The 115343-nt window shown below is 71.3% G+C and carries 104 protein-coding genes, 1 tRNA gene, 1 pseudogene and 1 riboswitch (2 of these 107 cut by a window edge); of the genes and pseudogenes, 84 read left to right on the plus strand and 22 right to left on the minus strand.

The genetic code is table 11. The features are described from left to right. Positions 1-2062, minus strand: the 5' portion of a protein-coding gene (locus ACIQU3_RS08600; RefSeq protein ID WP_403924045.1) for an SCO7613 C-terminal domain-containing membrane protein. It extends 323 nt beyond the left edge of the window; the window shows 2062 of its 2385 coding nt (coding positions 1-2062); the start codon lies at positions 2060-2062; its stop codon lies off the left edge, out of view. A gap of 97 nt (positions 2063-2159) precedes the next feature. Here ACIQU3_RS08600 and ACIQU3_RS08605 point away from each other — a divergent pair, with 97 nt between their 5' ends. Both ACIQU3_RS08605 and ACIQU3_RS08610 read left to right on the plus strand, forming a co-directional pair. After that, the gene (locus tag ACIQU3_RS08605; RefSeq protein WP_403728557.1) at positions 2160-2606 is read left to right on the plus strand and encodes an SRPBCC family protein; all 447 of its coding nucleotides are present in this window, start codon (positions 2160-2162) and stop codon (positions 2604-2606) included. 39 nt (positions 2607-2645) lie between these two features. Next, positions 2646-2717, plus strand: a tRNA-Val gene (locus ACIQU3_RS08610). 83 nt (positions 2718-2800) lie between these two features. On the opposite strand, the gene ACIQU3_RS08615 is transcribed toward ACIQU3_RS08610, so the two are convergent. Beyond that, on the minus strand, positions 2801-3529 hold the full coding sequence (locus tag ACIQU3_RS08615; protein ID WP_403729208.1) for a 3'-5' exonuclease: 729 nt from the start codon (positions 3527-3529) through the stop codon (positions 2801-2803). A 169-nt stretch (positions 3530-3698) separates the two neighbouring features. Between ACIQU3_RS08615 and ACIQU3_RS08620 the strand changes: the two genes are divergently transcribed. The 4 genes from ACIQU3_RS08620 (at position 3699) to ACIQU3_RS08635 (ending at position 8270) form a co-directional block, all read left to right on the plus strand. After that, the gene (locus tag ACIQU3_RS08620; RefSeq protein WP_366713490.1) at positions 3699-4265 is read left to right on the plus strand and encodes a DUF4365 domain-containing protein; all 567 of its coding nucleotides are present in this window, start codon (positions 3699-3701) and stop codon (positions 4263-4265) included. Continuing rightward, positions 4262-5479 carry a hypothetical protein gene (locus ACIQU3_RS08625; RefSeq protein ID WP_403924048.1) on the plus strand — a complete coding sequence of 406 codons (1218 nt, stop codon included), beginning with the start codon at positions 4262-4264 and terminating at the stop codon, positions 5477-5479. The genes ACIQU3_RS08620 and ACIQU3_RS08625 overlap by 4 nt, the downstream gene beginning before the upstream one ends. A 187-nt stretch (positions 5480-5666) precedes the next feature. Next, on the plus strand, positions 5667-7643 hold the full coding sequence (gene thrS, locus ACIQU3_RS08630; protein ID WP_403728552.1) for a threonine--tRNA ligase: 1977 nt from the start codon (positions 5667-5669) through the stop codon (positions 7641-7643). A 66-nt stretch (positions 7644-7709) separates the two neighbouring features. Beyond that, complete coding sequence (locus tag ACIQU3_RS08635; protein WP_403728550.1) at positions 7710-8270, plus strand: HIT family protein; 561 nt, start codon at positions 7710-7712, stop codon at positions 8268-8270. A gap of 140 nt (positions 8271-8410) precedes the next feature. Here the strand turns inward: ACIQU3_RS08635 and ACIQU3_RS08640 are convergent, their stop codons facing one another. Further along, positions 8411-10078, minus strand: a complete 1668-nt coding sequence (locus ACIQU3_RS08640; RefSeq protein WP_403728548.1) for a hypothetical protein — start codon at positions 10076-10078, stop codon at positions 8411-8413. A 171-nt stretch (positions 10079-10249) separates the two neighbouring features. Further along, positions 10250-12448 (minus strand): elongation factor G-like protein EF-G2, encoded by a 2199-nt coding sequence (locus ACIQU3_RS08645; protein WP_403728545.1) that lies wholly within the window; start codon positions 12446-12448, stop codon positions 10250-10252. 219 nt (positions 12449-12667) lie between these two features. On the opposite strand from ACIQU3_RS08645, the gene pgsA reads away from it, so the two are divergent. The 15 genes from pgsA (at position 12668) to relA (ending at position 28045) form a co-directional block, all read left to right on the plus strand. Continuing rightward, a complete protein-coding gene (gene pgsA, locus ACIQU3_RS08650; protein ID WP_403924051.1) occupies positions 12668-13435 on the plus strand; it encodes a phosphatidylinositol phosphate synthase in 768 nt (255 codons plus the stop codon). Continuing rightward, a complete protein-coding gene (locus tag ACIQU3_RS08655; RefSeq protein WP_403924054.1) occupies positions 13432-14340 on the plus strand; it encodes a phosphatidylinositol mannoside acyltransferase in 909 nt (302 codons plus the stop codon). The genes pgsA and ACIQU3_RS08655 overlap by 4 nt, the downstream gene beginning before the upstream one ends. Then, complete coding sequence (locus ACIQU3_RS08660; RefSeq protein ID WP_403728537.1) at positions 14337-15500, plus strand: glycosyltransferase family 4 protein; 1164 nt, start codon at positions 14337-14339, stop codon at positions 15498-15500. Before ACIQU3_RS08655 ends, ACIQU3_RS08660 begins: the two co-directional genes overlap by 4 nt. Before the next feature lie 243 nt (positions 15501-15743). Next, on the plus strand, positions 15744-16286 hold the full coding sequence (locus tag ACIQU3_RS08665; protein WP_403728535.1) for a hypothetical protein: 543 nt from the start codon (positions 15744-15746) through the stop codon (positions 16284-16286). A gap of 136 nt (positions 16287-16422) precedes the next feature. Then, positions 16423-17328, plus strand: coding sequence for a pyridoxal 5'-phosphate synthase lyase subunit PdxS (pdxS, locus tag ACIQU3_RS08670; protein WP_361119336.1), 906 nt, complete (start codon positions 16423-16425; stop codon positions 17326-17328). A 13-nt stretch (positions 17329-17341) separates the two neighbouring features. Further along, a complete protein-coding gene (gene pdxT / locus ACIQU3_RS08675) occupies positions 17342-17950 on the plus strand; it encodes a pyridoxal 5'-phosphate synthase glutaminase subunit PdxT (RefSeq protein WP_403728532.1) in 609 nt (202 codons plus the stop codon). A gap of 48 nt (positions 17951-17998) precedes the next feature. Beyond that, entirely contained in the window at positions 17999-18751 is a 753-nt protein-coding gene (locus tag ACIQU3_RS08680; protein ID WP_033309637.1) for a YebC/PmpR family DNA-binding transcriptional regulator, read from the plus strand. A 109-nt stretch (positions 18752-18860) separates the two neighbouring features. Further along, positions 18861-19400 carry a crossover junction endodeoxyribonuclease RuvC gene (gene ruvC, locus ACIQU3_RS08685; protein WP_403728530.1) on the plus strand — a complete coding sequence of 180 codons (540 nt, stop codon included), beginning with the start codon at positions 18861-18863 and terminating at the stop codon, positions 19398-19400. After that, a complete protein-coding gene (ruvA, locus tag ACIQU3_RS08690; protein WP_403728528.1) occupies positions 19397-20002 on the plus strand; it encodes a Holliday junction branch migration protein RuvA in 606 nt (201 codons plus the stop codon). Before ruvC ends, ruvA begins: the two co-directional genes overlap by 4 nt. Before the next feature lie 37 nt (positions 20003-20039). Next, entirely contained in the window at positions 20040-21110 is a 1071-nt protein-coding gene (gene ruvB, locus ACIQU3_RS08695) for a Holliday junction branch migration DNA helicase RuvB (protein WP_403728526.1), read from the plus strand. Positions 21111-21295: 185 nt separating this feature from the next. Continuing rightward, complete coding sequence (gene yajC / locus ACIQU3_RS08700) at positions 21296-21787, plus strand: preprotein translocase subunit YajC (RefSeq protein ID WP_403924057.1); 492 nt, start codon at positions 21296-21298, stop codon at positions 21785-21787. A 132-nt stretch (positions 21788-21919) separates the two neighbouring features. After that, positions 21920-23686 carry a protein translocase subunit SecD gene (gene secD / locus ACIQU3_RS08705; RefSeq protein WP_403924059.1) on the plus strand — a complete coding sequence of 589 codons (1767 nt, stop codon included), beginning with the start codon at positions 21920-21922 and terminating at the stop codon, positions 23684-23686. Position 23687: 1 nt separating this feature from the next. Beyond that, positions 23688-24791: a protein translocase subunit SecF gene (secF, locus tag ACIQU3_RS08710; protein WP_403728520.1), complete on the plus strand. Its 1104-nt coding sequence runs from the start codon at positions 23688-23690 to the stop codon at positions 24789-24791. After that, positions 24788-25327, plus strand: coding sequence for an adenine phosphoribosyltransferase (locus ACIQU3_RS08715; protein ID WP_403728517.1), 540 nt, complete (start codon positions 24788-24790; stop codon positions 25325-25327). The genes secF and ACIQU3_RS08715 overlap by 4 nt, the downstream gene beginning before the upstream one ends. A 198-nt stretch (positions 25328-25525) precedes the next feature. Beyond that, a complete protein-coding gene (relA, locus tag ACIQU3_RS08720; RefSeq protein WP_403728515.1) occupies positions 25526-28045 on the plus strand; it encodes a GTP pyrophosphokinase in 2520 nt (839 codons plus the stop codon). 72 nt (positions 28046-28117) lie between these two features. Here relA and ACIQU3_RS08725 read toward each other — a convergent pair whose 3' ends face one another. Next, complete coding sequence (locus tag ACIQU3_RS08725; protein ID WP_403728513.1) at positions 28118-29347, minus strand: DUF349 domain-containing protein; 1230 nt, start codon at positions 29345-29347, stop codon at positions 28118-28120. A gap of 135 nt (positions 29348-29482) precedes the next feature. After that, the gene (locus ACIQU3_RS08730) at positions 29483-30328 is read right to left on the minus strand and encodes a peptidylprolyl isomerase (RefSeq protein ID WP_403728511.1); all 846 of its coding nucleotides are present in this window, start codon (positions 30326-30328) and stop codon (positions 29483-29485) included. A 167-nt stretch (positions 30329-30495) separates the two neighbouring features. On the opposite strand from ACIQU3_RS08730, the gene ACIQU3_RS08735 reads away from it, so the two are divergent. Then, entirely contained in the window at positions 30496-31203 is a 708-nt protein-coding gene (locus ACIQU3_RS08735) for an MBL fold metallo-hydrolase (protein ID WP_403728509.1), read from the plus strand. 11 nt (positions 31204-31214) lie between these two features. Continuing rightward, positions 31215-32477 (plus strand): histidine--tRNA ligase, encoded by a 1263-nt coding sequence (gene hisS / locus ACIQU3_RS08740; protein WP_403728507.1) that lies wholly within the window; start codon positions 31215-31217, stop codon positions 32475-32477. A gap of 320 nt (positions 32478-32797) precedes the next feature. On the opposite strand, the pseudogene ACIQU3_RS08745 reads toward hisS, so the two are convergent. Next, positions 32798-32994 (minus strand): annotated as a pseudogene (locus ACIQU3_RS08745) (ABC transporter ATP-binding protein); the annotation flags it as partial. A 175-nt stretch (positions 32995-33169) separates the two neighbouring features. Here ACIQU3_RS08745 and ACIQU3_RS08750 point away from each other — a divergent pair. The 17 genes from ACIQU3_RS08750 to nusB all read left to right on the plus strand — a co-directional run bounded on the left by ACIQU3_RS08750 (position 33170) and on the right by nusB (position 49827). Beyond that, positions 33170-33826, plus strand: a complete 657-nt coding sequence (locus ACIQU3_RS08750) for a vitamin K epoxide reductase family protein (protein WP_403728505.1) — start codon at positions 33170-33172, stop codon at positions 33824-33826. Positions 33827-33882: 56 nt separating this feature from the next. Then, positions 33883-35235, plus strand: a complete 1353-nt coding sequence (locus ACIQU3_RS08755) for a replication-associated recombination protein A (protein ID WP_403728502.1) — start codon at positions 33883-33885, stop codon at positions 35233-35235. Between the two features lie 305 nt (positions 35236-35540). Next, positions 35541-36155: a 30S ribosomal protein S4 gene (gene rpsD / locus ACIQU3_RS08760; protein ID WP_010046470.1), complete on the plus strand. Its 615-nt coding sequence runs from the start codon at positions 35541-35543 to the stop codon at positions 36153-36155. A gap of 259 nt (positions 36156-36414) precedes the next feature. After that, positions 36415-36855, plus strand: coding sequence for a DUF948 domain-containing protein (locus tag ACIQU3_RS08765; protein WP_104778781.1), 441 nt, complete (start codon positions 36415-36417; stop codon positions 36853-36855). Between the two features lie 9 nt (positions 36856-36864). Further along, the gene (locus ACIQU3_RS08770) at positions 36865-37227 is read left to right on the plus strand and encodes a hypothetical protein (RefSeq protein WP_403728499.1); all 363 of its coding nucleotides are present in this window, start codon (positions 36865-36867) and stop codon (positions 37225-37227) included. Then, the gene (gene alaS, locus ACIQU3_RS08775) at positions 37227-39899 is read left to right on the plus strand and encodes an alanine--tRNA ligase (RefSeq protein ID WP_403728497.1); all 2673 of its coding nucleotides are present in this window, start codon (positions 37227-37229) and stop codon (positions 39897-39899) included. Before ACIQU3_RS08770 ends, alaS begins: the two co-directional genes overlap by 1 nt. Before the next feature lie 17 nt (positions 39900-39916). Next, positions 39917-40381 (plus strand): Holliday junction resolvase RuvX, encoded by a 465-nt coding sequence (gene ruvX / locus ACIQU3_RS08780; protein ID WP_403728495.1) that lies wholly within the window; start codon positions 39917-39919, stop codon positions 40379-40381. A gap of 123 nt (positions 40382-40504) precedes the next feature. Further along, the gene (gene mltG / locus ACIQU3_RS08785; protein WP_403728493.1) at positions 40505-42226 is read left to right on the plus strand and encodes an endolytic transglycosylase MltG; all 1722 of its coding nucleotides are present in this window, start codon (positions 40505-40507) and stop codon (positions 42224-42226) included. Between the two features lie 11 nt (positions 42227-42237). Further along, on the plus strand, positions 42238-43065 hold the full coding sequence (locus ACIQU3_RS08790; protein WP_403728491.1) for a shikimate dehydrogenase: 828 nt from the start codon (positions 42238-42240) through the stop codon (positions 43063-43065). A 51-nt stretch (positions 43066-43116) separates the two neighbouring features. Further along, on the plus strand, positions 43117-43530 hold the full coding sequence (locus tag ACIQU3_RS08795; protein WP_403728488.1) for a hypothetical protein: 414 nt from the start codon (positions 43117-43119) through the stop codon (positions 43528-43530). 141 nt (positions 43531-43671) lie between these two features. Further along, positions 43672-44856, plus strand: a complete 1185-nt coding sequence (aroC, locus tag ACIQU3_RS08800; protein ID WP_403728486.1) for a chorismate synthase — start codon at positions 43672-43674, stop codon at positions 44854-44856. Next, positions 44853-45368, plus strand: coding sequence for a shikimate kinase (locus ACIQU3_RS08805; protein WP_403924062.1), 516 nt, complete (start codon positions 44853-44855; stop codon positions 45366-45368). Before aroC ends, ACIQU3_RS08805 begins: the two co-directional genes overlap by 4 nt. Further along, entirely contained in the window at positions 45365-46456 is a 1092-nt protein-coding gene (gene aroB, locus ACIQU3_RS08810) for a 3-dehydroquinate synthase (protein WP_403924064.1), read from the plus strand. Before ACIQU3_RS08805 ends, aroB begins: the two co-directional genes overlap by 4 nt. A gap of 165 nt (positions 46457-46621) precedes the next feature. Continuing rightward, complete coding sequence (locus ACIQU3_RS08815) at positions 46622-47479, plus strand: Pro-rich N-terminal domain-containing protein (RefSeq protein ID WP_403924067.1); 858 nt, start codon at positions 46622-46624, stop codon at positions 47477-47479. 175 nt (positions 47480-47654) lie between these two features. Continuing rightward, positions 47655-48770 (plus strand): aminopeptidase P family protein, encoded by a 1116-nt coding sequence (locus ACIQU3_RS08820; RefSeq protein WP_403728475.1) that lies wholly within the window; start codon positions 47655-47657, stop codon positions 48768-48770. Positions 48771-48823: 53 nt separating this feature from the next. Continuing rightward, on the plus strand, positions 48824-49390 hold the full coding sequence (gene efp, locus ACIQU3_RS08825; protein ID WP_030843148.1) for an elongation factor P: 567 nt from the start codon (positions 48824-48826) through the stop codon (positions 49388-49390). 2 nt (positions 49391-49392) lie between these two features. Beyond that, the gene (nusB, locus tag ACIQU3_RS08830; RefSeq protein WP_403728473.1) at positions 49393-49827 is read left to right on the plus strand and encodes a transcription antitermination factor NusB; all 435 of its coding nucleotides are present in this window, start codon (positions 49393-49395) and stop codon (positions 49825-49827) included. A gap of 175 nt (positions 49828-50002) precedes the next feature. Here the strand turns inward: nusB and bldD are convergent, their stop codons facing one another. After that, a complete protein-coding gene (gene bldD, locus ACIQU3_RS08835) occupies positions 50003-50506 on the minus strand; it encodes a transcriptional regulator BldD (RefSeq protein ID WP_020938842.1) in 504 nt (167 codons plus the stop codon). Between the two features lie 266 nt (positions 50507-50772). On the opposite strand from bldD, the gene pyrR reads away from it, so the two are divergent. The 14 genes from pyrR to ACIQU3_RS08905 all read left to right on the plus strand — a co-directional run bounded on the left by pyrR (position 50773) and on the right by ACIQU3_RS08905 (position 67361). After that, the gene (gene pyrR, locus ACIQU3_RS08840; protein ID WP_366717130.1) at positions 50773-51339 is read left to right on the plus strand and encodes a bifunctional pyr operon transcriptional regulator/uracil phosphoribosyltransferase PyrR; all 567 of its coding nucleotides are present in this window, start codon (positions 50773-50775) and stop codon (positions 51337-51339) included. A 100-nt stretch (positions 51340-51439) separates the two neighbouring features. After that, on the plus strand, positions 51440-52417 hold the full coding sequence (locus tag ACIQU3_RS08845) for an aspartate carbamoyltransferase catalytic subunit (RefSeq protein ID WP_358958224.1): 978 nt from the start codon (positions 51440-51442) through the stop codon (positions 52415-52417). A 5-nt stretch (positions 52418-52422) separates the two neighbouring features. After that, a complete protein-coding gene (locus ACIQU3_RS08850) occupies positions 52423-53709 on the plus strand; it encodes a dihydroorotase (protein ID WP_403728470.1) in 1287 nt (428 codons plus the stop codon). Further along, positions 53706-54275: a hypothetical protein gene (locus tag ACIQU3_RS08855; protein WP_403728468.1), complete on the plus strand. Its 570-nt coding sequence runs from the start codon at positions 53706-53708 to the stop codon at positions 54273-54275. The genes ACIQU3_RS08850 and ACIQU3_RS08855 overlap by 4 nt, the downstream gene beginning before the upstream one ends. Beyond that, a complete protein-coding gene (gene carA / locus ACIQU3_RS08860; RefSeq protein WP_403924070.1) occupies positions 54272-55414 on the plus strand; it encodes a glutamine-hydrolyzing carbamoyl-phosphate synthase small subunit in 1143 nt (380 codons plus the stop codon). The genes ACIQU3_RS08855 and carA overlap by 4 nt, the downstream gene beginning before the upstream one ends. Beyond that, entirely contained in the window at positions 55407-58715 is a 3309-nt protein-coding gene (carB, locus tag ACIQU3_RS08865; RefSeq protein WP_403728462.1) for a carbamoyl-phosphate synthase large subunit, read from the plus strand. Before carA ends, carB begins: the two co-directional genes overlap by 8 nt. Positions 58716-58785: 70 nt before the next feature. After that, positions 58786-59892: a quinone-dependent dihydroorotate dehydrogenase gene (locus ACIQU3_RS08870; RefSeq protein ID WP_403728460.1), complete on the plus strand. Its 1107-nt coding sequence runs from the start codon at positions 58786-58788 to the stop codon at positions 59890-59892. Next, the gene (gene pyrF / locus ACIQU3_RS08875; protein WP_403924073.1) at positions 59889-60734 is read left to right on the plus strand and encodes an orotidine-5'-phosphate decarboxylase; all 846 of its coding nucleotides are present in this window, start codon (positions 59889-59891) and stop codon (positions 60732-60734) included. The genes ACIQU3_RS08870 and pyrF overlap by 4 nt, the downstream gene beginning before the upstream one ends. 277 nt (positions 60735-61011) lie before the next feature. Next, a complete protein-coding gene (locus ACIQU3_RS08880; RefSeq protein ID WP_003977346.1) occupies positions 61012-61335 on the plus strand; it encodes an integration host factor in 324 nt (107 codons plus the stop codon). Between the two features lie 58 nt (positions 61336-61393). Then, positions 61394-61987 (plus strand): guanylate kinase, encoded by a 594-nt coding sequence (gene gmk / locus ACIQU3_RS08885; RefSeq protein WP_051814725.1) that lies wholly within the window; start codon positions 61394-61396, stop codon positions 61985-61987. 68 nt (positions 61988-62055) lie between these two features. After that, entirely contained in the window at positions 62056-62328 is a 273-nt protein-coding gene (gene rpoZ / locus ACIQU3_RS08890; protein WP_003988945.1) for a DNA-directed RNA polymerase subunit omega, read from the plus strand. 114 nt (positions 62329-62442) lie between these two features. Beyond that, the gene (coaBC, locus tag ACIQU3_RS08895; protein ID WP_403924076.1) at positions 62443-63645 is read left to right on the plus strand and encodes a bifunctional phosphopantothenoylcysteine decarboxylase/phosphopantothenate--cysteine ligase CoaBC; all 1203 of its coding nucleotides are present in this window, start codon (positions 62443-62445) and stop codon (positions 63643-63645) included. A gap of 236 nt (positions 63646-63881) precedes the next feature. After that, the gene (gene metK, locus ACIQU3_RS08900) at positions 63882-65090 is read left to right on the plus strand and encodes a methionine adenosyltransferase (protein ID WP_403728453.1); all 1209 of its coding nucleotides are present in this window, start codon (positions 63882-63884) and stop codon (positions 65088-65090) included. A gap of 105 nt (positions 65091-65195) precedes the next feature. After that, positions 65196-67361: a primosomal protein N' gene (locus tag ACIQU3_RS08905; protein ID WP_403924079.1), complete on the plus strand. Its 2166-nt coding sequence runs from the start codon at positions 65196-65198 to the stop codon at positions 67359-67361. A 248-nt stretch (positions 67362-67609) separates the two neighbouring features. Here the strand turns inward: ACIQU3_RS08905 and ACIQU3_RS08910 are convergent, their stop codons facing one another. Next, positions 67610-68155: a hypothetical protein gene (locus tag ACIQU3_RS08910; protein ID WP_403728449.1), complete on the minus strand. Its 546-nt coding sequence runs from the start codon at positions 68153-68155 to the stop codon at positions 67610-67612. Between the two features lie 348 nt (positions 68156-68503). Here ACIQU3_RS08910 and fmt point away from each other — a divergent pair, with 348 nt between their 5' ends. Continuing rightward, a complete protein-coding gene (fmt, locus tag ACIQU3_RS08915) occupies positions 68504-69436 on the plus strand; it encodes a methionyl-tRNA formyltransferase (RefSeq protein ID WP_403728447.1) in 933 nt (310 codons plus the stop codon). 108 nt (positions 69437-69544) lie between these two features. Continuing rightward, positions 69545-70972 carry an RsmB/NOP family class I SAM-dependent RNA methyltransferase gene (locus ACIQU3_RS08920; protein ID WP_403924081.1) on the plus strand — a complete coding sequence of 476 codons (1428 nt, stop codon included), beginning with the start codon at positions 69545-69547 and terminating at the stop codon, positions 70970-70972. Here the strand turns inward: ACIQU3_RS08920 and ACIQU3_RS08925 are convergent. Continuing rightward, a complete protein-coding gene (locus ACIQU3_RS08925; protein ID WP_403728443.1) occupies positions 70953-73094 on the minus strand; it encodes an MMPL family transporter in 2142 nt (713 codons plus the stop codon). The two genes, ACIQU3_RS08920 and ACIQU3_RS08925, sit on opposite strands and share 20 nt — an antisense overlap. Before the next feature lie 131 nt (positions 73095-73225). On the opposite strand from ACIQU3_RS08925, the gene rpe reads away from it, so the two are divergent. The 7 genes from rpe to ACIQU3_RS08960 all read left to right on the plus strand — a co-directional run bounded on the left by rpe (position 73226) and on the right by ACIQU3_RS08960 (position 80672). Then, positions 73226-73912 carry a ribulose-phosphate 3-epimerase gene (rpe, locus tag ACIQU3_RS08930; RefSeq protein ID WP_403728441.1) on the plus strand — a complete coding sequence of 229 codons (687 nt, stop codon included), beginning with the start codon at positions 73226-73228 and terminating at the stop codon, positions 73910-73912. Between the two features lie 78 nt (positions 73913-73990). Then, positions 73991-75034 carry a sugar-binding domain-containing protein gene (locus ACIQU3_RS08935; protein ID WP_366717099.1) on the plus strand — a complete coding sequence of 348 codons (1044 nt, stop codon included), beginning with the start codon at positions 73991-73993 and terminating at the stop codon, positions 75032-75034. Between the two features lie 24 nt (positions 75035-75058). Further along, complete coding sequence (locus ACIQU3_RS08940; RefSeq protein ID WP_403729205.1) at positions 75059-75412, plus strand: barstar family protein; 354 nt, start codon at positions 75059-75061, stop codon at positions 75410-75412. Between the two features lie 108 nt (positions 75413-75520). Next, entirely contained in the window at positions 75521-76963 is a 1443-nt protein-coding gene (locus tag ACIQU3_RS08945; RefSeq protein ID WP_403924084.1) for a GuaB1 family IMP dehydrogenase-related protein, read from the plus strand. Between the two features lie 443 nt (positions 76964-77406). Next, the gene (locus ACIQU3_RS08950) at positions 77407-78876 is read left to right on the plus strand and encodes an amino acid permease (protein ID WP_403728436.1); all 1470 of its coding nucleotides are present in this window, start codon (positions 77407-77409) and stop codon (positions 78874-78876) included. Positions 78877-78886: 10 nt separating this feature from the next. Further along, positions 78887-79339 (plus strand): Lrp/AsnC family transcriptional regulator, encoded by a 453-nt coding sequence (locus ACIQU3_RS08955; protein ID WP_104778814.1) that lies wholly within the window; start codon positions 78887-78889, stop codon positions 79337-79339. Between the two features lie 136 nt (positions 79340-79475). After that, positions 79476-80672: an MFS transporter gene (locus ACIQU3_RS08960; protein ID WP_403924087.1), complete on the plus strand. Its 1197-nt coding sequence runs from the start codon at positions 79476-79478 to the stop codon at positions 80670-80672. On the opposite strand, the gene ACIQU3_RS08965 is transcribed toward ACIQU3_RS08960, so the two are convergent. After that, positions 80641-81225, minus strand: a complete 585-nt coding sequence (locus ACIQU3_RS08965; protein WP_403728429.1) for a Repetin — start codon at positions 81223-81225, stop codon at positions 80641-80643. The genes ACIQU3_RS08960 and ACIQU3_RS08965 overlap by 32 nt on opposite strands. 317 nt (positions 81226-81542) lie before the next feature. Between ACIQU3_RS08965 and ACIQU3_RS08970 the strand changes: the two genes are divergently transcribed. Continuing rightward, on the plus strand, positions 81543-82331 hold the full coding sequence (locus tag ACIQU3_RS08970; RefSeq protein WP_403728427.1) for a carbon-nitrogen hydrolase family protein: 789 nt from the start codon (positions 81543-81545) through the stop codon (positions 82329-82331). Positions 82332-82378: 47 nt separating this feature from the next. Further along, positions 82379-84076, plus strand: coding sequence for a flavin monoamine oxidase family protein (locus ACIQU3_RS08975; RefSeq protein ID WP_403728425.1), 1698 nt, complete (start codon positions 82379-82381; stop codon positions 84074-84076). Here the strand turns inward: ACIQU3_RS08975 and ACIQU3_RS08980 are convergent. Continuing rightward, a complete protein-coding gene (locus tag ACIQU3_RS08980) occupies positions 84073-84786 on the minus strand; it encodes a DUF5995 family protein (RefSeq protein ID WP_403728423.1) in 714 nt (237 codons plus the stop codon). The two genes, ACIQU3_RS08975 and ACIQU3_RS08980, sit on opposite strands and share 4 nt — an antisense overlap. A gap of 176 nt (positions 84787-84962) precedes the next feature. Here ACIQU3_RS08980 and ACIQU3_RS08985 point away from each other — a divergent pair, with 176 nt between their 5' ends. Continuing rightward, positions 84963-86111 (plus strand): glycoside hydrolase family 6 protein, encoded by a 1149-nt coding sequence (locus ACIQU3_RS08985; protein ID WP_403924178.1) that lies wholly within the window; start codon positions 84963-84965, stop codon positions 86109-86111. On the opposite strand, the gene ACIQU3_RS08990 is transcribed toward ACIQU3_RS08985, so the two are convergent. Both ACIQU3_RS08990 and ACIQU3_RS08995 read right to left on the minus strand, forming a co-directional pair. Next, complete coding sequence (locus ACIQU3_RS08990) at positions 86072-87469, minus strand: uracil-xanthine permease family protein (protein WP_403924090.1); 1398 nt, start codon at positions 87467-87469, stop codon at positions 86072-86074. The two genes, ACIQU3_RS08985 and ACIQU3_RS08990, sit on opposite strands and share 40 nt — an antisense overlap. A gap of 88 nt (positions 87470-87557) precedes the next feature. Then, positions 87558-88763, minus strand: a complete 1206-nt coding sequence (locus ACIQU3_RS08995; protein WP_403924093.1) for an MFS transporter — start codon at positions 88761-88763, stop codon at positions 87558-87560. 135 nt (positions 88764-88898) lie between these two features. On the opposite strand from ACIQU3_RS08995, the gene ACIQU3_RS09000 reads away from it, so the two are divergent. From ACIQU3_RS09000 to ACIQU3_RS09045, 10 genes are all read left to right on the plus strand, one after another. Continuing rightward, complete coding sequence (locus tag ACIQU3_RS09000; protein ID WP_403924095.1) at positions 88899-90128, plus strand: ROK family transcriptional regulator; 1230 nt, start codon at positions 88899-88901, stop codon at positions 90126-90128. Between the two features lie 265 nt (positions 90129-90393). Then, positions 90394-90524: riboswitch (FMN riboswitch) on the plus strand. A gap of 144 nt (positions 90525-90668) precedes the next feature. Further along, positions 90669-91277 (plus strand): riboflavin synthase, encoded by a 609-nt coding sequence (locus ACIQU3_RS09005; RefSeq protein ID WP_403728415.1) that lies wholly within the window; start codon positions 90669-90671, stop codon positions 91275-91277. Next, the gene (locus tag ACIQU3_RS09010) at positions 91274-91915 is read left to right on the plus strand and encodes a nicotinamide riboside transporter PnuC (RefSeq protein ID WP_403924098.1); all 642 of its coding nucleotides are present in this window, start codon (positions 91274-91276) and stop codon (positions 91913-91915) included. The genes ACIQU3_RS09005 and ACIQU3_RS09010 overlap by 4 nt, the downstream gene beginning before the upstream one ends. Next, the gene (locus ACIQU3_RS09015; RefSeq protein WP_403924101.1) at positions 91912-93201 is read left to right on the plus strand and encodes a bifunctional 3,4-dihydroxy-2-butanone-4-phosphate synthase/GTP cyclohydrolase II; all 1290 of its coding nucleotides are present in this window, start codon (positions 91912-91914) and stop codon (positions 93199-93201) included. The genes ACIQU3_RS09010 and ACIQU3_RS09015 overlap by 4 nt, the downstream gene beginning before the upstream one ends. Positions 93202-93221: 20 nt before the next feature. Further along, positions 93222-93707 (plus strand): 6,7-dimethyl-8-ribityllumazine synthase, encoded by a 486-nt coding sequence (gene ribH, locus ACIQU3_RS09020; protein ID WP_185009030.1) that lies wholly within the window; start codon positions 93222-93224, stop codon positions 93705-93707. Positions 93708-93741: 34 nt separating this feature from the next. Then, positions 93742-94014 carry a phosphoribosyl-ATP diphosphatase gene (locus tag ACIQU3_RS09025; RefSeq protein ID WP_019983911.1) on the plus strand — a complete coding sequence of 91 codons (273 nt, stop codon included), beginning with the start codon at positions 93742-93744 and terminating at the stop codon, positions 94012-94014. Between the two features lie 45 nt (positions 94015-94059). Next, complete coding sequence (gene hisG, locus ACIQU3_RS09030) at positions 94060-94908, plus strand: ATP phosphoribosyltransferase (RefSeq protein WP_403728405.1); 849 nt, start codon at positions 94060-94062, stop codon at positions 94906-94908. Between the two features lie 14 nt (positions 94909-94922). Next, positions 94923-95378, plus strand: coding sequence for a PH domain-containing protein (locus ACIQU3_RS09035; RefSeq protein ID WP_403728403.1), 456 nt, complete (start codon positions 94923-94925; stop codon positions 95376-95378). Positions 95379-95625: 247 nt separating this feature from the next. Further along, positions 95626-96960, plus strand: coding sequence for a hemolysin family protein (locus ACIQU3_RS09040; RefSeq protein WP_403728401.1), 1335 nt, complete (start codon positions 95626-95628; stop codon positions 96958-96960). Further along, the gene (locus ACIQU3_RS09045; protein WP_403728399.1) at positions 96957-98033 is read left to right on the plus strand and encodes a hemolysin family protein; all 1077 of its coding nucleotides are present in this window, start codon (positions 96957-96959) and stop codon (positions 98031-98033) included. The genes ACIQU3_RS09040 and ACIQU3_RS09045 overlap by 4 nt, the downstream gene beginning before the upstream one ends. Positions 98034-98151: 118 nt before the next feature. Here ACIQU3_RS09045 and ACIQU3_RS09050 read toward each other — a convergent pair whose 3' ends face one another. Then, positions 98152-100011 carry an AAA family ATPase gene (locus tag ACIQU3_RS09050; RefSeq protein ID WP_403924104.1) on the minus strand — a complete coding sequence of 620 codons (1860 nt, stop codon included), beginning with the start codon at positions 100009-100011 and terminating at the stop codon, positions 98152-98154. 429 nt (positions 100012-100440) lie between these two features. Beyond that, the gene (locus ACIQU3_RS09055) at positions 100441-101097 is read right to left on the minus strand and encodes a uridine kinase (protein ID WP_403924107.1); all 657 of its coding nucleotides are present in this window, start codon (positions 101095-101097) and stop codon (positions 100441-100443) included. A gap of 221 nt (positions 101098-101318) precedes the next feature. On the opposite strand from ACIQU3_RS09055, the gene ACIQU3_RS09060 reads away from it, so the two are divergent. The 3 genes from ACIQU3_RS09060 to ACIQU3_RS09070 all read left to right on the plus strand — a co-directional run bounded on the left by ACIQU3_RS09060 (position 101319) and on the right by ACIQU3_RS09070 (position 103660). Beyond that, positions 101319-102698 (plus strand): peptidase C39 family protein, encoded by a 1380-nt coding sequence (locus tag ACIQU3_RS09060; protein WP_403924110.1) that lies wholly within the window; start codon positions 101319-101321, stop codon positions 102696-102698. A gap of 89 nt (positions 102699-102787) precedes the next feature. Next, positions 102788-102928 (plus strand): SCO1431 family membrane protein, encoded by a 141-nt coding sequence (locus tag ACIQU3_RS09065; RefSeq protein WP_403728390.1) that lies wholly within the window; start codon positions 102788-102790, stop codon positions 102926-102928. Between the two features lie 75 nt (positions 102929-103003). Continuing rightward, positions 103004-103660, plus strand: a complete 657-nt coding sequence (locus ACIQU3_RS09070) for a TetR/AcrR family transcriptional regulator (RefSeq protein ID WP_403728388.1) — start codon at positions 103004-103006, stop codon at positions 103658-103660. 48 nt (positions 103661-103708) lie between these two features. Here ACIQU3_RS09070 and ACIQU3_RS09075 read toward each other — a convergent pair whose 3' ends face one another. Next, the gene (locus ACIQU3_RS09075) at positions 103709-104974 is read right to left on the minus strand and encodes a glycoside hydrolase family 18 protein (RefSeq protein WP_403728386.1); all 1266 of its coding nucleotides are present in this window, start codon (positions 104972-104974) and stop codon (positions 103709-103711) included. A gap of 332 nt (positions 104975-105306) precedes the next feature. On the opposite strand from ACIQU3_RS09075, the gene ACIQU3_RS09080 reads away from it, so the two are divergent. Next, the gene (locus ACIQU3_RS09080) at positions 105307-106479 is read left to right on the plus strand and encodes an acyl-CoA dehydrogenase family protein (protein WP_403728383.1); all 1173 of its coding nucleotides are present in this window, start codon (positions 105307-105309) and stop codon (positions 106477-106479) included. A gap of 382 nt (positions 106480-106861) precedes the next feature. On the opposite strand, the gene ACIQU3_RS09085 is transcribed toward ACIQU3_RS09080, so the two are convergent. After that, on the minus strand, positions 106862-107296 hold the full coding sequence (locus ACIQU3_RS09085) for a hypothetical protein (protein WP_403924113.1): 435 nt from the start codon (positions 107294-107296) through the stop codon (positions 106862-106864). A 203-nt stretch (positions 107297-107499) separates the two neighbouring features. Between ACIQU3_RS09085 and ACIQU3_RS09090 the strand changes: the two genes are divergently transcribed. The 4 genes from ACIQU3_RS09090 to fxsA all read left to right on the plus strand — a co-directional run bounded on the left by ACIQU3_RS09090 (position 107500) and on the right by fxsA (position 111869). Continuing rightward, the gene (locus tag ACIQU3_RS09090; RefSeq protein WP_403728378.1) at positions 107500-107940 is read left to right on the plus strand and encodes an Lrp/AsnC family transcriptional regulator; all 441 of its coding nucleotides are present in this window, start codon (positions 107500-107502) and stop codon (positions 107938-107940) included. 325 nt (positions 107941-108265) lie between these two features. Next, positions 108266-109867, plus strand: coding sequence for an amidohydrolase (locus ACIQU3_RS09095; protein WP_403728376.1), 1602 nt, complete (start codon positions 108266-108268; stop codon positions 109865-109867). A 535-nt stretch (positions 109868-110402) separates the two neighbouring features. Continuing rightward, a complete protein-coding gene (locus ACIQU3_RS09100) occupies positions 110403-111206 on the plus strand; it encodes a polyprenol monophosphomannose synthase (protein ID WP_403728374.1) in 804 nt (267 codons plus the stop codon). An 87-nt stretch (positions 111207-111293) separates the two neighbouring features. Continuing rightward, entirely contained in the window at positions 111294-111869 is a 576-nt protein-coding gene (gene fxsA / locus ACIQU3_RS09105; protein ID WP_403924116.1) for an FxsA family membrane protein, read from the plus strand. 116 nt (positions 111870-111985) lie between these two features. Here fxsA and ACIQU3_RS09110 read toward each other — a convergent pair whose 3' ends face one another. The 4 genes from ACIQU3_RS09110 to ACIQU3_RS09125 all read right to left on the minus strand — a co-directional run. After that, positions 111986-112360 carry an RNA polymerase-binding protein RbpA gene (locus tag ACIQU3_RS09110; RefSeq protein ID WP_030247095.1) on the minus strand — a complete coding sequence of 125 codons (375 nt, stop codon included), beginning with the start codon at positions 112358-112360 and terminating at the stop codon, positions 111986-111988. 266 nt (positions 112361-112626) lie between these two features. After that, positions 112627-113973, minus strand: a complete 1347-nt coding sequence (locus ACIQU3_RS09115) for an MFS transporter (protein ID WP_403728369.1) — start codon at positions 113971-113973, stop codon at positions 112627-112629. 58 nt (positions 113974-114031) lie between these two features. Continuing rightward, a complete protein-coding gene (locus ACIQU3_RS09120; RefSeq protein ID WP_403728367.1) occupies positions 114032-114799 on the minus strand; it encodes a glycerophosphodiester phosphodiesterase in 768 nt (255 codons plus the stop codon). Next, on the minus strand, positions 114796-115343 hold the 3' portion of the coding sequence (locus tag ACIQU3_RS09125; RefSeq protein ID WP_403924119.1) for a YitT family protein. It continues 142 nt past the right edge of the window; only the last 548 of its 690 coding nucleotides appear in the window; its start codon lies beyond the right edge, outside the window; its stop codon occupies positions 114796-114798. The genes ACIQU3_RS09120 and ACIQU3_RS09125 overlap by 4 nt, the downstream gene beginning before the upstream one ends.

Consider the following 115343-nt stretch of genomic DNA (forward strand, 5'->3'; position numbering starts at 1 on the left):
CGAGCCCGGGGCCGTACGCCGTCCAGGAGGAGGCCCGCGGGTCGCGGCGCCGCCGCAACGCTCCGACGAGCAGCGCCGGCACGGTCACGGGAAGGGTGTAGGCCTCGGGCGTGCCGATGTCCCAGGCGGCCAGGCGCACCCAGGCGGCCAGCACGAACAGGGCCGTGGCCGCGTAGCCGACGGGACGACGCCCGGCGCGCAGGGCCGTGCCCGCCGCGATCACCCCGCACAGGGCCAGCACCAGCGCGAGCATCGGCGGGTCGGTGACGGCCAGAGTCAAGGCGAACAGCCCGAGGGCGGCTCCCACGGACTCGACCGGCACCGTCGCCCGGGACGCACCGAGACGCGGCGCCAGCAGGGCGGCGGCAGCGGCGGCCGGCAGGACCAGCAGGGCGGTCCGGGCCGACGGCCAGTCCGCGGCGGCACCCGACGCCGAGGCCAGCGCGCCGGCGTACAGCAGAGCGGCCTGGGCCGTGAACGGGGCGACGCCCGCCCGCCACGAGGCCGCGGCGAACAGCGTCGTCAGCGCGGACAGCACGGCGAGGGTCGCGGACTGGGACGCGAGGGAGACCAGGGTGAGAGCGGCCGCCGTGACCAGGGCGAGGACGAGCGCGGTGACCTGCGCGGCGGACGCCGTGACCCGGCACATGTACAGGGCCGCCGCCGTCAGCACGCCCAGGACCGGCAGACCGGCGGCGTACGGGATCTCCAGGATCGCCGGGAGGACCAGCGCCGTGGCCCAGAGCAGGCCGGCCGCACCGAGCCGGGCCCGCGCACGCCACACGTCCGTACGGACCGCCAGGGAGAGCACCGCCGCCACGGCCATCAGCACCGCCGGAGCCACCGTCGCGTGCGGCGGCCAGGGCACGTCGACGGCCACCGCCGCACGGGCGTCCGACGGCGCACCGCTCCACACCCGGCCCAGCCGGCCGGCCGGGCCGAGCAGCACCACCACGACCACGGGCAGCGTCGTCAGCACGGCCAGCGCCTGCACGGCACCGGACGCCCACGCGAACCCCCGCCGCAGCGCGTCGGGCAGCCGTTCGGCGCCCACCGCCGCCAGCAGGGCGATGCCGACGGCGAGATGAGCCGGGACCACCCACTCCGACGGCACCACGGAACGCACCACTCCGCCGAGCGCGCCCACGACCAGCAGCCCGGCCGCGACCGCGAGGCCGAGGGCGTGCCCGACGCCCGGACCTCGCCGTGCCGAACCCACGGCGATCACCGCCGCGAGCAGCAGCAGCGCCCCGGCGCGGGAGGCGTCACCCGGACCGCCGGCCGTAAGGGACAGCCAGCCGGCCCCCAGCACGCCCCAGCAGCCCATGCCGTAGGCGCCGACGACGGCGGTGATCCGCACCGTCCCGGCCGTCAACCGCGCCACCGTCACCGCGTCGAGCGCGGCCGTCACCAGCAGCGCGGTCGTGATCACATGCGGACCCGCGTCGGCGGCCACGGCCCACAGCAGCAGCGGGGCCTGGGCCGCCGCCAGGGCGCAGGGCAGCGGCAGACGCAGCGCGGACGCGGCAGGCAGCAGGCCGTACGCCGTCCAGGCCGCCGCGAGCACCGCCGTCGCGGCGGCCGCGTAACCGGTCCCGTCCGTTCCGGCGAGGGCCGCCGCGTGGAGCGCGTAGGCGTCGAGGACGGTCAGGGCGAGCCCGAGGCCGGCCACGGACTCGGCCGTCGACCGCAGCCCCCGCCTCAGCAGGGCCACGGGCGCCGCGAGCGCGGCCAGCGTGACCGCGCCGAGCACCAGGGCCCGCCCGGCGATTCCCATGTGCCCCCAGCTGACCAGGGTGAACACCGCCGCCGCGAGCGTGAGCAGGACACCGCCGAGGATCAGCAGCACGTTCTGCACGCTGGGCGCGGCGGTCTCCGGCCGGGCCGGTGCGGCGTGCGGCGGCCGCGGCGAAGCCTGGGCGTACGGCCGCTGCCCCGTCTGGTGCAGGGCCGCGACCAGCCAGGCGCGGCGGGTCAGCAACTGGGCGCGTCGGGCGTCCAGTTGTCGGAGCTCGGTATCGAGGAGCCGCAACTCCTCGGCCGGGGGCGGAAGGTGGGTCATGGACCGCAGTGTGGTCCGGGTCACCCCGCACGGCATGAGTGCCGGTACTCAGGCGCGTACTCAGACAGCCCACGTCACGAGTGGGCAGACTGCCGGAATGGACTGGAACCATTACCGCTTCCGCAGTCTGTGGACCCTGCCGGCACCCCCCGCCACCGTGTACGGCGTGCTGGAACGCCCCGAGGACTATCCGCACTGGTGGCGCCAGGTACGGGAGGTGACCCGGCTCGACGACACCACCGGCGTGGTCCGCGTCCGCTCCGTCCTGCCGTACGACCTGACCTTCACGGCGCGCGAGGTGCGGCACGATCCCGCGGCCGGTGTGCTGGAGACGTCCCTGTCCGGGGACCTCGAAGGCTGGGCGCGCTGGACCGTGACACCGCGCGGGCCGGGCAGCCTCGCGCGGTACGACCAGGTCGTCCGTGTGCACAAGCCGCTGCTGCGGCGGCTCGCAGTGCCGGGACGTCCCGTCTTCCGCGCCAACCACGCGCTGATGATGCGGTCCGGCCGGCGAGGGCTCCGCAGGCACCTCCGCGCGGTTTGAAGGAAACGTGCCCGGGCCTGTATGGTTCAGTGCGTTCCCGGGCGATTAGCTCAGTGGGAGAGCGCTTCGTTCACACCGAAGAGGTCACTGGTTCGAACCCAGTATCGCCCACCGGAAACAGCCGGTCCGTCGCAGACGGACCGGTTTTTTCATGCCCGCGCCCCTGTGGGCCCCGTGTCCGGCGCGCCGGACGCTCAGGCCGCCGCCGGCAGATCCGGACGCAGTGGCCACGCCGGGTCGACCGCCTCGTCCACACCGCTGCGCGCGAACCACGCCTGCAGGCCCCGCGCCTGCGCCGCGTGCCACACCGCCTGCAGCGTGTGCAGCTCACCCGGGGCGAGGCGCTCCAGCCGGGACGCGAACCTGCGGCCCACCGCCCGGGTGACCTCCAGCGCCGCCACCGCGTCGGCCGCCGCGTCGTGCGCGCCCTCCAGGACGACGCCGTAGTGCGCACACAGGTCGGTCAGGGTGCGGCGGCCCTTGCGGTAGCGGTCCAGGTGCTTGTCCAGGACCCGCGGGTCCAGCACGGTCAGCGGCGCCGACTCGAACCAGCGGCCGAGCGCCGAAGCGCGGTGGCGGCGCAACTCCCGGTCGAGCAGGGTCAGATCGAACGGCGCGTTCATCACCACCACCGGCCGCCCCGCGTGCGCCTGCTCGGCCAGCGCCTGCGCTATCTCGTACATCACCGGCGCCGGCCACCGGCCGTTGCGCTGCAGGTGCTCCTCCGTCAGCCCGTGCACCGCCGTCGCCTCCGCGGGCACCGGCACCCCCGGGTTCACCAGCCAGCGGCTCACCCGCGGCCGGATGCCCGGGGCATCCTGCACCACGAGGGCGGCCGACACGATCCGGTCGGTCTCGACGTCCACACCCGTGGTCTCCGTGTCGAAGGCGGCCAGCGGCCCTTCGTACCAGCACGTCGTCATCGCCACACAACCCCTCGTTCACCTTCGGCAGTTGACGCACCGTCCGCTGCCCGATCCGGTGATACCCGGGCTGTTTGCGCCGTACGCCGGAAGGAGACAACAGGAGTACGGGTCGCCGCAGTTCAGCGGCCCGCAACGGGGAATCACTTGTTCTGGAAGGCTGTCGGCCATGGCCATTGCGCAGCCCGAACGGGGCGGGCTGCTGCCCGAGCGCACGGCTCCCTCTCGCGGCACTCTCGCCACCACCGCCTGCATGGAGACACTGCAGGTCGGCTATCTGCACGCGGTCGCGGCCGCCGCGGGCTGCTCGCTGTCCCAGCCCTTCCCCGACAACGGCATCGACTGGCACGTCAGCCACAGCGCCCCCGGGCACACGGTCGACGACGAGGTCACCATCAAGGTGCAGCTCAAGGCCACCTACCAGGTGCCGCCCAACCCCCCGGGCCGCACCTTCTCCTTCACGCTCGACAACGACCACCTGGCGAAGCTGGCCCGCACCCCCGTGTCGGTGCACAAGATCCTCGTGGTGATGCTGGTGCCGCGCTCCCGCGACGACTGGCTGCGCGCCGGCCACGACCGGCTCGACCTCAGGCACTGCTGCTACTGGACCAACCTCGCCGGACAGCCGATCACCGGCCGTCGCCGCACCACCGTGCGCATACCGACCTCACGCATCTTCGACGACCGGGCCCTCTGCGAGATCATGACGCGGGTCGGGACGGGAGGGAAACCGTGACGCACCGCCCGACCGGGGAGCCACTGAGGCAGGTCCGCCCGCACCCCGTCGACACCACCTGGAGCGGCGCCCCGCCCGAGCCCGCCGACATCGACCCGGCCGTGCTGGGAACCCTGCTGCGCCGGCACGGCTGGCAGCGGCGCGGCGGCGCTCCGGGACGCTACGGCCGCTGGACCCCGCCCGGCCCCGGCACCGGCGGCATCAGCCTCCTGGTGCCGGAGAGCCGAGCCTTCCCCGACAGCGACGAACTGCTCGGCGAGGCCCTGCTCGCCCTGTCCCGCAGCGGCTCGCCGTCCGCCCGCGAGGTGCTCGTCTCCCTCGCCGTGCCCAGCGACGAGATCCGCTGGTGGCACGACGTCCCCGCCGGCCCCGCCGGCGCGGCGACCTGGACCGCCGAGGACCGGCTGCGCGGCGCCGCGCGACGGATGCTGCTCGCCGCGGCCCTCGCCACCCGCGCCCGGGCCGGCTACCACGGCGCCCGTCACCGCCGCGCCGCCGCCGCGGCCCTGGAGAACGTCCTGGTCGGCTCCGCCGCCGAGGGCCGCCTCACCGCGTTCGTGCCGGTGACCGGGGGCCGCCCCCTCGCCGTACGCCTCCACCAGGCCCTGTTCGCCGCCCGGGAGGCCATCGACTACCAGCGGGCCACCGGCGGCATGGACGGCTTCTCCACCGCGGTGGAGGCAGGGGTGAGCCACGAGCTCACCGAGGCCCTGGTGGCGCTCGTGCGGGGCACGGAGGGCGCCCGGATCGCCGTCGATTGGGCCCCGGCGGCCGGTGTGCCCGAGGGGTGCGCCCCCTCCGCCGAGCCCGTCGAGTTCTCACCCGGCGACCTGCCGGTGCTGCGCGAGGCGGGAGCCCGCTATCTCCGCGAGGAACCCGCCGTGCCGGTGCGGATCACGGGAGCGGTGGTACGGCTGCGCCGGACCGGGCCGCGCGGCGAGGGCACGGTACGGCTGCGCGTGCTGGCCGGTGCCGACGTGCCGAACGTGAGGATCACCCTCGACGAGGAGGCGTACCGGATCGCCGGGCACGCCCACCTCGTCGGACTCCCGGTCCGGGTGCAGGGGCGGCTGGAGAGCCGGGGCGGGTTCCGCCGCCTCACCGGTGCCCACGGCGTCGTGCCCGTGCAGGTCGACGACGCCGAGCGGGACCGCATGATGAAGGAGCTCCACGAGAACCTCGACTTCTTCGAGGGCGCCTGCGGAGGGGACTGAGCAAGCCCGGGGGAGGGGACTGAGCAAGCCCGGGGAGGGGACGCGCGGTCGGTGAAGGGGACCGGCGAAGCCCCGGCAGGGGGCCGCGGAGATCGATTTCGCGTCGGGCGGCCCCGGGTCGGTACGATCCTTACTCGTGCGCGCGCTCGGGTATGGCGCCGCAGCCCCCTTCAGTCAGGAGAGACCGGTGTCAGACGTCCGTGTGATCATCCAGCGCGATTCCGAGCGGGAAGAACGCGTGGTGACGACGGGCACTACGGCCGCCGAGCTCTTCGCCGGCGAGCGTTCGATCATCGCCGCGCGCGTGGCCGGCGAGCTCAAGGACCTGTCGTACGCCCTGTCCGACGGCGACGCGGTCGAGGGCGTCGAGATCTCCTCCGAGGACGGCCTCGACATCCTGCGCCACTCCACCGCGCACGTCATGGCGCAGGCCGTGCAGGAGCTCTTCCCCGAGGCCAAGCTCGGCATCGGCCCGCCCGTCAAGGACGGCTTCTACTACGACTTCGACGTCGAGAAGCCCTTCCACCCCGATGACCTCAAGGCCATCGAGAAGAAGATGCAGGAGATCCAGAAGCGCGGCCAGCGCTTCTCCCGCCGCGTCGTCACCGACGACGAGGCCCGCGAGGAGCTGGCCGGCGAGCCGTACAAGCTGGAGCTGATCGGCCTCAAGGGCTCCGCCTCGCACGACGACGGCGCGGACGTCGAGGTCGGCGCCGGCGAGCTGACGATCTACGACAACCTGGACGCCAAGACCGGTGACCTGTGCTGGAAGGACCTCTGCCGCGGTCCCCACCTGCCCACCACCCGCAACATCCCGGCGTTCAAGCTGATGCGCAACGCCGCCGCCTACTGGCGCGGCAGCGAGAAGAACCCCATGCTCCAGCGCATCTACGGCACCGCCTGGCCCACCAAGGACGAGCTGAAGGCGCATCTGGAGTTCCTCGCCGAGGCCGAGAAGCGCGACCACCGCAAGCTGGGCAACGAGCTCGACCTGTTCTCCATCCCCGAGCAGATCGGCTCCGGCCTCGCCGTCTTCCACCCCAAGGGCGGCATCATCCGCCGGGTCATGGAGGACTACTCGCGCCGCCGCCACGAGGAAGAGGGCTACGAGTTCGTCTACACCCCGCACGCCACCAAGGGGAAGCTCTTCGAGACCTCGGGCCACCTGGACTGGTACGCCGACGGCATGTACCCGCCCATGCAGCTCGACGAGGGCGTGGACTACTACCTCAAGCCCATGAACTGCCCGATGCACAACCTGATCTTCGACGCGCGCGGGCGTTCCTACCGGGAACTGCCGCTGCGCCTGTTCGAGTTCGGGACGGTGTACCGGTACGAGAAGTCGGGCGTCGTGCACGGCCTGACCCGGGCCCGCGGCTTCACCCAGGACGACGCGCACATCTACTGCACCCGTGAGCAGATGTCCGACGAGCTGGACTCCACGCTCACCTTCGTGCTGAACCTGCTGCGTGACTACGGCCTGACCGACTTCTACCTGGAGCTGTCCACCAAGGACCCGGAGAAGTTCGTCGGCTCGGAGGAGGCCTGGGAGGAGGCCACCGAGACGCTGCGCCAGGTCGCCGAGAAGCAGGGCCTGCCCCTGGTGCCGGACCCGGGCGGCGCCGCCTTCTACGGCCCGAAGATCTCCGTTCAGGCCAAGGACGCCATCGGCCGCACCTGGCAGATGTCGACCATCCAGCTCGACTTCAACCTGCCCGAGCGCTTCGACCTGGAGTACACCGCCGCGGACGGCACCAAGACCCGCCCGGTCATGATCCACCGTGCGCTCTTCGGCTCCATCGAGCGCTTCTTCGCGGTGCTCCTGGAGCACTACGCGGGCGCCTTCCCGGCGTGGCTCGCCCCCGTCCAGGCGGTCGGCATCCCGATCGGCGACGCGCACGTGGAGTACCTGGAGAAGTTCGCCGCCGCGGCCAGGAAGAAGGGCCTGCGCGTCGAGGTCGACTCCTCGTCCGACCGCATGCAGAAGAAGATCCGCAACGCCCAGAAGCAGAAGGTGCCCTTCATGGTCATCGCGGGCGACGAGGACATGTCCCACGAGTCCGTGTCCTTCCGCTACCGCGACGGATCGCAGGAGAACGGCATCCCCTTCGACGAGGCCATCGCGAAGATCCTGAAGGTCGTCGAGGAACGCGCTCAGGTCTGACCGGATCGTGCACGGGCCCCCAGGGAGATCCCGGGGGCCTTTGCCGTCCCCCCAGCTCGACGCCATATGCTGCACAGCATGACGAGTGAGCCGGAGCAGCAGCTGGGAGTGGGGACGCAGGACGCGTTCCAGCGTCTGTGGACGCCCCACCGGATGGCCTACATCCAGGGCGAGAACAAGCCCACCGGCCCTGGCGCCGGCGACGGCTGCCCCTTCTGCTCGATCCCGGCCAAGTCCGACGAGGACGGGCTCGTCGTCCGGCGCGGCGAGCAGGTCTACGCGGTGCTCAACCTCTACCCGTACAACGGCGGTCACCTGATGACCGTGCCCTACCGGCACGTCGCCGACTACACCGACCTCACGGCGGGGGAGACCGCCGAGCTCGGCGAACTCACCAAGCAGGCGATGACGGCCCTGCGCACGGCCTCCGGCGCGCACGGCTTCAACATCGGTATGAACCAGGGCACGGTCGCCGGTGCGGGCATCGCCGCACACCTCCACCAGCACATCGTCCCCCGCTGGGGCGGGGACACGAACTTCATGCCGGTGGTGGGACATACACGAGTGCTGCCACAGCTCCTGGCCGACACGAGGAAGATGCTGGCGGACGCCTGGCCGACCGTCTGATCACGGCAGGGGGTGGCCTTTCCCAGCCCGTCCGGCGCTTGACGACGAGGCCGTTCCGGCCGACGGGGGTCCGGGGGGGCGCAGCTCCTGGAACGCCCGCCCCCACCGGCCCGCGGCTGAGCGGCTCGACCGCCGGAGGCCTACGCGTCGTAGACGTCCGCCTTCCTCGGTGCAGCCTCCTGTACCGCCCCGCTGAGCGCCGCCGACCTGGACCCGAACTTCTCCACGTCCACCCCGTTCTCCCGCAGTACCTTCAGCGCCGCCGCATGCACCACCCGCAGCACGGGCGTCGCGGCCCGCAACGCGTCGTCGGCCATGAACCGGTGCCGCCACGGCTGGTCGGCCCACGCGTGCCGCAGACCGAACGGCTCCGGCAGCGTCAGACTGCCGCCGAGCCAGTTCAGCAGCGGCGGGTACCAGGTCAGCGGGGCGCGCGCGGCCAGCCGCACCACCTCGTCGGCGTCGATCAGCGGCAGCTTCACGGTGCGGGTCTCCCAGAACCGGAATGCCTTCTGCACCGCCTTCTCCTTGGCCGCCGGCTTCTCGTTGAACAGGGAGTTGACCGGCCCCAGGGCGTGCCCGGTGACCTCGATGCGGAGCGTGTCGTGCAGCACGGTCACCGTGATCAGCATCGTGATCACCAGATGACCGTCCCACAGGGTCCACTGCACGCCCAGGTAGTGCCGGTCGCCGCTGCCGAACTGCTGCTTGTTGCAGATGTCCTGCACGGCGTGCGTCCGCACCGTGTACGCGTCGACGTCCGTACCGCTCGGCCGGGACACCTCCGTCGCCTTCTCGCCGATCGGCGTGACGACCCAGTGCGTGATGGACGGCTTGGGGAAGCCGCCGGTGTTGATGGACGTACGCTCCAGCATGCCGAGTCCGCCCTGGATCGCCACGATGACGTCCCAGCTGCGGAAGGGGTGGAACTCCTTGCCCGGCTCGGCGGAGACCAGCTCCTCGGCCAGCTGCCAGCTGCCCCACCGCGTGCCCATGCCGAGTATGCCCTTGGGGCCCGCGTAGAAGACCGAGTTGGACCGCTGCTCGGCGGCGAGACGGGCCAGCTCCTTGCGGACCTGCTCGGCCGCGTCCCCCGGGTTGCCGGGAACCGCCTCGGGGATCTTGGCGCCGACACCGCCGCCCGACAGCAGACTCGACCAGCGCTCCCGCAGGTCCCGGGCGGTCCGCTCACAGATCTGCTTGGCCCAGAACCAGCCGACGACCGGCATGATCACCGCGGCGCGGCCGTACAGGGCCCAGAAGCCGGAGAACGGCATGCGGATCACGAACAGCACGGCGAGCGCGCCGACGGCGACCAGCAGGGTGGTGGCGAGGGCGCCCGTGCGCTTGTCCTCCCGCTTGGCCATGGTGGTGCGCAGGGTGAAGACCAGCAGCCACACGAGGAAGCCGGGCAGGAACAGCAGCCCGCAGATCACCGTGATCGCCGAGAGCCAGTTGTCGCGGTCGCGGCGGATGCGGTGGGCCGCCAGGCAGTGTTCCACGACGACCTGGGGCTCGATGCCGAACGACTGGATGACCGGCTTGCGTCCGGCACCCAGCATCCGGTCGATCACCGCCCGGGAGAAGGCCTCGCCGAACCTGGGACGGAAGATCTTCGCCCAGGAGCGCGGGGGAGTCACCTTCGACTGGTGCCACTCGTTGTCGGCGGCCAGGATCTTGGTGACCTCGTCGTCGCGGTACGCCGCGGCGGCCAGCGCATAGGTCGCCGCCGTCTGGCCGCTCGCACCCGCGAGAGGCACCTGGGCCCCCGGGCTGAAGTCGAATCCGTCCGTCACTGCCGCCCCCATCGCTGCCGCATCCGCATCTGCGGCCTTCCCGACTTCCGCGCTCCGCACACCTGTTGATCAGGTCATCAGCGTATCCGTCCGCACCGGCGAGCGGGGGCGGGCGGCCCGTCAAGCCGTCCACCCCCGCGGAGGGGAGCCCCCAGAAGGGGACTTGGTGGCGCCCGGCGCCAACTACGAGGCCACGCGCTCCTCTTCGCGCACCCGGTCCGCGACCTGCTGCGGCATCGGTTCGTGCCGCGCGTAGCGCCGGCTGAACCCCGCCGTGCCGTGCGCCATCGACCGCAGGTCGATCGCGTACCGGCCGATCTCGATCTCGGGCACCTCGGCCTTGATCAGCGTGCGCCCGCCGGGAGTCTGCTCGGTGCCGAGCACCCGCCCGCGCCGCCCCGAAAGGTCGCTCATCACGGCGCCCACGAACTCGTCGCCGACCAGCACCGACACCTCGGCCACCGGCTCCAGCAGATGGATCCTGGCGTCGGCCGCGGCCTCCCGCAGCGCGAGCGCGCCCGCCGTCTGGAAGGCGGCGTCGGAGGAGTCGACCGAGTGCGCCTTGCCGTCCAGCAGGGTCACCCGTACGTCGATGAGCGGATACCCGGCCGCGACCCCCTTCGCCGCCTGCGCCCGTACGCCCTTCTCCACCGAAGGGATGAACTGCCGGGGCACCGCGCCACCCACGACCTTGTCGACGAACTCGATGCCGGACCCGCCGGGCAGCGGCTCGACCTCGATCTCGCAGATCGCGAACTGCCCGTGCCCGCCGGACTGCTTGACGTGCCTGCCGCGCCCCGCCGACCTGGTCGCGAACGTCTCGCGCAGGGACACCCGGTGGGGCACTACGTCGACCTGGACGCCGTACCGGCTGCGCAGCCGCTCCAGGGCGACGTCGGCGTGCGCCTCGCCCAGGCACCACAGGACCACCTGGTGGGTGTCCTGATTCTGCTCCAGCCGCATCGTCGGATCCTCCGCCACCAGGCGGGCCAGGCCCTGGGACAGCTTGTCCTCGTCCGGTTTGCTGTGCGCCTGGATGGCCAGCGGCAGCAGCGGGTCGGGCATCTGCCACGGCTCCATGAGCAGCGGGTCGTCCTTGGCGGACAGGGTGTCGCCGGTCTCTGCGCGGCCCAGCTTCGCCACGCACGCCAGATCGCCCGCGATGACGTGCGACACGGGCCGCTGCTGCTTGCCGAACGGCGTGGACAGGGCGCCGATCCGTTCGTCGACGTCGTGGTCCTCGTGTCCGCGGTCGGCCAGCCCGTGCCCGGACACGTGGACCGTCTGGTCGGCGCGCAGGGTGCCGGAGAACAGCCGGATCAGCGACAGCCGGCCCACGTACGGGTCCGAGGAGGTCTTCACGACCTCCGCGACCAGCGGAGCGTCCGGATCACACGGCTTGAGCTCGCGCGGCTTGCCGTCGATGGTCGTGACCCGCACCGTCTCGTGCTCCAGCGGGGTCGGGAAGCCCCGCGTGATCAGCTCCAGCAGCTCCAGGGTGCCGAGCCCCTGCCGGGCACCCTCAGCCGCGGGCGCGGCGGCCAGGACGGGGAAGAACACGCCCCGCGCGACGGCCCGCTCCAGGTCCTGGACGAGCGTTCCGACGTCGACCGGCTCCCCGCCGAGATAGCGGTCCATGAGGGTCTCGTCCTCGCTCTCGGCGATGATCCCCTCGATGAGCCGGTTGCGGGCCTCCTCGATCAGCGGCAGCTGGTCCTCGACCGGCTCGGACTCCTTGCGCTCGCCGGTCGAGTAGTCGAACAGCTTCTGCGACAGCAGCCCGATCAGCCCGGTCACGGGCGCGTGCCCGTCCGGCGCCGGGGGGCCGTGCAGCGGCAGGTAGAGCGGCAGGACCGCGTCGGGGTCGTCCCCGCCGAAGACCTCCGCGCAGGTGCGCGTCATCCCCTCGAAGTCGGAACGCGCCGACTCCAGGTGCGTGACGACGATGGCCCGGGGCATCCCCACGGCCGCGCACTCCTCCCACACCATGCGGGTCGAGCCGTCCACGCCGTCCGAGGCCGAGACGACGAAGAGGGCCGCGTCCGCCGCGCGCAGACCGGCCCTGAGCTCACCGACGAAGTCGGCGTATCCGGGGGTGTCGAGGAGATTGACCTTGATGCCGTCCCACTCGACGGGCACCAGGGAGAGCTGTACCGAGCGCTGCTGCCGGTGCTCGATGTCGTCGTAGTCGGAGACGGTGCCGCCGTCCTCCACGCGGCCCGCCCGGTTCACCGCCCCCGCCGTGAGCGCGAGGGCCTCCACCAACGTGGTCTTGCCCGATCCGGAGTGGCCGACCAGCACCACATTCCGTACGGACTGAGGGTGGTCGGCCGCTTGTGCCCTGCCGGCGGCCCCAGGGTGTGTCTGTACCTTGTCGCCCATGATCCTGCCTCCCGTGCACGGTGAGGTCACTGTGGGCGCGGACTCGCGGGAGCCGCGTGCGGTGGCGGCTCCGGCGACGCCCGCGGTCATTCGACCTTCCCACTCCCGTCTCGGTGCGTCCATACGAACGACGTGATCCCGCCGCCCACCAGCGGCTCGCGGGTTCCCCCGAAAGGGGTCCGGGTGCCCGCACCTCGCCCGCGCGCGTGCGTGACTACGATGGGCCAGCCGGTGGCCAGCAGGGGCCAGACGGCGACACCGACCCTCGGGAAGGCCATGCTGAACAAGTACGCGCGTGCATTCTTCACGCGTGTCCTCACACCGTTCGCCGCGTTTCTGATCCGGCGGGGCGTCAGCCCCGACACCGTCACACTCATCGGCACCGCCGGTGTGGTCGCGGGCGCGCTGGTCTTCTACCCCATGGGCGAGTTCTTCTGGGGCACGGTCGTGATCACGCTGTTCGTGTTCTCCGACCTCGTCGACGGCAACATGGCCCGTCAGCTCGGCCGCTCCAGCCGCTGGGGCGCCTTCCTGGACTCCACGCTCGACCGGGTCGCCGACGGGGCGATCTTCGGCGGCTTCATCCTCTGGTACGCCGGCGGCGGCGACGACCTCGTGCTGTGCGCCGTCTCGATCTTCTGCCTGGCCAGCGGGCAGGTGGTGTCGTACACCAAGGCCCGGGGCGAGTCCATCGGCCTGCCGGTCGCGGTCAACGGCCTGGTCGAGCGGGCCGAGCGGCTGGTGATCTCCCTGATCGCGGCCGGATTCGCGGGCCTGCACAAGTTCGGTGTGCCCGGCATCCAGTACCTGCTGCCCGTCGCCCTGTGGATCGTCGCCGTGGGCAGCCTCGTCACGCTGATCCAGCGGGTCGTCACGGTCCGCCGCGAGTCCGCCGAGGCCGAGGCCGCGGCAGCCGCGCAGGGGGACGAGCAGGGCGGCGAGGACGAGCAGCAGAACGCCTCCCACGGGAGCGAGGCGGCCACGTGAGCGCTCAGGACCGGCTGACGGACGCGCTGTACGGCCTCGGCTGGGGCACGGTCAAGAAGCTCCCCGAGCCGGCCGCCGCACGCCTCGGCCGGACCATCGCCGACCTGGCCTGGAAACAGCGCGGCAAGGGCGTCCAGCGCCTGGAGAGCAACTACGCGCGCGTGGTGAAGGACGCGAGCCCCGAGCGCCTCGCCGAGCTGTCCCGCGCGGGCATGCGCTCCTACCTGCGCTACTGGATGGAGTCCTTCCGCCTCCCCGCCTGGAGCGAGGAACGGATCAGGGGCGGCTTCGACCCCAAGGACCTGCACCACCTCACCGAGGGCATGGCCGCCGGCAAGGGCGTCATACTCGCCCTGCCGCACCTCGCCAACTGGGACCTCGCCGGCGCCTGGGTCACCACGAAGCTCGGCATCCCCTTCACCACCGTCGCCGAACGCCTGAAGCCCGAGACGCTCTACGACCGGTTCGTCGCCTACCGCGAGGGCCTCGGCATGGAGGTCCTGCCGCACAGCGGCGGCACCGCCTTCGGCACCCTGGCCCGGCGGCTGCGCGACGGCGGCCTGGTCTGCCTGGTCGCCGACCGTGACCTGTCCGCCTCGGGCGTCGAGGTGGACTTCTTCGGCGACACGGCCCGGATGCCGGCCGGACCCGCCCTGCTCGCCCAGCAGACCGGCGCCCTCCTGCTGCCCGTCACCCTCTGGTACGACGACTCACCCGTGATGCGCGGCTGCGTCCACCCGCCGGTCGAGGTGCCCGAGTCGGGTACGCGCGCCGAGAAGACGTCCGTCATGACACAGACGCTGGCCGACGCCTTCGCCACCGGGATCGCCGACCATCCGGAGGACTGGCACATGCTGCAGCGCCTGTGGCTCGCCGACCTCGACCCCACGAAGGGGCGCCCGTGAGAATCGGCATCGTCTGCCCGTACTCCTGGGACGTACCGGGCGGCGTCCAGTTCCACATCCGTGACCTCGCCGAGTACTTCATCCGCCTCGGTCACGAGGTGTCCGTGCTGGCCCCGGCCGACGACGACACCCCGCTGCCGCCCTACGTGGTCTCCGCCGGGCGGGCGGTGCCGGTGCCGTACAACGGGTCCGTGGCCCGGCTGAACTTCGGATTCCTGAGTGCCGCACGGGTGCGCCGATGGCTGCACGACGGCGCGTTCGACGTGATCCACATCCACGAGCCGACCTCCCCGTCGCTGGGTCTGCTGACGTGCTGGGCCGCCCAGGGGCCGATCGTCGCCACGTTCCACACGTCGAACCCGCGCTCGCGCGCCATGATCGCCGCGTACTCGATCCTCCAGGCCGCACTGGAGAAGATCAGCGCCCGGATCGCGGTGAGCGAGTACGCCCGCCGCACGCTGGTGGAGCACCTCGGCGGCGACGCGGTCGTCATCCCCAACGGCGTCGACGTCGACTTCTTCGCCGAGGCCGAGCCCAAGGCCGAGTGGCAGGGCGACACCATCGGCTTCGTCGGGCGCATCGACGAGCCCCGCAAGGGACTCCCGGTGCTGATGAAGGCGCTGCCAAAGATCCTCGCCGCGCGCCCGCAGACCCGGCTGCTGGTCGCCGGGCGCGGTGACGAGGAGGAGGCCGTGGCGTCCCTGCCGGTCGGCCTGCGCTCCCGTGTCGAGTTCCTCGGCATGGTCAGCGACGAGGACAAGGCCCGTTTCCTGCGCAGCGTCGACCTGTACGTCGCGCCCAACACCGGCGGCGAGAGCTTCGGCATCATCCTCGTCGAGGCCATGTCCGCCGGCGCCCCCGTCCTCGCCTCCGACCTGGACGCCTTCGCCCAGGTCCTGGACCGGGGAGCGGCCGGCGAACTGTTCCCCAACGAGGACGCGGACGCCCTGGCCGACGCCGCGGTACGGCTCCTGGCTGACCCGGAGCGGCGGGCGGAACTGCGCGCACGGGGGAGCGCCCACGTCCGGCGCTTCGACTGGTCCACGGTCGGCGCGGACATCCTGTCCGTCTACGAGACGGTGACGGCCGGAGCGGCGGCGGTCGCCGAGGACGAGCGCACGACCGGACTGTGGGGCCGGCTGGGGTTCGCACGGGACTGACACCCGGGGTCGGCTCGGGTTCGCGCTGGACTGACCCTGGGGCCGGCTGGGGTTCGCCCGGAACCGGCACCCGGGCCCGCCGGGGTTGTACGGGGCAGGCACCCGGGGCCGGCTGGGGTTCGCCCTGGACTGACACCCGGAGTCGGTCGGGGTTCGCCCGAGGCGTGACTGCCGGCCCCGCGGTCGGCCACGAGCAGGGCGGGGTGAACGCCGAGTGCGCTCGTGCCGCTAGCCTTGCCGCCCGTGACCACCACTCTCATCTGGATCGCCGTCGCCCTGGTCGCGATCGGGCTCTACCTGAGCTGGACCGCCGGCCGGCTCGACCGTCTCCACGCCCGGATCGACGCCGCCCGGGCCGCCCTTGACGCCCAGCTGCTGCGCCGGGCCTCGGTGGCGCAGGAGCTGGCGACCTCGGGGGTCCTGGACCCGGCCGCCTCGATCGTGCTGTACGAGGCCGCGCACGCCGCCCGGCAGGCCGAGGAGGAGCAGCGGGAGGTCGCCGAGAGCGAACTGAGCCAGGCGCTGCGGGCGGTCTTCGGGGAGACCCCGCAGGTGGAAGCCGTGCGGGAGGCGCCCGGGGGAGAGGAGGCGGCCCGGGAACTCACCGAGGCGGTCCGCCGGGTACCGATGGCCCGGCGCTTCCACAACGACGCCGTACGGGCGGCCAGGGCCCTGCGCCGGCACCGCAAGGTCCGCTGGTTCCGGCTGGCCGGTCACGCGCCGTTCCCGATGGCCTTCGAAATGGACGACGAGCCCCCCTCGGCCCTGGTGGAACGGGCCGCCTGAGCCCCGTTCACCTGGCATTCTCCGGCCGTCCGCCCGAAAAGGATCCACGACGTTCCCATTGGCCCTTGCTGTGGCCTGGTTCTCTCACGTTTCCTCAGTGCTGCAGAAATCCTCTTTCCCACCAGCGAGGTCACCCGTGTCCATCTCCGAAAACCAGGCTCCCGAGACCGGAACCGCCCGTGTGAAGCGCGGCATGGCCGAGCAGCTCAAGGGCGGCGTCATCATGGACGTCGTCACGCCGGAGCAGGCGAAGATCGCAGAGGACGCGGGCGCCGTCGCGGTCATGGCCCTGGAGCGGGTCCCGGCCGACATCCGCAAGGACGGCGGCGTGGCCCGGATGTCGGACCCGGACATGATCGAGGGCATCATCGACGCCGTCTCGATCCCGGTCATGGCCAAGTCCCGCATCGGTCACTTCGTCGAGGCCCAGGTCCTGCAGTCCCTCGGGGTCGACTACATCGACGAGTCCGAGGTCCTCACCCCGGCCGACGAGGTCAACCACTCCGACAAGTGGGCCTTCACCACGCCGTTCGTCTGCGGCGCCACCAACCTGGGCGAGGCCCTGCGCCGCATCGCCGAGGGCGCCGCGATGATCCGCTCCAAGGGCGAGGCCGGCACCGGCAACGTCGTCGAGGCCGTCCGCCACCTGCGCCAGATCAAGAACGAGATCGCCCGCCTGCGCGGCTACGACAACAACGAGCTGTACGCCGCGGCCAAGGAGCTGCGCGCCCCGTACGAGCTGGTCAAGGAAGTCTCCGAGCTCGGCAAGCTCCCCGTCGTGCTGTTCTCAGCCGGCGGCGTCGCCACCCCCGCCGACGCGGCCCTGATGCGTCAGCTCGGCGCCGAGGGCGTCTTCGTCGGCTCCGGCATCTTCAAGTCCGGCGACCCGGCCAAGCGCGCCGCCGCCATCGTGAAGGCCACCACCTTCTACGACGACCCGAAGATCGTCGCCGACGCGTCCCGCAACCTCGGCGAGGCCATGGTCGGCATCAACTGCGACACCCTCCCCGAGACCGAGCGCTACGCCAACCGCGGCTGGTAAGGCACAGGAATCCATGAGTGACACCCCCGTCATAGGCGTCCTGGCCCTCCAGGGCGACGTACGGGAGCACCTCGTCGCCCTGGCCGCGGCCGACGCCGTGGCCAGGCCGGTGCGGCGCCCCGACGAACTCGCCGAAGTGGACGGTCTCGTCCTGCCCGGCGGCGAGTCCACCACCATCTCCAAGCTGGCCGTCCTGTTCGGCCTGATGGAGCCCCTCCGCGCGCGTGTGCGGGACGGCATGCCCGTCTACGGCACCTGCGCCGGCATGATCATGCTCGCCGACAAGATCCTCGACCCGCGCTCGGGCCAGGAGACCATCGGCGGGATCGACATGATCGTGCGCCGCAACGCCTTCGGGCGGCAGAACGAGTCCTTCGAGGCTGCCGTCGCCGTCCAGGGCATCGAGGGCGACCCGGTGGAGGGCGTCTTCATCCGTGCCCCCTGGGTGGAGTCCGTCGGCGCCCGGGCCGAGGTGCTCGCCGAGCACGACGGCCACATCGTCGCGGTGCGCCAGGGCACCGCACTGGCCACGTCGTTCCACCCCGAACTGACCGGCGACCACCGCGTCCACGCCCTGTTCGTCGACATGGTGCGGGCGAACCGGACAGCGGACTCCTTGTAGGATTCCTGCGTTCGTTGCTGAGATGGGTTACGCGAAGGAGACAGGCAGATGTCCGGCCACTCTAAATGGGCTACGACGAAGCACAAGAAGGCCGTGATCGACGCCAAGCGCGGCAAGCTCTTCGCGAAGCTGATCAAGAACATCGAGGTGGCTGCCCGGATGGGCGGCGTCGACATCGAGGGCAACCCCACCCTCTACGACGCCATCCAGAAGGCGAAGAAGCAGTCGGTCCCGAACAAGAACATCGACTCCGCGGTCAAGCGCGGCGGCGGCCTCGAGGCCGGCGGCGCCGACTACGAGACGATCATGTACGAGGGCTACGGCCCGAACGGCGTGGCCGTGCTCATCGAGTGCCTCACCGACAACCGCAACCGCGCGGCCTCCGAGGTCCGTGTCGCCATGACCCGCAACGGTGGCTCCATGGCCGACCCGGGCTCGGTGTCCTACCTGTTCAACCGCAAGGGCGTCGTGATCGTCCCCAAGGGCGAGCTGACCGAGGACGACGTGCTCGCCGCCGTGCTCGACGCGGGTGCCGAGGAGGTCAACGACCTCGGCGAGTCCTTCGAGGTCCTCAGCGAGGCGACCGACCTGGTCGCGGTCCGCACCGCCCTCCAGGACGCGGGCATCGACTACGACTCCGCCGACGCCAACTTCGTCCCGACCATGCAGGTCGAGCTGGACGAGGAGGGTGCCAAGAAGATCTTCAAGCTGATCGACGCGCTCGAGGACAGCGACGACGTGCAGAACGTCTTCGCCAACTTCGACGTCAGCGACGAGGTCATGGAGAAGGTCGACGCGTAACCGCGCACTTCACCGAGCCGACGGGCCGACGGGACACACCCCGTCGGCCCGTCGCGCTGTCGGTGGTAGCCGATAGCCTGCACAAACAGGTGAGCGACAGGGAGGGCGCGTGCGCGTACTGGGGGTGGACCCGGGACTGACCCGGTGTGGTGTCGGCGTGGTGGAGGGCGTCGCCGGACGGCCGCTCACGATGATCGGCGTGGGCGTCGTCCGCACACCCTCCGACGCCGACCTCGGCCACCGCCTCGTCGCCGTCGAGCAGGGCATCGAACAGTGGCTGGACGAACACCGGCCGGAGTTCGTCGCCGTCGAGCGCGTCTTCAGCCAGCACAACGTCCGTACGGTGATGGGCACCGCCCAGGCCAGTGCCGTCGCCATGCTCTGCGCCGCCCGCCGCGGGATCCCCGTGGCGCTGCACACCCCCAGCGAGGTCAAGGCGGCCGTCACCGGGAGCGGCCGGGCCGACAAGGCACAGGTGGGCGCCATGGTGACCCGGCTGCTCCGGCTCAGCGCACCGCCCAGACCCGCCGACGCGGCCGACGCCCTCGCCCTCGCCATCTGCCACATCTGGCGCGCTCCCGCGCAGAACCGACTCCAGCAGGCCGTGGCCCTGCACACCGCCAAAGCACCGAAAGGCCGAACGGCATGATCGCCTTCGTCAGCGGCACAGTGGCCGCACTCGCCCCGGACGCCGCGGTCGTCGAGGTCGGCGGCGTCGGCATGGCCGTCCAGTGCACGCCGAACACGCTGTCCACCCTCCGCATGGGCCGGCCGGCCAAGCTGCACACCTCCCTGGTCGTCCGTGAGGACTCCCTCACCCTGTACGGCTTCGCGGACGACGACGAGCGGCAGGTCTTCGAGCTGCTCCAGACGGCCAGTGGTGTCGGCCCCCGGCTCGCCCAGGCCATGCTCGCGGTGCACAGCCCCGACGCGCTGCGCCGGGCCGTCTCCACCGGCGACGAGAAGGCCCTCACCGCCGTCCCCGGCATCGGCAAGAAGGGCGCGCAGAAGCTCCTGCTGGAACTGAAGGACCGGCTCGGTGCGCCCGTCGGCGCCCCCGCGGTCGGCGCACCGGTCAGCTCGGGCTGGCGGGACCAGCTGCACGCCGCCCTGATCGGCCTCGGCTACGCCACGCGCGAGGCCGACGAAGCCGTGACCGCCGTGGCCCCGCAGGCCGAGGCCGCCGGGGGCACGCCCCAGGTGGGGCAGCTGCTGAAAGCGGCCCTGCAGACGCTGAACCGCGCCCGCTGACCGCGCCCGCCGACCCACGACCCCCTGAGGCACATTCATGAACTGGGACGACACGACCGACACCACCGCCGGCGAGCGGCTGGTGGACTCCGTCGCCGACCGTGACGACCAGGCCGTCGAGGCCGCCCTGCGCCCCAAGGACCTGGACGAGTTCATCGGCCAGGAGAAGGTCCGCGAACAACTCGACCTCGTCCTGCGCGCCGCACGCGCGCGCGGCGCCACGGCCGACCACGTGCTGCTCTCCGGCTCCCCCGGCCTCGGCAAGACCACCCTGTCGATGATCATCGCGGCCGAGATGGGCGCCCCCATCCGCATCACCTCGGGCCCCGCCATCCAGCACGCCGGCGACCTCGCCGCGATCCTCTCCTCCCTCCAGGAGGGCGAGGTCCTCTTCCTCGACGAGATCCACCGCATGTCCCGGCCCGCCGAGGAGATGCTGTACATGGCGATGGAGGACTTCCGCGTCGACGTCATCGTCGGCAAGGGCCCCGGCGCCACGGCCATCCCCCTGGAGCTCCCGCCCTTCACCCTGGTCGGCGCCACCACCCGGGCCGGTCTGCTGCCGCCCCCGCTGCGCGACCGCTTCGGCTTCACCGCCCATATGGAGTTCTACGAACCGGCCGAACTGGAGCGGGTCATCCAGCGCTCGGCCGGCCTCCTGGAGGTGGAGGTCGAGCCGGAGGGCGCCGCCGAGATCGCCGGACGCTCCCGCGGCACACCCCGTATCGCCAACCGCCTGCTGCGCCGCGTCCGCGACTACGCGCAGGTCAAGGCGGACGGGCTGATCACCCGGGACATCGCCGAGGCCGCCCTCGCGGTGTACGAGGTGGACGCGCGCGGCCTCGACCGCCTCGACCGGGGTGTGCTGGAGGCCCTCCTCAAACTGTTCGGAGGCGGCCCGGTCGGTCTCTCCACGCTCGCTGTCGCGGTGGGGGAGGAACGTGAGACGGTGGAGGAGGTCGCCGAACCCTTCCTCGTACGGGAGGGCCTGCTGGCCCGGACCCCCCGCGGCCGGGTGGCCACACCCGCCGCATGGGCGCACCTCGGCCTGACCCCGCCACGCTCCCAGAGCGCCGGAAACGGACAAGGGGACCTGTTCGGGGCGTGACGACGCCGTCACGCCTCCGGGGCGGCGAGGTCAGTGGCCGGAGGGGGAACCCCGGTGCCATGCTGAGCGTTGTTCCATGCGCGCGGACTCGCTTAGACTCCGCCGATGCCGCCTTTGACGGCGGCGTACACACCCCCAACCATCTGGCCGCTCACAGCGCGGTCGTGTGAAGGAAGTACCGACCCGTGAGTCTCCTGACCCTCCTCCCGTTCATCGTGCTCATCGGGGCCATGTTCCTGATGACCCGATCGGCCAAGAAGAAGCAGCAGCAGGCCGTGGAGATGCGGAACCAAATGCAGCCCGGCAGCGGCATCCGCACCATCGGGGGCATGTACGCCACGGTCAAAGAGGTGAACGAGGACACCGTCCTCGTCGACGCCGGCCCCGGCGTCGAGCTCCTCTTCGCCAAGAACGCCATCGGCGCCGTCCTCACGGACGACGAGTACAACCGCATCGTCCACGGCATCGAGCACGACCTGAAGTCCGACGCCGACATCGTCCCGGACGACGCCTCCTCCCTCACCGGGTCCGACGACTCCGCCGCCGACGCCCCCGCTGACGACAAGGCCGTCGACCTCGGCAAGAAGGACGTGGCCGACGAGCCCGCCGACGAGGCGACCGAGGCGAAGACGGACGCAGAGCCGAAGAAGACCGACGGCGACTCCGAGGCGAAGTAGTCGTGTCCCGGGGTGCGCGGGCCCGGCCCGCGCACCCCGGGACACGCCCAGCTCGCACGGAATCCCGACACCATGTCATGGCCGCCCGTCCGCCGATCCGGAGCGAGGTGGCCCGAGAGGGAGTACGAGAAGGTGGCCACACCTAAAAAGGGCAGGAACGCGAGCGCCCAGAGCAAGCCGGGGCGCTCGCTGGCCCTGATCCTGATCGCCATCGCGGCGCTCACCGGTGGAATGTTCGCCTCGGGACACACCAAGCCACGCCTGGGCATCGACCTGGCCGGTGGCACGAGCATCACGCTCCGCGCGGTCCCCGAGGCCGGCAACGAGTCGGCGATCAACAAGACCAACATGGACACGGCCGTCTCCATCATGGAGCGCCGCGTCAACGGTCTGGGCGTCTCCGAGTCCGAGGTCCAGACGCAGGGCCGGGAAAACATCATCGTCAACATTCCCAAGGGCACCAACTCGGAGCAGGCCCGCAAGCAGGTCGGCACCACCGCCAAGCTCTACTTCCGCCCGGTCATCGCCACCGAGGTCTCCGGCGGCAAGGGCACGGCCAGCCCCGCCCCGAGCCCCACCGGCAGCCCCTCGGACAAGCCGTCCGGCAAGGCGTCCGACAAGCCCGAGGCCACCGGCAAGAACTCCGCCTCCCCGTCCGCCACGCCCACCACCCAGGGCCGTGCGGTCACCGACGGGCTGAAGGCCGACGCCACGCCGTCCGCGAGCGCGTCGGACAAGCCCGGGACCAGCCCCTCCCCGTCGGCGAGCGGTGGCAGCGCCGAGGCCGACGCGAACGCGCTGCAGGCGAAGTACGCCAAGCTCGACTGCACGGACGCCAAGACCCGCTCCGGCGTGGGCGACGGCGTCAAGGCCTCCCAGCCCACCCTGGCCTGCGGCAAGAACTCGCAGGGCCAGTGGCAGAAGTACATCCTCGGCCCCGCCGAGGTCGACGGCACGGACGTCGACAAGGCCCAGGCCGTGCTGAACACGCAGACCGGTGCCGGCTGGACGGTCACGATGGACTTCACGGACGCCGGCGCCAAGAAGTTCGCGGACATCACCGGCAAGCTGGCGCAGAACCAGTCCCCGCAGAACCAGTTCGCGATCGTGCTCGACGGCGACGTCGTCTCCGACCCGTTCGTCCGGCAGGCCCTGACCGGCGGCAACGCCGAGATCTCCGGCAACTTCAACCAGCAGTCCGCCCAGGACCTGTCCAACATGCTGAGCTACGGCGCGCTGCCGCTGACCTTCAAGGTCGACAGCATGACGACCGTGACCGCCGCGCTCGGCGGTGACCAGTTGCAGGCCGGCCTGATCGCCGGCGCGATCGGTCTGGCGCTCGTGGTCATCTATCTGCTGGCGTACTACCGAGGCCTGGCGTTCATCGCGATCCTCTCGCTGCTGGTCTCCGCCGCCCTCACCTACACGCTCATGGCCCTGCTCGGCCCGGCGATCGGGTTCGCGCTGAACCTGCCGGCGGTGTGCGGTGCCATCGTCGCGATCGGCATCACGGCGGACTCGTTCATCGTGTACTTCGAACGCGTCCGCGACGAGATCCGGGAAGGCCGCACCCTGCGCCCCGCCGTCGAGCGGGCCTGGCCGCGCGCCCGGCGCACCATCCTGGTCTCCGACTTCGTGTCGTTCCTCGCCGCCGCGGTGCTGTTCATCGTCACCGTCGGCAAGGTCCAGGGCTTCGCGTTCACGCTCGGCCTGACCACCCTGCTCGACGTGGTCGTCGTGTTCCTCTTCACCAAGCCGCTGCTGACGCTGATGGCCCGCCGCCCGTTCTTCGCGAACGGCCACAAGTGGTCCGGCCTCGACCCGAAGAGCCTGGGTGCCCAGCCGCCGCTGCGCCGCACCCGCCGTCCCTCCGCCCCCGTCGAGACGAAGGAGGCGTGAGATGTCGAAGCTCGGCACCCTCGGCGCCCGGTTGCACCGCGGCGAAATCGGCTACGACTTCATCAAGAACCGCAAGATCTGGTACGGCCTGTCGATCCTGATCACCATCACGGCCATCGTCGGCCTGGCGGTGCGAGGCCTGAACATGGGCATCGAGTTCCAGGGCGGCGCCGTCTTCAACACCCCGAAGAACACCACCGCCTCGGTGTCCCAGGCGGAGGAGTACGCGGAGACGGCCTCCGGCCACGACGCGATCGTCCAGAAGCTCGGCGACGGCAGCCTGCGCATCCAGGTCGCGGGCATCGACACCGACGCCGCGAACAAGATCAAGAACACCCTCGCCGACGACCTCAAGATCGACTCGGAGCAGATCAACGCGGAGCTGGTCGGCCCCAGCTGGGGTGACCAGATCGCCGACAAGGCCTGGCAGGGCCTCGGCATCTTCCTGTTCCTCGTGGTGATCTACCTGGCGATCGCGTTCGAGTGGCGCATGGCGCTCGCCGCGTTCGTGGCGCTCATCCACGACATCACCATCACCGTCGGCATCTACGCCCTGGTCGGCTTCGAGGTCACACCGGGCACGGTGATCGGTCTGCTGACCATCCTCGGCTACTCGCTCTACGACACGGTCGTGGTCTTCGACAGCCTCAAGGAGCAGACGAAGGACCTCACCAAGCAGACCCGCTGGACCTACAGCGACGTCGCCAACCGCTCGATCAACAGCACCCTGGTCCGCTCCATCAACACCACGGTGGTCGCGCTGCTGCCGGTCGCGGGCCTGCTCTTCATCGGTGGCGGTGTCCTCGGCGCCGGCATGCTGAACGACATCTCGCTGTCGCTGTTCGTCGGCCTCGCCGCCGGTGCCTACTCCTCGATCTTCATCGCCACGCCGCTCGTCGCCGACCTCAAGGAGCGCGAGCCGCAGATGAAGGCCCTGAAGAAGCGTGTCCTGGCCAAGCGTGCCAAGGGCGAGACCGAGGTCCAGGGCGACGGCGAGGTGTACACGGACGAGCCCGAGGACGCCGCACCCGCGGTGGTCGGGCCGCGTCACCAGCCCGCCTCCCGCAGCCGCGGCCGCGGCCGCCCCTCGGGGAAGCGCCGATGACCGGGATCAGCGACCTCCTCCTCAGCCGCATCAGGGACGTCGCGGACTACCCGGAGCCGGGCGTGATGTTCAAGGACATCACCCCGCTCCTGGCGGACCCGGCGGCGTTCACCGCCCTGACCGACGCACTCGCCGAGATCGCCGAGCGCACCGGCGCCACCAAGGTCGTCGGTCTGGAGGCCCGCGGCTTCATCCTCGGCTCCCCGGTCGCCGTCCGCGCCGGCCTCGGCTTCATCCCCGTACGCAAGGCGGGCAAGCTTCCCGGAGCCACCCTCGCCCAGGCCTACGACCTGGAGTACGGCTCGGCCGAGATCGAGGTGCACGCCGAGGACCTCGCCGGCGGGGACCGGGTGCTGATCGTCGACGACGTCCTCGCCACCGGTGGCACCGCCGAAGCCTCGGTCCAGCTCATCCGCCGGGCCGGCGCCGAGGTCGCCGGTCTCGCCGTCCTGATGGAGCTCGGCTTCCTCGGCGGCCGCGCCCGCCTGGAACCGGCGCTCGCCGGCGCCCCGCTGGAGGCGCTGCTCACGGTCTGACAGCCGCACGGCTGTCAGGCACCGGTACGACACCGCACAGGCGGGCCCGGAGGAATCCGGCGCCCGCCTCGTGCGTTACAGACGTTTCCCGGGTAGACGGTCCTCACATTGGCCTGAAGGCGATCCCGGAGCCCGGGATCGCTACCATGGGGGTCCGGAGCCTGACCGGGGGACCCGGATCGCGCACGAGGAGTCCTCTTGCCAGACGAGGCCCAGCACCTGACCGCCGCCAAGCCCGAGTCCGCCTCGGCAGCCGCGGCCAAGCCCGCGCCGAACGCGCCCCACGCGAAGAACGACACCCGCGGGCCGGTCGAGCACGCCCAGGCGGCGCCGGTCGACAAGCCCGCCGAGCAGTCGCGGCCCAAGCCCACCCCGCCCGCGGTCCGTCAGACGGCCGGCCAGCAGGCCCGCTCCGGCTCCTCCAACCGCGTCCGCGCCCGTCTGGCCCGGCTCGGTGTGCAGCGCGCGAACCCGTACAACCCGGTGCTCGAACCGCTGCTGCGCATAGTGCGCGGCAACGACCCGAAGATCGAGACGGCCACGCTCCGCCAGATCGAGCGCGCCTACCAGGTCGCCGAGCGCTGGCACCGCGGCCAGAAGCGCAAGAGCGGCGACCCGTACATCACGCACCCGCTCGCCGTCACCACCATCCTCGCCGAGCTGGGTATGGATCCGGCCACGCTCATGGCGGGCCTGCTGCACGACACGGTCGAGGACACCGAGTACGGCCTCGACGACCTGCGCCGTGACTTCGGCGACGTCGTCACCCTGCTCGTCGACGGCGTCACCAAGCTGGACAAGGTCAAGTTCGGTGAGGCCGCGCAGGCCGAGACCGTGCGCAAGATGGTCGTCGCCATGGCCAAGGACCCGCGCGTCCTGGTCATCAAGCTCGCCGACCGCCTGCACAACATGCGCACCATGCGCTACCTCAAGCGCGAGAAGCAGGAGAAGAAGGCGCGCGAGACCCTCGAGATCTACGCGCCGCTCGCCCACCGCCTGGGCATGAACACCATCAAGTGGGAGCTGGAGGACCTCGCCTTCGCGATCCTCTACCCCAAGATGTACGACGAGATCGTCCGGCTGGTGGCCGAGCGGGCACCGAAGCGGGACGAGTACCTGGCCATCGTCACCGACGAGGTCCAGCAGGACCTGCGAGCGGCCCGCATCAAGGCGACCGTCACCGGCCGCCCGAAGCACTACTACAGCGTCTACCAGAAGATGATCGTCCGCGGCCGGGACTTCGCGGAGATCTACGACCTGGTGGGCATCCGCGTCCTCGTGGAGACCGTCCGCGACTGCTACGCGGCCCTCGGCACGGTGCACGCGCGATGGAACCCGGTCCCCGGCCGGTTCAAGGACTACATCGCGATGCCCAAGTTCAACATGTACCAGTCGCTGCACACGACGGTCATCGGCCCCGGCGGCAAACCGGTCGAACTCCAGATCCGCACGTTCGACATGCACCGCCGCGCCGAGTACGGCATCGCCGCGCACTGGAAGTACAAGCAGGAGGCCGTCGCCGGCGCGTCCAAGGTGCGCTCCGACGCCCCCAAGTCGTCCGGCAAGGGCAAGGACGACCACCTCAACGACATGGCCTGGCTGCGGCAGTTGCTCGACTGGCAGAAGGAGACCGAGGACCCGGGCGAGTTCCTGGAGTCCCTGCGCTTCGACCTGTCCCGCAACGAGGTCTTCGTCTTCACCCCCAAGGGCGACGTCATAGCGCTCCCCGCCGGGGCCACCCCCGTGGACTTCGCCTACGCGGTGCACACCGAGGTCGGGCACCGCACCATAGGCGCCCGTGTCAACGGCCGGCTGGTGCCGCTGGAGTCCACCCTCGACAACGGCGACCTGGTGGAGGTCTTCACCTCCAAGGCGGCCGGCGCCGGTCCCTCCCGGGACTGGCTCGGCTTCGTCAAGTCACCGCGCGCCCGCAACAAGATCCGGGCCTGGTTCTCCAAGGAGCGCCGCGACGAGGCGATCGAGCAGGGCAAGGACGCCATCGTCCGCGCGATGCGCAAGCAGAACCTGCCGATCCAGCGCATCCTGACCGGCGACTCCCTGGTGACCCTCGCGCACGAGATGCGCTACGCCGACATCTCCGCGCTGTACGCGGCGATCGGCGAGGGCCATGTCTCCGCGCAGAACATCGTGCAGAAGCTGGTCCAGGCCCTCGGCGGGGAGGAGGCCGCCACCGAGGAGATCGACGAGTCGGTCCCGCCGGCCCACGGCCGCAGCCGCAAGCGCCGCTCCAGCGCCGACCCGGGCGTCGTGGTCAAGGGCGTCGAGGACGTGTGGGTGAAACTGGCCCGCTGCTGCACGCCCGTCCCGGGCGACCCCATCATCGGCTTCGTCACCCGCGGCAGCGGGGTGTCGGTCCACCGCAGCGACTGTGTGAACGTCGACTCGCTCTCCCGCGAGCCCGAGCGCATCCTCGAGGTCGAGTGGGCGCCCACGCAGTCCTCGGTCTTCCTGGTCGCCATCCAGGTCGAGGCCCTGGACCGCTCCCGGCTGCTGTCGGACGTCACGCGCGTGCTGTCCGACCAGCACGTCAACATCCTCTCCGCGGCCGTCCAGACCTCCCGCGACCGCGTCGCCACCTCCCGCTTCACCTTCGAGATGGGAGACCCCAAGCACCTCGGTCACGTCCTCAAGGCGGTCCGTGGCGTGGAGGGCGTCTACGACGTGTACCGGGTGACGTCGGCGCGCAGCCGGTCGTAGCGGCCCGCAGCGGCCACACGAAAGGGGGGCTCCCGTACGAGATGTACGGGAGCCCCCCTTCGCGTCGGCTGATCAGCCTCCGAACTCCTGCAGGCCCTTCAGCGCCTGGTCCAGCAGCGCCTGCCGGCCGTCGAGCTCACGCTGGAGCTTGTCGGCCTTGGCGTTGTTGCCCTGCGCGCGGGCCTGCTCGATCTGGCCCCGGAGCTTGTCCACGGCGGCCTGCAGCTGGCCGGTCAGACCCTCGGCACGCGCGCGTGCCTCCGGGTTCGTCCGGCGCCACTCGGCCTCCTCGGCCTCCTGGATGGCCCGCTCGACGGCATGCATCCGGCCCTCGACCTTGGGCCGGGCGTCGCGCGGCACGTGGCCGATGGCCTCCCAGCGCTCGTTCACGTTCCGGAAGGCGGCGCGGGCCGCCTTGAGGTCCGTGACCGGCAGGAGCTTCTCGGCCTCCTCGGCCAGCTCCTCCTTCAGCTTCAGGTTCTCCGCCTGCTCGGCGTCCCGCTCCGCGAAGACCGAACTGCGGGCCGCGAAGAACACGTCCTGGGCACCCCGGAAGCGGTTCCACAGGTCGTCCTCGTGTTCGCGCTGAGCGCGGCCCGCGGCCTTCCACTCGGACATCAGCTCGCGGTAACGCGCCGCCGTCGCGCCCCAGTCCGTCGAGTTCGACAGCGCCTCGGCCTCGGAGACCAGCCGCTCCTTGGTGCGGCGGGCCTCCTCGCGCTGCGCGTCCAGCTGCGCGAAGTGCTGCTTGCGCCGCTTGGAGAACGCCGACCGCGCGTGCGAGAACCGGTGCCACAGTTCGTCGTCGGACTTGCGGTCCAGACGCGGCAGCCCCTTCCAGGTGTCCACCAGGGCCCGCAGCCGCTCACCTGCCGCCCGCCACTGGTCGGACTGCGACAGCTGCTCCGCCTCGGCGACCAGCGCCTCCTTGGACTTGCGCGCCTCGTCGGACTGCTTCGCCCGCTGCGCCTTGCGCTCCTCGCGGCGCGCCTCCACCAGCTCCACGAGCTTGTCCAGCCGGACCCGCAGGGCGTCCAGGTCGCCCACCACGTGGTGCGCGTCGACCTGCTCCCGGATGTGGTCGATGGCGGCCTGGGCGTCCTTGGCCGACAGGTCGGTGGTCTTCACTCGCTTCTCGAGGAGGCCGATCTCGACAACCAGGCCCTCGTACTTGCGCTCGAAATAGGCCAGCGCCTCCTCGGGGGAGCCTGCCTGCCAGGAACCGACGACCTGCTCGCCGTCGGCCGTACGCACGTACACGGTCCCCGTCTCGTCGACGCGGCCCCACGGGTCGCTGCTCACAGCGCCTCCTCCACATGATGCCTGCGGGGGGCCTCAGCTCCCCCGGGCATCGTCCACAGTTTCGTCACGGCCAACATAGGCGACCGGCGGGGGGCCTGTCCGCATCCCGCGCGACCGAAATTTCGCAGTTGGGGGTCAGGATTTCGTGATCGTGGCCTTGTTGATCACGACCGTCGCGTTGGGCGCCGTATTGCCCGTCTGGGGGTCGGGGGCCTGCGCTCCGGCGTCCGCGATCTTCTTCAGGACCTTCATGCCCGCCTCGGACACCGTACCGAACGGTGTGTAGTCGGCCGGCAGCTGACTGTCCTGGTAGACGAGGAAGAACTGGCTGCCACCGCTGTTGCGGCCCTGCTTCGTCTGCGCGTTGTACTGGTTCGCCATCGCGACGGTGCCCGCCGGGTAGACACCGCCCTTGAGGCTCTTGTCCTTGAGGTTCTCGTCGGGGATGGTGTAGCCCGGTCCGCCCATGCCGGTGCCCTGCGGGTCGCCGCACTGCAGGACGTAGATGTTCTGGGCGGTGAGCCGGTGGCACTTGCTGTGGTCCAGGTAGCCCTTGCCGAGCAGGAAGTTGAACGAGTTGACGGTGTGCGGTGCCGCCGACGCCTTCAGCGCGACGTCTATCCCACCGCAGGTGGTGTCCAGCTTCATCGTGTACTTCGCGGACTTGTCGATGGTCATCGCCGGTTCCTTCTTCCAGGTCTCCGACTTGACCTTGCCCGGCGCCGGCTTCTCGCAGGGGTCCGGCGCCTTGCTGGGCGTGGCGCTCGGGCTGACCTCGGCGTTCGCGTTCTCCTTCTTGCCGTCGTCCTCGAACGGCTTGGTCAGGAAGACCGTCACCGAGAGCACCACGACCACGCCGAGAACCGAGGCGATCACGGAGTTGCGGATACGGGCCTTGCGTCGCGCGTCCGTGCGTCGCTGCTGCTGCCGCAAGAACTTCTCCCGGGCGAGCTGACGCCGCCGCTGTTCCTGGCTGACCACCGGGTTCTCTCCTCATGGGTCTGATACGTCGACCGGTACGCCTGCGTCCTGAGTGCCGAGCGCCTGCGTGTGCCCCGTACCGTATATGGGTTCGCTGAGGAATCGGCAGCGCCGGTAGGCTCTGTGAGCAGCCGTAGCCGCCCCTATCGACACAACGAAGGACGATCGTGCTCATTGCCGGGTTCCCCGCCGGGGCCTGGGGGACGAACTGCTACCTCGTCGCCCCCGCCGCCGGTGAGGAGTGCGTGATCATCGACCCCGGCCATCAGGCCGCCGACGGCGTCGAGGAAGCGATCAGGAAGCATCGCCTCAAGCCCGTGGCCGTCGTCCTCACCCACGGCCACATCGACCACGTCGCCTCGGTCGTCCCGGTGTGCGGCGCGCACGACGTGCCGGCCTGGATCCACCCCGACGACCGGTACATGCTGAACGACCCCGAGAAGGGGATCGGCCGTTCCATCGGCATGCCGCTCATGGGCGAGCTGACCGTGGGGGAGCCGGATGACGTCAAGGAGCTGGCCGACGGGGCGAAGCTGGAGCTTGCGGGCCTGGAGCTGTCCGTCGCGCACGCGCCCGGCCATACCAAGGGGTCGGTGACCTTCGGCATGCCCGAGGCGGCGGACATCCCGCCGATCCTGTTCTCGGGCGACCTGCTGTTCGCCGGCTCCATCGGACGCACCGACCTGCCCGGCGGTGACATGGCCGAGATGCTCGACTCGCTGGCCCGCGTGTGCCTGCCGCTCGACGACTCGACCGTGGTGCTGTCCGGCCACGGCCCCCAGACGACCATCGGCCAGGAGCGCGCCACCAATCCGTATCTGCGGCAGGTGGCCGCCGGCCAGGGACCCGCTCAGGCTCCCCGACGAGGAATGTGACGAGACCTTCCGTGAGCACCTTCAAGGCCCCCAAGGGCACGTACGACCTCATCCCGCCGGACAGCGCCAAGTACCTCGCCGTCCGTGAGGCGATCGCCGCACCGCTGCGCAACTCCGGCTACGGCTACATCGAGACGCCCGGCTTCGAGAACGTCGAGCTCTTCGCGCGCGGCGTCGGCGAGTCCACCGACATCGTCACCAAGGAGATGTACGCCTTCGAGACCAAGGGCGGCGACAAGCTCGCCCTGCGTCCCGAGGGCACGGCCTCGGTCCTGCGCGCAGCGCTGGAGGCCAACCTGCACAAGGCGGGCAACCTCCCGGTCAAGCTCTGGTACTCCGGCTCGTACTACCGCTACGAGCGTCCCCAGAAGGGCCGTTACCGCCACTTCTCCCAGGTCGGTGCCGAGGCGATCGGCGCGGAGGACCCGGCGCTCGACGCCGAGCTGATCATCCTGGCCGACCAGGCGTACCGCTCGCTGGGCCTGAGCGATTTCCGGATCCTGCTCAACAGCCTCGGCGACCAGGAGTGCCGTCCGGTGTACCGGTCGGCGCTGCAGGAGTTCCTGCGCGGACTGGACCTGGACGAGGACACCCTGCGCCGCGCGGAGATCAACCCGCTGCGCGTCCTGGACGACAAGCGCGAGGCGGTGCAGAAGCAGCTGGGGGACGCGCCGTTGCTGCGTGACTACCTGTGCGACGCGTGCAAGGCGTACCACGAGGAGGTCCGCGAGCTGATCACGGCGGCGGGCGTCTCCTTCGAGGACGACCCGAAGCTGGTCCGCGGGCTGGACTACTACACCCGCACCACCTTCGAGTTCGTCCACGACGGTCTCGGCTCGCAGTCCGCGGTGGGCGGCGGCGGCCGCTACGACGGCCTGTCCGAGATGATCGGCGGACCCGCGCTGCCGTCCGTGGGCTGGGCGCTCGGCGTCGACCGCACGGTCCTCGCACTGGAGGCGGAGGGCGTCGAGCTCGAACTGCCCGCCACCACCAGCGTGTTCGCCGTCCCGCTCGGCGAGGAGGCCCGCCGCGTCCTGTTCGCCAAGGTCACCGAGCTGCGCAAGAACGGCATCGCGGCCGACTTCTCCTACGGCGGCAAGGGCCTCAAGGGCGCCATGAAGAACGCCAACCGCAGCGGCGCCCGCTACACGGTCGTCGCCGGTGAACGCGACCTCGCCGAGGGCGTCGTCCAGCTCAAGGACATGGAGTCGGGCGAGCAGACGGCGGTGGGCGTCAACGAGATCGTGGCCGAGCTGGAGGCCCGGCTCGGCTGAGTGCCGCGAAAGGGCGCCGGGATCTCCCGGCGCCCTTCTCCCTGCTCCAGAAGCCCGTGCCGCCCCGCACGCGTGAGGCCGTCGTCCGGTGCGGAGAACCAGCCAGATCTTGCCCAGGAAGCAAGCCGTCGGCGGCATCGGCGTGCCCCGCAGCCGGCGCAGCACTGCGCCCCGCCGCAGCCCGGGCCCCACGCGCCGGGCAGCCGCTCCGTTCCGGCCTGCCCGCGGTCCCGTACGTCGGTCGTGGCCGTGCCGCGGTCGCCTGTCCGGTCAGCCGGAGGTACACGTCCGCCGGCGGGGGCGTCACACCGTCAGCCCCGGATGACCTCGCCCGGGTCCCGCGGCCGGGGTTTGGAGCGGCCACGTGCCGTACGGTCTCCCGGACCGTCAACTCGGCGGGTGCCGATTCGCCCTGCCGGACGATCCCGACATGTGAGCGCCACGCGCGCGTGCCGGTCGCCGGGTCCGACCCCGGCACGGACACCTCTCCCGCGTCCCGGCCCCGGTGCCCCCGCAGGTCGACGGCCGGTTCGTACCCCTGTGCCGTCATGCAACGACAGTCGGCCGGAACGCAACCCTCAGGGACGATCGGGCGGACATCCTTATGTCCACTGAACGGTGGACAGAGGCACCGGTGCGGCACAATGGCCCTGCCCGAAGATGTTCAGGTCTCAAATGACGGAATCGGCGTGATGAGCAAGACGACAGTCAAGGACGTCTCCATGGAGCCCGAGCAGCAGCGCGCCGAGATCGCGCCCCGCGCGGAGGGCGGCAGCCGGGCCCTCGCCCTGCTGCTGGTGATCACCGGCGCGGCCGGACTGCTCGCCGCATGGGTCATCACGATCGACAAGTTCAAGATCCTCGAGGCCAAGGTCGAGGGCAAGACGTTCACGCCCGGCTGCAGCCTCAACCCCGTGGTCTCCTGCGGCAGCGTCATGGAGAGCAAGCAGGCCGCCGTCTTCGGCTTCCCGAACCCGATGCTCGGCCTCGTCTGCTACGGCATCGTCATCGGCGTCGGCATGGCCCTGCTCGCCCGCGCCCGCTTCCCGCGCTGGTACTGGCTCACCTTCAACGCCGGCCTCCTCTTCGGCGTGGTCTTCTGCGCCTGGCTGATGTTCCAGTCCCTGTACCGGATCAACGCGCTCTGCCTGTGGTGCAGCCTGGCCTGGGTCGCCACGATCCTGATGTTCTGGTACGTCACGTCGTTCAACATCCGCAAGGGCTTCCTGCCCGCCCCGAAGTGGCTCAAGAGCTTCTTCGGCGAGTTCACCTGGGTCATGCCCGTGCTGCACATCGGCATCATCGGCATGCTGATCCTGACCCGCTGGTGGGACTTCTGGCTCAGCTGACCAGGGCCGCCCCGGCCCCGGGCGCACTGTCAGTGCGGTGATTTAGGGTTTTCGACGTGGAGCCCGACCTGTTCACCGCCGCAGCCGAAGAACGCCAGGAGAAGGAGCCGTCCAGCAGCCCCCTGGCCGTCCGGATGCGCCCGCGCACCCTCGACGAGGTCGTGGGCCAGCAGCATCTGCTGAAGCCGGGATCCCCCCTGCGCAGACTGGTGGGGGAGGCATCCGGCCCGGCCGGACCCTCCTCGGTGCTCCTGTGGGGCCCGCCCGGCACCGGAAAGACCACCCTGGCCTACGTCGTCTCCAAGGCGACCGACGCCCGCTTCGTGGAGCTCTCGGCGATCACCGCCGGGGTCAAGGAGGTCCGCGCGGTCATCGACGGCGCCCGCCGCGCCTCGGGTGGGTACGGCAAGGAGACCGTCCTCTTCCTCGACGAGATCCACCGCTTCAGCAAGGCCCAGCAGGACTCCCTCCTCCCGGCCGTCGAGAACCGCTGGGTGACGCTCATCGCCGCGACGACGGAGAACCCGTACTTCTCGGTGATCTCGCCCCTGCTGTCCCGCTCGCTGCTGCTCACCCTCGAACCGCTCACGGACGACGACATCAGGAGCCTCATCCGCCGCGCCCTCACCGACGAGCGTGGCCTCAACGAGGCCGTCACCCTCCCCGAGGAGACCGAGAACCACCTCCTGCGCATCGCCGGCGGTGACGCCCGCCGTGCCCTGACCGCCCTGGAGGCGGCCGCCGGAGCCGCCCTGGACAAGGGCGAGGCGGAGATCGGTCTGACCACCCTGGAGGAGACGGTCGACCGGGCCGCCGTGAAGTACGACCGCGACGGCGACCAGCACTACGACGTGGCCAGCGCCCTGATCAAGTCCATCCGCGGCTCCGACGTCGACGCGGCCCTGCACTACCTGGCCCGGATGATCGAGGCCGGCGAGGATCCCCGCTTCATCGCCCGGCGTCTGATGATCTCCGCCAGCGAGGACATCGGCCTGGCCGACCCGACCGCTCTGCAGACGGCGGTCGCCGCCGCCCAGGCCGTCGCCATGATCGGTTTCCCCGAGGCCGCCCTCACCCTCAGCCACGCCACCATCGCCCTGGCCCTGGCGCCCAAGTCCAACGCCGCCACCACCGCGATCGGCGCCGCCCTGGAGGACGTCCGCAAGGGCCTCGCCGGACCCGTGCCCGCCCACCTGCGCGACAGCCACTACAAGGGCGCGACCAAACTCGGCCACGGCCAGGGCTACGTCTACCCGCACGACCTGCCCGAGGGCATCGCCGCCCAGCAGTACGCCCCGGACGAGCTCAAGAACCGCGAGTACTACGAGCCGACCCGGCACGGCGCGGAGGCCCGCTACGCGGACGCCGTGGAGTGGACCCGGAAGAACCTCGGTCGAAAGCGGTCCTGAGCACCCTGTAAACTCGTGCGGAGTGCTGCGTCCCGTGCAGTCAGAACGGGACAGTCGGCCGGAGTCCCGATCCTCCGGGATCGGCTCCAGGAGCGTCGCGCACCGTCGAACGGTGTCGCGGGCAGCCCACCACCACCCGTCCTGTGACGGGAGCGGCCGGTGGGCCACTCGCGTGCTGCACGTATGTGCCCAGACCAGGGGAGCGGCTGCCCACCCGGGCCCGGCAGGGTCCCAGGCGGGTTTCCCCGGCTGCGGATGCGACCTCCCACAACCCTGACAAGCCGATACAACGAAAGCGAAAAACAGTGGCGAACCAGTCCCGCCCCAAGGTCAAGAAGTCGCGTGCCCTCGGCATCGCGCTGACCCCGAAGGCCGTCAAGTACTTCGAGGCCCGTCCCTACCCGCCGGGTGAGCACGGCCGCGGCCGCAAGCAGAACTCGGACTACAAGGTCCGTCTGCTCGAGAAGCAGCGTCTGCGCGCGCAGTACGACGTGTCCGAGCGCCAGCTCGTCCGCGCCTACGAGCGTGCCTCCAAGGTCCAGGGCAAGACCGGTGAGGCCCTGATCATCGAGCTCGAGCGTCGTCTCGACGCCCTGGTTCTGCGTTCGGGCATCGCCCGCACCATCTACCAGGCCCGTCAGATGGTCGTCCACGGTCACATCGCCGTCAACGGCAAGAAGGTCGACAAGCCCTCCTTCCGTGTCCGTCCGGACGACGTCGTGCAGGTCCGTGAGCGCTCCAAGGAGAAGACCCTCTTCACGATCGCTCGTGAGGGTGGCTTCGCCCCCGACGGTGAGACCCCGCGCTACCTCCAGGTGAACCTCAAGGCCCTGGCGTTCCGCCTGGACCGCGAGCCGAACCGCAAGGAGATCCCGGTGATCTGCGACGAGCAGCTCGTCGTCGAGTACTACGCCCGCTGATCCACGGCAGGCACGCGGTACCCCAGCCCGCCGTCTCCCCGCCCCTCCGGGCGGGCGAGGCGGCGGGCTTTCGCGATCGACCCGGCGTCGGAGGCCGATCCGGCCCGGGCTTTCGCGATGGACCCGGTCGGAGACCGATCCGGTCCGGGCTTTCGCGATGGACCCGGCGCCCGGGGGTAATCCGGTACGGAGCGCCACCCCCGGCGCGATAGGCTCGTCGCACGACTTTTTCGATGTTCAGGCACGTTTCAGGGAGCGGGTGCACACAGTGTCCGGTGGAGAGGTTGCCGGAATCCTGGTGGCCGTCTTCTGGGCGATCCTGGTCTCCTTCCTCGCCGTCGCGTTGGCGAGGGTGGCCCAGACGCTCAAGGCGACCACCAAGCTCGTGGCGGACGTGACCGACCAGGCCGTCCCGCTGCTGGCCGACGCCTCCGCGGCGGTGCGCTCCGCGCAGACCCAGATCGACCGGGTCGACTCCATCGCCTCCGACGTCCAGGAGGTCACGTCGAACGCCTCCGCGCTGTCGACCACCGTCGCCTCCACCTTCGGCGGCCCCCTGGTCAAGGTCGCGGCCTTCGGCTACGGCGTGCGCCGGGCCCTCGGCGGAGGCAAGGAGGACGTGCCCGCCAAGGCGTCCAGGCGTACCGTGATCGTGGGCCGCACGGTCACCCGGCGCAGCGCCCGAGGGAAGAGGGACTGAGAGCCAGCGATGTTCCGCCGTACCTTCTGGTTCACCACGGGTGTCGCCGCCGGTGTGTGGGCCACCACCAAGGTCAATCGCAAGCTGAAGCAGCTGACCCCCGAAAGCCTCGCGAGAACCGCCGGGAACAAGGCGCTCGAGGCCGGTCACCGCATCAAGGACCGTGCGGTCGGCTTCGCGCTCGACGTCCGGGACAACATGGCCGTGCGGGAGGCCGAACTCGGCGACGCCCTCGGGATCAACGAGAATCCCGAACTCCCCGGCCCCCGGCGGCACATCGCCATCGAGAACCGCAACAACCCCAAGTACGTCGACGGTTCGAAGCACCAGACGTACCAGACGTACCCGTACAACCGGAATGAGGACCACTGATGGAGTCGGCTGAGATTCGCCGCCGCTGGTTGAGCTTCTTCGAGGAGCGCGGTCACACCGTCGTCCCTTCGGCGTCGCTCATCGCGGACGACCCGACTCTGCTCCTCGTCCCGGCCGGCATGGTGCCCTTCAAGCCCTACTTCCTGGGCGAGGTCAAGCCGCCCTTCGCCCGCGCCACCAGTGTGCAGAAGTGCGTGCGCACGCCGGACATCGAAGAGGTCGGCAAGACCACCCGGCACGGCACGTTCTTCCAGATGTGCGGCAACTTCTCCTTCGGCGACTACTTCAAGGAAGGCGCCATCAAGCACGCCTGGGAGCTGCTCACCAGCCCCCAGGACAAGGGCGGTTATGGCCTCGACCCCGAGCGCCTGTGGATCACCGTCTACAAGGACGACGACGAGGCCGAGCGCATCTGGCACGAGGTCGTCGGCGTGCCGAAGGAGCGCATCCAGCGCCTCGGCATGAAGGACAACTACTGGTCCATGGGCGTCCCCGGCCCCTGCGGCCCCTGCTCCGAGATCAACTACGACCGTGGCCCCGAGTTCGGCGTCGAGGGCGGCCCCGCCGTCAACGACGAGCGGTACGTGGAGATCTGGAACCTCGTCTTCATGCAGTACGAGCGGGGCGAGGGCATCGGCAAGGACAACTTCGAGATCCTCGGCGAACTGCCCAGCAAGAACATCGACACCGGCCTCGGCCTCGAGCGCCTCGCCATGATTCTGCAGGGCGTGCAGAACATGTACGAGATCGACACCTCGATGGCCGTCATCAACAAGGCCACCGAGCTGACCGGCGTCCGCTACGGCGACGCCCACGGTTCGGACGTCTCCCTGCGCGTGGTCACCGACCACATGCGGACCTCGGTCATGCTGATCGGCGACGGTGTCACCCCCGGCAACGAGGGCCGCGGCTATGTGCTGCGCCGCATCATGCGCCGCGCCATCCGCAACATGCGCCTGCTCGGCGCCACCGGACCGGTCGTCAAGGACCTCATCGACACCGTGATCGGCATGATGGGCCAGCAGTACCCCGAGCTCATCACCGACCGCGAGCGCATCGAGAAGGTCGCCCTGGCCGAGGAGAACGCGTTCCTCAAGACGCTCAAGGCCGGCACCAACATCCTCGACACGGCCGTCACCGACACCAAGGCCGCCGGCTCCACCGTCCTGCCCGGCGACAAGGCCTTCCTGCTCCACGACACCTGGGGCTTCCCGATCGACCTCACCCTGGAGATGGCCGCCGAACAGGGCCTGTCCGTGGACGAGGACGGCTTCCGCCGCCTGATGAAGGAGCAGCGGGAGCGCGCCAAGGCCGACGCCCAGGCCAAGAAGACCGGGCACGCCGGGGCCGGTGCCTACCGTGAGATCGCCGACCAGGCCGGTGCCACCGACTTCATCGGCTACACCGACACCGAGAGCGAGTCCACGATCGTCGGCATCCTCGTCGACGGCGCCTCCTCCCCGGCCGCCACCGAGGGCGACGAGGTCGAGATCGTCCTCGACCGCACCCCCTTCTACGCCGAGGGCGGCGGCCAGATCGGCGACACCGGCAAGATCAAGGTCGACTCCGGTGCCGTCATCGAGATCCGCGACTGCCAGAAGCCGGTCCCGGGGGTCTACGTCCACAAGGGCGTCGTCCAGGTCGGTGAGGTCACCGTCGGTGCCAAGGCCCATGCCGCCATCGACGACCGCCGCCGCAAGGCCATCGCCCGCGCCCACTCGGCCACGCACCTGACCCACCAGGCCCTGCGCGACGCCCTCGGCCCGACGGCCGCCCAGGCCGGTTCCGAGAACCAGCCCGGCCGCTTCCGCTTCGACTTCGGCTCCCCGTCCGCCGTCCCGACGGCCGTGATGACCGACGTCGAGCAGAAGATCAACGAGGTGCTCGCCCGCGACCTCGACGTCCGCGCCGACGTCATGGGCATCGACGAGGCCAAGAAGCAGGGCGCCATCGCCGAGTTCGGCGAGAAGTACGGCGAGCGCGTCCGCGTGGTCACCATCGGCGACTTCTCCAAGGAGCTGTGCGGCGGCACCCACGTGCACAACACCGCCCAGCTCGGGCTGGTCAAGCTGCTCGGCGAATCCTCCATCGGCTCCGGTGTCCGCCGCATCGAGGCCCTGGTGGGCGTGGACGCCTACAACTTCCTCGCCCGCGAGCACACGGTCGTCGCCCAGCTCCAGGAGCTGATCAAGGGCCGCCCCGAGGAGCTCCCGGAGAAGGTCTCCGCCATGCTCGGCAAGCTGAAGGACGCCGAGAAGGAGATCGAGAAGTTCCGCGCCGAGAAGGTCCTCCAGGCCGCCGCGGGTCTCGCCGAGTCCGCCAAGGACGTCCGTGGCGTTGCTGTCGTGACCGGTCAGGTCCCCGACGGCACGACCGCCGACGACCTCCGTAAGCTCGTCCTCGACGTGCGCGGACGTATCCAGGGCGGTCGGGCTGCCGTCGTCGCCCTGTTCACGGTGGCGAACGGCAAGCCGCTCACGGTCATCGCCACCAACGAGGCCGCCCGTGAGCGCGGCCTGAAGGCCGGCGACCTCGTCCGTACGGCCGCCAAGACCCTCGGCGGCGGCGGAGGCGGCAAGCCGGACGTCGCCCAGGGCGGCGGCCAGAACCCGGCCGCCGTCGGTGACGCCGTGGACGCCGTGGAGCGTCTGGTCGCCGAGACGGCCAAGTAAGAGACGGGTCGGACGGCATGCGCAGAGGACGTCGGCTCGCGATCGACGTCGGGGACGCCCGCATCGGGGTCGCCTCGTGCGACCCCGACGGGATCCTCGCCACCCCGGTGGAGACGGTCCCGGGGCGTGACATCCCCGCAGCTCAGCGACGGTTGAAGCAACTCGTCGAGGAGTACGAGCCCCTGGAGGTCGTGGTCGGGCTCCCGCGCTCCCTCAAGGGGGGCGAGGGCCCGGCCGCGGTCAAGGTCCGGGGCTTCACCCAGGAACTGGCCCGCATGATCTCTCCGGTTCCGGTGAGACTCGTGGACGAGCGCATGACGACGGTGACGGCCAGCCAGGGACTGCGCGCCTCCGGCGTGAAGTCCAAGAAGGGCCGGTCCGTCATCGACCAGGCAGCAGCCGTGATCATCCTGCAACAGGCCCTCGAATCCGAACGGATGTCAGGTAAAGCACCCGGCGAAGGCGTCGAAGTGGGCATGTGATCGCGATACGGTAACGTTCCGCGCGATGCGGCGGCATTCGAACAGCCGCCGCACAGCAAAGAGGCGGGACGGAAGCCGGGGCCGGAAGCCGCGTGACCGCCGCCTCGCGGCTCTAGGGGATCGATGACTGAGTATGGCCGGGGCCAAGGCTCCGAACCGTGGCATCCGGAGGACCCGTTGTACGGGGACGGCGGATGGGGCGGCCAGCAGGCCCATCAGGGTCAGCAGTCCCCCTACGGCGGCCAGCCGCAGCACTATCCAGAGCAGCAGCCGCAGCAGCCGCAGTACGGCGACTGGGGCACCGGTGACCAGTCCGGATACGGTCAGGCGCAGCAGCAGTACCCGTACGACCAGCAGTACGCGGCACAGGCCCACGGGCACCAGCAGTACCCCGGCCCCCAGGGCCCCGGACATCAGCAGGACCAGGGCTACCACCAGCAGCAGTACGACACCGGCGGCTGGGCCACCGGCCCTCACCAGCAGGTCTCGTACCCCGGTGATCCCCAGGACCCGTACGGACAGCAGGCCGGTGCGTACGACACGGGCCGGCAGGACTACTACGGCACGCCCGACGCGTATCCACCCCCTGAACCGCCCGGCCGGCGTGGGGTCGAACCCGCGTCGGAACCGGAGACCGACTGGGACCCCGGCCCCGACCAGGGCGAACACGCCTTCTTCGCGGGCGGGGACGACGAGGACGACGGTGACGAGCCGGAGGGGCGTCGCGGCCGCGACGACAAGCGGGGACGCGGCGGCGGCAAACCGAAGAAACGCCGCAACGGCATGGCCTGCCTGCTGGTCGCCGTGATCCTCGGCGGCGGCCTGGCGGGCGCCGGCTACTTCGGCTACCAGTTCTACCAGGATCGTTTCGGCGACGCCCCGGACTTCGCGGGGGGCGGCAACGGGCAGCAGGTCTCCGTCGAGATCCCCAAGGGTGCGGACGGGTACGCGATCGGCCGGGCGCTGAAGTCCGCCGGTGTCGTCAAGAGCGTCGACGCCTTCGTCTCGGCCCAGGCCGGCAACCCCGAGGGCCGGAGCATCCAGGACGGCGTGTACACGCTGCAGAAGCAAATGTCGGCCGCGAGCGCGGTCGAACTGATGCTCAGTCCGAAGAGCCGCGACAACCTGATCATCGCCGAGGGCCGGCGCAACGCCGACATCTACCGCCTGATCGACAAGCGGCTGGACGTCAAGGCGGGCACCACCGCAGCGGTCGCCAAGAAGGATTACAAGAAGCTCGGACTGCCCGCGTGGGCGCAGAACCACGCCCAGGTCAAGGACCCGCTGGAGGGCTTCCTCTACCCCTCCAGCTACGGCGTGAGCGAGGGGCAGAAGCCCGCGGACGTCCTGAAGCAGATGGTCGAGCGGGCCACCGCGACGTACGGCAAGCTCGGGGTCGAGAAGAAGGCCGAGAGCCTCGGACTCGAGGACCCGTGGCAGCTCGTCACCGTCGCCAGCCTGGTCCAGGCCGAGGGCACCAGCCACGACGACTTCCGCAAGATGGCCGAAGTCGTCTACAACCGTATGAAGCCCGGGAACCCGCAGACCAACGGCATGCTGGAGTTCGACTCCACCTACAACTACATCAAGAACCAGAGCAAGATCGACCTGAGCCTGAGCGAACTGCGGAACTACGACAACCCGTACAACACGTACTTCCACAAGGGTCTGCCGCCCGGTCCGATCGACAACCCGGGCGAGGACGCCATCAAGGGCGCCCTGAAACCGACGGGCGACGGCTGGTACTACTTCATCTCGCTCGACGGTAAGACCAGCAAGTTCACGAAGACGAACGCCGAACACCAGAAGCTGGTCGACCGGTTCAACGCCTCGCGGAACAACTGAGGAAGTCCCTGATGGCCGCACCACGCCGGGCCGCCGTACTCGGCTGCCCGATCGCCCACTCGCTCTCGCCGGTCCTGCACCGCACCGCCTACCAGGAGTTGGGCCTGGCCGGCTGGACGTACGACAGGTTCGAGGTCGACGAGGCGGGGCTGCCCGCCTTCTTCGAGACGCTCGGTCCCGAGTGGGCCGGGCTCTCGCTGACCATGCCGCTGAAGCGGGCCGTGATCCCGCTGCTCGACGAAGTCAGTGAGACCGCCGCCTCGGTCGACGCGGTCAACACCGTGGTCCGCACCGAGGACGGCCGCAGTGTCGGCGACAACACCGACATCCCCGGCATGGTCGCCGCCCTGCGCGAGCACGGCATCGACAAGGTGGACGCCGCCGCCGTGCTCGGCGCCGGCGCAACCGCCTCCTCCGCGCTGGCCGCGCTGTCGCGGATCTGCCCGGGCGAGATCACCGTCTACGTGCGCAGCGAGGCCCGGGCCGCCGAGATGCGGCGATGGGCCGAGCGACTCGACGTCGCCGTCCGCATCGCCGACTGGGCGGACGCCGAGCGGGCCCTGCGCGTGCCGCTGGTGATCAGCACCACGCCCGCCGGGGTCACCGACGCCCTCGCCCGGTCCGTACCGGAGCGCCCGGCGGCCCTCTTCGACGTCCTCTACGACCCCTGGCCCACCGCCCTCGCCGCCCGCTGGTCGGCGTACGGCGGTGCCGTCGTCAGCGGCCTCGACCTGCTGGTGCACCAGGCCGTGCTCCAGGTCGAGCAGATGACGGGGCTCGCCCCGGCGCCCCTGGACGCCATGCGAAAAGCGGGCGAGCGGGCTCTCGCCGACCGATAAGATCCGCTCTCGGTTCCGCAGGGGGCGGAACAGGGGAGGGGAACGTCCGTCATGTCCACCGGCCTGCCTCAGGCGTCCGTAAAGTCCCAGATATTCGAGTCCCTGCTGGGATTCCTGCCCGACTGGGTGCAGATCACGGTGCTCGCCCTGATCGTGCTCGCCGTCGTGGCCTCCTGGGTCGTCAAGATCAAGCGCAAGATCGCCTACCGGCGTGCCGTCCGGAACGGCCAGCCGGTGCACGCCGCCGCCCAGTACGGGCAGGGGCGCGGCGCGGACTACCTGGGACAGTACGCGCCTCAGCAGCAGACCCGGCCGGCACAGCAGGGCAGCGGTGCCGACCACCTGGGGGCGTACGCCCCGCAGCCGGCCGAGCCCGCGCAGCAGCCGAGCGGTGCCGACTTCCTCGGGGCGTACGCGCCGCAGCAGCGTCAGGGCGAGGGTCCGTCCGCGAACGCGTCCGCTTGATGGACCGGCCGCCGGGCAGAGTGCCCCGGCGTGGGAGGATCGGAGACGGTGGACCGGGCCGCGCACCCGGTCACGCCGTCGCCGTACGCGACGAGGCGCGTACGCAGGGCAGTACCAGAGCGCGAGCACTGAGGAGCACCGTTGAGCAGGTTGCGCTGGCTGACCGCGGGGGAGTCCCACGGTCCCGCACTCGTGGCGACGCTGGAGGGCCTTCCCGCCGGCGTGCCGATCACCACGGACATGGTGGCGGACCATCTCGCGAGGCGGCGCCTGGGCTATGGACGCGGTGCCCGGATGAAGTTCGAGCGCGACGAGGTCACCTTCCTCGGCGGCGTCCGGCACGGCCTCACCCTCGGTTCCCCGGTCGCGATCATGGTGGGCAACACCGAGTGGCCCAAGTGGGAACAGGTCATGGCCGCCGACCCGGTCGACCCGGAGATCCTCGACGGGCTCGCCCGCAACGCCCCGCTGACCCGGCCGCGCCCCGGCCACGCCGACCTGGCGGGCATGCAGAAGTACGGCTTCGACGAGGCCCGGCCGATCCTGGAGCGCGCCTCCGCGCGTGAGACGGCCGCCCGCGTGGCCCTCGGCGCGGTGGCCCGCTCGTACCTGAAGGAGACCACCGGCGTCGAGATCGTCTCGCACGTGGTGGAGCTGGCCGCGGCGAAGGCGCCGAAGGGCGTGTACCCGAAGCCCGCCGACGTCGAGAAGCTCGACGCGGACCCCGTGCGCTGCCTGGACGCCGACGCGTCGAAGGCGATGGTCGCCGAGATCGACCAGGCCCACAAGGACGGGGACACCCTCGGCGGCGTGGTCGAGATCCTGGCGTACGGCGTGCCCGTCGGCCTCGGTTCGCACGTGCACTGGGACCGCAAGCTGGACGCCCGGCTCGCCGGAGCCCTCATGGGCATCCAGGCGATCAAGGGCGTCGAGATCGGCGACGGTTTCGAACTGGCACGGATTCCCGGCTCCAAGGCACACGACGAGATCGTGAAGACCGACGAGGGCATCCGGCGCACCTCGGGCCGCTCGGGCGGCACCGAGGGCGGTCTGACCACCGGTGAGCTGCTGCGGGTCCGCGCCGCGATGAAGCCGATCGCGACCGTGCCGCGCGCCCTGCAGACGGTGGACGTCACCACCGGCGAGGCGGCGCAGGCCCACCACCAGCGCTCCGACGTGTCCGCGGTCCCGGCCGCCGGCATCGTCGCCGAGGCCATGGTGGCCCTGGTGCTCGCGGACGCGGTCGCCGAGAAGTTCGGCGGCGACTCGGTGGCCGAGACCCGCCGCAACGTCACGTCGTACCTCGACAACCTCGCCATCCGATGAGCGGCCCGCTGGTCGTCCTGGTCGGCCCGATGGGCGTCGGCAAGTCCACCGTCGGGCAGCTGCTGGCCGAGCGGCTCGGCGTCTCCTACCGGGACACCGACGACGACATCGTCGCCGAGCAGGGCCGGACCGTCGCCGAGATCTTCGTCGACGAGGGCGAGCCCGTCTTCCGCGCGATCGAGAAGGCCGCGGTGCGCAGGGCGATCGCCGAGCACGACGGCGTCCTGGCCCTGGGCGGCGGTGCGATCCTCGACGCCGACACGCGCGCACTGCTCGCCGGGCAGCGGGTGGCGTACCTGTCGATGGACGTCGAGGAGGCGGTCAAGCGCACCGGCCTCAACGCGGCCCGCCCGCTGCTCGCGGTCAATCCGCGCAAGCAGTGGCGCGAGCTGATGGAGGCCCGCCGCGACCTGTACGAAGAGGTCGCCACGGCCGTGGTCGCCACCGACGGCCGTACGCCCGACGAGGTCACCGAAGCCGCCCTGGACGCACTGGAGTTGAAGGAAGCATGAGCGAGGCAGTGACGCGGATCCAGGTCGGCGGCACGGCGGGCACCGACCCCTACGAGGTCCTGGTGGGCCGGCAGTTGCTGGGGGAGCTCGGTGCACTGATCGGCGACCGGGCCCAGCGGGTCGCGATCGTCCACCCCGAGGCCCTGGCCGAGACCGGTGAGGCGCTGCGCGCCGACCTGGCCGAGCAGGGCTACGAGGCCATCGCCGTCCAGGTGCCCAACGCCGAGGAGGCCAAGACCGCCGAGGTCGCCGCCTACTGCTGGAAGGCGCTGGGCCAGTCCGGGTTCACGCGCACGGACGTCATCGTCGGCGTCGGCGGCGGCGCGACCACGGACCTCGCCGGGTTCGTGGCCGCCACCTGGCTGCGCGGGGTGCGCTGGATCGCCATCCCGACCACCGTGCTCGCCATGGTGGACGCGGCCGTCGGCGGCAAGACCGGCATCAACACCGCCGAGGGCAAGAACCTCGTCGGCGCCTTCCACCCGCCCGCCGGTGTGCTCTGCGACCTGGCCGCGCTGGACTCCCTGCCGGTCAACGACTACGTCTCCGGGCTCGCGGAGGTCATCAAGGCCGGCTTCATCGCCGACCCCGTGATCCTTGACCTCATCGAGTCCGACCCCCAGGCCGCCCGCACCCCGGCCGGCCCGCACACCGCCGAGCTCATCGAGCGCTCCATCCGGGTCAAGGCCGACGTCGTGTCGTCGGACCTGAAGGAGTCCGGCCTGCGCGAGATCCTCAACTACGGCCACACGCTGGGCCACGCCATCGAGAAGAACGAGCGCTACAAGTGGCGCCACGGCGCGGCGGTCTCCGTCGGCATGCACTTCGCGGCCGAACTGGGCCGCCTGGCGGGCCGGCTGGACGACGCGACGGCCGACCGGCACCGCACGATCCTGGAAGCGGTCGGACTGCCCCTGCACTACCGCTACGACCAGTGGCCCAAGCTGCTGGAGACCATGAAGGTCGACAAGAAGTCCCGCGGCAACCTGCTGCGCTTCATCGTCCTCGACGGTCTGGCCAAGCCCACCGTCCTGGAGGGACCCGACCCGGCCGTGCTGCTCGCCGCGTACGGCGAAGTGGGGCAGTAAGTCCTCCGGCGCGCCATCCGCCCGAAATCGCCTTACGGCGCTGGGCACTTCGGGCCGCCCCCGGCCGTTCACACATCGACGACCGGGGGCGGTACCGTTCGGTGGCACGCGGGTTCCGCCCCCGCTGTCAGCGACCATCGCCTGTACGAGACGGAGTGGCACCGGATGCAGCACGCAGTGGGTTCTCCGCTGCCGCCGCCCCATCAGCCGGGGCACGGACCGGCCACGGGCTGGTCGCCGGCCGCACATCACCCGGGCCCGCAGAACGCGGGCGCCCACCAGGGCTCCGTGCCCGTCCCCCCGCCGCCCCCGGCCCCTGCCCCTGGATATCCGGCGCCCCCGCCCGGACCGGCCTCGGCCACCGCCCCGCCGGCGCCGGAGACCACCGGCCACGTACCGCTGCCACCGGGCGGCCCGGTGGCCATGCCCATGGCTCCGCCCGCCGCGACGGTTCCCGACCCCGCCGGTACGACCCTCGCGGTGCTGCTCATAGGCCCCGCGGGTGCCGGCAAGACCAGCGTGGCCAAGTACTGGGCGGACCACCGCCGGGTCCCCACGGCCCACATCAGCCTCGACGACGTACGCGAGTGGGTCCGCTCCGGCTTCGCCGACCCCCAGTCCGGGTGGAACGACCACTCCGAGGCCCAGTACCGCCTGGCCCGCCGCACCTGCGGCTTCGCCGCGCGCAACTTCCTGGCCAACGGCATCTCGTGCATCCTCGACGACGCGGTCTTCCCCGACCGCCCGGTCGTCGGCCTCGGCGGCTGGAAGCGCCACGTGGGGCCGGGCCTGCTGCCGGTGGTGCTCCTCCCCGGGCTGGACATCGTCCTCGAACGCAACGCGGAGCGCTCGGGCAACCGACGGCTGTCCGACGAGGAGGTCGCCCGCATCCACGGCCGCATGGCCGGCTGGTACGGATCCGGCCTGCCGATCATCGACAACTCCCAGCTGGACGTCCCGGAGACGGCGCGCGTCCTGGACGACGTCCTGGCCAGGTCGATCGCCAGCCCACCCCAGTGGTGAGCGCCCTCAGGTAAGCGCCCTTCAGGGCGCGGGGAACTGCGCCAACCCCCCACCCAGCCGCGGACGGCATACGGCCTCGCACGGCCCTCCTCTCCCGAACGGCACCCGCACCGGGCGCCGCCCACTCAGACGCCCTCAACCGGCGCAAAGCCGGCGGAGCTCATACGCTCGGGGCATGTCAGAGGTGTACGCGGCCCGCCGGACGCGTCTGAGGGACTACTGCAACGCGGGCGGCAGCGCGGCGGCGCTGGTCTCCCGCCCCGCCAATGTGCGCTATCTCGCGGGCGCCGCCCCGCACGGCGCCGTCCTGCTGCTGGGCCGGACCGAGGAACAGGACCTCCTGGTCTGTGCCGGACCGGCGGCCGACCGCCCCACGCAGGAGCGCCCCGACGAAGCCCTGCGCGTCCACACCCTTCCCGGAGCGGACGGCGGTGACCCGGCCGTGGCGGCCGCCCGCCTCGCCGAGGGCCAGAACGCCGACTCCCTCGCCGTGGAGGAGCACCACCTCACCGTGGCCCGGCACCGCGCCCTCGGCTCGGTGGCCCCGACGCTGCGCCTGGCGTGCCTCGGCAGCGCGGTCGAGCAGCTCAGGGTCGTCAAGGACGAGGAGGAGATCTCCAGCCTGCGCATCGGCGCGGAGATCACCGACCAGGCCCTCGGCGAACTGCTGGAGTCGATCCTCGTCGGCCGCACCGAACGCCATCTCGCCCTGGAACTCGAGCGACGACTCGTGGACCACGGGGCGGACGGACCGGCCTTCCCGACCTCCGTGGCCACCGGCCCGAACTCCGGCCGCCCCGGACACCGGCCCACCGACCGCCGGGTCGAGGAGGGCGACTTCCTCTCCGTCTGCCTCGGCGCGACCTACCGCGGCTACCGCTGCGAGATCGGCCGCACCTTCGTCATCGGCACCGCTCCCGCGGACTGGCAGATCGAGCTGTACGACCTCGTCTTCGCCGCCCAGCGGGCCGGGCGTGAGAGCCTCGTGCCCGGCGCCGCCTGCCGGGACGTCGACCACGCCGCCCGCCAGGTCCTGGACTCCGCGGGGTACACGGAGGGCCTCACGGTCCTGACCGGACACGGCGTGGGGCTCGAAATCGACGAGGACCCTCAATTGAGTCCCGCGGCCATGGGTAAACTGGACGCTTGCGTGCCAGTCACCGTCGAACCGGGGGTCCACCTCCCGGGCCGGGGCGGTGTCCGGATCGATGACACGCTCGTCGTCCGCCCCGAGGCGGACGGCGGACCCGAGCTACTCACCATCACGACCAAGGAGCTGCTCGCCCTGTAGCCAGGCAGGTGCGCGCCCCGGGGTCGTACGTCAGTCCAGGAGATTCCGCAACCGTGGCTTCCACGAACGACCTCAAGAACGGCATGGTGCTCAAGCTCGAAGGCGGCCAGCTCTGGTCCGTCGTCGAGTTCCAGCACGTCAAGCCCGGCAAGGGCCCGGCCTTCGTGCGCACCAAGCTCAAGAACGTGCTCTCCGGCAAGGTCGTCGACAAGACCTTCAACGCCGGCGTCAAGGTCGAAACGGCCACCGTCGACAAGCGCGACATGCAGTTCTCCTACATGGACGGCGAGTACTTCGTCTTCATGGACATGGAGACCTACGACCAGCTCCACGTCGACAAGAAGGCCGTCGGTGACGCCGCCAACTTCCTGATCGAGGGCTTCACCGCCACCGTCGCGCAGCACGAGGGCGAGGTGCTCTTCGTCGAGCTGCCCGCCGCCGTCGAGCTCGTCATCCAGGAGACCGAGCCGGGCGTCCAGGGCGACCGCTCCACCGGCGGCACCAAGCCCGCCATCCTGGAGACCGGCCACCAGATCAACGTGCCCCTCTTCATCACCACCGGTGAGAAGATCAAGGTCGACACCCGCACCAGCGACTACCTCGGCCGGGTGAACAGCTAACCGTGGCTGCCCGCAACACGGCCCGTAAGCGCGCCTTCCAGATCCTCTTCGAGGCAGACCAGCGCGGCGCCGAGGTGCTGACCGTCCTCGCGGACTGGGTCCGGCTCTCCCGGGCGGACACCCGGCAGCCGCCGGTCAGCGAGTACACGATGGAGCTGGTCGAGGGCTACGCGAAGCACGCGAAGCGCATCGACGAGCTGATCGCGCAGTACTCCGTGGGCTGGACCCTCGACCGGATGCCCGTCGTCGACCGCAACATCCTGCGGCTCGGCGCCTACGAGCTGATCTGGGTCGACGGGACGCCGGACGCCGTCGTCCTCGACGAGATGGTGCAGCTGGCGAAGGAGTTCTCCACGGACGAGTCGCCCTCGTTCGTGAACGGCCTGCTCGGCCGTCTGAAGGAACTCAAGCCCTCGCTCCGCCGCGACGAGGTCTGAGACGGACCACATGCCGGAGGGCCCGCAGCGTCACCGCTGCGGGCCCTCCGGCGTTCTGGGACGTCTCTCGGCCCGGCGCAGGCCTGTCAGCGCCGCACAACGCCGCCGGGGTGGCCGAGAACCATACGGTTTCGGCCACCCCGGCGGCACGTTTCTGCTGGGACCCGCCCGGCGGTCAGGCGTCCTCGTGGGTCGCCACCGCGCGGCGTGCGTCCGCGTCCAGGACACCCCAGCTGATCAGCTGTTCCGTGAGGACGGACGGCGACTGGTCGTAGATGACGGCCAGGGTGCGCAGGTCGTCCTGGCGGATCGACAGCACCTTGCCGTTGTAGTCACCGCGCTGCGACTGGATCGTGGCCGCGTAGCGCTGGAGTGGACCCGCCTTCTCGGCCGGCACCGTGGCCAGCCGCTCCAGGTCCAGGACCAGCTTCGGCGGCGGCTCGGCGGCCCCGCCCGGGGTCGTGCCCGGAAGCAGTTCCTGCACCGGAACGCCGTAGAAATCCGCCAGCTCGGCAAGACGCTGCACGGTCACGGCACGATCGCCGCGCTCGTACGAACCGACCACGACCGCCTTCCAGCGGCCCTGGGACTTCTCCTCGACACCGTGGAGGGAAAGGCCCTGCTGGGTGCGGATCGCCCGGAGCTTGGCCCCGAGCTGTTTGGCGTATTCGCTGGACATATAGCTCCCCGGCACTGTGTCGACGCGTCTGGCGTGGGTGCCAGGCCGCGCGGCTGGTAACTCACTGTGAGGTTACGCAGCGTTACTCTGCCGCGTCAAGCCGAATGGTCCGCACCGACTCTTCCGTGGTATCGGCCTGCCATTGGGCCGGATGGGTGATCCGGGGGGGCCGTACGGGCGATCTCGGGGACCTGCTACCGTGTATGGCGCAATCTCGACGTCCTTTAAGGTCCGTCCCGTGAGGCGGAGAAGGAGGTCCGTTTCGTATGGACACGCACGACACGCAGTCCGATGCCCGGCCCGTTCTCGAAGGGCCCGACATCGCTCGCGTGCTGACCCGCATCGCCCACGAGATCGTCGAACGTGCCAAGGGCGCCGACGACGTGGTGCTCCTCGGCATCCCGACCCGGGGTGTCTTCCTCGCCCGGCGGATCGCCGACAAGCTCGAGCAGATCACCGAGCGCAAGGTTCCGTGCGGCTCGCTCGACATCACCATGTACCGCGACGACCTGCGCATGCACCCGCCGCGCGCGCTGGCCCGCACCGAGATCCCCGGTGACGGCCTCGACGGCAGGCTCGTCGTCCTCGTCGACGACGTGCTCTTCTCCGGCCGCACCATCCGTGCCGCCCTCGACGCCCTGAACGACCTCGGGCGCCCGCGCGCGGTGCAGCTCGCCGTGCTCGTCGACCGCGGACACCGCGAACTGCCCATCCGCGCCGACTACGTCGGCAAGAACCTCCCCACGTCGTTGCGGGAGACGGTCAAGGTCCAGCTCGCCGAGGAGGACGGTCGCGACACCGTGCTGCTCGGTGCCAAGCCGACCCCGCAGTAGCGCTCCAGGCGTACGCCGCGTCGTACGCCCGCCCGGTTGCGCCCCCGTGCGCCCGTCTGCCCCGATTCTCCCGAATGAACTGCCTTACGGAGCCTGACAGATGCAGCGTCATCTCATCTCGGCCGCCGACCTCACCCGCGACGACGCCGTCCTGATCCTCGACACCGCGGAGGAGATGGCCCGGGTCGCCGACCGGCCGATCAAGAAGCTGCCGACCCTGCGCGGCCGCACGATCGTCAACCTCTTCTTCGAGGACTCCACCCGGACCCGGATCTCCTTCGAGGCCGCCGAGAAGCGGCTGTCCGCGGACGTCATCAACTTCACCGCCAAGGGCTCCAGCGTCTCCAAGGGCGAGTCCCTGAAGGACACCGCCCAGACCCTGGAGGCCATGGGCGTCGACGCCGTGGTCATCCGGCACGGCGCCTCCGGAGCCCCGTACCGCCTCGCCAACTCCGGCTGGATCGACGCGGCCGTGGTCAACGCCGGCGACGGCACCCACCAGCACCCCACCCAGGCCCTGCTGGACGCCTTCACGATGCGCCGCCGCCTGATCGGCCCGGACGCCGGACTCGGCCGGGACCTCGAGGGCAAGCGCATCACGCTCGTCGGCGACGTCCTGCACAGCCGGGTCGCCCGTTCCAACGTCGATCTGCTGCACACCCTCGGCGCCGAGGTCACCCTCGTCGCCCCGCCGACCCTGCTGCCGGTCGGCATCGAGACCTGGCCCTGCGAGGTCTCCTACGACCTCGACAGCACGCTGCCCAAGTCCGACGCGGTGATGATGCTGCGCGTCCAGCGCGAGCGCATGAACGCCGCGTTCTTCCCCACCGAGCGCGAGTACTCCCGGCGCTACGGCCTCGACGGCGACCGCATGGCCCGGATGCCCGAGCACGCCATCGTGATGCACCCCGGCCCGATGGTCCGCGGCATGGAGATCACCGCCGAGGTCGCCGACTCCGACCGCTGCACCGTCGTCGAGCAGGTCGCAAATGGAGTCTCCATCCGGATGGCCGTCCTGTACCTGCTGCTCGGTGGGAACGAACCCGCCGTCACCCACCCCCGCACCGAGGAGAAGTAAGACAGATGAGCAAGACCCTGATCCGTGGTGCCAAGGTGCTGGGCGGCACGCCGCAGGACGTGCTGATCGAGGGGGAGACCGTCGCCGAGGTGGGCGGCGGGCTGTCCGCCGAGGGCGCGGAGGTCGTCGAGGCCGACGGCAAGGTGCTGCTGCCGGGCCTGGTCGACCTGCACACCCACCTGCGCGAGCCCGGCCGCGAGGACTCCGAGACCGTCCTCACCGGCACCCGCGCCGCCGCTTCCGGCGGCTTCACCACGGTCTTCGCCATGGCCAACACCTTCCCGGTCGCCGACACCGCCGGTGTCGTCGAACAGGTCTGGCGGCTCGGCAAGGAGCACGGCTACTGCGACGTCCAGCCCATCGGCGCCGTCACCGTGGGCCTGGAAGGCAGGAAGCTGGCCGAACTGGGCGCCATGCACGAGTCCGCCGCCGGTGTCACCGTCTTCTCCGACGACGGCAAGTGCGTCCACGACGCCGTGATCATGCGACGGGCCCTCGAGTACGTGAAGGCCTTCGGCGGTGTCGTCGCGCAGCACGCCCAGGAGCCGCGGCTGACCGAGGGCGCCGAGATGAACGAGGGCATCGTCTCCGCCGAGCTGGGTCTCGGCGGCTGGCCCGCGGTGGCCGAAGAATCGATCATCGCCCGGGATGTCCTGCTCGCCGACCACGTCGGCTCCCGCGTCCACATCTGCCACCTGTCGACCGCCGGCTCCGTGGAGATCGTCCGCTGGGCCAAGTCCCGCGGCATCCAGGTCACCGCCGAGGTCACCCCGCACCACCTCCTCCTCACGGATGAGCTGGTCCGCACCTACAACCCCGTCTACAAGGTCAACCCGCCGCTGCGCACCGAGCGCGACGTCATGGCCCTGCGCGAGGCGCTCGCCGACGGCACGATCGACATCGTCGCCACCGACCACGCCCCGCACCCGCACGAGGACAAGGACTGCGAGTGGGCCGCGGCCGCCATGGGCATGGTCGGCCTGGAGACCGCGCTGTCAGTGGTGCAGGAGACGATGGTGGACACGGGCCTGCTGGACTGGGCCGGCGTAGCCGACCGGATGTCCGTCAAGCCCGCGCAGATCGGACAGGCCACGGGCCACGGCCGTCCCGTCTCGGCAGGTGAGCCCGCCAACCTCACCCTGGTCGACACGGCATACCGTGGGCTCGTGGAACCCGCGGGCTTCGCCTCGCGCAGCCGCAACACCCCCTACGAGGGGCGTGAGCTGCCGGGCCGTGTGACGCACACGTGGCTGCGGGGCAAGGCCACGCTCGTCGACGGGAAGCTCACGTGACACCTGTACTCCTGCTCGCCGCCGAGAAGGAATCGGCGCAAGTGACCGACTGGGCCGCCCGCATCGGCTGGGTCGTCGGCCTCGCCCTGTTCGTCGCGCTCGTCTACTGGCTGATGCGCGAGGGCTGGAAGTGGCGCGGCACCCTCCAGGGCGACCTGCCCGAGCTGCCCGCCACCCCGGACGAGCCGGGCCCGGCGCGCCTGACCATGAGCGGCCGCTACCACGGCTCCACCACCGCCGGGCAGTGGCTCGACCGCATCGTCGCGCACGGCCTGGGCACCCGCAGCAGGGCCGAGCTGACCCTGACGGACGCCGGCCTCGACGTCGTACGCCCCGGCGCGGACGACTTCTTCGTCCCGGCCGCTGCCCTGCGCGAGGCCCGCCTCGACAAGGGCATCGCCGGCAAGGTGCTCGCCGAGGGCGGCCTGCTCGTCGTCACCTGGGAGCACGGCGACCGGCTGATCGACTCCGGCTTCCGCTCCGACCACGCCGCCGAGCACCACGAGTGGGTCGCGGCCCTCACCTCGATGATCGAAACGCACAGCAAGGAAGGCGCCGAACGATGACCACCTCCACCAGGGGAGCCGCCAGGACTCCCGCCGTACTCGTCCTGGAGGACGGCCGGGTCTTCCGCGGTCGCGCCTACGGGGCCGTGGGGGAGACCTTCGGCGAAGCGGTGTTCTCCACCGGCATGACCGGCTACCAGGAGTCCCTCACCGACCCCTCCTACCACCGCCAGGTGGTCGTGATGACCGCCCCGCACGTCGGCAACACCGGCGTCAACGACGAGGACATGGAGTCCAGGAAGATCTGGGTCTCCGGCTACGTCGTGCGCGACCCCGCGCGCGTGCCGTCCAACTGGCGCTCCCGGCGCACGCTGGACGAGGAACTGGACGCCCAGGGCGTCGTCGGCATCAGCGGCATCGACACCCGCGCCCTCACCCGCCACCTGCGCGAGCGCGGCGCGATGCGCGTCGGCATCTTCAGCGGCGACGCCGTGAGGGACGACGCCGCACTGCTGGCCCGCGTCCAGGAAGCCCCCCAGATGAAGGGCGCGAACCTCTCCGCCGAGGTCGCCACCACCGAGCCGTACGTCGTCCCGGCCATCGGCGAGAAGAAGTTCACCGTCGCCGCCGTCGACCTCGGCATCAAGGGCATGACCCCGCACCGTATGGCCGAGCGCGGCATCGAGGTGCACGTCCTCCCGGCGACCGCCACCGTCGAGGACATCTACGCGGTGAACCCGGACGGCGTGTTCTTCTCCAACGGCCCGGGCGACCCGGCCACCGCCGACCACCCCGTCTCCGTGATGCAGGGCGTCCTGGAGCGCGGCACCCCGCTGTTCGGCATCTGCTTCGGCAACCAGATCCTGGGCCGCGCGCTCGGCTTCGGCACCTTCAAGCTGAAGTACGGCCACCGCGGCATCAACCAGCCGGTGCAGGACCGCACGACCGGCAAGGTCGAGGTCACCGCGCACAACCACGGCTTCGCCGTCGACGCCCCGCTCGAGAAGGTCTCCGAGACCCCGTTCGGCCGCGCCGAGGTGTCCCACGTCTGCCTGAACGACAACGTGGTGGAGGGGCTCCAACTCCTCGACCGCCCCGCCTTCAGCGTCCAGTACCACCCCGAAGCGGCAGCCGGTCCGCACGACGCCGCCTACCTGTTCGACCGCTTCGTATCCCTGATGGAGGGCCAGCGTGCCTAAGCGCACCGATATCCAGTCCGTCCTGGTCATCGGCTCCGGCCCGATCGTCATCGGCCAGGCCGCCGAGTTCGACTACTCCGGCACCCAGGCGTGCCGCGTCCTCAAGGCCGAGGGCCTGCGGGTCGTCCTGGTGAACTCCAACCCGGCGACGATCATGACCGACCCGGAGATCGCCGACGCCACCTACGTCGAGCCGATCACCCCCGAGTTCGTCGAGAAGATCATCGCCAAGGAGCGCCCCGACGCGCTGCTGCCCACCCTGGGCGGCCAGACGGCCCTCAACACGGCCATCTCGCTGCACGAGGCGGGCACCCTCGACAAGTACGGCGTCGAACTGATCGGCGCCAACGTCGAGGCCATCAACAAGGGCGAGGACCGCGACCTCTTCAAGGAGGTCGTCGAGGCCGTACGCCAGAAGATCGGACACGGCGAGTCCGCCCGCTCGGTCATCTGCCACTCCATGGACGACGTCATCGCCGGCGTCGACACGCTCGGCGGCTACCCCGTCGTCGTCCGCCCCTCCTTCACCATGGGCGGCGCCGGCTCCGGTTTCGCCCACGACGAGGAGGAACTGCGCCGCATCGCCGGTCAGGGCCTCACGCTCTCCCCGACCACCGAGGTGCTCCTGGAGGAGTCCATCCTCGGCTGGAAGGAATACGAGCTGGAGCTGATGCGCGACAAGCACGACAACGTCGTGGTCGTCTGCTCCATCGAGAACTTCGACCCCATGGGCGTCCACACCGGTGACTCGATCACCGTCGCGCCCGCGATGACGCTCACCGACCGCGAGTACCAGACCCTGCGCGACATCGGCATCGCCGTGATCCGCGAGGTCGGTGTCGACACCGGCGGCTGCAACATCCAGTTCGCGGTGAACCCCGAGGACGGCCGGGTCATCGTCATCGAGATGAACCCGCGCGTCTCCCGCTCCTCGGCGCTGGCCTCCAAGGCGACCGGCTTCCCGATCGCCAAGATCGCCGCGAAGCTCGCCGTCGGCTACACCCTCGACGAGATCCCGAACGACATCACGCAGGAGACCCCGGCCTCCTTCGAGCCGACGCTCGACTACGTGGTCGTGAAGGCCCCGCGGTTCGCCTTCGAAAAGTTCCCGAGCGCCGACAGCACGCTGACCACCACCATGAAGTCGGTCGGCGAGGCCATGGCCATCGGCCGCAACTTCACCGAGGCCTTCCAGAAGGCACTGCGCTCACTGGAGAAGAAGGGCAGCCAGTTCACCTTCGTCGGCGAGCCCGGCGACAAGGACCAGCTGCTGCGCGACTCCGTCCGCCCCACCGACGGCCGCATCAACACCGTCATGCAGGCCATCCGCGCCGGCGCCACACCCGAGGAGATCTTCGAGTACACGAAGATCGACCCCTGGTTCGTCGACCAGCTCTTCCTCATCAAGGAGCTCGCCGACGAGCTGGCCGAGGCTCCCGAGCTGACCGCCGACCTGCTCGCCGAGGCCAAGCGGCACGGCTTCTCCGACCAGCAGATCGGCGAGATCCGCGGCCTGCGCGAGGACGTCGTCCGCGAGGTCCGGCACGCCCTCGGCATCCGCCCCGTCTACAAGACGGTCGACACCTGCGCCGCCGAGTTCGCCGCGAAGACGCCGTACTTCTACTCCTCCTACGACGAGGAGACGGAGGTCGCCTCCCGCGAGAAGCCGGCCGTCATCATCCTCGGCTCCGGCCCGAACCGCATCGGCCAGGGAATCGAGTTCGACTACTCCTGCGTCCACGCCTCCTTCGCACTGAGTGACGCGGGCTACGAGACCGTGATGGTCAACTGCAACCCGGAGACCGTCTCCACGGACTACGACACCTCCGACCGCCTGTACTTCGAGCCGCTGACGCTCGAGGACGTGCTGGAGATCGTGCACGCCGAGCAGCAGGCCGGGCCGGTCGCGGGCGTCGTCGTCCAGCTCGGCGGCCAGACCCCGCTGGGTCTGTCGCAGGCGCTCAAGGACAACGGCGTGCCGATCGTCGGCACCTCCCCGGAGGCCATCCACGCGGCCGAGGACCGCGGCGCCTTCGGCCGGGTCCTCAAGGAGGCGGGCCTGCCCGCCCCCAAGCACGGCACGGCCACGACCTTCTCCGAGGCCAAGGCCATCGCCGACGAGATCGGCTACCCGGTCCTGGTCCGCCCGTCCTACGTCCTCGGCGGACGCGGCATGGAGATCGTCTACGACGAGACGCGCCTGGAGGCGTACATCGCCGAGTCGACCGAGATCAGCCCCTCCCGGCCGGTCCTCGTCGACCGCTTCCTCGACGACGCCATCGAGATCGACGTCGACGCCCTCTACGACGGCGAGGAGCTCTATCTCGGCGGCGTCATGGAGCACATCGAGGAGGCCGGCATCCACTCCGGCGACTCGGCGTGCGCCCTGCCCCCGATCACCCTCGGCGGCTTCGACATCAAGCGCCTGCGCGCCTCCACGGAGGGCATCGCCAAGGGTGTCGGGGTCCGCGGCCTGATCAACATCCAGTTCGCGCTCGCGGGCGACATCCTCTACGTCCTGGAGGCCAACCCGCGCGCCTCGCGCACCGTCCCCTTCACCTCGAAGGCGACGGCGGTGCCGCTGGCCAAGGCCGCCGCCCGCATCTCGCTCGGCGCCACCATCGCCGAGCTGCGCGCCGAGGGCCTCCTCCCGGCCACCGGCGACGGCGGAGAGCTGCCGTTCGACGCGCCGATCTCCGTCAAGGAGGCCGTCATGCCGTGGTCGCGTTTCCGCGACATCCACGGCCGCGGCGTCGACACGGTCCTCGGCCCGGAGATGCGCTCGACCGGCGAGGTCATGGGCATCGACTCCGTCTTCGGCACGGCCTACGCCAAGTCGCAGGCCGGCGCCTACGGGCCGCTGCCCACCAAGGGCCGCGCGTTCATCTCGGTGGCCAACCGCGACAAGCGTTCGATGATCTTCCCGGCCCGTGAGCTCGTCGCGCACGGCTTCGAGCTGCTCGCCACGTCCGGCACCGCCGAGGTGCTCAAGCGCAACGGCATCAACGCCACCATCGTGCGCAAGCAGTCCGAGGGCACCGGCCCCAACGGCGAGAAGACCATCGTCCAGCTCATCCACGACGGCGAGGTCGACCTCATCGTCAACACCCCGTACGGCACCGGAGGCCGCCTCGACGGCTACGACATCCGTACGGCGGCCGTGGCACGCTCCGTGCCCTGCCTGACGACGGTCCAGGCCCTCGCGGCGGCGGTCCAGGGCATCGACGCCCTCAACCGCGGCGACGTGAGCGTCCGATCGCTCCAGGAACACGCCGAGCACCTGACCGCGGCCCGCGACTAGCAGCCCCGAGGGGGACACCGGAAACGGTGTCCCCCTCTTCGTGAGGACGCCACGTCCTCGTGAGGACACCATGTACAAGATCTTCTTCCGTCTCGTCTTCAAGCGGCTGGACCCTGAGCAGGCTCACCACCTGGCCTTCCGCTGGATCCGCCTGGCCGCCCGCGTGCCCGTGCTGCGCACCTTCCTCGCGGCCGCCCTCGCGCCCCGTTACAAGGAGCTGCGCACCGAGGCCCTCGGGCTGCGCATGCACGGCCCCTTCGGGCTCGCGGCCGGCTTCGACAAGAACGCCGTCGGCATCGACGGCATGGCCATGCTCGGTTTCGACCACGTCGAGATCGGCACGGTCACCGGCGAGCCCCAGCCCGGCAACCCCAAGCAGCGGCTGTTCCGCCTCGTCGCGGACCGCGCCCTGATCAACCGGATGGGCTTCAACAACGACGGCTCGCTGCGCGTCGCCGCCCGCCTGGCCTCCCGCACGCCGGTCTTCAAGCCGGTCGTCGGCGTCAACATCGGCAAGACCAAGGTCGTCCCCGAGGAGGAGGCCGTCGCGGACTACGTGAAGTCCGCCGAGCGGCTCGCCCCCTACGCCGACTACCTGGTCGTCAACGTCTCCTCGCCGAACACGCCCGGCCTGCGCAACCTCCAGGCCACCGAGGCCCTGCGCCCGCTGCTGAGCGCCGTCCGCGAGGCCGCGGACCGCACGGTGCCCGCCCGCCACGTCCCGCTCCTGGTCAAGATCGCGCCGGACCTCGCCGACGAGGACGTCGACGCCGTCGCCGACCTCGCCGTGGAACTCGGCTTGGACGGCATCATCGCCACCAACACCACCATCGCGCGCGAGGGACTCGGCCTGAAGTCCGGCCCCGCCCTGGTCAAGGAGACCGGCGGGCTGTCCGGGGCCCCCCTGAAGGAACGCTCCCTGGAGGTCCTGCGCCGCCTCTACGCGCGCGTGGGCGACCGGATCACCCTGGTGGGCGTCGGCGGCATCGAGAACGCCGAGGACGCCTGGCAGCGCATCCTGGCCGGTGCCACGCTGGTCCAGGGCTACAGCGCCTTCATCTACGAGGGGCCCTTCTGGGGCCGCGCGATCCACAAGGGGCTCGCCGCACGCCTGGCCGCCAGCCCCTACGCCACGCTCGCCGACGCGGTGGGCGCCGACGTGAGGAAGACGGCATGAGTGGTCTCGAACCCTTCGGCACACGCCTGCGCCGGGCCATGGACGAGCGCGGTCCGCTATGCGTCGGCATCGACCCGCACGCCTCCCTGCTCGCCGAGTGGGGCCTGAACGACGACGTGGCGGGCCTGGAGCGGTTCAGCCGCACGGTCGTCGAGGCCGTCGCCGACCGGGTCGCCGTGCTCAAGCCGCAGAGCGCGTTCTTCGAGCGGTTCGGCTCGCGCGGTGTCGCCGTGCTGGAGAAGTCGGTCGCCGAGGCCCGGGCGGCGGGCGCGCTGGTCGTGATGGACGCCAAGCGCGGCGACATCGGCTCGACCATGGCCGCCTACGCCGAGTCCTTCCTGCACAAGGACGCACCGCTGTTCTCCGACGCTCTGACGGTCTCGCCGTACCTCGGCTACGGATCGCTCAGCCCGGCCGTCGCGCTGGCCCGGGAGAGCGGCGCAGGACTGTTCGTGCTGGCGCTGACCTCGAACCCGGAGGGCGGCGAGGTCCAGCACGCGGTGCGGGCCGACGGCCGGAGCGTCGGAGCGACGATGCTGGCGCACCTCGCGGCCGAGAACGCGGGGGAGGAGCCGCTGGGGTCCTTCGGCGCGGTCGTCGGCGCCACCCTCGGTGATCTGTCGTCGTACGACCTGGACATCCACGGACCCCTCCTGGCGCCCGGCATCGGTGCCCAGGGCGCCACACCGGCCGATCTTCCAGGGGTCTTCGGCACGGCGGTGGGCAACGTGGTGCCGAACGTCAGCCGCGGAGTGCTACGCCACGGTCCCGACGCGGTCGCTCTGCGTGACGCCGCGGACCGCTTCGCACAGGAGATCCGCCAGGCCGTGACGTCCTCGTGAGGCGGTCGGGACCCTCCGGTGAGACCTCCGATGAGTGGTCCGGGGCCGGCTTGAGTCTGAATACATCCTCAAATCCGGGGCAGTATGTCCTAAATGTCCGTTCAGATGAAGGCTGACCAGGACTTTTCCGCTGTTCTCAATGACTCCGGCGGACTTGCCCGCTAGTCTCCGACGAGAGAACGGGCAAGCGTGTGTTGCTCGTGGCTCCCCAGGTGTGGGGCGACTAGGTTCCTCACCGGTCCGTATCCGACAGTTCGACATCCGAGGTGACGTAGGCGTGGCTCTTCCGCCCCTTACCCCTGAACAGCGCGCAGCCGCGCTCGAAAAGGCCGCCGCGGCTCGCCGGGAGCGGGCCGAGGTCAAGAATCGACTCAAGCACTCCGGCGCCTCCCTTCACGAGGTCATCAAGCAGGGCCAGGAGAACGACGTCATCGGCAAGATGAAGGTCTCCGCCCTCCTCGAGTCGCTGCCGGGCGTGGGCAAGGTCCGCGCCAAGCAGATCATGGAGCGACTCGGCATCTCCGAGAGCCGCCGCGTGCGTGGCCTCGGTTCCAACCAGATCGCCTCCCTGGAGCGCGAGTTCGGCAGCACCGGCTCCTGAACCGGGCAGTCCGGGGAAGCGAGTCCCGGGCACTCCGCGATTGCTGGATAATCGCTGCATGGCTGCAACACCCCGGGGGACGTCCCCCGTACCCCCGGACGTACGTCCGCGGCTGACCGTGCTCTCCGGCCCCTCCGGGGTCGGCAAGAGCACGGTCGTCGCCCATATGCGCAAGGAACACCCCGAGGTCTGGCTCTCCGTGTCGGCCACGACCCGCAAGCCCCGCCCCGGCGAGCAGCACGGAGTCCACTACTTCTTCGTCTCCGACGACGAGATGGACAAGCTCATCGCCAACGGGGAGCTGCTGGAGTGGGCCGAGTTCGCCGGCAACCGCTACGGCACGCCTCGAGCGGCCGTGCAGGAGCGTCTGGAGAACGGCGAGCCCGTCCTCCTCGAGATCGACCTTCAGGGCGCCAGGCTGGTCCGCGAGTCGATGCCCGAGGCCCAGCTGGTGTTCCTGGCTCCCCCCTCCTGGGAGGAGCTCGTGCGCAGGCTCACCGGGCGGGGCACCGAACCGCCCGAGGTGATCGAGCGCCGGCTCGATGCGGCGAAGATCGAACTCGCGGCGGAGCCGGAGTTCGACACCACCCTGGTCAACACCTCCGTCGAGGACGTGGCGCGCGAGCTGCTAGCCTTGATGGACGTCGTGTGACCATCGCTGATCATTCCGGTCGGCCGATCACCCCGACAGAATCTTTCCCATCCATCGGAAGGTAGAGCGTGTCCTCTTCCATCTCCGCGCCCGAGGGCATCATCAACCCGCCGATCGACGAGCTCCTCGAGGCCACCGACTCGAAGTACAGCCTCGTGATCTACGCGGCCAAGCGTGCCCGCCAGATCAACGCGTACTACTCGCAGCTCGGCGAGGGTCTCCTCGAGTACGTCGGTCCTCTCGTCGACACCCACGTCCACGAGAAGCCGCTCTCGATCGCCCTCCGCGAGATCAACGCGGGGCTCCTGACGTCCGAGGCCGTCGAGGGCCCGGCGCAGTAAGTAGGATTTACAGCTTGACGCTGACTTATCCACAGGCCCGGCAGGCCGACTGCCGGGCCTGTGGTGTGTCATGGAGTCGTACGGTGTGCCGGTTGCCGAGGTCCGGGGAGAGACGTGGACAAGCCGAAGGTCGTTCTGGGGGTCAGCGGTGGCATCGCCGCGTACAAGGCCTGTGAGCTGCTGCGGCGGCTGACGGAGTCGGGCCACGACGTGCGCGTGGTACCCACGGCCTCCGCGCTGCACTTCGTCGGCGCCGCCACCTGGTCCGCGCTGTCCGGCAACCCGGTCTCCACCGAGGTGTGGGACGACGTGCACGAGGTCCCCCACGTCCGCATCGGTCAGCACGCCGACCTGGTCGTCGTCGCCCCCGCCACCGCCGACATGCTCGCCAAGGCCGCCCACGGCCTCGCCGACGACCTCCTGACCAACACGCTGCTCACCGCCCGCTGCCCGGTGGTCTTCGCCCCCGCCATGCACACGGAGATGTGGGAGCACCCGGCCACCCAGGAGAACGTGGCGACGCTGCGTCGCCGCGGCGCCCTCGTCATCGAGCCTGCCGTGGGCCGCCTCACCGGCGTCGACACCGGCAAGGGCCGGCTGCCCGACCCGGGCGAGATCTTCGAGGTCTGCCGCCGCGTGCTGGCCCGGGGCGTCACCGAGCCCGACCTCACGGGTCGGCACGTCGTCGTCAGCGCCGGTGGCACCCGCGAGCCCCTCGACCCCGTCCGCTTCCTCGGCAACCGCTCCTCCGGCAAGCAGGGCTACGCCCTCGCCCGCACCGCCGCCGCCCGCGGCGCCCGCGTCACGCTGATAGCGGCCAACAGCACCCTGCCGGCCCCGGCGGGCGTCGACGTCGTGCAGGTCGGCACCGCCGTGGAACTGCGCGAGGCCGTGCTGCGTGCCGCTCCCGACGCCGACGCCGTGGTGATGGCGGCGGCCGTGGCGGACTTCCGCCCCGCGGCGTACGCGGCCGGGAAGATCAAGAAGAAGGACGGCCAGGAGCCGGAGCCGATCATCCTGGTGCGGAATCCGGACGTCCTCGCGGAGATCTCAGCGGACCGGGCGCGCGCCGGACAGGTGATCGTCGGCTTCGCCGCGGAGACCGACGACGTCCTCGCCAACGGCCGCGCCAAACTCAAGCGCAAGGGCTGCGATCTGCTCGTGGTGAACGAGGTGGGCGAGCGCAAGACCTTCGGCTCCGAGGAGAACGAGGCGGTCGTACTCGGCGCCGACGGCAGCGAGACCGCAGTGGCGCACGGGCCCAAGGAAACCCTGGCCGAGACCGTCTGGGACCTGGTGGCCGAGCGCCTGCGCTGATGTCCGACTGACCCGGACCCGCTCGAAAACGGGTGGAACCGGGCGTGGCGCCTCTGGCCAATGCAGCTCGCCATTGGGCAGAATGCCCGTGCCGCAGGTCACAGCACTCCCGAGTGGCGAGACAGGGGGACCGTGGCCGAAGCGTGACCCGTAAACTGTTCCACGGACGGCGCCGGGTGCAGCCCCCGCCGTCCGCCAATGATCAGCCAGCAGCCGCTGCAACCTCAGGGAGCGTTGTGTCCCGTCGCCTTTTCACCTCGGAGTCCGTGACCGAGGGTCACCCCGACAAGATCGCTGACCAGATCAGCGACACCATCCTCGACGCGCTCCTGCGCGAGGACCCGTCCTCCCGGGTCGCCGTCGAGACCCTGATCACGACCGGCCTGGTGCACGTGGCCGGCGAGGTCACGACCAAGACGTACGCGGACATCGCGACGCTGGTCCGGAACAAGATCCTCGAAATCGGCTATGACTCCTCCAAGAAGGGCTTCGACGGCGCGTCCTGCGGCGTGTCGGTGTCCATCGGTGCGCAGTCCCCGGACATCGCCCAGGGCGTGGACACGGCCTACGAGAAGCGCGTCGAGGGCGACGAGGACGAGCTCGACAAGCAGGGCGCCGGCGACCAGGGCCTGATGTTCGGCTACGCGACGGACGAGACGCCGACGCTGATGCCGCTGCCGATCTTCCTGGCGCACCGCCTGTCGAAGCGTCTGTCCGACGTGCGCAAGAACGGCACCATCCCCTACCTGCGCCCGGACGGCAAGACCCAGGTCACCATCGAGTACGACGGCGACAAGGCGGTCCGTCTGGACACCGTCGTGGTCTCCTCGCAGCACGCCTCCGACATCGACCTGGACTCGCTGCTTGCTCCGGACATCAAGGAGTTCGTGGTCGAGCCCGAGCTGAAGGCCCTGCTGGACGACGGCATCAAGCTCGACACAGAGAACTACCGTCTCCTGGTCAACCCCACCGGCCGCTTCGAGATCGGTGGTCCGATGGGTGACGCCGGCCTGACCGGCCGCAAGATCATCATCGACACCTACGGCGGCATGGCCCGCCACGGTGGCGGTGCCTTCTCCGGCAAGGACCCGTCCAAGGTCGACCGCTCCGCGGCGTACGCGATGCGCTGGGTCGCCAAGAACGTGGTCGCCGCCGGTCTCGCCACCCGCTGCGAGGTCCAGGTCGCGTACGCGATCGGCAAGGCCGAGCCGGTGGGTCTGTTCGTCGAGACCTTCGGCACCGCCAAGGTCGAGACGGAGAAGATCGAGAAGGCGATCGACGAGGTCTTCGACCTCCGCCCGGCCGCCATCATCCGCGACCTCGACCTGCTCCGCCCGATCTACTCCCAGACCGCGGCATACGGCCACTTCGGCCGCGAGCTCCCCGACTTCACGTGGGAGCGGACGGACCGCGTGGACGCGCTGCGCAAGGCGGCGGGGGCGTAAGTCCCCGGATATGAAGCCCGGCCTCTTACGGGGCCGGGCTTCGCCGTGTCCGGGCCTCCTCCCGGGCACCCCCGTTTGTCAGTGGTGTTTGGTAAGAATGCAAGCGTGAGCAGCGAGAACGAACAGGCGGGGCGGGGGGCGGAGGGTGCGCCGCCCGAGCAGCTCGCGCTCATCCGGGACAGTGTGCGCAAGGCCGGCACCCCCCGGGCCAAGCCGCGGACCTGGCGGGGGGCCGCGCTCGCCAAGGAGCTGCCCGTCGCGCGTGTCCTGGTCGACAAGGGCGTGCTCCACCTCGACCGGTACTTCGACTACGCCGTGCCCGAGGAGCTGGACGCGGACGCCCAGCCGGGCGTGCGGGTGCGCGTCCGGTTCGGGGCCGGTCGGCATCGTGTGCGCGAGGGGCGGCGCGAGGGCGGCGGGCTGATCGACGGCTACCTCGTCGAGCGGCTGGCCACGTCCGACTACTCCGGGCCGCTGGCCGCCCTCGCCCAGGTCGTGTCGCCCGAGCGGGTGCTCAGCGGGGAGCTGCTGGGGCTGGCCCGGGCGGTCGCCGACCGCTACGCGGGCAGTCTCGCCGACGTCCTGCAGCTCGCCGTCCCGCCGCGCAACGCCCGCGCCGAGCAGCGGCCCTCACCCGACCCGCTGCCCCCGCCCCCGGCCCCCGGGGCGGGCTCCTGGCAGCGCTACGAGCGGGGTACGGCCTTCCTGGAGTCCCTGGCCTCCGGCGGGGCGCCCCGGGCCGTGTGGAACGCGTTGCCCGGGCCGCAGTGGGGCGAGGAGCTGGCCCGGGCCGTCGCCGCGACTCTGGCCTCCGGGCGCGGGGCGCTCGCCGTCCTGCCCGACGGGCGGGCGGTCGCCCGGGTCGACGCGGCCCTGACCTCCCTGCTGGGGGAGGGGCGGCACGCGGTGCTCACCGCGGACGCCGGCCCCGAGAAGCGGTACGCGCAGTGGCTCGCGGTGCGGCGCGGCTGCGTGCGGGCCGTGATCGGGACCAGGGCGGCCATGTTCGCGCCGGTCCAGGACCTCGGTCTGGTCGCCCTCTGGGACGACGGCGACGACAGCCACAGCGAACAGCACGCCCCGCAGCCGCACGCCCGCGAGGTGCTCCTGCTGCGCGCCGCCCAGGACAAGTGCGGCTTCCTGCTGGGGAGCTGGGGCTGCACGGTGGAGGCCGCGCAGCTCGTCGAGAGCGGCTGGGCGCGGCCGCTCGTCGCGGGGCGGGAGCAGGTGCGGCAGGCGGCCCCGCTCGTGAGGACCGTAGGGGACCAGGATCTCGCCCGGGACGAGGCCGCCCGGGCCGCCCGGCTGCCGACCCTCGCCTGGCAGGCCGTCAGGGACGGTCTGCGGACCGGCCCGGTGCTGGTGCAGGTGCCCCGCAGGGGGTACGTGCCGCGCATGGCCTGTGCCGACTGCCGGGCGCCCGCCCGCTGCCGGCACTGCTCCGGGCCGCTGGAGGCGCCGGACGGCGGTGCCCTGAACTGCGGGTGGTGCGGGCGCGAGGAGAGCGGCTGGCACTGCCCGGACTGCGGGTCCTTCCGGCTGCGTGCCTCGGTCGTCGGGGCGCGGCGGACCGCCGAGGAACTGGGCCGGGCCTTCCCCGCCGTACCCGTGCGCACCTCGGGGCGCGAACACGTGCTCGACACCGTGCCGGGGGCGCCAGCGCTGGTGGTGAGCACGCCGGGAGCCGAGCCGGTCGCCGAGGGCGGGTACGCGGCGGCGCTGCTGCTCGACGGGTGGGCCATGCTCGGCCGGCCCGACCTGCGGGCCGGGGAGGACGCGCTGCGGCGGTGGATCGCGGCCGCGTCCCTCGTCCGGCCCCAGTCGGCCGGCGGCACGGTGGTGGTCGTGGCCGAGCCGACGCTGCGGCCCGTGCAGGCGCTCGTCCGCTGGGATCCCGTCGGTCACGCGGTGCGGGAACTCTCCGAGCGGGCCGAGCTGGGCTTTCCACCGGTGTCGCGGATGGCGGCCGTGTCGGGTCCGCCGGAGGCGGTGGCCGATTTCCTCCGTGCTGCCGAACTTCCGCCCGAGGCCGAAGTGTTGGGGCCGGTGCCGCTGCCCGTGACCGGTGCCGGGCGACCCCGGCGGACGGGGGCGCCACCGCCCGGGGAGCAGTGGGAGCGGGCGCTGCTGCGGGTGCCGCCGGGCAGGGGCGCCGCGCTGGCGGCGGCGCTCAAGGCCGCGCAGGCCGCGCGGATGGCCCGGGGGAGCGGCGGGGGAGCCGGAAGCGGGGCCGGGGTCTGGGTGCGGATCGACCCGGCCGACATCGGGTGAGCGGACGTCGGAGCGGCCCGCTCCGCCTCGGGAGGGCCTCCCCGTCCCGTGGCGACCTTCGGGAGGCTGTTCCCTGACTCTGCGTGAGACTCGGGGCCCCGGGATGCGCTCATCGCGTCCTCGCCCGGGCCACGTCCGGCGACGTCGGGTCAGCCGTCGCGAACGGCGGGGACCGTTCGGCCGGAGCCCGGTCCCGATACGCGGCTGCCCTCCCGGAGACGTTCCGAGAGGGCGGAGCGGAGGGCTCGTCAGCCGCTGCGCGGGCCCGGGAAGGCCGAGGGCCTGACCTCGTCGCGGAGGGAGGGGCTGCCGGCCGTGGGCTGTGTGGGCATGGAACGGGCGGCGGGGACCGTCGGCACCGGGGGCAGGCCGGTGGTCACGTTGACCGAGCGGCCGCCCGTCGGCTCCGGCGTGCGCTCCGGCTCGGGCGCGGCCGGCTGGGCCGCGGCTCGGCGGGCGCCGTAACGGCGGTGTACCGCCTGTTTGGTGACTCCGAGCGCGGAGCCCACCGCGTCCCACGAGAAGCCGAGTGAGCGGTCGAAGTCCACGGCCGCCGTGACCAGGGTCTCGACACTGTCCCGCAGCTCCTGGGCGAGACGTACCGTCGGGGCGGGAGCCCGTCCGTAGACGACGAAGCCCGTGGAGGGGCCGGAGCGGCGCGGGCGGTAGACGTTGCCCAACTGGGCGGTGAGGGTGCGCAGTGCGTCCACCTGCCGGCGGACCCGCTCGATGTCCCGCACCAGCAAGTGCAGGCTGGCCCGAGCCTGGGCGTCGTGGGTTGCATGGTCGGCCATGAACAAGCCTCTCGAACCGGCGTTGAAAGGAATGGGCCGCGATCGCGGCCCTATGTGGTCAACTCTGTCTTGACAACGCGGATTCGCTCCGCGGGTCACGGTGTGGGGGCGTGGGGGCTTGTGCGTGCGCCCGTTTGCGCGGGATGTGCGCCTTCGGAGTTCGGCCTTTTGGCTCTTCGGTCACCCCCCGGTTGATTCCGTTGGTCGCCCCCGCCGCGCTCACAACCGTCCGCCGAGAGGCGGCTGACTCCCGTGGGTCCGGGCGCCCGTTGGCGGCTTTCCCCGCGACGGCTCCTAAACTTGTGCCCACCCGTCATCGCCCCCCGCCCGAGAGGCCCCCACCACCCCATGAAGCTCGTCTTCGCCGGTACACCCGAGGTCGCCGTTCCCGCTCTGGACGCTCTGCTCGCCTCCGGGCGGCACGAGGTGGCCGCAGTCGTCACGCGGCCCGACGCCCCGGCCGGGCGCGGACGCCGGCTCGTCGCGTCGCCCGTCGCCGAGCGGGCGGAGGAGGCCGGGATCGAGGTGCTGAAGCCCGCGAAGCCGAGGGACCCCGAGTTCCTGGAGCGGCTGCGGGAGATCGGGCCGGACTGCTGCCCCGTCGTCGCCTATGGAGCGCTGCTGCCCCGGGTGGCCCTCGACATCCCCGCGCACGGCTGGGTCAACCTGCACTTCTCCCTGCTGCCGGCCTGGCGCGGCGCAGCGCCCGTGCAGCACGCCATCATGGCCGGCGACGAGATCACCGGAGCGTCCACCTTCCTGATCGAGGAAGGGCTCGACTCCGGCCCGGTGTACGGGACGGTGACCGAGGAGATCCGGGCCACCGACACCAGCGGGGACCTGCTGACGCGGCTCGCCTTCGCCGGTGCCGGACTGCTCGCGGCGACCATGGACGGCATCGAGGACGGCACCCTGAAGGCCGTACCGCAGCCGGCCGACGGGATCAGCCTCGCCCCGAAGGTCAACGTCGAGGACGCCCACCTGGACTGGAGCGCGCCCGCGCTGCGGGTCGACCGGATGGTGCGGGGCTGCACCCCGGCCCCCGGCGCCTGGACCACGTTCCGCGGCGAGCGGCTCAAGCTCATCCAGGTCGCCCCCGTGCCCGACCGGACGGACCTCGCCCCGGGGCAGATCGCCGCCGGGAAGAACAACGTGTACGCCGGCACCGGTTCCTACGGCGTCGAGTTGCTGTGGGTGCAGGCCCAGGGCAAGAGGCCGATGCGGGCGGCGGACTGGGCCCGCGGCGTGCGGATCGGCGAGGGCGAGCGGCTCGGAGAATGAGCCGGGGCAGGGCCCTGACCCGGCCCGGCATCCCGCGGCCGCTCTCCTGGCGCACCCGGCGGCGTAGGCTGGACGGCGCACTTCTTCTCACCCCCGGAGCACCTTTTCGTGAGCGAACAGCCCCGTCGAGCCCGCACGTCAGGCAAGCCCTACCGCCGGCCCAAGAAGGACCCCGTCCGTATCCTCGCCTTCGAGGCGCTGAGGGCCGTGGACGAGCGGGACGCCTACGCCAACCTCGTTCTCCCGCCCCTGTTGCGCAAGGCGCGGGAGAAGGAGGGCCCCGAGAGCTTTGACGCCCGTGACGCGGCGCTCGCCACCGAGCTGGTGTACGGAACGCTGCGGCGGCAGGGGACGTACGACGCGATCCTGGCGTCCTGTGTGGACCGGCCGCTCGGGGAGGTCGACCCGCCGGTCCTGGACGTGCTGAGCCTCGGCGCGCACCAGTTGCTCGGCACGCGGATCCCGACCCATGCGGCCGTGTCCGCCACCGTCGAGCTCGCGCGGGTCGTGCTCGGCGACGGACGGGCCAAGTTCGTCAACGCCGTGCTGCGCAAGGTCGCGCAGGACGACCTGGACGGCTGGCTGGAGCGGGTCGCGCCGGCGTACGACGAGGACCCCGAGGACCATCTCGCCGTCGTCCACTCGCATCCCCGGTGGGTCGTCTCCGCGCTGTGGGACTCCCTCGGCGGCGGGCGCGACGGCGTCGAGGAAATGCTGCGCGCCGACAACGAGCGGCCCGAGGTGACCCTCGTGGCACGGCCCGGGCGGGCGACCGCCGAGGAACTGCTCGACGAGGACGCCGCGGTGGCGGGCCGCTGGTCGCCCTATGCCGTACGGCTGACCGAGGGCGGTGAGCCGGGCGCGATCGCGGCCGTGCGGGACGGACGGGCGGGTGTACAGGACGAGGGCAGCCAGCTCGTGGCGATCGCCCTGGCCAACGCGCCCCTGGACGGGCCCGACCGGCGCTGGCTGGACGGGTGCGCGGGGCCCGGTGGCAAGGCCGCGCTGCTGGGCGCGCTGGCTGCCGAGCGGGGCGCCCTGCTCGTCGCCTCCGAGAAGCAGACCCACCGCGCCGGTCTCGTCGCGAAGGCGCTGGACGGCAACCCCGGGCCGTACCAGGTGATCGCCGCCGACGGGACGCGCCCCGCATGGCGGCCGGGCAGCTTCGACCGGGTCCTGGTCGACGTGCCCTGCACCGGTCTCGGCGCGCTGCGCCGCCGCCCCGAGGCGCGCTGGCGGCGCCGCCCCGAGGACCTCGAGGGCTTCGCGCCGCTGCAACGCGGGCTGCTGCGCACCGCCCTGGAGTCGGTGCGGGTCGGCGGCGTCGTGGGCTACGCGACCTGCTCGCCGCACCTCGCCGAGACCCGGGCCGTCGTCGCCGACGTGCTCAAGCAGCACCCGGACACGGAGCTCCTCGACGCCCGGCCGCTGCTGCCCGGCGTACCCGACCTGGGCGAGGGGCCCGACGTACAGCTGTGGCCGCATCTGCACGGGACGGACGCGATGTACCTGGCGCTCATTCGCCGGACCGGCTGACCCCCGCTCCCACCGCCGCCCGGTCCGGCGCGCCGCCGTCGTGGCGCGCCAGCCGGTGCGGCCACCACACCTTCGGCCCGACGTCCAGGAACAGCGAGGTCACCAGGACCGAGCGGACGATGAAGGTGTCGATGAGGACGCCGAGGGCGACCGTGAAGCCGATCTCGGCGAAGGCGACCATCGGGAGCGTGCCGAGGGCGGCGAAGGTGCCGGCCAGGACCAGACCGGCGGAGGTGATGACGGCCCCGGTGGCGGCGAGGCCCGTGACCACGCCCGGTCTGGTGCCCTGGCGGGCCGCCTCCTCGCGGATGCGGGTGGTCAGGAAGATGTTGTAGTCGATGCCCAGGGCGACCAGGAAGACGAAGACGAACAGCGGGAAGTCGGTGGCCTCGCCCGCGTAGTCGAAGACGTACCGGAACGCGAGCGCGCTGATGCCGAGGGCCGCCGTGAACGACAGGATCACCGTGCCGATCAGCAGCAGCGGGGCGATCAGGGCGCGCAGCAGGCCGCACAGGATCAGCAGGACGACCACCAGCACCAGCGGGATGATCAGCACGTTGTCGTGCGTGGTCGCCTCGTCCATGTCCAGCAGGGCCGCGGTACCGCCGCCCACCTTGGCGTCGGCGTCCGGCACCGCGTGCACGGCGTCCCGTACGCGCTCGACCGTCTGCTTGGCGGCCTCGCTGTCCGCGGGGGCGGTCATGGTGGCCTCGAAGAGGACCTTGCCCTCGAAGGCCGGTTTGGTGCCGGGTGGCAGACCGAGGGACTGGGGGACCACGCCCGGTGTCCCGGCGACCGCGCGGCCCACCTGCACGGCCTGCGCCTGGTTGCTGACGATGACCAGGGGATCGCCGCTGCCCGCCGGGAAGTAGCGCGCCGACACCTCCTGGCCGGTGATCGAGTCCGGTTTCCCGGTGAACGCGTCCGCGTTGCCGATGCCCTCCGCGCGCAACTGGATCAGACCCAGTGAGCAGACCGCCAGCGCGAGCGCCGTCACCGCCCAGATCATCCGCGGCCGGCGGGCGATACGGCGCCCCGTGCGCGCCCACACACCGCGCTCCGTGGGGTCGGGCGTGCCGTAGCGCGGGACGACCGGCCAGAAGATCCAGCGGCCGAAGATCACCAGCAGGGCCGGGAACAGGCTCATCATCGCCACCAGCGCGACGGCGACACCGATCGCCGCCACCGGGCCCAGGCCGCTCGTGGAGTTCATCTCGGCGACCAGCAGCACCAGCATGCTGAGCACGACCGTTGCGCCGGAGGCGATCACGGCCGGGCCGGCGCGGTGCAGGGCCAGGGCCATCGCCTCGTGCCGGTCCTCGTGCCGGCGCAGTTCCTCCCGGTACCGGGCCACCAGCAGCAGGGCGTAGTCCGTCCCGGCTCCGAAGACCAGCACCGTGAGGATGCCGGCGCTCTGGCCATTCACCGTCAGGCCGCCGTGCTCGGCCAGCAAGTAGATCAGCGCCTGCGCGGTGAACAGGGCGCAGACCACCGAGACCAGGGGGACCACCAGGAGCGTCAGACTGCGGTAGGTGATGAGCAGCATGACGATGACGACCGCCATCGCCGCGAACAGCAGGGTCGAGTCGATGCCCTCGAAGGCCTCGGCGAAGTCCGCGGACGTGCCGCCCGGGCCGGTGATGTGCACGGCCAGTCCGTCGCTGCCCGTGCCGACGTCGTCCCGGATGGAGTCCACGGCCGGTGAGATCCGCTCCCAGCCCTCCTCGTCCATCATGATCGGCACGAAGACCTGGGCCGCGCGCGGATCGGTCTGCCGGTCGAACACCGGCCCGCGCGTCTGCTCGCCGATGATGCCGTGGTCGCGCAGCTGCTTGAGCTGCCGTACGTCCTCGGCGATCTCGGCACGGTCCTGCGCCGTCAGACCGCTCTCCCGCGCGTAGATCACCACCGCCGGGATCTGCTCCGGCCGGAAGTCCTCGGAGATCTGCAGCACCTGGGTCGACTCCGCGGACCCCGGCAGCCACGACGCGGCGTCGTTGTCCTGCGCGTCGGTCAGCTTCATGGCGAGCGGCGCAGCGATGAGCAGCACGACCACCCAGAAGACCAGCACGAGCCACTTGGCCCGTCGGCCGCAGACGAGATGCGCGACGCCCTGCTTCATGCCGGCCCCCTGCGCGAAGACGTCCCGTGAGCGGCGCGGGAAACCGCGCGAAAAGCCACATGAGCCCCGCACTCGGCAGACCACCTGGGACCGATGCTCACAACCCCCACGGGGCATGGCAGTCTTAGGACATGGCCGCGCAGATCAACCCCAGCATCCTGTCCGCAGACTTCGCCCGCCTCGCGGACGAGGCGAAGGCCGTGGCGGGAGCCGACTGGCTCCACGTCGACGTAATGGACAACCATTTCGTCCCGAACCTCACGCTCGGTGTGCCGGTCGTAGAGTCGCTGGCCCGTGCGACGGACACCCCGCTGGACTGCCATCTGATGATCGAGGCCCCCGATCGGTGGGCGCCCCAGTACGTGGAAGCGGGGGCCGGTTCCGTCACCTTCCATGTCGAGGCCGCCGCCGCACCGGTCCGGCTCGCCAGGGAGATCCGGGCCAAGGGCGCCCGCGCCTCCATGGCACTGAAGCCCGCGACCCCCATCGAGCCGTACGAGGACCTGCTCCCCGAGCTCGACATGCTGCTGATCATGACGGTCGAACCGGGCTTCGGGGGACAGGCGTTCCTCGACATCATGCTTCCGAAGATTCGCCGCACCCGCGAGTTGATCAGCAAGCACGGTCTGGAGCTCTGGCTCCAGGTCGACGGCGGAGTTTCCGCGTCCACCATCGAGCAGTGCGCGGACGCCGGAGCCGACGTCTTCGTGGCCGGATCGGCGGTCTACGGGGCAAACGACCCGGCAGAGGCGGTACGTGCACTACGCACCCAGGCCGAGACGGCGACGGCGAAGGCCACCTGGGCCTGCGACCACTGAGCCACAGCAAAGTGAACGGCTCTCATCAGGGCTGATCAACCGCGCCACATCTGCAAGGATGAACGGCGAATCCAGAGTGTGAACAGCAGTGAGGAGAACGCCGTGTCGGGTATGTCGGCGGGCCGGTCAGCCATGCGGATGGGACCCGCTGAGCTGGTGCAGGCGGCGGCCATGGCCCGCCGCTTCTACCTCGAGGGCAAGTCCAAGATCCAGATCGCGGAGGAGTTCGGCGTCAGCCGCTTCAAGGTGGCCCGGGTCCTGGAAACCGCCCTCGAACGGGATCTCGTACGGATCGAGATCCGTGTGCCCGCCGAACTGGACGCCGAGCGCTCGGACGCGCTCCGCGCCCGTTACGGCCTCAGGCACGCCGTCGTGGTCGAGTCCCCGGCCGAGGCCGAGGAGACGCCCGACCCCGAGAACCTGGGAGAAGTGGCCGCCGACCTGCTCGGCGAACTGGTCAACGAAGGGGATGTGCTGGGCCTGGCCTGGGGCCGCTCCACCATCCACATGGCGGCGGCGCTCGACCGGCTGCCCCCGTGCACGGTGGTGCAGCTGACAGGTGTCTACGACGCCGGGACGGCGGAGCGCGGCTCGGTCGAGGCCGTACGCCGCGCCGCCCAGGTGTCCGGCGGCGACGCCCACCCCATCTACGCCCCGATGCTGCTGCCCGACGCGGCCACGGCCACGGCGCTGCGCAACCAGACGGGGATCGCCCGCGCCTTCGAGCACTTCGACAAGGTCACCGTCGCCTGCGTCTCCATCGGCTCCTGGGAGCCGGGCATCTCCACGGTGCACGACATGCTCAGCGACGAGGAACGCGCGCACTACGCCTCCCTCGGTGTCGCCGCCGAGATGTCCGCGCACCTCTTCGACGCCGAGGGGCGCCGGGTCGGCCGGGACCTGGGCGAGCGCTGCATCACGGTGAAGGCGGACCAGCTCCGCCGGATCCCCGAGGTCGTCGCGATCGCGGGCGGACAGCGCAAGGGGCCCGCGATCGACGCGGTGCTGCGCTCCGGGCTCGTCACCAGCCTGGTGACGGACACGTCGGCGGCCGACTACCTCATGACGGCCGGACCGACGCCGAAGTCCGCGCTCAACCGCTCCGACCCGGACGGGGTCTGACGCGTGGCCGGCCAGAGGCCCGGGGTGCCGCACGACCCGGCGGGACGGATCGTCGTCGTCCTGGACCTGGACGGGGTCACGGACAAGGCGGGCCTCATGGACCGCTGCGCCCGTGACCTGGCCCTGCCCGACTGGTTCGGCCGCAACTGGGACGCCCTCGCCGACTGCCTGTCCGATCCCGCCCTCTGGCCCGAGGAAGCCGGGGAGCGGGGGCTCCTGGTCGTCGTACAGGGCTGGCGGAAGTACGCCGAGTCGCGGCCCGACGAGTGGCAGGTCGCCGAGGAGATCTTCGCCGAGGCGACGGACCGAGGACCGGGGCTGTTCGTCACCCTCGGTCTTGGAGCATCCTCCGAGAGGCCCCCTGACCAGCCTGGATGATCCGCTGGGGGTCGATCGGGGGCCCGGCATGGGAGAATGAAGTACGTGCTCTTTCCCCCTGGCCGGCCGGTCCGGGGGTCACCTCTGATCGACTGGGATGTGCAGCACGTGCGTTTCCTCAATGACATCCAGCCCGGGTACGACCTGACGTACGACGACGTCTTCATGGTGCCGAGCCGCTCCTCGGTGGGCTCGCGGCAGGCCGTCGACCTCAGCTCCCCGGACGGCACGGGCACGACCATCCCGCTCGTCGTCGCCAACATGACCGCCATCGCCGGGCGCCGCATGGCCGAGACCGTGGCCCGCCGCGGCGGCCTCGTGGTGATACCGCAGGACATCCCCATCGACGTGGTCACCGACGTCGTCTCCTGGGTGAAGAACCGGCACCTGGTGCTGGACACCCCGATCATCCTGTTCCCGCACCAGACGGTCGCGGACGCGCTGGCCCTGCTGCCCAAGCGGGCGCACAACGCCGGTGTCGTGGTCGACGGGGACCACAAGCCGGTCGGCGTGGTCACCGACGCCGACCTGTCCGGCGTGGACCGCTTCACCCAGCTCGCCGAGGTCATGTCCCGGGACCTGCTGCTCATCGACGCGGACATGGACCCGGGCGAGGCCTTCGGCACCCTCGACCAGGCCAACCGCCGCTACGCCCCCGCGGTCCACCGGGACGGCACGCTCGCCGGCATCCTGACCCGCAAGGGCGCCCTGCGCGCCACGCTCTACAAGCCGGCCACCGACGCCCAGGGGCGGCTGCGCATCGCCGCCGCCGTCGGCATCAACGGCGACGTCGCGGGCAAGGCCCAGCAGCTGCTGGACGCGGGTGTCGACGCGCTCGTCATCGACACCGCGCACGGCCACCAGGAGTCGATGATCAGCGCCCTGAAGCTGGTGCGCGACCTCGACCCGCAGGTGCCGGTCGTCGCGGGCAACGTGGTCGCCGCCGCCGGTGTGCGCGACCTGATCGAGGCCGGCGCGGACATCGTCAAGGTGGGTGTCGGTCCCGGTGCCATGTGCACGACCCGGATGATGACCGGTGTCGGCCGGCCGCAGTTCTCCGCCGTCCTGGAGTGCGCCGCCGAGGCGAGGAAGTACGGCAAGCACGTGTGGGCCGACGGCGGCGTCCGCCACCCGCGCGACGTGGCCATGGCCCTCGCGGCCGGCGCGTCCAACGTGATGGTCGGCTCCTGGTTCGCCGGCACCTACGAGTCCCCGGGCGACCTGCAGCACGACGCCCAGGGCCGCGCCTACAAGGAGTCCTTCGGCATGGCCTCCGCCCGGGCCGTGCGCAACCGCACCTCCGAGGAGTCCGCGTACGACCGCGCCCGCAAGGCGCTGTTCGAGGAGGGCATCTCCACCTCGCGCATGTTCCTCGACCCAGCCCGCCCGGGCGTCGAGGACCTGATCGACTCGATCATCGCGGGCGTCCGTTCCTCCTGCACCTACGCCGGTGCCGGCTCCCTGGAGGAGTTCGCCGAGAAGGCCATCGTCGGCATCCAGAGCGCCGCCGGCTACGCGGAGGGCAAGCCCCTGCACGCCAGCTGGAGCTGACGTCCTGAAAGCCCCTTTGGACGGCCCCTGTTGACCCGCCCCGTGGGTCGGCGGGGGCCGTTCTCGCGTACGCGGCCCCTGCCGTCGGCGCAGGGAGGACGCCGAGTGCGGCGAGGCGCCGTGGCGTACGTCGACTGCTGGGCCCCGTGACCGCCGACGGCGTTCGACGGGAGCGGGCCGACACCCGCGTGTTCCTCGCGAAAGCCCTTCCGGCGGCTCCCGATGCAACACTCGACAGCCGCCCCGCAACGAACACCCGCACATCCCCCGGTAACGCAATGATCTTGCACGTATGCGCAAGGTTGCTGCATTTCACCAGCAACGCCGATGCTCGTAGGCTGTCGCCTCGTACGTGGCGTGGCGGGGACTCCGCTCGGTGGGTCCCTGCTCAAGGGTGCCCGCGGTCCCTGCCGCCCTCACCGGCAGCGATAAGGAGCCAGCGCGTGCTCGACCAAGGCGCACCCCCGCAGAACCCAGGCCCGACGGCGGCCTCCGCACCCCCCGGCGTCGGCGCGCGCCTCATGCGGCGCAAGCCCGTGGAACACCTGGTCGCGGAGGGTGGGCAGGGCGAGGGAGGCTCGCTGCGCCGCACCCTCGGACTGTGGCAGCTGACCATGATCAGCATCGGTGCCACGCTCGGCACCGGCATCTTCGTGGTCCTCGGCGAGGCCGTCCCCAAGGCGGGCCCCGCCGTCACCCTCTCCTTCGTGATCGCCGGTCTCACGGCCCTGTTCTCGGCCCTGTCCTACGCCGAGCTGGCCGGAACGATCCCGGTCTCCGGCTCCTCGTACTCGTATGCGTACGCAACGATGGGCGAGCTGATCGCCTGGATATGCGGCTGGTGCCTGGTCCTGGAGTACGGCGTGTCCGTCGCCGCCGTCGCCGTCGGCTGGGGCGAGTACCTCAACGAGCTGCTCGACGGCACCATCGGCGTCACCATCCCGGCCGCCCTGTCCGCCCCGCCCGGCGACGGCGGCGTGTTCAACCTGCCCGCGCTGATCGTCGTCCTGCTCGCGATGGCGTTCCTGCTGGGCGGCGCCCGCGAGTCCGCCCGCGCCAACACCGTCATGGTCGTCGTGAAGATCGCCGCGCTGGTGATGTTCTGCGCCATCGGCGTCCAGGGCTTCCGCTCGGGCAACTACGAGAACTTCATGCCCCTCGGCATGGCCGGTGTCAGCGCCGCCGGTGCCACGCTGTTCTTCTCCTACATCGGTTTCGACGCCGCCTCCACCGCCGGTGAGGAGGCCAAGAACGCCCAGCGCGACCTCCCCCGCGCGATCATGCTCTCGCTGGTCATCGTGACCGCGCTGTACGTCCTCGTCGCGGCCGTCGCCGTCGGTGCCAAGCCCTGGAAGAACTTCACCGACTCCGAGGCCGCCCTCGCCCAGATCATGCGCGAGGTCACCGGGCAGACCTTCTGGGGCACGCTGCTGGCGTTCTGCGCCGTCATCGCCATCGCGAGCGTGGTGCTGACCGTGCTGTACGGCCAGACCCGCATCCTCTTCGCCATGTCCCGCGACGGTCTGGTGCCGAAGGTGTTCGCCCGGGTCCACCCGAAGACCGGCGCCCCCCGCGCCAACACCCTGATCGTGTCGCTGTTCTGCGGTGTGCTGGCCGCCGCGATCCCGCTCGGGCAGCTCGCCGACGCCACCAGCATCGGCACCCTGTTCGCCTTCGCGCTGGTCAACGTCGCCGTCGTCGTGCTGCGCCGGACCAAGCCGGACATGCCGCGCACCTTCCGGGTGCCGCTCTCGCCGGTCCTGCCCGCGCTGGGCTTCGCCTTCTGCATCTGGATGATGGGCAGCCTGTCGACCGTGACCTGGGTGGTCTTCGGTGTCTGGATGGCCGCCGGGCTCGTGTTCTACTTCCTGTACGGCTACCGCCGTTCCCGACTCGCGCCATCCGAAAAGTGAACGACCCACTGTGCTGAACGATCTCGACGAACGCATCGTGCACGCCCTCGCCGAGGACGCCCGCCGCTCCTACGCCGACATCGGCTCACTCGTCGGCCTGTCCGCGCCCGCCGTGAAGCGGCGCGTGGACCGGCTGCGGGCCACCGGAGCCATCACCGGCTTCACCGTCCGCGTGGACCCGGGCGCCCTCGGCTGGGAGACCGAGGGGTTCGTCGAGATCTACTGCCGGGGCAACACGTCCCCGGAGACCATCCAGCGGGGCCTGGAGCGCTACCAGGAGGTCGTGGCCGCGTCCACCGTCACCGGGGACGCGGACGCGATCGCCCAGGTCTTCGCCTCCGACATGCGCCACTTCGAACGGGTCCTGGAACGGATCGCCGGTGAGCCGTTCGTCGAGCGGACCAAGTCCGTTCTCGTCCTCTCGCCGCTGCTGCGGCGCTTCTCGTCCGGGTCGCCCACGTAACTCCGTGGCCCCCAGCGGGCCACACCCCTAGCCTGGGTGTCATGACCTGGCGACATTGATCCACCAGCCGTGCCTCCCGAGGGCCGCCTCGGCCGCCGTACCTCCGGCGTCCGATCCGTCCTTCCGGGAAGGCCCCATGGCACTCTCACCCGCACGCGTGCCCGCCACCGGCGTCCGCCGCCTGACGCACACCCTGTACGGCTACGCGTTCCTCGACGACTTCGTCCTGCTCTACCCGGTGTACGCGCTGCTCTTCGCCGACACCGGCATGTCGGTCTGGCAGATCTCCTCCCTGTTCGCCCTGTGGTCGGTCACCGGTGTGGTGCTCGAAGTGCCCTCTGGCGCCTGGGCCGACGCCATGTCACGCCGCAGGCTGCTGTGGATCGGCCCACTCCTCACCGCCACCGGCTTCACACTGTGGACTGCCGTCCCGTCGTACGCGGCCTTCGCGGCCGGGTTCGTCCTGTGGGGCGCCGGCGGGGCACTCGGCTCCGGCGCGCTGGAGGCACTGGTCTACGACGAGCTCGACCGGCTGGGCGCCGCCGACCGGTACGCGCGGGTCATGGGCCGGGCCAGGGCCGCACGGCTGCTGGGCACCGTGGCCGCCACCGGCCTCGCCGGGCCCGTCCTCGCGGAGGGCGGCTACCCGGCGGTGGCCGCCGCCAGCCTCCTGGCCTGTGTGCTGACCGCGGTCACCGCGACCCGGTTCCCCGAGCACCGGACGCGGCCCGAGACCACCGGGGACGGCTGGGCGGCGACCCTGCGGACCGGACTCGCCGAGGTCCGCGAGGACCGTTCGGTGCGCGGCGCCCTGCTGCTGGTCCCGGCCGTGGCCGCGGTGTGGGGCGCACTCGACGAGTACACCCCCCTGCTGGTCCGCGACATCGGCGTCGCCGAGGCGACGGTGCCCTACCTGATCATGCTGATCTGGGCAGGTGTCACCGCCGGCAGCCTCCTGGCCGGGCCGGCCGAACGCCTCGGCACGAGGGGGCTTTCCGCGCTGCTCGCCGGCGGCGCCCTCGCCCTCGCCGTGGGCGCCGCCTCCCGGTCCCTCGCGGGGATCGCCCTGGTGAGCCTCGCCTTCGCCGCGTTCCAGCTGGCCGAAGTGCTCGCCGACGTCCGTCTCCAGCACCGCATCGACGAATCCCGCCGGGCCACCCTCACCTCGGTGGCGAGCCTGGGGACGGAGCTGGCGACGGTCGCCACGTTCGCTGTGTACGCGCTGCTCGGCACGGACCTGGCACACGGCACCGTCTTCGCGGTACTGGCGATCCCCTACCTGGTGACGGCCCTGGCGTCGGCTAGAGCTCGGGCTGCCACGGCACGACCGTGAAGTCGCCCGTCCCCTTCTCGACCTTCTCGAAGGGGGCGGAACTCACGCACTTGGGCGGCTCGTCTCCCTCGCCGGGACGGCCGGTCGAGGCCCAGCTGTAGCCCAGCCGGTCATGGCGGCCGAGGTCGTGGACGGTCACGCCGACCCGTTTGCCTTCGGCGCCGGGCAGGTCGGAGTCGGTGACGACGCCGGAGACCACGGCCACTTTGCCGCCGGTGACCAGGCAGTCCACCTCGACCTTGGCCCGGGCACCGAAGTCGTCCAGGTAGTGGCTGAACTCGAAGGTGCCGGTCGCCTTCATCGGATCGGCCTTGTCCTTCGCCGCCAGGTGCGCGTCGAACGAGAACGTGATGTCGTCCCCGGCCGAGCGGTACAGCTTGGCGGTGCCGGTGAGGGCCGCGGCCTCCCGCTGGTGCGGTGCGTCCGACGCGGTCGAGGAGAGGGCCGCGGCCTCCGGCTGCCGGGGCGTGTCCGACGCGGTCGCGGCCGAGGCCGCCCCGGCCGTGAGCAGCAGCGCGGAGCCGAGCACGACGATCTTCATACGGCGCTTCATTGCGTTCCTTTCCGCAGGTCACGTGGACATCCCCAACTCTCCCGGCACGGCGGGGGCAGGACATCGCGCCCAGGGCGGGACCCCGTCTCCGCCGTCCGGCGGGGAAGAGCACGCGGCGCTGCCCGCCGAGGAGGAGCCGGGGTCCGACCCGAGGCGCGCAACGAATCACCGCCGTGCCCCCTGCGGACGCAATGAACCGTTCACCGGCGCGCAACGGCTCCTCCTTGTCCGCCCTGGTCAGCCGCCCGTACCGTCTATGTGGCCCCTTCAACCACCCCGTGGGCCCCCGTCCGCCCTTCGCCCGGTGAGGATCACGCATGCGCACCGCCCTGCTCCAGAGCTCCGGCCGCCCCGGCTCCACCGTCGAGAACCTCAAGGTCCTCGACGAGGCCGCGGGCCGGGCCGCCGCCCAGAGCGCCGGGCTGCTGGTCACGTCCGAGCTGTTCCTGACGGGGTACGCCATCGGCGACGAGATCGGCCGGCTCGCCGAGCCTGCCGACGGCGACTGCGCGGACGCCGTCGCCGAGATCGCGACCCGCCACGGCCTGGCGATCGCCTACGGCTACCCCGAGCGGGACGGCGAGACCGTGTTCAACTCCGTCCAGCTGATCTCCGCCGACGGCACCCGGCTCGCCAACCACCGCAAGACGCACCTCTTCGGCTGCTTCGAGCACGACCACTTCACCCCCGGGGACCTGCCGGTCGTCCAGGCCGAGATCGACGGCCTCCGGATCGGTCTCCTGATCTGCTACGACGTGGAGTTCCCGGAGAACGTCCGCGCCCACGCCCTGGCCGGCACCGACCTGCTCGTCGTCCCGACCGCGCAGATGCACCCGTTCCAGTTCGTCGCCGAGTCGGTGATCCCGGTCCGGGCCTTCGAGAACCAGATGTACGTCGCGTACGTCAACCGGGTCGGCCCGGAAGGGGAGTTCGAGTTCGTCGGACTGTCCACGCTCGCCGGGCCCGACGGGGTCGCCCGGACCCGGGCCGGACGCGGTGAGGAACTCGTGCTCGCCGACGTCGATCCGGCCTTCCTCGCCGCATCGCGCGAGAACAACCCGTATCTGCGGGACCGGCGGCCCGGCCTGTACGGCTCGCTCGTCTGAAACCCCCTGAACCGCCCGAACGTCTCTGTGCAAGGAGTCCGTACCCCATGACGTCCACCGTGCCCAACGCCGTCGAGCACGCTGACGCGCAGCAGCCGCCGATCACCATGTTCGGCCCGGACTTCCCGTACGCGTACGACGACTTCCTCGCCCACCCGGCGGGGCTCGGGCAGATACCCGCGACCGAGCACGGCACGGAGGTCGCGGTCATCGGCGGCGGCCTCTCCGGCATCGTCGCCGCGTACGAGCTGATGAAGATGGGCCTCAAGCCGGTCGTGTACGAGGCCGACCAGATCGGTGGCCGGCTGCGCACGGTGGGCTTCGACGGGTGCGACGACTCCCTCACCGCCGAGATGGGCGCGATGCGCTTCCCGCCGTCCTCCACGGCCCTGCAGCACTACATCGACCTCGTCGGCCTGCAGACGCAGCCGTTCCCCAACCCTCTCTCCGAGGCGACCCCGTCGACCGTCGTCGACCTCAAGGGCGAGTCGCACTACGCCGAGACGATCGAGGACCTGCCGCAGGTCTACCGGGACGTCGCCGAGGCCTGGAGCCGGTGCCTGGAGGAGGGCGCCGACTTCTCCGACATGAACCGCGCCCTGCGGGAGCGGGACGTGCCGCGCATCCGCGAGATCTGGTCCAGGCTCGTCGAGAAGCTCGACAACCAGACCTTCTACGGCTTCCTCTGCGACTCCGAGGCGTTCAAGTCGTTCCGCCACCGCGAGATCTTCGGCCAGGTCGGCTTCGGCACGGGCGGCTGGGACACCGACTTCCCGAACTCCATCCTGGAGATCCTGCGCGTCGTCTACACCGAGGCCGACGACCACCACCGCGGCATCGTCGGCGGCTCCCAGCAGCTGCCGCTGCGCCTGTGGGAGCGCGAGCCGCAGAAGATCGTCCACTGGGCGCAGGGGACCTCGCTCGCGACCCTGCACGAGGGCGGCGAGCCCCGCCCGGCCGTGACCCGGCTGCACCGCACCGCCGGCAACCGCATCACGGTGACGGACGCGGACGGCGACATCCGTACCTACCAGGCGGCGATCTTCACCGCCCAGTCCTGGATGCTGCTGTCGAAGATCGCCTGCGACGACTCGCTCTTCCCGATCGACCACTGGACCGCGATCGAGCGCACCCACTACATGGAGTCCTCGAAGCTCTTCGTGCCGGTGGACCGCCCCTTCTGGCTGGACAAGGACGAGGAGACCGGCCGGGACGTCATGTCGATGACGCTCACCGACCGTATGACGCGCGGCACTTACCTGCTCGACGACGGCCCGGACAAGCCCGCCGTCATCTGCCTGTCCTACACCTGGTGCGACGACAGCCTGAAGTGGCTGCCGCTGTCCGCGAACGAGCGGATGGAGGTCATGCTGAAGTCGCTCGGCGAGATCTACCCGAAGGTCGACATCAGGAAGCACATCATCGGCAATCCGGTGACGGTCTCCTGGGAGAACGAGCCCTACTTCATGGGCGCGTTCAAGGCCAACCTGCCCGGACACTACCGCTACCAGCGGCGCCTGTTCACGCACTTCATGCAGGACCGGCTGCCCGAGGACAAGCGCGGCATCTTCCTCGCCGGCGACGACATCTCCTGGACCGCCGGCTGGGCCGAGGGCGCGATCCAGACCGCCCTCAACGCGGTCTGGGGCGTCATGCACCACCTGGGCGGCACGACCGACCCGACCAACCCGGGCCCCGGCGACGTCTACGACGAGATCGCGCCCGTCGAGCTGCCGGAGGACTAGGACCGCAGCGGTGGTCCGGTCAGGGGCGTGAGCAGCATGCGCCCCGCGAAGCCCACCGCCGTGTCCAGGCGTTCCGTGAACTCCGCGGCGACATCGGGGAGTTCGCGCAGGACCCACAGAGCCCGGGCCGCCGTCCACGCGGCGTCCCGGGCGCGCTCCAGGCTCCAGGAGCCGAGCAGGTGGGTCAGCGGGTCGGCGATCCGCAACAGGTCGGGCCCCGGCATCAGATCGTCGCGGATGCGCTCCTCCAGCGAGAGGAGGAGATCGCCCACCATGTCGAACTCGTCCTCCAGCTCGACGGGTGCGCAGCCGAGCGTACGGCAGGTGTCCACGACGGCCAGCGCCAGATCGTGCCCGATGTGCGCGTTGATGCCCGCCAGCGCGAACTGCAGGGGCCGTACCCCGGGGTGGCGGCGGAACTGCAACAGCGGCCGCCAGCAGGCGGGCGGACGCCCCTCGTCCGCCGCCGCCCCGACGGCCGCGAGGTACCGCTGCGCGAACCGTACGTCCAGCGTGATCGCGGCGTGGGCGTCCGCGAACCGGCCGGCGTCGACGTACCGGTCCACCGCCTCCGTCACGGCGAGGTAGACACGGTTGAAGATCGCCACCCCGTCCCGTGGGTGCAGGGCCGCGTCGAGGGCGCGCATCCGGGAGAGGACGGCGTCCACCGGAGTGTCCACGGCCGGGGGGACTTGTTCGCATCGCGGCATGCGGGCAGGGTCGCAGCTCTAGGCTGGCGGCAGTACCGGCAGGCCCGGCGCTTCCCCGAAACGGGGGAACTCCGCCCGCCGCAGGGGGAGGGGGGAGCAACACCGTGTCAGGCTCGCGTGCCCAGCGCCTGGCCGCCCGCAGGGCCGGTCGCAGGCGCGCCGCCCGGCGCGGCGCGATGGTCGCGGCGGCCTCCGTCGTGGTCGCGGCCGGTGCCGTGACGGGCGTGGTCTCCGCGTTCGACGACGGACGCACCCCGGACGAGGCAGGACCCGCCCGGGTGTCGGCCTCGACCCGCCAGGCGCCCCTGCCGGCCGTGCCGTCGTCGCCCGCCCCGGCCCCCACCGGGTCCGCCTCCCCCTCACCGTCGCCGTCCGCGCGGCCGACGCGGAGCCCGTCGCCACCGAGGGCCGGGACGAGACGGGAGCACACCACCACCGTGCCCGGACGGCTCTACCGTCACCCCGACTCCCAGGTGCTCGCGTGGGTCCGCTCCCACCCCGGTGACCCGCGGCACGCGGTCATCGCGTCCCGTATCGCCGAGCAGCCGGCGGCCGTCTGGTTCGCCGACTACTCCCCGCAGACCGTCACCGCCCGGGTCGCCGCGGTCACGTCGGGCGGCGCCGCGACGGGCCGGGTGCCCGTCCTGGTGCCCTACGCGATCCCCGGCCGGGACTGCGGCGGCCACTCCCAGGGCGGGGCGCCCGGCCTGGACGCCTACGACGCCTGGATCGACCGGTTCGCGGCGGGGCTCGGCTCCGGCGAGGTCATCGTCGTCCTGGAGCCGGACTCGGTCGCCCAGACCGAGTGCCTCTCCGTGGCGGAACGCGAGGGCCGCTTCGCCTCACTGGCCCGGGCGGGCCGTGTGCTGAAGACCGCGAACCCGCAGGCCCGGGTGTACTTCGACGCGGGGCATTCGGGCTGGAACGCGCCCGCCCGGCAGGCTTCCTGGCTGCGCCGGGCCGGTGCCGCCTCGCCGGAGTCGTCCGACGGCATCTTCAGCAACGTCTCCAACTTCCACACCACCGCCGACGAGATCGCCTACGACCGGCACGTCCTCGACGCGCTCGGCGGCCCGGCGAGTCTCGGCGCGGTCATCGACACCAGCCGCAACGGAAACGGCGCCCCGGCCGACGGCGAGTGGTGCGACCCGGACGGCCGCACACTCGGCCGGACCCCGACACTGAGCACCGGCGCACCACGGATCGACGCCTACCTGTGGGTCAAGCTGCCGGGGGAGTCGGACGGCTGCAAGGGCAGGCCGGGGACGTTCACGGCCTCCTACGCCTACGACCTGGCGTCGTCCGGCGCGGCTGCGTCGTCGTAGGAGGAGGTGCCCTCGTCCAGCAGCGGCGCCTGCGTCTTCAAGTGGGCCGGTGCGAAGGCCCGCAGGGCGTGATAGCCGGTGATGACGACCACCGTGCCGAGCGCGATGCCGCTCAGCGAGAACGTGTCCGTGATCTTCAGCGACACGTTGCCGACGCCGATGATGATGCCCGCCGCAGCGGGGACCAGGTTCAGCGGATTGCGCAGATCCACCTTGGCGTTGATCCAGATCTGCGCGCCGAGCAGGCCGATCATGCCGTACAGGATGACGGTGATGCCGCCGAGCACCCCGCCCGGGATCGCCGCCACGACCGCGCCGAACTTCGGGCAGACGCCGAACAGCAGGGCGAATCCGGCGGCGGCCCAGTACGCGGCCGTCGAGTACACGCGGGTCGCGGCCATCACGCCGATGTTCTCGGAGTACGTGGTGTTGGGCGGGCCGCCGACCGCCGTGGACAGCATCGAGCCGACGCCGTCGGCCGCGATCGCCGTGCCGAGCCTGTCGTCGAGCGAGTCGCCGGTCATCTCGCCGACCGCCTTGACGTGCCCGGCGTTCTCCGCGACCAGGGCGATGACGACCGGCAGGGCGACCAGGATCGCCGACCATTCGAAGGACGGGGCGTGCAGGGCCGGCAGCCCGATCCAGTCGGCCTTGCCCACGCCGGACAGGTCGAGCCGCCAGTGGTCGGTCAGCCTGCCGCTCGCGTCCACGGAGTGGATCTTGCCGAAGGCCAGGTCGAAGACCCAGGAGATGCCGTAGCCGAAGACCAGCCCGAGGAAGATCGCGATCCGGGACCAGAAGCCCCGCAGACAGACGACCGCCAGGCCGGTGAACAGCATCACCAGCAGGGCCGTCCACTGGTCCTGCGGCCAGTACGTCGAGGCCGTCACCGGCGCGAGGTTGAAGCCGATCAGCATCACCACCGCGCCGGTCACGATCGGCGGCATCGCGGCGCGGATGATCCGCGCCCCGAACCGCCGCACGGCGAGCCCCACCAGGAACAGCGCGCCCCCGACGACGAACACCGCTCCCGTGACGGTCGCGCTGCTGCCGCCCTGCGCCCGGATGACCGCCGCCACACCGACGAAGGAGAGCGAGCAGCCCAGATAGCTGGGCACGCTGCCACGGGTGGCCAGCAGGAACACGATCGTCGCGACGCCCGACATCATGATCGCGAGATTCGGGTCCAGACCCATCAGGACCGGCGCGACGAACGACGCCCCGAACATCGCCACCACGTGCTGGGCGCCGAGTCCGGCCGTGCGGGGCCAGGAGAGCCGCTCGTCGGGTCGGACCACGGCGCCGGGGGCCGGGATCTTTCCGTCGCCGTGCAGTTTCCAGCGGACGCCGAGATCCATGGTGCGGTTTCGCTTTCGTCGTGCCTGCGCGTGTCCGGACCATTGTCGGGGTCCGCTCACCGTGCTGGTGACCGGGGAGCAGGTGTCCTCAGGGCCGCGGGTCGGCGACCACCGTGTCCGGGCGGCCGATCCTCGTGCGTTCGCCGGGGCGCAGTACGCCGGCGAACGCCACCAGGCCGCACGACAGTGCCGTCACCAGGCAGAACGACACCATCAGGCTGGTGGCCTGTGCCAGCATGCCGATCGCGCTCGGCGCAATCAGCCCCGAGGTGTAGGTGATGGTCGCGACTCCCGCGATGGCCAGGCTGGGGTTGGAGCCGCTGCGGCCCGCCGCGGCGAAGCACAGCGGCACGACGACGGCGATGCCGAGACCCATCAGCGCGAACCCGCTCATGGCCACCGCGGGATGGTTCGCGACGACGATCAGCAACCCGCCGAGGACGGCGAACACACCGCTCGCCCGCACGGTCCGCACGGCACCGAAGCGGTCCACGACCCGGTCGCCGGCGAGCCGGGCGACGGCCATGGTGAGCGTGAAGCCCGTCGTGCACGCGGCGGCGAGACCGGCGGAGGTCTCCAGCTGCTCGCGCAGATACACCGCCGACCAGTCCAGGCTCGCACCCTCCGCGAACACGGCGCAGAACCCGATCGCACCGATGAGCAGCGCCGACCGGGGCGGCAGTGCGAAGCGCGGCGGCGGCTCCTCGTCCTCGGCGGGCTGCAGGTCGAGCACCCACTGGCAGGACGCCACACCGACGACGGTGAGCACCGCGGCGGCCAGGACGTGGTGCAACCGGGCGTCCGACCCGAGGTGCGCGGCGAGGGTGCCGGCCGCCGAACCGACGAGGGCACCCGCGCTCCACATGCCGTGCAGCCCGGACATGATCGACCGCCCGAGACGGTTCTCGACCTCGACGCCCAGCGCGTTCATCGCCACGTCGGCCATGCCGGCCGTCGCGCCGTAGGTGAACAGGGCCGGACAGAGCGTCAGGAGATTGGGGGAGAGGGACGGCAGGACCAGCGACATCGTCCACAGGGCGATCAGTCCGCGCAGTGCGTTCCGGGCGCCGAAGCGGTGGGTGATGCTGCCGGCGAGCGGCATCGCCACGGACGCGCCGAGCGCCGGGAACGCGAGCGCGATCCCCAACTGGCCCGCGCCGACCCCCGCGTGATCCTGGATCCACGGCACCCGGGTCGCGAACGAGCCGGTCACGGCGCCGTGTACGGCGAACACCGCGGCCACTGCGTACCGGGACCGCTTCACCTCGCGCTGTTCGTCGACCACGTTGCCCATTCTGCGGTCCCCCTCCAGGCCTCTGCCGTGTTCCTGACTGATGCGGGCGTAAACTATCAGGAACCCTGCCTGATAATAAGAGGGCCTTTCCGCCGGTCACCGTCGACTGCTCAGCCGATCTGGGAGGATCCGCGCATGCCCGCATCACCGAGCACCGCCCGGGCCATCAACGACCGGCTCGCCCTGCGGCTGCTCCAGCAGGAAGGCCCGCTGACGGCGGGGCAGTTGAAGCAGCTGACTGGTCTGTCCCGGCCGACCGTCGCCGACCTCGTCGAACGCCTCAGTGCCGCCCGGCTGATCGCGGTGGTCGGTGAGGCAGGCGAGCAGCGACGCGGCCCCAACGCGAAGGTGTACGGCATCGTCGCCGACCGGGCGCACCTGGCCGCCCTCGACGTGCGTACCGAGGGCGTCGCCGTGGTCCTCGCGGATCTGGTCGGGCGGGTGCTGACCGAGGCGTCGGTGCCGATCGGGGGCGACACGGGCACGGGCGCCGCGGTGGAGCAGGCGGTCACGCTGGTCGAGCGGGTGGCGAAGGAGGCCGGTGCCGACCGTCTGCACACCGTGGGGATCGGGGCACCCGGTCTGATCGACCCGGCCGGCGGCGAACTGCGCCAGTCCACCGGGCTGCCGGAGTGGCACCGCCGGTTCGTCGCCGCCCTTCAGGAGCGGCTGCCCGAGGCCCGTGTCAGCGTGGAGAACGAGACCAACCTCGCGGCGCTCGCCGAGCAGCGGGAGGGGGCGGCCCGGGGCCGGGACACCTTCGTCCTGCTGTGGCTGGGCCACGGCACGGGAGCGGCCGTGGTCCTCGACGGCGCCCTCCGGCGCGGCGCCTCCGGCGGCACCGGCGAGATCGGCTTCCTCCCGGTGCCGGGCACGGCCGCACTGCCGAGCGCGACGGACTGCGAGGGCGGATTCCATTCCCTGGCCTCGGCGGCGGCGGTTGTGGAGCTCGCGGCGGAGTTCGGGATTCCGGCGGTGGAGTCCGAGGCTGGGGCGGTGCGCGCGGCGGTCGGCGTGGTGCGGGCGGCTGTCGACCGGGTGGGGCGGCAGGAGGCCGGGCCCCTCGACGGACCCGCTCCGGCCGCCGCCTTCCTCGACGCCCTGGCCGGCCGTGTCGCGGTGGGTGCCGCCTCGGTCGTCGCCGTCCTTGATCCCGGGTGCGTGGTCCTCGGTGGGGAGGTCGGCCGGGCCGGGGGCGTCGAACTCGCCCGGCGGGTGCAGGACCGGCTGGCCCGGATGACGCCCCTGTCCACGGAGGTGCGCACCACCACCCTGGGCGGTGGTGCGGTCCTGCGCGGCGCGCTGCTGACGGCCCGGGACCGCGCCCAGGAGGAACTGTTCGCACCGGGGAGCGGCTGCGGCTGACAAGGCCCGACGGCGGGCAAGGGCCGTCGTCACCGCCGCCGGGCCGGTCCGTGGGGTGAGCCGACCCTGACGATGACCCTAGGAAGGACTAGACCACATCGTCAATAGGTGTGTACCAATGAGGTGCCGCAAGAGGGCGTGCCGGTGCGGCAGTTGGGGTGCCGGTCGCGCTCGGGAAGAAGTGTGACACGTTCTGTGAGGCAGCCCACATGCTTCTCCTCTTTGAACGTCGATCAGGCGTGGCACACTGGCCCTGTACCAGTAGCAGCGCACTCCGGGGTCGGTGAAAGTCCGAACCGGCGGTTACAGTCCGCGACCCGGTCGCCTCCAGCGGCCGGTTGACCAGGTGAAATTCCTGGACCGACGGTTAAAGTCCGGATGGGAGGCAGTGCGCGGCGAGCGGGCATTCGTGCGCGCCGCCGAGAAGCCCGTCCGTCGTGACGGGTTCCGTCCGGCGTCGTCCCCGGTGTCCCTGCTCGTATTTCTGTCGTCATCGACAGCCCCGGAGTCCGTGCCCGAAGAGGCAGGAGGACCCGGGAAGTGTTCACCGGAATCGTCGAAGAGCTGGGCGAGGTCACCGCCGTCGAGACCCTCGACGACGCCTGTCGCTTCCGCCTGCGAGGACCGGTCGTCACCCAAGGCGCCAAGCACGGCGACTCGATCGCCGTGAACGGGGTGTGCCTCACGGTCGTCGAGCACGAGGGCGACGAGTTCACGGCCGACGTCATGGCCGAGACCCTGGACCGCTCCAGCCTCGGCGCCCTGAAGGCCGGCTCCCGCGTCAACCTCGAACGCCCCATGGCCGTCGGCGAGCGCCTCGGCGGGCACATCGTCCAGGGCCACGTGGACGGCACCGGCGAGATCCTGGAGCGCAAGCCCTCCGAGAACTGGGAGATCGTGAAGATCTCCCTGCCCGCGGACCTCACCCGGTACGTCGTCGAGAAGGGCTCCATCACCGTCGACGGCATCAGCCTCACCGTCGTCGACGCCGGTCCCGACCACTTCACGGTCAGCCTGATCCCCACCACCCTCGACCTGACCACGCTCGGCCACAAGCAGCCCGGCGACCCGGTCAACCTCGAAGTGGACGTCATCGCCAAGTACGTCGAGCGGATGCTGGGCGACCGGGTGCGGGAGGCCGGCCGGTGAACACGCTGAACTCCGAGGCGTTCGTCCTCTTCGGGCAGCACATCCTCTGGTCCGACATGGTCGGCAACCTCTTCGGCCTCGCCGCCCTCGTCCTCGGCTGGCGGCGCTCCATCTGGACCTGGCCCGTGCAGTTCCTGGCCGGCCTCATCCTCTTCGGCGCCTTCTTCGGACACCTCACCGGCAGCGCGGGCAAGCAGGCGGTCGTCATGATCGTCGCCCTGTACGGCTGGTGGCAGTGGCAGCGCGGCAAGGGACAGGGCGAGGACGGACACATCGCCGTCCGGTTCGCCACCTGGCGCGAGCGCGCGGCCATGGTCGCGGCGGCCGCCGTCGGCACGGTCGCGGTGGCCCTGCTCTTCGAGGCGTACCCGACCCTGTCCTGGGACCCCTGGCCGGACGCGTACATCTTCGTCGGCACGATCGTCGCCATGTACGCCCAGGCCCGCGGCATGGTCGAGTTCTGGTTCGCCTGGCTCCTCGTCGACCTCGTCGGCGTCCCCCTCAACTTCGCCAACGGCTACGCCTTCTCCGGCTTCGTCTACGTCATCTACGGCGCGCTCGTCCTGTGGGGCCTGCGCGACTGGTGGCTGCGCTCGCGTCAGCCCGCGCGGCCCACCCTGGAAGGAGCGCCGGCATGAGCGCCACAACCGCCCTGTACAGCACCGACGACGTCGAGAACTTCACGCTCGACCCCGTGGAGCAGGCCATCGCCGACATCGCGGCCGGCCGGCCCGTCGTGGTCGTCGACGACGAGGACCGGGAGAACGAGGGCGACCTCGTCATCGCCGCGGAGAAGGCCACCCCCGAGATCGTCGCCTTCATGATGAGCGAGTGCCGCGGTCTGATCTGCGCCCCCATGGAGGGCGACGAACTGGACCGGCTGAGGCTCCCGCAGATGGTCGAGGACAACACCGAGTCGATGAAGACCGCGTTCACGGTCTCCGTCGACGCCTGTGCCGCGCACGGCGTGAGCACCGGCATCTCCGCCTCCGACCGCGCCACCACCCTCCGCCTGCTCGCCGACGGCGTCTCGGGCCCCGGGGACTTCGTCCGCCCCGGCCACATCTTCCCACTGCGCGCCCGGCCCGGCGGGGTCCTCACCCGCAACGGCCACACCGAGGCCGCCGTCGACCTCGCCCGTCTCGCGGGCCTGCGCCCGGCCGGCGCGATCGTCGAGATCGCCGGCGAGGACGGCACCATGCTGCGCCTGCCCGAGCTGATCCCCTTCGCCCGCAAGCACGGCCTGACGATCATCTCCATCGAGGACCTGATCGCCTACCGCCGCAGCAGCGAACCCACCGTCCGCCGCGAGGCCAGGACCCAACTGCCCACCGCCCACGGCACTTTCACGGCACACGGCTACCGCTCCATCATCGACGGCGTCGAGCACGTCGCCCTGGTGCACGGCGAGATCGGCGACGGCCGGGACGTGCTCGTCCGCGTCCACTCCGAATGCCTCACCGGCGACGTCTTCGGCTCGGCCCGCTGCGACTGCGGCCCCCAGCTCGACGCCTCCCTCGCCCGCATCCAGGAGGAGGGCCGCGGCGTCGTGGTCTACCTGCGCGGACACGAGGGCCGCGGCATCGGCCTGATGTCCAAGCTGCGCGCCTACGAACTCCAGGAACGCGGCCGTGACACCCTCGACGCCAACCTCGAACTCGGCCTGCCCGCCGACGCCCGCGACTACGCGGCAGGCGCGCAGATCCTCGCCGACCTCGGCGTGCGCGGTGTCCGGCTGCTGACCAACAACCCCGACAAGACCGACGCGCTCGTCCGCCACGGCATCGCGGTCCAGGCCCGTGTGCCGATGCCCGTGAACGCCGGCGAGCACAACCTCCGCTACCTGCGCACCAAGCGGGACCGGATGGGCCACGACCTGCCCTGGCTGGACACGACCACCGTGCCGGCCTGCGGCAACCAGTAAGAGAGCACAGAGGGAGCAACGTGAGCGGCAAGGGTGCACCGGAGCTGTCCGTACGCAATGTGGGTGACCTCCGGGTCGCCGTCATCGCGGCACAGTGGCACGAGAAGGTGATGAACGGCCTGGTCGACGGCGCCCTGCGCGCCCTGCACGACCTGGGCATCGACGAGCCGACCCTGCTCAGGGTCCCCGGCAGCTGGGAGCTCCCGGTCGTCGCCAAGGTCCTCGCCGGCCGCGGCTACGACGCGATCGTCGCCCTCGGCGTCGTCATCCGCGGCGGAACCCCCCACTTCGAGTACGTGTGCCAGGGCGTGACCCAGGGCCTCACCCAGGTCTCGGTCGACACCGGCGTCCCCGTCGGCTTCGGCGTGCTGACCTGCGACACCGAGGAGCAGGCCCTGGACCGGGCCGGAATCGAAGGTTCCAACGAGGACAAGGGGCACGAGGCGGTGACGGCCGCGGTGGCGACCGCTGCCACCCTCCGCTCAGTATCCGAACCCTGGCGCTGACGGAAGGCGGGTGTGGCATAGGCTGAGCGTCACCATGTCCAAGAAGACGTTCGAGGAGCTCTTCACCGAGCTCCAGCACAAGGCCGCCCAGGGCGACCCCGCCACTTCCCGCACCGCAGAGCTGGTCGGCAAGGGCGTCCACGCCATCGGCAAGAAGGTCGTCGAGGAGGCCGCCGAGGTGTGGATGGCCGCCGAGTACGAGGGCAAGGAAGCCGCCGCCGAGGAGATCTCGCAGCTGCTGTACCACGTCCAGGTGATGATGGTCGCCCGCGGTATCTCCCTCGACGACGTCTACGCCCACCTCTGAGCCGCACCCGTTCCCGTCCCGCACCACGCAAAGGAAGCCGACCTCATGCTGCGCATCGCCGTCCCCAACAAGGGTTCCCTGTCCGGCCCTGCGGCGGAGATGCTGCATGAGGCCGGCTACCAGCAGCGCCGCGAGTCCAAGGAACTGCGGATCGTCGACCCGGGGAACGAGGTCGAGTTCTTCTACCTCCGCCCCCGCGACATCGCCATCTACGTCGCCTCCGGGCAGCTGGACATCGGCCTCACCGGCCGGGACCTGCTCATCGACTCCGGCGCCGAAGCCGAGGAGATCCTCGCCCTCGGCTTCGCCCGCTCCACCTTCCGCTACGCCACCAAGCCCGGCACGATCAGCGGCCTGGCGGACCTGACGGGCAAGACGATCGCCACCTCCTACGAGGGCATCGTCGCCGCGCACCTCGCCCAGCACGGCATCGACGCCTCCGTCGTCCACCTCGACGGCGCCGTCGAGACCGCCATCCAGCTCGGCGTCGCCCAGGTCATCGCCGACGTCGTCGAGACGGGGACCTCGCTGCGCAACGCGGGCCTGGAGGTCGCAGGCGAGCCGATCATGCAGTCCGAGGCCGTCGTGATCCGCCGCACCGGCGCGGACGCCGACGACCCCAAGGTGCAGCAGTTCCTGCGCCGCCTCCAGGGCGTCCTGGTCGCCCGGACGTACGTGATGATGGACTACGACTGCCGCGTCGAGCAGTTGGAGAAGGCCGTCGCCCTCACGCCCGGCCTGGAGTCCCCGACCGTCTCCCCGCTGCACAACGAGGGCTGGGTCGCCGTCCGTGCGATGGTCCCGGCCAAGGAAGCCCAGCGGATCATGGACGACCTGTACGACATCGGCGCCCGGGCCATCCTGACCACGGCCATCCACGCCTGCCGTCTCTGAGGGGCGTACCCGAGATGTCCGATCTGCCTACCCTGCCCGTCACGTTCCGGCCGGGCAGCACCCGCGTGGTGCTGCTGACCGCGGCCGTCGCGATCTTCGTCGTGATCACGGCTGTCGCGATGCTGCTGAAGCAGCTCAGCCCCGGCGAGCGGGTCAGCTTCGTCTTCACGGCGCTCCTGCTGGACGCCGTGCTGCTCCTGCTGGCGCGACCCAAGGTCGCCGTGGACGAGGACGGCGTCACTGTCGTCAATCTCACGAACAAGCGCCGGCTGGAGTGGGCGGAGATCCTCCAGGTGACCCTCCGGCCCGGCGACCCCTGGGTGTTCCTCAATCTCAGCGACGGCACCAGCCTGCCTGCTCTGGGCATCCAGCCGGGCCTGGCCAAGCGGCGCGCGATCGCCGACGCCCGTGCCCTGCGGGCCCTCGTCGAAGCCCGTTCCGCAGCGGGCCCCGAGGGACACCGGGGCTGACCCGGGCGAAGCTCACGCCGGTCGCCACTGCCATACCGGGCGGTGTCTTGATTAATCTGTTGGGCGAAGGCGCGACGGACGCGCCTTCGCCCCTGCCGCACCGCCCGGCGCGACGGGGGCACCTGCTAACCGAGGAGTGACCCCCTCCGGCGATGGACGGATCGTCCTGCAGTACCTGCGCCGCCCCCTGCCGACATAGCGCGGACCCCGTGTTCGAGGTCCACGACCGTGCGGAGGCGGCGGCATCATGACCACCCCCCTGCTGCTCCTCGCAGCCGCGTTCCTGCTGATTCTCGCCAACGGATTCTTCGTGGCGGCCGAATTCGGACTCGTGACGGTCGAGCGGCCCGAGGCCGAGAAGGCCGCCGCCGAGGGCGACCGGCGCGCCCACCGTGTCGTGGAATCGCTCAAGGAACTGTCCTTCCAGCTCTCCGGCACCCAGCTCGGCATCACCATCACCTCCCTCGTCGTCGGCATGCTCGCCGAACCGGCGCTCGCCGGGCTGCTGCACGGCCCGTTCACCTCGATCGGCATCCCCGAGGGCGCCGTCTCCGGTGTCACGGTCGTCGTCGGCATGCTGCTGGCCTCCGCCGTGCAGATGGTGATCGGCGAGCTTCTGCCCAAGAACTGGGCGGTGTCCCGGCCGCTGCAGGTCGCCCGCTTCGTGGCGGGCCCGCAGCACGTTTTCGCCCGGCTGTTCCGCCCGGTCATCGCCGGCCTCAACGCCGTCGCGAACCGGCTCGTACGCGCCCTGGGCATCGAGCCCGCCGAGGAGCTGGCCTCCGCCCGCACCCCCGGCGAACTCGTCTCCCTGGCCCGCCACTCGGCCCTGGCCGGCGCCCTGGAGCAGGACACGGCCGACCTGTTCGTCCGCACCCTGTCGCTGGGCGAGCTCACCGCACAGCACGTGATGACACCGCGCGTGAAGGTCAGCGCCCTGCAGTCCTCCGCCACCGCCGAGGACGTCGTCAACCTGACCCGCGCCACCGGGCTGTCCCGCTTCCCCGTCTACCGGGAGAAGATCGACGAGGTCGTCGGCATGGTCCACCTCAAGGACGCTCTGGCCGTGCCCGTCGGGGACCGGCTGCGCACCCCCGTCGGCCACATCGCACGCCCGGCGCTGCTCGTCCCCGAGACGCTCCCCGTACGGCCGCTCCTCACCCGCTTGCGCAGCGAGCAGCCCATCGCGGTCGTCGTCGACGAGTACGGCGGCACCGCCGGCGTCGTCACGCTGGAGGACATCGTCGAGGAGATCGTCGGCGAGGTCCGTGACGAGCACGACGGCCATGACCTGCCCGAGCTCGCCGCCGCGCCGCCGGAGGACGGCAAGCCCGCCTGGGACGTCGACGGCAGTTGCCGCGTCGACGTCCTGCAGCGCATAGGCCTCGAGGTGCCCGAGGGCCCCTACGAGACCGTCGCGGGCCTGATCGCCGACCTGCTGGGCCGTATCCCGGCCGTCGGCGACAAGACGGAACTGCCCGGCTGGCGGCTGTCGGTGCGCCAGGTCGGCCACTACCGCGCGGAGCGGGTCCGGCTGGTGCGGACCGCCCCCGTGGTCTCCATGGCGGAGGCCGTCCGATGAGCGTGCTCCAGCTTCTCTTCGCCGCGCTGCTCGTGCTCGCCAACGGCTTCTTCGTCGGCGCCGAGTTCGCGCTCGTCTCCGTACGACGCAGCCAGATCGAACCGCTCGGCACCGCCCGATCCCGGCAGGTCCTCTACGGGCTGGAGCGGCTTCCGCAGATGATGGCGGCGGCCCAGTTCGGCATCACCGTCTGCTCGCTGACCCTGGGCGCGGTCGCCGAACCGACGGTCGCACACCTGCTGGAGCCGGTCTTCGAGTGGATCCACCTGCCGCACGGCATGATCCACCCGCTGACCTACGTCATCGCCCTCGCCGCCGTGGTCTTCTTCCACCTCGTCATCGGCGAGATGGTCCCGAAGAACCTGGCGATGGCGGCCCCCGAGAAGGTCGCGCTGTGGCTCAGCCCGGGCCTGGTCTGGTTCGCCCGCTTCTGCAAGCCGATCACCGCCGCCCTCGGCGCGGTCTCCCAGGGCATCCTGCGGCTCTTCCACGTCGAACCCAAGGACGAGGTCGAGGCCGTCTTCACCAGCGAACAGCTCAACCGGCTGGTGGAGGACGCAGGCCAGGCCGGTCTGCTCGACCCGGAGGAGGCCGAACGTCTGGAGGACGCCCTGGAACTGGGCTCCCGCCCGGTGACGGACGTCCTGCTGAAGCGCGAGTCGCTGGTGACGGTCAGCCCGTCGGTCACCCCCGGCCGGATCGTGGAGCTCACGGCCCGCACCGGCTACTCCCGTTTCCCGGTCGCCGCTGACAACGGCGCCTTCATGGGCTACCTGCACGTCAAGGACGTCCTCGACCTGGAGGACTCGGACCGGGCCGTGCCGCAGCACCTGTGGCGCCCCATGACGACCCTGCGGTCCGAGCTGCCGTTGGACGACGCGCTGACGGTGATGCGGCGCGCGGCGACGCATTTGGCGCAGGTCGCCGACGGGTCGGGGAAGGTGCTGGGCCTCGTCACCCTGGAGGACGTCCTGGAGCTGCTGGTGGGGGAGGTGCGGGATCCCGCGCACCGGCAGGTGCGCGAGGTGCGGCTGACCGAGCCGAGGTCCGGTGAAGAGGTGCTGGCGACCTAGCACCGTAGCCGCGGGCGCGTGGGGGCCGGTCGCGCAATTCCCGCGCCCCTGGGTGGGTGTCCTGCCCGGGGGCGCGGGGAACTGCGCGACCGGCCCCACCGGCCCGCGGCCGACGGACTCACATGGCTGACGGATCCTGCGGCCCCCGCCCCGACAGCACCTCTCCGTACGCCTGCATCAGATCCGGCAACCGCAACGTCGCCAGGTCGTCTCTGCTCAACGCCCCGGGATACACCGACAACCGCAGATCCCGGTACGCGCAGCTCTTCTCGTACAGCGTCCGCAGGAACCGCCCGTTGCCCAGCTCGTCGATCCACCCCTGGCCCACCACGTGCCCGGCGATGGACCGCAGCTCGTCGAGGGCCTCCTCGTCCCACAGGTCGCCGTTCTCGGCCGCCAGCACCTTGCCGATCTCGGTGAGTTCGAGCGGCCGGTACGAGGGGAAGTCGACGCGGGTGGTGAAACGGGACGACAGCCCGGGGTTCGCGGCGAGCAGGCGGTCCATGCCCTCCGGGTAGCCGGCCAGGATCACGACCAAGTGGTCCCGGTTGTCCTCCGCGCGCTTCAGCAGCACTTGCAGGGCCTCGTCGCCGTACGCGTCCCCCTTGCCGTAACCCGAGTTGGACAGGGAGTAGGCCTCGTCGACGAAGAGCACGCCCCCGAGGGCCGAGTCGATCAGTTCGTTCGCCTTCACGGCCGTCTGCCCGAGGTACTCCCCGACCAGGTCGGCCCGCTGCGCCTCCACGAGATGGTCACCGCCGAGCAGTCCGAGGGCGTAGAAGACCCGGCCCAGGATGCGGGCGACGGTGGTCTTGCCGGTGCCGGAGGGGCCGGAGAAGACGAAGTGGCGTTTCGGCGGCTGGACCGGCAGGCCCTGCCCGGCGCGCAGCCGGGCCATGTTCAGCTGCGCCGACAACGCCTTGACCTGACGCTTCACCGGCTCCAGACCCACCATGCGTTCGAGCTCGGCGAGTGCTTCCTCCAGTAACGCCGGGTCGGTGGGCCCGGCGGGCAGGGAAGGAGCGGGGCCGCTCCTCTCGCGAAACGGCGGGCCCGCCACCGGTGGCAGGGGAGCGATCGGCGGCTCGGGATCGGGCAGCCGCAGATCGCGCCCTTCCGGACCGAAGAGCGGGTCGAATGCGTCCGGACCGTCCACGGCGTCCTGACCCGCACCGGTGAGCGTGATCGCCGCGAGGTCGGTGGCGTCGTCGTACCCGTCGCCCTCGGCTATGGCGGCGAGCCGGGCGGAGGTGTCCATGAACGCGGGGTCGACGCGGTGCACCGCCCGGTACAGGGGCAGGGCGGCTGCGCTGCGGCCGGTGCCCTCGTGCGCCCGGGCCAGCCAGTAGCGCAGCTCCTTGCGCTGGGGCTGCTCGCTGCGGCAGCGCATCAGCGCGGCCGACAGCAGGGGTTCGGCCTGGCCGTACATCTCCAGGCGCACCCGGGCCATCCCGCCGAACAGGCCCGCCTCGATGCCGAGCATCGGGTCGTCGAGCAGGGGGTCGGTGTGGCGGACCAGCTGCTCCCAGTCCTTGACCAGATAGGCGCGGCAGGAGTGCAGGAAGCGGACCTGGTGGTCGGTGTCCACGGGCGGCAGCCCGGCGAGGGCCCGGTCCAGTTCGGGGACGTGCCGGCCGTCCAGCCAGTGGGAGGCGTGCGCGAGCAGCAGATCACGGGGACTCTCCAGCACCGGCTGCACCCACCAGCCCAGCCAGTACCAGGAGTTGAGGGCGCGACGGTAGCGGGTGCGCTGCTCGCCGAAGCGGTCCCGGTGCCGGAACATCCGCAGCAGCGCGGTCGTGGTGTCGACGCGCAGCGCGTGCAGCCCCAGCCAGCCGTCGGCCATCCCGGAGTCCAGCCGCACGGCGGCCCGGAACTCCTCCTCCGCCTGCGGATACGCGCCCATGGTGTAGGCGTCCACGCCTCGCAGCCAGGCGAGGTCGGCCGGGGCCTGCGGGCCCTGGGTGCCGAAGTCCATCACGTCCCCCACAAACCGTGCCCCCGTCGGTATGCCAACGAGCCGTCCCCCAGCCGGCTGCCCTGCCCGAACCGCTGTGCCACGGACCGGAGTTGCACCGTGCAGAAGCAACCGTCCGCAGGTCGCAACGAGGGCATCGTACCCGCGGGGGCGGCGCCCCCGTAGGGTGCCTCACGCGGCGTTCGGCGAGGTGGGAGCGGATGCGGCGGACGCGTGCGCGGTGACCCTGGGTGAGCGCTCGGCGCCCGGCGGCGGCCGGAAATCCGGAAGAAGGCAGAACGAAGCCCCCGATCACGGGGGAACAACCGGGGGCTTCGCGTTTGTGGGCGGCTCCGATGCCGCTCATTGAGAACGTAAGACCTGTACGGCCCGGCGGTCAAGCCGAGTTGGAGCACTCCGGCAAGTTGTCCCGCAAGCCCTTTCACAAGTTCAGCACACAGCGGGCGGCTCGTCACCGTGCGTGAGGGTCTGGTCCGGTCCAACCGTCCCGGCAGGCCCCGCGAGCACCTCGTATCCCTTGTCGCGCTGCCGTACCAGGAGGTCGGCGAAGGGCCGAGAGGGGTCGTCGGTGAAGTGGCGGCGTTCCGCCGGGACCCACCCGTCCCAGAATTCCCGCTGCTCCTTCCCGTCCCGTGAGCGGCCCCGCGCCCAGGCCTCCTCGCGCGGCAGCTCCATCCACAGCAGCAGGGCCAGGTACGGGCGCAACGCACTTCGTCCCGCCCCGACGCCCTCGACGAGGACCACCGGCGCGGGCGGGAGCGGGCGCGGGGAGCCGAAACGGCGGGCGCGCCAGTCGTAGGGGCGGTAGTGCGCGGTGCGGCCCCGGGCGAATGGTTCGACGATCTGGTCCAGCAGGCGTCCGGTCCAGTCGAACAGAGCGTCGTGGCTCGCGATGTCGTCGAGGCGCAGTACCGGCACACCGCCCAGTCCTGCGGCCAACTCGCCGGCGAACGTGCTCTTCCCGGACCCGGCGTGCCCGTCGACCCCGATGAGCCGGACCGGGCCGCAGGAGGGGGCCAGGCGGCGGATCCGGGCGGCCAGATCACGGACGGCGGGCCCCGGCGGGGGGCGGAAGGTCGGATTCATCTCGCTCAGCACTCTAACGAGGGCGTCCGCCCCGCGGAGGCCGCGGGCCGGCTGCCCGCCCCGGGTGCCACTGGTCGACGCCAATATTGATGGGCGCGGCGCGCGTCGAAGTGCTGGCAGGACGAGGCGGGCTGTGCTCATATGTGGCGCACGCACGGAAGTGACCGCCGTGCGCGGACCTGCCCCGCACCTGCCCGACTCCGACATCCGGGGGCCCCGCCATGCGCAGAGCCGAACAGCCGTCCCGCAGAACCGTCCTGGCCGCCGCGGTGGCCGCCGCCGTCACCGCGGGCGCGGGCCCGGCGGCAGCCGACCCCGAGGCCCCGATGACGACCGACACCGCCGACCCCGCCCGGGCGGTCCCGGCCCGCCCCGTCGACAACCGGTCCTGGTTCTCGTACGGCGACTGGTCCGGCGGCACAGCGAAGGGCACCCGGGCCGTCGCGGGCGCCCGCCCGGGCGTGGTGATCGCCAAGGCCGCCGCGACGGTCCGGTACACGGACCCGCACACCGGCACCACCGCCGCCTGGGAATACGGCACCTGGACGTCGCCCGTCCACCGGCTCGCCGTCCCCGCGACCGAGGCGATCGTCTCCTGGAACGCCCGCACCCCGGCCGGCACCTGGATCCAGGTCGAGATCAAGGGCACCTACACGGACGGCTCCAGCACGCCCTGGTACGTCATGGGCCGCTGGGCGGCCGGCGACCGGGACATCCGGCGCACCTCGGTCGACGGCCAGAGCGACGACAGGAGCAGTGTCTGGACCGACACGCTCGCGATCGACGACCCGTCCACGGGCCTGCGCCTCGCCTCCTGCCGGCTGCGCCTGACGCTCTACCGCAAGCCCGGCACGAAGCTGACCCCCATGGTGTGGCGGCTCGGCGTCATGGGCTCCGACGTGCCCGACCGGTTCACCGTCCCTGCCTCCAGGCCCGGGCTCGTCAAGGAACTGGCCGTCCCGCGCTACTCGCAGGAGATCCACAAGGGGCAGTACCCCGAGTACGACAACGGCGGCGAGGCCTGGTGCAGCCCGACGTCCTCCCAGATGATCATCGAGTACTGGGGAGGCCGGCTCACCGAGGAACAGCTGGACTGGGTCGATCCCGCGTACGCCGACCCGCAGGTGTGCCACGCGGCCCGCTTCACCTACGACCACCAGTACGCGGGCTGCGGCAACTGGCCTTTCAACGCCGCCTACGCGGCCACGTTCAAGGACCTCCAGGGCGTCGTCACCCGGCTCGGCTCGCTCACCGATCTGGAGACGCTGATCGCCGCGGGCATCCCGGCCATAACGTCCCAGTCGTTCCTCAAGGAAGAGCTGACCGGCGCCGGGTACGGCACCGCCGGGCACCTGATGACCGTCGTCGGCTTCACCGCCGACGGCGACGTGATCGCCAACGATCCGTTCTCGGCGACCAACGAGGGCGTGCGGCGGGTCTACCGGCGGCGCGAGTGGGAGAACATCTGGCTCAGGACCAAGAGGTACAACGCCTCCGGCAAGGTGGCCTCGGGCACCGGCGGCGTCTGCTACCTCTACTTCCCGGCGCGCCCGAGCGCGGCCCAGCGCAAGGCCCTGGCGGCGGTGGGCGTGCGCGTGTGACCGGCCTTACGGCCGCGAGACCGCCTCGGCTGGCAAGGTGGACGGACCCCGGGGGGAGTCCGTCCGCACCAGCGACCCAGTGAGCAGCCATGACCGCACAGTCAGCCACCGCCCTCCGCGCCCGCACCGGCGGCCCCCGCGACGACGGCCCGAAGATCGTCGAGCACGTCCTGGGCTGGGTCCTCGTCGTGGTAGTCGCGATGCTCGTCACCCGGCTCGGGCTGCTGTGACCTGACCCACGGCCCAGGGGTGAGGCCTGCCATACTGCGGAGGTCCCGCCCCGCCCGTTGAGACCAGGGTCGAAATTGAATATCAGTCCCCAGCCTGCCGCGCGCCCCAGAGCCCGCGGCACCGAGCGCTCGATGGCGCGCCGTGCCGAACTCATCGCCATCGGGCGGAGGTTGTTCGCCGACACGTCCTACGACGCCCTGTCGATGGACGACATCGCCCGGCAGGCGCACGTCGCCAAGGGGCTGATCTACTACTACTTCCAGTCCAAGCGCGGCTACTACCTGGCCATCGTCCAGGACTCGGTCGCCGAGCTGCTTGCCCTCGCGGCGAGCGGTCTGGAACTGCCGCCGGTCGACCGGGTACAGCGCACGATCGACAGCTATCTGCGCTACGCCGAGCACAACCATGCCGCGTACCGCACGATCGTGAGCGGCGGCGTGGGTTTCGACACCGAGGTGCACGCCATCCGTGACGGAGTGCGCGAGGCCGTGGTGACCACCATCGCCGAGGGCGCGTACGGCCGTGCCGACATCACCCCGCTGGCCCGGATGGGCCTGCTGTCCTGGGTGTGCAGCGTCGAGGGCGCCACTCTCGAATGGATCGACCGTCCCGGTCTGGCCCGGGACACCATGTGCGAGCTGCTGGTGAAGACACTCGGCGGTGCCCTGCGCGCGATCGAGGAACTCGACCCCGCACACCCGGCGCCGCAGCCCGCGCGCCGGGTCCTGTGAGCGAGGGGCGGAGGGCCGCCGCGGGCCCTCCGCCCCTGTCGTCGTTCCCTACCTGATCGCCCTGATCAGCTCGCCGTTCGCCGTGTCGCCGCTCAGCTCCCAGAAGAACGTGCCGCCCAGGCCCTGCCGGTTCTTGTAGTCCATCTTCGTGCCGATGGTCGCGGGGGTGTCGTAACTCCACCAGTTGGTACCGCACTTGGCGTACGCGGTGCCGGCCACCGTCCCCGTCGCCGGGCACTTGGCCTTGAGCACCTTGTAGTCCTCGATGCCCTGCTCGTACGTGCCCGCCGCCGGGCCGGTCGCGGCGCCGCCGGGGGCCGCCTGGGTGACGCCGGTCCAGCCGCGGCCGTAGAAGCCGATGCCGAGCAGCAGTTTGGAGGCGGGGATGCCGAGGCCCTTGAGCTTGGCGATGGTCGCCGAGCTGTGGTAGTCCGCCTTGGGAATGCCGGGGTACGAGGTCAGTGGTGAGTGGGGTGCGGTGGGGCCGGAGGCGTCCCAGGCGCCGAAGAAGTCGTACGTCATCGGGTTGTACCAGTCGACGTACTGGGCGGCGCCCGCGTAGTCCGCCGCGTCGATCTTGCCGCCCGGGGTGGCGTCGGCGGTGATCGCCGCGGTCACGAGGTTCCGCGAGCCGAACTTGGCCCGCAGCGCCTGCATGAGGGTGCGGAAGGCCGCCTTGCCGCTGGTGTCGCAGGTGGCGCCGCAGCTGTTCGGATACTCCCAGTCGATGTCGATGCCGTCGAAGACGTCGGCCCACTTGGAGTTCTCGACGAGGTCGTAGCAGGACTGGGCGAAGGCGGCCGGGTTCCTCGCGGCCTCGCCGAAGCCGCCGGACCAGGTCCAGCCGCCGAAGGACCACAGGACCTTGAGGTTCGGGTGCTTCTGCTTCAGTTTGCGCAGCTGGTTGAAATTGCCGCGCAACGGCTGGTCCCAGGTGTCGGCCCTGCCGTCGACGGACTCGGCGGCGGTGTAGGCCCGGTCCGTGGCCGCGTAGCCGTCGCCCATGGCGCACTTGCCGCCGGTGACGTTGCCGAAGGCGTAGTTGATGTGGGTGAGCCTGCCGCCCGATCCGGACGTCTCGATGTTCTTGACGTAGTACTTGCGGTCGTAGGTACCCCATTCGGTGAAGTACCCGATGACCTTGGATCCGGCGGCCTCGGCCCGGGGAGCGGCCTTCGATGCCGCGGCGGCCTCCTGAGCCGAGGTCGCCGCGGTGGCGGAGGTGCCGGCGCCGGCCAGCAGGCCGGCGCCGAGGGCGGCGCAACAGGCCGCGGACAGGATGGCCCGGAGGCGGGAACGGTGGGGGGTGTGCATCCGATGTCTCCTCGTGGGGAGAGGGGAACGCGCGCCGATTGGCATGAACGCGGTGAATCGGTGGAGCGAAACAGTAGGAGGACTAGACCAGTTGGGTCAATGGTGCGGACCAATTTCGCCTCCCCGGACCCACTCGGCCATTTCTTGAAGTAAGCGGTCGTTAACTGGTGACGGGATGCCTCCGATCGGGCATACTCACAGCGCACAGCCGCTGGTCAGCAGCTTCCGAGACCCGGGACTGCAAGCATCGGCCAGGCACCAGAACGACCCGGCGGCGTCGCCCCCACCCATGGGCCCGTCCGCCAGTGCCCGACAGGGAGGAGAGCGTCGCCATGCCCGACCGCGCCCCGCAGCCGGTGGACCGACAACTGCCCACGGAGGAGGCCCGGGACCTGATCTCGCTCGTGCGCGACATCGCGCAGCAGGAGATCACCCCGAAGGCGGCCGAGGAGGAGGACGCCGGCCGCTTTCCGCGCGAGCTGTTCACACTGCTCTCCCGCTCCGGGCTGCTCGGCCTGCCGTACGACTCCGAGTACGGGGGCGGCGATCAGCCCTACGAGGTCTATCTCCAGGTCCTGGAGGAACTCGCCGCGGCCCGCCTCACCGTCGGCCTCGGGGTCAGCGTGCACTCCCTGGCCTCCTACGCCCTCGCCGCCTACGGAAGCAAGGAGCAGCAGGTCGAGCACCTGCCGGCGATGCTCGGCGGCGGCCTGCTCGGCGCCTATTGCCTCTCCGAGCCGCACTCCGGATCGGACGCGGCGGCCCTGCGGACCAAGGCCGTGCGGGACGGCGACGACTGGGTGATCACCGGCACCAAGGCGTGGATCACCCACGGCGGGATCGCCGACTTCTACACGGTGATGGCCCGCACCGGCGAGGAGGGTCCGCGCGGGATCACGGCCTTCCTGGTGCCGGGCGACGCGGCGGGGGTGAGCGCCGCGGTGCCCGAGAAGAAGATGGGCATGAAGGGCTCGCCCACCGCCCAGGTGCACTTCGACGGCGTCCGGATCCCCGACGACCGGCGCATCGGCGAGGAGGGCCAGGGTTTCGCGATCGCCCTGTCGTCGCTCGACTCGGGGCGGCTCGGCATCTCGGCGTGCGCGATCGGCGTGGCGCAGGCCGCGCTGGACGAAGCGGCGTCCTATGCGGCCGAGAGGCGCCAGTTCGGCAAGCCGATCGCCGACTTCCAGGGGCTGCGCTTCATGCTCGCCGACATGGCCACCCAGATCGAGGCCGGCCGTGCGCTCTACCTCGCGGCGGCTCGGCTGAAGGACGCGGGCCGGCCGTTCGCGAAGCAGGCAGCCATGGCCAAGCTGCACTGCACCGACACTGCGATGCGGGTCACCACCGACGCCGTGCAGATTCTCGGCGGCTACGGCTACACCGCCGACTTCCCCGCCGAGCGCTACATGCGCGAGGCCAAGGTGCTGCAGATCGTCGAGGGCACCAACCAGATCCAGCGGATGGTCATCGCCCGTCATCTCGTTGGTCCAGAGGGGCGCTGAACTGGTCGAGGCCCCGCCAGGGCGCCGCGAGCCGCATCCACTCCGGGTCGTGACGGCCCGGGAGGGTGCGGCCGCCTTCGGCCCACGTGCGCATCAAGTCGACGTAGATCGGCGGGTCCTGGTAGCGGGTCGGAGTCGGCCGAACCGATTCTGCGGGCGGCGGGACGTACAGGAGGCGCTGACGCCCTGTCGCTGAGGAGATGGGGGTCATGCCAGGGCAACGCGGCAAAGCCCGGACAGGTCACCGGAAGGTGGAATCGGGCGTTCGTTCAGTGCCGCGCCGCGCGCGGCCGCGGGCACACCGAACCGCACCACGGCGGTCTGCGGGCCGTGGTGCGGGGCAGCTACGGGGGTGGGGCGGGCGGGCGATGAGAGCCCGCGCTCAGGCCGCCTGACGGCGCAGGACGGGGACCCTGATGGGGCGTGAGCCCGGCCCGCCGACGTGCGAGAAGGGCTGGGTCCGCCAGTCGAGCCCCTGAGGGAGCGTCAGCAGCAGTGCGGTGTCCTGCTCCTGGGGTTCCACGGACTCGTCCGCGGGGCGGGCGTCCGTGGCCCTGCGGCCGGTTCCGGCGCAGACGGTGAGCCCGAAGGGGTTCCACGGCGAGGCGCACCTCGCGTGCTCCGGCAGAACTTCCTCGTCCGCCAGCAGGGCGATGGGCTGCGCGCAGTCCGGGCAGACGACCCGGAACATCTCGAACGTGTCGTAGGCGTCGAGTTCGTCGTCGTAGGCGTCGGGTTCGACGCCCTCCGGCTCGGGCTCGACGACGAGCTGCTGCCGCTTGGGTGCGGTGCGACCAGGGCGCTTAAGACTCTGCATTGGGTTCTCCCCCTCGGACTGGGCCGTCACGGGCGCTGCGGCCTCGGCCACAGCAAGCACTTCCCGTCCCCCCTGGGCGGTAATCACGAGAACATTACGCAGACTGTTCGAGGCCTGTGGCGTTCGTCACATGCCCTGTGCAGGTGCCCTCCTGGGCTCCTCAGGTGTCCGACGAGATCAACCGCACTGTAGGTTCTTGCGCCATGGAGGAGCTGGACCAACAGATCGTGCAGCTGCTCGTCAAGGACGGGCGGATGAGCTACACCGACCTGGGCAAGGCCACGGGGCTGTCCACGTCGGCCGTGCATCAGCGGGTGCGGCGGCTGGAGCAGCGGGGCGTCATCCGGGGCTATGCCGCCGTCGTCGACCCCGAGGCCGTGGGGCTGCCGATGACGGCGTTCATCTCGGTGAAACCGTTCGACCCCAGCGCACCGGACGACATCGCGGACCGGCTGGCCGGCGTGCCGGAGATCGAGGCGTGCCACAGTGTCGCGGGCGACGAGAACTACATCCTGAAGGTGCGGGTCGCGACGCCGCACGAGCTGGAGGAGCTGCTGGCGCGGGTGCGGTCGCTGGCGGGGGTGTCGACGCGGACGACGGTGGTGCTGTCCACGCCGTACGAGGCGCGACCGCCGCGGATCTGAGCGCCGGGCACAGCCAGCGGGTCTCGCAAGGCGTGCGAGGCGGTCACGCGGGTCGTGTGAGGCGTGCGGGTCGTGCAAGGCGCGCGGGTCGTGCGAGGTGTGCGCGGCGGTCGTGCGAGGCGTGCGGGATCGTGCAAGGTGTGTGACGCGGTCGTGCGAGGCGTGCGGGATCGTGCAAGGTGTGTGACGCGGTCGTGCGAGGCGTGCGGGTTGGCGTGCCGCGTGGGCGGGTCTTTCCCGGGTGGCGGGGCGTGCGGGGGTCGGCTGCGCTGTTCGCCGCGTCCCTGGTTCAGGCGCCGCCCCCGGCCCTGTGAGACTGTGCTCCATGAGTGAGTCCAGCGCCCCGTCCAAGACCGTTCTTCTCCGCCGCGGCGAGGTCCACAGCCCCGCCGACCCCTTCGCCACCGCGATGGTCGTGGAGCGGGGTCAGATCGCCTGGGTGGGATCCGAAGGGGCCGCCGACGGTTTCGCGGACGGCGTCGACGAGGTGGTCGACCTGGACGGGGCGCTGGTCACCCCGGCGTTCACCGATGCGCATGTGCACACGACTGCGACCGGCCTGGCCCTGACCGGGCTCGACCTCTCCGGCGCCCCCACGCTGGAGGCCGCCCTCGCCCTCGTCAGGGACTTCGCAGCCGCCCGCCCGGACGACCGGGTGCTGCTCGGGCACGGCTGGGACGCGGCCCGCTGGCCCGGAGGCCGCCCCCCGACGCGCGCCGAACTCGACGAGGCCGGCGGACGCCGGCCCCTCTACCTCAGCCGGATCGACGTCCACTCGGCGGTCGTGAGCACCGCGCTGCTCGATCTGGTGCCCGGCGTCGCCCGGGGGGACGGACCGCTCACCGCCGACGCCCACCACGCCGTGCGGGCCGCCGCGTTCGCGGCCGTGACGCCCCGGCAGCGCACCGAGGCGCAGCGCGTCGCCCTCGCGCACGCCGCTTCGCTCGGCATCGGCACGCTCCACGAGTGCGCCGGGCCGGAGATCTCCTCCGAGAACGACTTCACCGGCCTGCTGCGCCTCGCGAGGGAGGAGCCCGGGCCACGGGTCGTCGGCTACTGGGCCGAGCAGGACGTCGCCAAGGCGAGGGAACTGGGCGCGACCGGCGCCGCGGGAGACCTGTTCGTGGACGGCGCCCTCGGCTCGCACACGGCCTGTCTCCACCAGCCGTATGCCGACGCCGGACACACCGGCATCGCCTACCTGGACGCCGACGCGATCGCGGCACACGTCGTGGCCTGCACCGAGGCGGGCCTGCAAGCCGGTTTCCACGCCATCGGCGACGCGGCCGTGGACTCCGTGGTGGAGGGGGTGCGCGCGGCCGCCGAGAAGGTCGGGCTCGCCAGGGTCAGGGCCGCCAGGCACCGCGTCGAACACGCCGAGATGCTCACTCCGGAGGGGGTCGCCGCCTTCGCCGAGCTCGGCCTCACGGCCTCGGTGCAGCCCGCGTTCGACGCCCTGTGGGGCGGCGAGGAGGGCATGTACGCACAGCGCCTGGGAGCGGAGCGGGCACGCGGCCTGAACCCCTTCGCGGCCCTGCTGCGCGCCGGTGTTCCGCTCGCCTTCGGCTCCGACAGCCCCGTGACCCCGCTCGACCCGTGGGGCACGGTCCGGGCCGCCGCCTTCCACCGCACGCCGGAGCACCGCGTCTCCGTGCGCGCCGCGTTCACGGCGCACACGCGTGGCGGCTGGCGGGCCGTCGGACGGGACGACGCGGGCGTTCTGGTCCCGGGCGCCCCCGCCGACTACGCCGTCTGGCGCACCGGCGAACTCGTCGTCCAGGCCCCGGACGACCGCGTCGCCCGCTGGTCGACGGATCCCCGCTCCGGCACCCCCGGTCTGCCCGACCTCACTCCGGGCCGCGACCTGCCCGTCTGTCTGCGCACCGTGGTGGGCGGACACACGGTCTTCGTAGGGCCGGGCGAGTGATCTACGGGGGTGGCGCGCATGAAGTCGTGCGCCGCGCCGCCGTAGCGCGACCTGCGCATCCTCGGCCCTGACCAGGGCTTTGACGCGAGATGCGCAGGTCAAACGGCTGTTGACAGGCGGCCGCAGGAGGCCGGTAGGTTCGGCCGAGTCCACCACCGGACGCCCGACCGGGGAACGTCCGAGCACTCGCCGCGGCGCCGCCGGGTCAGGGACGGTGTGCCGCACCGGGGCACCGTCACTGGGAGCCAGGCTCAGGCCGGCGCAGCGCCGAGGGAACGTTCCGGCCGGTCGGGGAGGTGTGACCCGGGTGGGGCCCGCGCGCTCAGTAGACAACGGCTTTCGGTCGATCCGCAGCCAGCGGATCCCAGGTCGGCCCGAAGGGCGCCGGGCCCCCATCCGCCGTACGTCCGCACCCGGGATGAGCCCTGTCACCCCCGTCTTTCGGATTCGACACCACGATTCGAACGTCCTGTCACGTCATCGCAGGCGGGGCCCACTATGGTGGACCCCTGCGTATGAAGATGAAGGGGCAGCAGTGAACGACGGCGACGGAACCCTCGCGGGAGAAGCCCAGGTGAGGAAGTTCGGCCCGCTCGGCACGGCCTTGGTGATCATCCCGACCTACAACGAGGCGGAGAACATCAAGAGCATCGTCGGCCGGGTACGCAAGGCCGTCCCCGAGGCGCACGTGCTCGTGGCCGACGACAACAGCCCGGACGGCACGGGCAAGCTGGCCGACGAGCTGGCCGCCGAGGACGACCAGGTCCATGTGCTGCACCGCAAGGGCAAGGAAGGCCTGGGTGCCGCCTACCTCGCGGGCTTCCGCTGGGGTCTGGAGCGCGACTTCGGCGTGCTGATCGAGATGGACGCCGACGGCTCCCACCAGCCCGAGGAACTGCCCCGTCTGCTCACCGCCCTCAAGAGCGCCGACCTGGTGCTGGGCTCGCGCTGGGTGCCGGGCGGCCGGGTGGTGAACTGGCCGAAGTCCCGCGAGGTGATCTCCCGGGGCGGCAGCCTCTACAGCCGGCTGGCGCTCGACCTGCCGCTGCGCGACATCACCGGCGGCTACCGCGCCTTCCGCCGCGAGACCCTGGAGGGGCTCGGCCTCGACGAGGTCGCCTCCCAGGGCTACTGCTTCCAGGTCGACCTGGCCCGCCGCGCGGTCAGGGCCGGCTACCACGTGATCGAGGTGCCCATCACGTTCGTCGAGCGCGAACTCGGCGATTCCAAGATGAGCCGGGACATCCTCGTCGAGGCGCTGTGGCGCGTCACGGCGTGGGGCGTGGGGGAGCGGGTCGGCAAGGTCACGGGACGCGGCGGCAAGTCCTCGAAGGCGTGAGCCGCGCCGCTCACGGGGCGGCCGTTCACAGAAACAGCTGATGGCGGCCTTATCCCGCGCTGAGCCGGGGCCAGGCACACTGGGGGCATGACGACTGGCGCCCAGACCCCGCTCCCCCCTGCCCGGCCCAAGCGCTCCCGGCTGCGTACGGTCCTGCCGCTGGGCGTCGCCGCGTGGCTCGTGCTGGAGATCTGGCTGCTCACGCTGGTCGCCGGGGCGACCAGCGGGCTCGTGGTCTTTCTCGTCCTGCTCGCGGGTCTCGTCCTCGGCGCGGTCGTCATCAAGCGGGCCGGACGGCGGGCCTTCCGCAAGCTCTCCGAGGCACTGCAACAGCAGCAGAGCGGTGTGATGCCGGAAGCGGGCCGGCCCGACGGCGAGGGCAACGGTCTGATGATGCTGGGCGGCCTGCTGCTGATGATCCCGGGTCTGGCGTCGGACGCGGTGGGCCTGCTCCTGTTGCTGCCGCCGGTCCAGAAGATCGTGAGCCGCTCGGCGGAGCGCACGTTCGAGCGCAAGCTCCGGGAGGCCGGCGCGGGCTCCCTCGGCGGCGCCTTCCAGCAGGCCCGCATCCACCGGCCCGACGGCAAGGTCGTCCAGGGCGAGGTCATCAGGGACGAGCCGGGCGACACCCCCCAGCCGCCGCGTCCGCCACTGACGCACTGAGCCGTTCCCGACTGCGCGCACCGCGCGCCGGACGCACCGAAGACCGCGGGCGCCGTACTTCTCGTACGGCGCCCGCGGTCTTGGATGTGCTGTTGTTCGGGCCAGGCCCTGGGGGACTAGGCCGACTTGCGGCTGTCACGGGGATGAACAGCGATGTTCATCGCGCCGGAACGCAGCACCGCCAGGCGCTCCTCGAGGACCTCTTCGAGTTCCTCACGGGTGCGCCGCTCCATCAGCATGTCCCAATGCGTACGCGCGGGCTTGCCCTTCTTCTCTTCAGGGACATCGCCGTCCACGAGGAGTGCCTGGGCCCCACAGACCTTGCACTCCCACTCCGGCGGGATCTCCGCCTCGACCGAGAAGGGCATCTCGAACCGGTGCCCCTTCTCGCATGCGTACTCCACGGCCTGGCGCGGGGCCAGGTCGATGCCGCGGTCCGTCTCGTAGCTGGTCACCACGAGGCGCGTGCCGCGAAGAGCTCGCTCACTCATGAATCGTGCCTCCCGGGCTTGTCGCCCACAGGACAGGTGTCGCTGTCGTCGTCATCCGGTCAACGTCCGGTCGGCGGTAAAGATTCCCGTTCCGAGTCCCGTTCCGGGTCATGCGTCGCCGTCGTAGCCGCCCTTGTTGTACCCACCAGCGCCCGGTTTGTCACATCTGATAACAGATCTAACCCAGCGTTTCGGCATCTTTGACGCGCAGTAACGGTACGCCTGGCAGGCCAAACGCGTACACTACAGCCCTTTCGCTCCGAGTGCTAAATCCTGTCAGGAACCGGATTCCCCGCTTCGCCGATCGCACGCCGCACCGGAACCCGGGCGAGCAGGGCGAATCCGAGCACGAAGAACGCCACCAGCGAGACGATCGCGTCCCGGTAGCTCCCCGTCAGCTGGTAGGTCACCCCGAACAGCAACGGCCCGAGCCAGCTCATCCCGCGGTCGCTCACCTCGTACGCCGAGAAGTATTCGGCCTCCTTGCCCGGCGGGACGAGATGGGAGAACAGGGACCTGGACAATGCCTGGCTGCCGCCGAGGACCAGACCGATCCCGGCGGCCAGGACGAAGAACCACACCGGTGCCCCGGCCGGCAGGAAGTACCCGGCCGCCAGCGTCGCCGTCCACGCGACGAGCGATCCCAGGATCGTGCGCTTGGCCCCGTACGTCCGGGCTAGCCGGCCCATGGCCAGCGCGCCCGCCACCGCCAGCACCTGCACCAGCAGGACGGCGCCGATGAGGGTGGACTGGCCGAGGCCCAGCTCCTCGGAGCCGTAGACCGAGGCCTGGGAGATCACCGTCTGGATGCCGTCGTTGTAGACGAGGTAGGCGAGCAGAAAGGCCAGCGTCAGCGGATGGCGGCGCATGTCGCGGACGGTCGCCGCCAGCTGCCGGAAGCCGGGCAGGGCCGCCTCCCGGCCGACGGGCCGGTGATCGCGCAGCCGCCGCAGCGGGATGAGGGCGAACGCGCCCCACCACAGGCCCGCCGACGCGAGGCAGATGCGCACCGCCGCGCTCTCGGAGAGGCCGAAGCGGTCGTGCCCGGTGTAGAGGACCAGGTTCGCCACGAGGACCAGCGCACCCGCCGCGTAGCCGAACGCCCAGCCGCGGGAGGACACCGCGTCGCGCTGGTCGGGCGGGGCGATCTGCGGCAGGTAGGAGTTGTAGAGCATCATCGCCACGGACTGCGCGGCGTTGGCGACGACCAGCAGGGCCCCGCCCAGCAGATAGCGGTCGCCGTCCAGGAAGAACATGGCCGCCGTGGCCGTGGCGCCGGTGTAGGCGGCGGCCGCGAGGAGGGGCTTTTTGCGGCCGGTGCGGTCGGCGGCGGCGCCCACCAGGGGCATCACCAGCACGGCCACGATCACCGACAGGGACACCGAGTAGGCGAAGAAGGACCCGGCGCGCACCGGGATGCCCAGGGGATGGACATACCCGTCCGGGTCCGCGGCCGCCTTGGCGACCGAGGTCAGATAGGGGCCGAGGAACACGGTGAGCACGCTCGTCGAGTAGACGGAGCAGGCCCAGTCGTAGAAGTACCAGCCGCGCTGTTCGCGTTTCAGCTCCGCGGCCCCGTCGGCCGGTGGTGTCCGCACGGTGTCGTTGTCCACCCGTGCCCTCGCTTCCCCGTGAGCGCGCGGAGGCGACGTGCCCGGGGTCCGTGGGCGCTCAGGCCCAGACGCCGCGGTCCTCCATGACCTTGCGCAGTGTGTCGATGTGATCGGTCATGATGCCATCCACGCCCAGGTCGAGGAGCCGGTGCATGGTCTCGGCGTCGTTGACGGTCCACACGTGCACCTGGAGCCCGCGCGCGCGGGCGGCGTGCAGGAAGCGCCCGTCCACGACCTGGATGCCGGACTGGACCTCGGGCACCTGCGCGGCCACCGCGGAGCGGCGCACCGCCGCCGGCAGTCCCCAGGAGCGCAGCCGCAGGTTGAGCACGCCCCGTGTGCCGTACGACGTGGCCAGGCGCGGGCCCGCCAGCCGCTGGGCGCGCACCACCCGCGCCTCGGAGAACGACCCCAGGCAGATCCGGTCCCAGGAGTTCGTCCGCCCGACCAGGTCCAGGAAGGGCAGCAGGGCCGCCTCCGCCTTGACGTCCACGTTCCAGCGCACGTCGGGAAAGGTCTCCAGGAGTTCCTCGAAGAGGGGGAGCGGCTCCTCGCCCGCCACGCGGGCCTGCCGTACCTCGTGCCACGGAAGGTCGCAGATCCGGCCCGCGCCGTCCGTCACCCGGTCCAGAGTCGCGTCGTGGAACGCGACGAGCCTGCCGTCCCGGGTGGTGTGGACGTCGGTCTCGATGTACCGGTAACCCGCATCGACGGCACGGAGGAACTGCCGCGTCGTGTTCTCCAGGCCGTCCGCGGCCCCACCCCGGTGGGCGAAGGCGATCGGGCCGGGATGATCGAGGTAGGGATGGCGTATCCGCGGGGTCACAGACGCAGTATCGCCCCTCGGGGTTGACCGGCGGCAACGGCCGTGCTGCCACCGGGTGCCGCGGGGACGGCGAACAGGCGCAGGAAGAACTGGGCGAGCGGGCCGATCACCAGCGCGTACAGCAGGGTGCCGATCCCGACGGTGCCGCCGAGGGCGAAGCCGGTCGCCACGACCGTGAGCTCGATGCCCGTGCGGACCAGGCGGATCGACACGCCCGTGAGCTGGTGCAGCCCCGTCATGATGCCGTCACGCGGGCCCGGTCCGAAGCGGGCCGCGATGTACAGGCCGGTGGCCGCCCCGTTCAGGACGATCCCCGACACCATCAGCGTGATGCGCGGGGTCAAGCCGTGCGCGTCGGGCACCAGGGCCAGCGTCGCGTCCATCGCCATGCCGATGACGACCACGTTGGAGACGGTGCCCAGGCCCGGCCGCTGACGCAGCGGGATCCAGGCGAGCAGCACCAGGGCACCCACCAGGGTCAGGACGACACCGATCGACAGGCCGGTCAGCTCGGCGAGACCCTGGTGCAGCACGTTCCACGGTT

It is taken from the genome of Streptomyces sp. NPDC101110 (assembly GCF_044759525.1).
Taxonomy (GTDB): Bacteria; Actinomycetota; Actinomycetes; order Streptomycetales; family Streptomycetaceae; genus Streptomyces.

Coding starts and splice junctions, on each gene's coding strand:
- ACIQU3_RS08605 (WP_403728557.1), top strand. CDS start 2,160: ATGGACTGGAACCATTACCGCTTCCGCAGTCTGTGGACCCTGCCGGCA.
- ACIQU3_RS08615 (WP_403729208.1), bottom strand. CDS start 3,529: ATGACGACGTGCTGGTACGAAGGGCCGCTGGCCGCCTTCGACACGGAG.
- ACIQU3_RS08620 (WP_366713490.1), top strand. CDS start 3,699: ATGGCCATTGCGCAGCCCGAACGGGGCGGGCTGCTGCCCGAGCGCACG.
- ACIQU3_RS08635 (WP_403728550.1), top strand. CDS start 7,710: ATGCTGCACAGCATGACGAGTGAGCCGGAGCAGCAGCTGGGAGTGGGG.
- ACIQU3_RS08640 (WP_403728548.1), bottom strand. CDS start 10,078: ATGGGGGCGGCAGTGACGGACGGATTCGACTTCAGCCCGGGGGCCCAG.
- ACIQU3_RS08645 (WP_403728545.1), bottom strand. CDS start 12,448: ATGGGCGACAAGGTACAGACACACCCTGGGGCCGCCGGCAGGGCACAA.
- pgsA (WP_403924051.1), top strand. CDS start 12,668: ATGGGCCAGCCGGTGGCCAGCAGGGGCCAGACGGCGACACCGACCCTC.
- pdxT (WP_403728532.1), top strand. CDS start 17,342: ATGAGTGACACCCCCGTCATAGGCGTCCTGGCCCTCCAGGGCGACGTA.
- ACIQU3_RS08680 (WP_033309637.1), top strand. CDS start 17,999: ATGTCCGGCCACTCTAAATGGGCTACGACGAAGCACAAGAAGGCCGTG.
- ruvA (WP_403728528.1), top strand. CDS start 19,397: ATGATCGCCTTCGTCAGCGGCACAGTGGCCGCACTCGCCCCGGACGCC.
- ruvB (WP_403728526.1), top strand. CDS start 20,040: ATGAACTGGGACGACACGACCGACACCACCGCCGGCGAGCGGCTGGTG.
- secF (WP_403728520.1), top strand. CDS start 23,688: ATGTCGAAGCTCGGCACCCTCGGCGCCCGGTTGCACCGCGGCGAAATC.
- ACIQU3_RS08715 (WP_403728517.1), top strand. CDS start 24,788: ATGACCGGGATCAGCGACCTCCTCCTCAGCCGCATCAGGGACGTCGCG.
- ACIQU3_RS08750 (WP_403728505.1), top strand. CDS start 33,170: ATGAGCAAGACGACAGTCAAGGACGTCTCCATGGAGCCCGAGCAGCAG.
- ACIQU3_RS08770 (WP_403728499.1), top strand. CDS start 36,865: ATGTTCCGCCGTACCTTCTGGTTCACCACGGGTGTCGCCGCCGGTGTG.
- alaS (WP_403728497.1), top strand. CDS start 37,227: ATGGAGTCGGCTGAGATTCGCCGCCGCTGGTTGAGCTTCTTCGAGGAG.
- ruvX (WP_403728495.1), top strand. CDS start 39,917: ATGCGCAGAGGACGTCGGCTCGCGATCGACGTCGGGGACGCCCGCATC.
- mltG (WP_403728493.1), top strand. CDS start 40,505: ATGACTGAGTATGGCCGGGGCCAAGGCTCCGAACCGTGGCATCCGGAG.
- ACIQU3_RS08790 (WP_403728491.1), top strand. CDS start 42,238: ATGGCCGCACCACGCCGGGCCGCCGTACTCGGCTGCCCGATCGCCCAC.
- ACIQU3_RS08795 (WP_403728488.1), top strand. CDS start 43,117: ATGTCCACCGGCCTGCCTCAGGCGTCCGTAAAGTCCCAGATATTCGAG.
- ACIQU3_RS08805 (WP_403924062.1), top strand. CDS start 44,853: ATGAGCGGCCCGCTGGTCGTCCTGGTCGGCCCGATGGGCGTCGGCAAG.
- aroB (WP_403924064.1), top strand. CDS start 45,365: ATGAGCGAGGCAGTGACGCGGATCCAGGTCGGCGGCACGGCGGGCACC.
- ACIQU3_RS08815 (WP_403924067.1), top strand. CDS start 46,622: ATGCAGCACGCAGTGGGTTCTCCGCTGCCGCCGCCCCATCAGCCGGGG.
- ACIQU3_RS08820 (WP_403728475.1), top strand. CDS start 47,655: ATGTCAGAGGTGTACGCGGCCCGCCGGACGCGTCTGAGGGACTACTGC.
- bldD (WP_020938842.1), bottom strand. CDS start 50,506: ATGTCCAGCGAATACGCCAAACAGCTCGGGGCCAAGCTCCGGGCGATC.
- pyrR (WP_366717130.1), top strand. CDS start 50,773: ATGGACACGCACGACACGCAGTCCGATGCCCGGCCCGTTCTCGAAGGG.
- ACIQU3_RS08845 (WP_358958224.1), top strand. CDS start 51,440: ATGCAGCGTCATCTCATCTCGGCCGCCGACCTCACCCGCGACGACGCC.
- ACIQU3_RS08850 (WP_403728470.1), top strand. CDS start 52,423: ATGAGCAAGACCCTGATCCGTGGTGCCAAGGTGCTGGGCGGCACGCCG.
- carA (WP_403924070.1), top strand. CDS start 54,272: ATGACCACCTCCACCAGGGGAGCCGCCAGGACTCCCGCCGTACTCGTC.
- ACIQU3_RS08870 (WP_403728460.1), top strand. CDS start 58,786: ATGTACAAGATCTTCTTCCGTCTCGTCTTCAAGCGGCTGGACCCTGAG.
- pyrF (WP_403924073.1), top strand. CDS start 59,889: ATGAGTGGTCTCGAACCCTTCGGCACACGCCTGCGCCGGGCCATGGAC.
- gmk (WP_051814725.1), top strand. CDS start 61,394: ATGGCTGCAACACCCCGGGGGACGTCCCCCGTACCCCCGGACGTACGT.
- ACIQU3_RS08910 (WP_403728449.1), bottom strand. CDS start 68,155: ATGGCCGACCATGCAACCCACGACGCCCAGGCTCGGGCCAGCCTGCAC.
- fmt (WP_403728447.1), top strand. CDS start 68,504: ATGAAGCTCGTCTTCGCCGGTACACCCGAGGTCGCCGTTCCCGCTCTG.
- ACIQU3_RS08925 (WP_403728443.1), bottom strand. CDS start 73,094: ATGAAGCAGGGCGTCGCGCATCTCGTCTGCGGCCGACGGGCCAAGTGG.
- rpe (WP_403728441.1), top strand. CDS start 73,226: ATGGCCGCGCAGATCAACCCCAGCATCCTGTCCGCAGACTTCGCCCGC.
- ACIQU3_RS08960 (WP_403924087.1), top strand. CDS start 79,476: ATGGCACTCTCACCCGCACGCGTGCCCGCCACCGGCGTCCGCCGCCTG.
- ACIQU3_RS08965 (WP_403728429.1), bottom strand. CDS start 81,225: ATGAAGCGCCGTATGAAGATCGTCGTGCTCGGCTCCGCGCTGCTGCTC.
- ACIQU3_RS08970 (WP_403728427.1), top strand. CDS start 81,543: ATGCGCACCGCCCTGCTCCAGAGCTCCGGCCGCCCCGGCTCCACCGTC.
- ACIQU3_RS08975 (WP_403728425.1), top strand. CDS start 82,379: ATGACGTCCACCGTGCCCAACGCCGTCGAGCACGCTGACGCGCAGCAG.
- ACIQU3_RS08980 (WP_403728423.1), bottom strand. CDS start 84,786: ATGCCGCGATGCGAACAAGTCCCCCCGGCCGTGGACACTCCGGTGGAC.
- ACIQU3_RS08985 (WP_403924178.1), top strand. CDS start 84,963: ATGGTCGCGGCGGCCTCCGTCGTGGTCGCGGCCGGTGCCGTGACGGGC.
- ACIQU3_RS08990 (WP_403924090.1), bottom strand. CDS start 87,469: ATGGATCTCGGCGTCCGCTGGAAACTGCACGGCGACGGAAAGATCCCG.
- ACIQU3_RS08995 (WP_403924093.1), bottom strand. CDS start 88,763: ATGGGCAACGTGGTCGACGAACAGCGCGAGGTGAAGCGGTCCCGGTAC.
- ACIQU3_RS09000 (WP_403924095.1), top strand. CDS start 88,899: ATGCCCGCATCACCGAGCACCGCCCGGGCCATCAACGACCGGCTCGCC.
- ACIQU3_RS09015 (WP_403924101.1), top strand. CDS start 91,912: ATGAGCGCCACAACCGCCCTGTACAGCACCGACGACGTCGAGAACTTC.
- ACIQU3_RS09025 (WP_019983911.1), top strand. CDS start 93,742: ATGTCCAAGAAGACGTTCGAGGAGCTCTTCACCGAGCTCCAGCACAAG.
- hisG (WP_403728405.1), top strand. CDS start 94,060: ATGCTGCGCATCGCCGTCCCCAACAAGGGTTCCCTGTCCGGCCCTGCG.
- ACIQU3_RS09035 (WP_403728403.1), top strand. CDS start 94,923: ATGTCCGATCTGCCTACCCTGCCCGTCACGTTCCGGCCGGGCAGCACC.
- ACIQU3_RS09040 (WP_403728401.1), top strand. CDS start 95,626: ATGACCACCCCCCTGCTGCTCCTCGCAGCCGCGTTCCTGCTGATTCTC.
- ACIQU3_RS09045 (WP_403728399.1), top strand. CDS start 96,957: ATGAGCGTGCTCCAGCTTCTCTTCGCCGCGCTGCTCGTGCTCGCCAAC.
- ACIQU3_RS09050 (WP_403924104.1), bottom strand. CDS start 100,011: ATGGACTTCGGCACCCAGGGCCCGCAGGCCCCGGCCGACCTCGCCTGG.
- ACIQU3_RS09055 (WP_403924107.1), bottom strand. CDS start 101,097: ATGAATCCGACCTTCCGCCCCCCGCCGGGGCCCGCCGTCCGTGATCTG.
- ACIQU3_RS09060 (WP_403924110.1), top strand. CDS start 101,319: ATGCGCAGAGCCGAACAGCCGTCCCGCAGAACCGTCCTGGCCGCCGCG.
- ACIQU3_RS09065 (WP_403728390.1), top strand. CDS start 102,788: ATGACCGCACAGTCAGCCACCGCCCTCCGCGCCCGCACCGGCGGCCCC.
- ACIQU3_RS09075 (WP_403728386.1), bottom strand. CDS start 104,974: ATGCACACCCCCCACCGTTCCCGCCTCCGGGCCATCCTGTCCGCGGCC.
- ACIQU3_RS09080 (WP_403728383.1), top strand. CDS start 105,307: ATGCCCGACCGCGCCCCGCAGCCGGTGGACCGACAACTGCCCACGGAG.
- ACIQU3_RS09085 (WP_403924113.1), bottom strand. CDS start 107,296: ATGCAGAGTCTTAAGCGCCCTGGTCGCACCGCACCCAAGCGGCAGCAG.
- ACIQU3_RS09090 (WP_403728378.1), top strand. CDS start 107,500: ATGGAGGAGCTGGACCAACAGATCGTGCAGCTGCTCGTCAAGGACGGG.
- ACIQU3_RS09095 (WP_403728376.1), top strand. CDS start 108,266: ATGAGTGAGTCCAGCGCCCCGTCCAAGACCGTTCTTCTCCGCCGCGGC.
- fxsA (WP_403924116.1), top strand. CDS start 111,294: ATGACGACTGGCGCCCAGACCCCGCTCCCCCCTGCCCGGCCCAAGCGC.
- ACIQU3_RS09110 (WP_030247095.1), bottom strand. CDS start 112,360: ATGAGTGAGCGAGCTCTTCGCGGCACGCGCCTCGTGGTGACCAGCTAC.